This window comes from Methylomonas sp. MgM2 (assembly GCF_054172045.1).
This window is the reverse complement of sequence record NZ_JBSYXO010000012.1, coordinates 1-115,343: the sequence shown is the minus strand read 5'-3', so window position 1 is coordinate 115,343 and position 115,343 is coordinate 1. Positions and strand designations below refer to the sequence as shown.

General features: G+C 49.4%; 83 protein-coding genes and 1 pseudogene (1 of these 84 running past the window's edge). 35 read left to right on the top strand and 49 right to left on the bottom strand.

Features of this window, described 5'->3' with window-relative positions:
- The 3 genes from ACW73I_RS11345 to ACW73I_RS11335 form a co-directional block, all read left to right on the top strand.
- Positions 1-4,073, top strand: the 3' portion of a protein-coding gene (locus ACW73I_RS11345; RefSeq protein WP_458029451.1) for an nSTAND1 domain-containing NTPase. Its footprint begins 535 nt before the window's first position; 4,073 of the gene's 4,608 nt are visible here — the last part of the coding sequence; the start codon falls outside the window, past its left edge; the stop codon is at positions 4,071-4,073.
- Positions 4,074-4,191: 118 nt separating this feature from the next.
- Positions 4,192-5,324, top strand: a protein-coding gene (locus ACW73I_RS11340) for an IS3 family transposase (RefSeq protein ID WP_458029450.1) whose coding sequence is annotated in 2 segments (ribosomal slippage) — positions 4,192-4,444 and positions 4,444-5,324 — 1,134 coding nt in all. Because the reading frame shifts where the segments join, the coding sequence is not laid out codon by codon here.
- A gap of 118 nt (positions 5,325-5,442) precedes the next feature.
- Positions 5,443-7,650 (top strand): sodium-translocating pyrophosphatase, encoded by a 2,208-nt coding sequence (locus ACW73I_RS11335; RefSeq protein WP_458029449.1) that lies wholly within the window; start codon positions 5,443-5,445, stop codon positions 7,648-7,650.
- A gap of 590 nt (positions 7,651-8,240) precedes the next feature.
- Here the strand turns inward: ACW73I_RS11335 and ACW73I_RS11330 are convergent.
- Positions 8,241-8,561, bottom strand: coding sequence for a hypothetical protein (locus tag ACW73I_RS11330; RefSeq protein WP_458029448.1), 321 nt, complete (start codon positions 8,559-8,561; stop codon positions 8,241-8,243).
- Between the two features lie 179 nt (positions 8,562-8,740).
- Here ACW73I_RS11330 and ACW73I_RS11325 point away from each other — a divergent pair, with 179 nt between their 5' ends.
- From ACW73I_RS11325 to ACW73I_RS11310, 4 genes are all read left to right on the top strand, one after another.
- Positions 8,741-10,348: an FAD-binding oxidoreductase gene (locus ACW73I_RS11325; RefSeq protein ID WP_458029447.1), complete on the top strand. Its 1,608-nt coding sequence runs from the start codon at positions 8,741-8,743 to the stop codon at positions 10,346-10,348.
- 685 nt (positions 10,349-11,033) lie between these two features.
- Positions 11,034-12,611, top strand: coding sequence for a GMC oxidoreductase (locus ACW73I_RS11320; RefSeq protein WP_458029446.1), 1,578 nt, complete (start codon positions 11,034-11,036; stop codon positions 12,609-12,611).
- 293 nt (positions 12,612-12,904) lie between these two features.
- Positions 12,905-13,786, top strand: a complete 882-nt coding sequence (locus ACW73I_RS11315) for a ThiF family adenylyltransferase (RefSeq protein ID WP_458029444.1) — start codon at positions 12,905-12,907, stop codon at positions 13,784-13,786.
- Positions 13,787-13,802: 16 nt separating this feature from the next.
- Entirely contained in the window at positions 13,803-14,870 is a 1,068-nt protein-coding gene (locus tag ACW73I_RS11310; RefSeq protein ID WP_458029443.1) for a hypothetical protein, read from the top strand.
- Between the two features lie 27 nt (positions 14,871-14,897).
- Here ACW73I_RS11310 and ACW73I_RS11305 read toward each other — a convergent pair whose 3' ends face one another.
- Positions 14,898-16,115, bottom strand: coding sequence for a glycosyltransferase (locus tag ACW73I_RS11305; RefSeq protein ID WP_458029442.1), 1,218 nt, complete (start codon positions 16,113-16,115; stop codon positions 14,898-14,900).
- 382 nt (positions 16,116-16,497) lie between these two features.
- Between ACW73I_RS11305 and ACW73I_RS11300 the strand changes: the two genes are divergently transcribed.
- A complete protein-coding gene (locus ACW73I_RS11300) occupies positions 16,498-17,307 on the top strand; it encodes a PEP-CTERM sorting domain-containing protein (protein ID WP_458029441.1) in 810 nt (269 codons plus the stop codon).
- Between the two features lie 47 nt (positions 17,308-17,354).
- Here ACW73I_RS11300 and ACW73I_RS11295 read toward each other — a convergent pair whose 3' ends face one another.
- From ACW73I_RS11295 to ACW73I_RS11255, 9 genes are all read right to left on the bottom strand, one after another.
- Entirely contained in the window at positions 17,355-18,518 is a 1,164-nt protein-coding gene (locus tag ACW73I_RS11295; RefSeq protein WP_458029440.1) for a hypothetical protein, read from the bottom strand.
- Positions 18,511-19,185 (bottom strand): acyltransferase, encoded by a 675-nt coding sequence (locus ACW73I_RS11290; protein ID WP_458029438.1) that lies wholly within the window; start codon positions 19,183-19,185, stop codon positions 18,511-18,513. The genes ACW73I_RS11295 and ACW73I_RS11290 overlap by 8 nt, the downstream gene beginning before the upstream one ends.
- A gap of 3 nt (positions 19,186-19,188) precedes the next feature.
- On the bottom strand, positions 19,189-19,899 hold the full coding sequence (locus ACW73I_RS11285; protein ID WP_458029436.1) for an ATP-binding cassette domain-containing protein: 711 nt from the start codon (positions 19,897-19,899) through the stop codon (positions 19,189-19,191).
- Entirely contained in the window at positions 19,899-21,068 is a 1,170-nt protein-coding gene (gene devC / locus ACW73I_RS11280; protein ID WP_458029434.1) for an ABC transporter permease DevC, read from the bottom strand. Before devC ends, ACW73I_RS11285 begins: the two co-directional genes overlap by 1 nt.
- Positions 21,065-21,976: an HlyD family efflux transporter periplasmic adaptor subunit gene (locus ACW73I_RS11275; RefSeq protein WP_458029433.1), complete on the bottom strand. Its 912-nt coding sequence runs from the start codon at positions 21,974-21,976 to the stop codon at positions 21,065-21,067. Before ACW73I_RS11275 ends, devC begins: the two co-directional genes overlap by 4 nt.
- A 325-nt stretch (positions 21,977-22,301) precedes the next feature.
- Positions 22,302-23,690 (bottom strand): TIGR03013 family XrtA/PEP-CTERM system glycosyltransferase, encoded by a 1,389-nt coding sequence (locus tag ACW73I_RS11270; protein WP_458029432.1) that lies wholly within the window; start codon positions 23,688-23,690, stop codon positions 22,302-22,304.
- Positions 23,691-23,720: 30 nt separating this feature from the next.
- A complete protein-coding gene (locus ACW73I_RS11265) occupies positions 23,721-24,407 on the bottom strand; it encodes a S1C family serine protease (RefSeq protein WP_458029431.1) in 687 nt (228 codons plus the stop codon).
- A 124-nt stretch (positions 24,408-24,531) separates the two neighbouring features.
- Positions 24,532-25,185: a YdcF family protein gene (locus ACW73I_RS11260; protein WP_458029430.1), complete on the bottom strand. Its 654-nt coding sequence runs from the start codon at positions 25,183-25,185 to the stop codon at positions 24,532-24,534.
- A 157-nt stretch (positions 25,186-25,342) separates the two neighbouring features.
- Positions 25,343-26,359, bottom strand: coding sequence for a tryptophan--tRNA ligase (locus ACW73I_RS11255; RefSeq protein WP_458029429.1), 1,017 nt, complete (start codon positions 26,357-26,359; stop codon positions 25,343-25,345).
- A 223-nt stretch (positions 26,360-26,582) separates the two neighbouring features.
- Here ACW73I_RS11255 and ACW73I_RS11250 point away from each other — a divergent pair, with 223 nt between their 5' ends.
- From ACW73I_RS11250 to ACW73I_RS11240, 3 genes are read left to right on the top strand one after another with little or no spacing between them, the layout of a single operon-like run.
- Complete coding sequence (locus tag ACW73I_RS11250) at positions 26,583-26,882, top strand: PilZ domain-containing protein (RefSeq protein ID WP_458029428.1); 300 nt, start codon at positions 26,583-26,585, stop codon at positions 26,880-26,882.
- A gap of 35 nt (positions 26,883-26,917) precedes the next feature.
- The gene (locus ACW73I_RS11245) at positions 26,918-27,322 is read left to right on the top strand and encodes a 6-pyruvoyl trahydropterin synthase family protein (protein ID WP_458029427.1); all 405 of its coding nucleotides are present in this window, start codon (positions 26,918-26,920) and stop codon (positions 27,320-27,322) included.
- A gap of 1 nt (position 27,323) precedes the next feature.
- Entirely contained in the window at positions 27,324-27,770 is a 447-nt protein-coding gene (locus ACW73I_RS11240) for a DUF1249 domain-containing protein (RefSeq protein ID WP_458029426.1), read from the top strand.
- Here ACW73I_RS11240 and recQ read toward each other — a convergent pair.
- Positions 27,763-29,916, bottom strand: coding sequence for a DNA helicase RecQ (recQ, locus tag ACW73I_RS11235; RefSeq protein ID WP_458029425.1), 2,154 nt, complete (start codon positions 29,914-29,916; stop codon positions 27,763-27,765). The two genes, ACW73I_RS11240 and recQ, sit on opposite strands and share 8 nt — an antisense overlap.
- Before the next feature lie 74 nt (positions 29,917-29,990).
- On the opposite strand from recQ, the gene gshA reads away from it, so the two are divergent.
- Both gshA and ACW73I_RS11225 read left to right on the top strand, forming a co-directional pair.
- Positions 29,991-31,577 carry a glutamate--cysteine ligase gene (gene gshA / locus ACW73I_RS11230; RefSeq protein WP_458029424.1) on the top strand — a complete coding sequence of 529 codons (1,587 nt, stop codon included), beginning with the start codon at positions 29,991-29,993 and terminating at the stop codon, positions 31,575-31,577.
- Positions 31,574-32,302, top strand: coding sequence for a phosphoadenylyl-sulfate reductase (locus ACW73I_RS11225; RefSeq protein WP_458029423.1), 729 nt, complete (start codon positions 31,574-31,576; stop codon positions 32,300-32,302). The genes gshA and ACW73I_RS11225 overlap by 4 nt, the downstream gene beginning before the upstream one ends.
- A gap of 17 nt (positions 32,303-32,319) precedes the next feature.
- Here ACW73I_RS11225 and ACW73I_RS11220 read toward each other — a convergent pair whose 3' ends face one another.
- Together ACW73I_RS11220 and ACW73I_RS11215 are read right to left on the bottom strand one after the other, a co-directional pair.
- Positions 32,320-32,925, bottom strand: a complete 606-nt coding sequence (locus tag ACW73I_RS11220) for a Uma2 family endonuclease (RefSeq protein ID WP_458029422.1) — start codon at positions 32,923-32,925, stop codon at positions 32,320-32,322.
- Positions 32,926-33,519: 594 nt separating this feature from the next.
- Positions 33,520-35,013 carry an undecaprenyl-phosphate glucose phosphotransferase gene (locus ACW73I_RS11215; RefSeq protein WP_458029421.1) on the bottom strand — a complete coding sequence of 498 codons (1,494 nt, stop codon included), beginning with the start codon at positions 35,011-35,013 and terminating at the stop codon, positions 33,520-33,522.
- A 676-nt stretch (positions 35,014-35,689) separates the two neighbouring features.
- Between ACW73I_RS11215 and ACW73I_RS11210 the strand changes: the two genes are divergently transcribed.
- The 6 genes from ACW73I_RS11210 to ACW73I_RS11185 all read left to right on the top strand — a co-directional run bounded on the left by ACW73I_RS11210 (position 35,690) and on the right by ACW73I_RS11185 (position 43,622).
- Positions 35,690-36,778: a hypothetical protein gene (locus ACW73I_RS11210; RefSeq protein ID WP_458029420.1), complete on the top strand. Its 1,089-nt coding sequence runs from the start codon at positions 35,690-35,692 to the stop codon at positions 36,776-36,778.
- Positions 36,779-37,735: 957 nt separating this feature from the next.
- The gene (locus ACW73I_RS11205; protein ID WP_458029419.1) at positions 37,736-38,614 is read left to right on the top strand and encodes a VPLPA-CTERM sorting domain-containing protein; all 879 of its coding nucleotides are present in this window, start codon (positions 37,736-37,738) and stop codon (positions 38,612-38,614) included.
- A gap of 171 nt (positions 38,615-38,785) precedes the next feature.
- A complete protein-coding gene (locus ACW73I_RS11200; RefSeq protein ID WP_458029418.1) occupies positions 38,786-40,441 on the top strand; it encodes a sulfotransferase in 1,656 nt (551 codons plus the stop codon).
- A 98-nt stretch (positions 40,442-40,539) separates the two neighbouring features.
- Positions 40,540-41,004, top strand: a complete 465-nt coding sequence (locus ACW73I_RS11195; RefSeq protein ID WP_458029417.1) for a hypothetical protein — start codon at positions 40,540-40,542, stop codon at positions 41,002-41,004.
- Between the two features lie 222 nt (positions 41,005-41,226).
- Positions 41,227-42,090 (top strand): hypothetical protein, encoded by an 864-nt coding sequence (locus ACW73I_RS11190; RefSeq protein ID WP_458029416.1) that lies wholly within the window; start codon positions 41,227-41,229, stop codon positions 42,088-42,090.
- Positions 42,091-42,659: 569 nt separating this feature from the next.
- Positions 42,660-43,622: a VPLPA-CTERM sorting domain-containing protein gene (locus ACW73I_RS11185; protein ID WP_458029415.1), complete on the top strand. Its 963-nt coding sequence runs from the start codon at positions 42,660-42,662 to the stop codon at positions 43,620-43,622.
- Between the two features lie 499 nt (positions 43,623-44,121).
- Here the strand turns inward: ACW73I_RS11185 and ACW73I_RS11180 are convergent, their stop codons facing one another.
- The gene (locus ACW73I_RS11180; protein ID WP_458029414.1) at positions 44,122-47,559 is read right to left on the bottom strand and encodes a tetratricopeptide repeat protein; all 3,438 of its coding nucleotides are present in this window, start codon (positions 47,557-47,559) and stop codon (positions 44,122-44,124) included.
- A gap of 135 nt (positions 47,560-47,694) precedes the next feature.
- Positions 47,695-49,347: a VPLPA-CTERM-specific exosortase XrtD gene (gene xrtD / locus ACW73I_RS11175; RefSeq protein WP_458029412.1), complete on the bottom strand. Its 1,653-nt coding sequence runs from the start codon at positions 49,345-49,347 to the stop codon at positions 47,695-47,697.
- 601 nt (positions 49,348-49,948) lie between these two features.
- On the opposite strand from xrtD, the gene ACW73I_RS11170 reads away from it, so the two are divergent.
- The 3 genes from ACW73I_RS11170 (at position 49,949) to ACW73I_RS11160 (ending at position 53,841) form a co-directional block, all read left to right on the top strand.
- Positions 49,949-50,656 (top strand): hypothetical protein, encoded by a 708-nt coding sequence (locus ACW73I_RS11170; RefSeq protein ID WP_458029411.1) that lies wholly within the window; start codon positions 49,949-49,951, stop codon positions 50,654-50,656.
- 387 nt (positions 50,657-51,043) lie between these two features.
- A complete protein-coding gene (locus ACW73I_RS11165; RefSeq protein WP_458029410.1) occupies positions 51,044-52,573 on the top strand; it encodes a hypothetical protein in 1,530 nt (509 codons plus the stop codon).
- 104 nt (positions 52,574-52,677) lie between these two features.
- On the top strand, positions 52,678-53,841 hold the full coding sequence (locus ACW73I_RS11160; RefSeq protein WP_458029409.1) for an acyltransferase family protein: 1,164 nt from the start codon (positions 52,678-52,680) through the stop codon (positions 53,839-53,841).
- 115 nt (positions 53,842-53,956) lie between these two features.
- On the opposite strand, the gene ACW73I_RS11155 is transcribed toward ACW73I_RS11160, so the two are convergent.
- The 21 genes from ACW73I_RS11155 to ACW73I_RS11055 all read right to left on the bottom strand — a co-directional run bounded on the left by ACW73I_RS11155 (position 53,957) and on the right by ACW73I_RS11055 (position 81,313).
- A complete protein-coding gene (locus ACW73I_RS11155) occupies positions 53,957-54,889 on the bottom strand; it encodes a UDP-glucuronic acid decarboxylase family protein (protein ID WP_458029408.1) in 933 nt (310 codons plus the stop codon).
- A 155-nt stretch (positions 54,890-55,044) separates the two neighbouring features.
- On the bottom strand, positions 55,045-56,235 hold the full coding sequence (locus ACW73I_RS11150; RefSeq protein WP_458029407.1) for a glycosyltransferase family 2 protein: 1,191 nt from the start codon (positions 56,233-56,235) through the stop codon (positions 55,045-55,047).
- Between the two features lie 73 nt (positions 56,236-56,308).
- Positions 56,309-57,532, bottom strand: coding sequence for a glycosyltransferase family 4 protein (locus ACW73I_RS11145; RefSeq protein ID WP_458029406.1), 1,224 nt, complete (start codon positions 57,530-57,532; stop codon positions 56,309-56,311).
- Between the two features lie 33 nt (positions 57,533-57,565).
- Complete coding sequence (locus ACW73I_RS11140) at positions 57,566-59,689, bottom strand: NAD-dependent epimerase/dehydratase family protein (RefSeq protein ID WP_458029405.1); 2,124 nt, start codon at positions 59,687-59,689, stop codon at positions 57,566-57,568.
- Between the two features lie 63 nt (positions 59,690-59,752).
- Complete coding sequence (locus ACW73I_RS11135) at positions 59,753-60,742, bottom strand: glycosyltransferase family 2 protein (RefSeq protein ID WP_458029404.1); 990 nt, start codon at positions 60,740-60,742, stop codon at positions 59,753-59,755.
- A gap of 21 nt (positions 60,743-60,763) precedes the next feature.
- Positions 60,764-61,804, bottom strand: a complete 1,041-nt coding sequence (locus ACW73I_RS11130; RefSeq protein ID WP_458029403.1) for an acyltransferase family protein — start codon at positions 61,802-61,804, stop codon at positions 60,764-60,766.
- 3 nt (positions 61,805-61,807) lie between these two features.
- Positions 61,808-63,022, bottom strand: coding sequence for a glycosyltransferase family 4 protein (locus ACW73I_RS11125; RefSeq protein WP_458029402.1), 1,215 nt, complete (start codon positions 63,020-63,022; stop codon positions 61,808-61,810).
- A complete protein-coding gene (locus ACW73I_RS11120; protein WP_458029401.1) occupies positions 63,019-64,002 on the bottom strand; it encodes a glycosyltransferase family 2 protein in 984 nt (327 codons plus the stop codon). The genes ACW73I_RS11125 and ACW73I_RS11120 overlap by 4 nt, the downstream gene beginning before the upstream one ends.
- Positions 64,003-64,038: 36 nt before the next feature.
- Positions 64,039-64,956: a hypothetical protein gene (locus tag ACW73I_RS11115; protein WP_458029400.1), complete on the bottom strand. Its 918-nt coding sequence runs from the start codon at positions 64,954-64,956 to the stop codon at positions 64,039-64,041.
- A gap of 216 nt (positions 64,957-65,172) precedes the next feature.
- On the bottom strand, positions 65,173-65,982 hold the full coding sequence (locus ACW73I_RS11110; RefSeq protein WP_458029399.1) for a 2OG-Fe(II) oxygenase: 810 nt from the start codon (positions 65,980-65,982) through the stop codon (positions 65,173-65,175).
- A 42-nt stretch (positions 65,983-66,024) separates the two neighbouring features.
- Entirely contained in the window at positions 66,025-67,482 is a 1,458-nt protein-coding gene (locus tag ACW73I_RS11105) for a lipopolysaccharide biosynthesis protein (protein ID WP_458029398.1), read from the bottom strand.
- Between the two features lie 7 nt (positions 67,483-67,489).
- Entirely contained in the window at positions 67,490-68,845 is a 1,356-nt protein-coding gene (locus tag ACW73I_RS11100; RefSeq protein WP_458029397.1) for a hypothetical protein, read from the bottom strand.
- 129 nt (positions 68,846-68,974) lie between these two features.
- Positions 68,975-71,320 (bottom strand): PA14 domain-containing protein, encoded by a 2,346-nt coding sequence (locus ACW73I_RS11095; protein ID WP_458029396.1) that lies wholly within the window; start codon positions 71,318-71,320, stop codon positions 68,975-68,977.
- Positions 71,321-71,356: 36 nt separating this feature from the next.
- The gene (locus ACW73I_RS11090; RefSeq protein ID WP_458029394.1) at positions 71,357-72,229 is read right to left on the bottom strand and encodes a hypothetical protein; all 873 of its coding nucleotides are present in this window, start codon (positions 72,227-72,229) and stop codon (positions 71,357-71,359) included.
- Positions 72,230-72,354: 125 nt separating this feature from the next.
- The gene (locus tag ACW73I_RS11085) at positions 72,355-73,452 is read right to left on the bottom strand and encodes a Gfo/Idh/MocA family protein (RefSeq protein ID WP_458029393.1); all 1,098 of its coding nucleotides are present in this window, start codon (positions 73,450-73,452) and stop codon (positions 72,355-72,357) included.
- A 107-nt stretch (positions 73,453-73,559) separates the two neighbouring features.
- The gene (locus ACW73I_RS11080) at positions 73,560-74,414 is read right to left on the bottom strand and encodes a WecB/TagA/CpsF family glycosyltransferase (RefSeq protein ID WP_458029392.1); all 855 of its coding nucleotides are present in this window, start codon (positions 74,412-74,414) and stop codon (positions 73,560-73,562) included.
- A gap of 44 nt (positions 74,415-74,458) precedes the next feature.
- Positions 74,459-75,205 (bottom strand): CpsD/CapB family tyrosine-protein kinase, encoded by a 747-nt coding sequence (locus ACW73I_RS11075; RefSeq protein ID WP_458029391.1) that lies wholly within the window; start codon positions 75,203-75,205, stop codon positions 74,459-74,461.
- 178 nt (positions 75,206-75,383) lie between these two features.
- Complete coding sequence (locus ACW73I_RS11070; protein WP_458029390.1) at positions 75,384-77,126, bottom strand: GumC family protein; 1,743 nt, start codon at positions 77,124-77,126, stop codon at positions 75,384-75,386.
- Between the two features lie 19 nt (positions 77,127-77,145).
- On the bottom strand, positions 77,146-78,366 hold the full coding sequence (locus ACW73I_RS11065; protein ID WP_458029389.1) for a hypothetical protein: 1,221 nt from the start codon (positions 78,364-78,366) through the stop codon (positions 77,146-77,148).
- A gap of 16 nt (positions 78,367-78,382) precedes the next feature.
- On the bottom strand, positions 78,383-78,967 hold the full coding sequence (locus ACW73I_RS11060; RefSeq protein ID WP_458029388.1) for a polysaccharide biosynthesis/export family protein: 585 nt from the start codon (positions 78,965-78,967) through the stop codon (positions 78,383-78,385).
- 462 nt (positions 78,968-79,429) lie between these two features.
- On the bottom strand, positions 79,430-81,313 hold the full coding sequence (locus ACW73I_RS11055; protein WP_458029387.1) for an esterase/lipase family protein: 1,884 nt from the start codon (positions 81,311-81,313) through the stop codon (positions 79,430-79,432).
- Between the two features lie 200 nt (positions 81,314-81,513).
- Between ACW73I_RS11055 and ACW73I_RS11050 the strand changes: the two genes are divergently transcribed.
- Positions 81,514-81,735 carry a hypothetical protein gene (locus ACW73I_RS11050; protein WP_458029386.1) on the top strand — a complete coding sequence of 74 codons (222 nt, stop codon included), beginning with the start codon at positions 81,514-81,516 and terminating at the stop codon, positions 81,733-81,735.
- A gap of 111 nt (positions 81,736-81,846) precedes the next feature.
- Here ACW73I_RS11050 and ACW73I_RS11045 read toward each other — a convergent pair whose 3' ends face one another.
- Genes ACW73I_RS11045 through ACW73I_RS11030 form a run of 4 tightly spaced genes read right to left on the bottom strand, consistent with a single transcriptional unit; the run spans position 81,847 to position 88,298 of the window.
- Complete coding sequence (locus ACW73I_RS11045) at positions 81,847-84,213, bottom strand: tetratricopeptide repeat protein (protein ID WP_458029385.1); 2,367 nt, start codon at positions 84,211-84,213, stop codon at positions 81,847-81,849.
- Between the two features lie 3 nt (positions 84,214-84,216).
- Positions 84,217-85,158 (bottom strand): transporter, encoded by a 942-nt coding sequence (locus tag ACW73I_RS11040; RefSeq protein ID WP_458029384.1) that lies wholly within the window; start codon positions 85,156-85,158, stop codon positions 84,217-84,219.
- Positions 85,159-85,197: 39 nt separating this feature from the next.
- Complete coding sequence (locus tag ACW73I_RS11035) at positions 85,198-85,857, bottom strand: TMEM175 family protein (RefSeq protein WP_458029383.1); 660 nt, start codon at positions 85,855-85,857, stop codon at positions 85,198-85,200.
- A gap of 44 nt (positions 85,858-85,901) precedes the next feature.
- A complete protein-coding gene (locus ACW73I_RS11030) occupies positions 85,902-88,298 on the bottom strand; it encodes a fatty acid cis/trans isomerase (protein ID WP_458029382.1) in 2,397 nt (798 codons plus the stop codon).
- 544 nt (positions 88,299-88,842) lie between these two features.
- Between ACW73I_RS11030 and ACW73I_RS11025 the strand changes: the two genes are divergently transcribed.
- The 3 genes from ACW73I_RS11025 (at position 88,843) to ACW73I_RS11015 (ending at position 95,540) form a co-directional block, all read left to right on the top strand.
- Positions 88,843-91,764, top strand: a complete 2,922-nt coding sequence (locus tag ACW73I_RS11025; RefSeq protein ID WP_458029381.1) for a DUF1254 domain-containing protein — start codon at positions 88,843-88,845, stop codon at positions 91,762-91,764.
- Between the two features lie 29 nt (positions 91,765-91,793).
- Positions 91,794-93,422, top strand: a complete 1,629-nt coding sequence (locus ACW73I_RS11020) for a hypothetical protein (RefSeq protein WP_458029380.1) — start codon at positions 91,794-91,796, stop codon at positions 93,420-93,422.
- A 333-nt stretch (positions 93,423-93,755) separates the two neighbouring features.
- Entirely contained in the window at positions 93,756-95,540 is a 1,785-nt protein-coding gene (locus tag ACW73I_RS11015; protein ID WP_458029379.1) for a mechanosensitive ion channel family protein, read from the top strand.
- A gap of 176 nt (positions 95,541-95,716) precedes the next feature.
- Here the strand turns inward: ACW73I_RS11015 and ACW73I_RS11010 are convergent, their stop codons facing one another.
- The 7 genes and pseudogenes from ACW73I_RS11010 to ACW73I_RS10980 all read right to left on the bottom strand — a co-directional run.
- Positions 95,717-97,132: a carbohydrate porin gene (locus ACW73I_RS11010; RefSeq protein WP_458029377.1), complete on the bottom strand. Its 1,416-nt coding sequence runs from the start codon at positions 97,130-97,132 to the stop codon at positions 95,717-95,719.
- A gap of 150 nt (positions 97,133-97,282) precedes the next feature.
- Positions 97,283-98,107: a hypothetical protein gene (locus ACW73I_RS11005; RefSeq protein WP_458029375.1), complete on the bottom strand. Its 825-nt coding sequence runs from the start codon at positions 98,105-98,107 to the stop codon at positions 97,283-97,285.
- Positions 98,104-98,970 (bottom strand): DUF2092 domain-containing protein, encoded by an 867-nt coding sequence (locus ACW73I_RS11000; RefSeq protein ID WP_458029373.1) that lies wholly within the window; start codon positions 98,968-98,970, stop codon positions 98,104-98,106. The genes ACW73I_RS11005 and ACW73I_RS11000 overlap by 4 nt, the downstream gene beginning before the upstream one ends.
- A gap of 81 nt (positions 98,971-99,051) precedes the next feature.
- A complete protein-coding gene (locus tag ACW73I_RS10995; RefSeq protein WP_458029372.1) occupies positions 99,052-99,570 on the bottom strand; it encodes a hypothetical protein in 519 nt (172 codons plus the stop codon).
- A 108-nt stretch (positions 99,571-99,678) separates the two neighbouring features.
- Positions 99,679-102,039: an arylsulfatase gene (locus ACW73I_RS10990; protein ID WP_458029370.1), complete on the bottom strand. Its 2,361-nt coding sequence runs from the start codon at positions 102,037-102,039 to the stop codon at positions 99,679-99,681.
- A gap of 69 nt (positions 102,040-102,108) precedes the next feature.
- A complete protein-coding gene (locus tag ACW73I_RS10985; RefSeq protein ID WP_458029369.1) occupies positions 102,109-102,888 on the bottom strand; it encodes a DUF3313 family protein in 780 nt (259 codons plus the stop codon).
- A gap of 153 nt (positions 102,889-103,041) precedes the next feature.
- Positions 103,042-103,228: pseudogene (locus ACW73I_RS10980) on the bottom strand (hypothetical protein); the annotation flags it as partial.
- Between the two features lie 285 nt (positions 103,229-103,513).
- On the opposite strand from ACW73I_RS10980, the gene ACW73I_RS10975 reads away from it, so the two are divergent.
- From ACW73I_RS10975 to ACW73I_RS10940, 8 genes are all read left to right on the top strand, one after another.
- Positions 103,514-103,783: a hypothetical protein gene (locus ACW73I_RS10975; RefSeq protein ID WP_458029368.1), complete on the top strand. Its 270-nt coding sequence runs from the start codon at positions 103,514-103,516 to the stop codon at positions 103,781-103,783.
- Between the two features lie 67 nt (positions 103,784-103,850).
- Positions 103,851-104,930 carry an AI-2E family transporter gene (locus tag ACW73I_RS10970; RefSeq protein ID WP_458029367.1) on the top strand — a complete coding sequence of 360 codons (1,080 nt, stop codon included), beginning with the start codon at positions 103,851-103,853 and terminating at the stop codon, positions 104,928-104,930.
- 89 nt (positions 104,931-105,019) lie between these two features.
- A complete protein-coding gene (gene fae / locus ACW73I_RS10965; protein WP_458029366.1) occupies positions 105,020-105,568 on the top strand; it encodes a formaldehyde-activating enzyme in 549 nt (182 codons plus the stop codon).
- Positions 105,569-105,824: 256 nt separating this feature from the next.
- Positions 105,825-106,598, top strand: coding sequence for an alpha/beta hydrolase (locus tag ACW73I_RS10960; RefSeq protein WP_458029365.1), 774 nt, complete (start codon positions 105,825-105,827; stop codon positions 106,596-106,598).
- Positions 106,595-107,263: a DUF2459 domain-containing protein gene (locus ACW73I_RS10955; protein WP_458029364.1), complete on the top strand. Its 669-nt coding sequence runs from the start codon at positions 106,595-106,597 to the stop codon at positions 107,261-107,263. Before ACW73I_RS10960 ends, ACW73I_RS10955 begins: the two co-directional genes overlap by 4 nt.
- A 271-nt stretch (positions 107,264-107,534) precedes the next feature.
- Positions 107,535-110,810 carry an efflux RND transporter permease subunit gene (locus tag ACW73I_RS10950; protein ID WP_458029363.1) on the top strand — a complete coding sequence of 1,092 codons (3,276 nt, stop codon included), beginning with the start codon at positions 107,535-107,537 and terminating at the stop codon, positions 110,808-110,810.
- Positions 110,807-111,910 (top strand): efflux RND transporter periplasmic adaptor subunit, encoded by a 1,104-nt coding sequence (locus ACW73I_RS10945; protein WP_458029362.1) that lies wholly within the window; start codon positions 110,807-110,809, stop codon positions 111,908-111,910. The genes ACW73I_RS10950 and ACW73I_RS10945 overlap by 4 nt, the downstream gene beginning before the upstream one ends.
- Positions 111,907-113,586, top strand: coding sequence for a cation:proton antiporter (locus tag ACW73I_RS10940; protein WP_458029361.1), 1,680 nt, complete (start codon positions 111,907-111,909; stop codon positions 113,584-113,586). Before ACW73I_RS10945 ends, ACW73I_RS10940 begins: the two co-directional genes overlap by 4 nt.
- Positions 113,587-113,777: 191 nt before the next feature.
- Here the strand turns inward: ACW73I_RS10940 and ACW73I_RS10935 are convergent, their stop codons facing one another.
- Complete coding sequence (locus ACW73I_RS10935) at positions 113,778-114,671, bottom strand: transposase (protein WP_458029463.1); 894 nt, start codon at positions 114,669-114,671, stop codon at positions 113,778-113,780.
- A gap of 322 nt (positions 114,672-114,993) precedes the next feature.
- Here ACW73I_RS10935 and ACW73I_RS10930 point away from each other — a divergent pair, with 322 nt between their 5' ends.
- A complete protein-coding gene (locus tag ACW73I_RS10930; protein WP_458029360.1) occupies positions 114,994-115,215 on the top strand; it encodes an Arm DNA-binding domain-containing protein in 222 nt (73 codons plus the stop codon).
- The last annotated feature ends 128 nt before the right edge of the window (positions 115,216-115,343 follow it).

Here is a 115,343-nt window from a genome sequence, read left to right as displayed (position 1 = left end):
CGATCTATGTCGCCATTACTATGCGCTCTGATTTTATCGGAGACTGCGCGTTATTTAATGGCCTGCCCGAGGTACTCAATCAAAGTCAATATTTAACGCCCAGGCTAACACGTGAACAGCAACAAATGGCTATCGTTGGCCCGGCCCGTGTATTTGGTGGGGACGTAGAACCCGAGCTAGTCAACGCACTGCTTAACGAAATGGGTACAGACCCCGACCAACTACCTCTGTTGCAACATCTATTGATGCGAATCTGGACCTGCGCTCGATTGGAAGAAGCATCAGATGAGACAGGATGCCTTTTGACTATGCGGGCCTGTGAAGCCGTCGGCGGTCTAAAACATGCTTTATCCAATCACTTAGACGAAGCCTACGGCAAGTTGAGCGACAGACAAAAACGCATCGCCGAAATGCTGTTTCGGAGATTGTCGGAACGTGGGACCGATCAGCGGGATATACGCCGACCGACCAGCGCATCCGAAATTGTGGCGCTTGCCGACGCCAGCTTGGAGGAACTGGTTGGCATAGTCGATATATTTCGCGCGCCCACTCGAAGCTTTTTGGTTCCTCGTTATCCTGAGACAATTTATCCGAATACCGTGCTGGATATCACCCACGAAAGCCTGATACGGCAGTGGGATCGATTACGTGGCTGGGCTGAAGCCGAGGCACAGTCGACGGAGACCTATCATCTGCTTGAGCAAGCTGCGCATCGTTGGAAAGAGGGACTTAGCGGCCTTTGGCGCACACCTGATTTGGACACTGCCTTGGCTTGGAAAGAACGAGAACGGCCATCGGCTGCCTGGGCTAAACGTTATGGCGGCAATTTCGACTTGGCAATGCAATTTCTTGACGCCAGCGAGCTGGAACGTAAAGCAGAAGAAACCAGAGCCGAGGCCCGACGACTAAAGGAGATACGTAAGTTACAGCGTTCTAGGACGGCTTGGGCAATAGTGTGTATCTTTCTGTTAATTGGTGGGCTTGTCATTTGGGATATAAAGTACAGAGAACATGTCAACTACTACAATACATTTATCAAGCGGTGGGGGGTTCCCCAAGGAATTGGTGGGCTTAGTCCAGATCAAGTAAGGCATAGGGCTGCATCATTTGAATTTACTTCGTTAACTGGAAAAGTTATACGGGTAAAAGCCGTTGATAGCCGCGGAGAATGCACCCCTAATAATAATGTTGGTACTTATCTTAATTTAAACCCTGATCCAAGCCCTTTGCGCGAATGCGCCTGGGAATTCCTGCGCGATCGGAACGGAAATGTAGTTTATGAGAAGGCCTACAACAAACACGATAAACTGGTTTGGGGGTTTGCATATACGCCGCCTGAAAAAGAAAAAAAGAAACGTAGCGCCTATTTCATTGGACCAGATGGCTTCCCCCAACCCCGAAAGAATGCTTCGGCCGAAATCGTACAAATCGAATATTCGGATGCCGGAGAAGAAATTACTAGCCGATTTTGGGATCGCAGACACAAACGCCAACCCGGCCAAGACATGGCGTTTGGCCTTAGACTCGAATATTACGACAACGGCCAGGTCCACCGCATGTTATCGCTCGATGCCGACGATCAGTTAATGAATGATAATGCGGGAAACGCGATTGCAGAATATGAATATGACAGTTTGGGCAATGCTACACGGGTTCGCGGATTTGATAAAGACGGAAACCCAATCTTGGTTAAAGAGGGATGGCACGAGGCGCGTTTCGAATATGACCAGAATGGTAACCGTACTGCGGTTGCTTTGTACAACACAAGTGGCGGCGCAGCTCGTAACAATCAACGCTGTCATAAAATGACATACCACTATGACCAAGCGGGCAACGTTATCGAGATGGCCTGTTTCGACGGTCGACAACAACCGACGCTAGACGAAAATGGTTGCCAATCGACCACTTTCACTTACGACGTAAAAGGCAACCAGACTGAGGCCGCTTGTTTCGATTATGTAAATCGTAAACCGGCAAGCTTTGGTAACGGCTTTCATAAAGCTAAAATGCGCTATGACGATCGGGGCAATGCAATCGAATGGCGCTATTTCGACACCGAAAGTAAGCCAACTTTTGTGAATAACGGACACTATATAACAACTCAGGCTTATGACGAATCGGGGCATTTAACGAACGCAGCCTTTTTTGATGCGCAAGGAGAGCCTATGTATATCGTAGGCGGATATCATAAGGTAGCGTATGAGTACGATGATCGCGGCAATGAGACTTTATATGCCTATTACGATATCAATGGTTCTCCTACAGTCCATGATGGTGGCTATCATAAGATAGCGTTGACTTATGACGAACGTGGAAACGTCATTGAACGCCGGTTTTTCGATATCAAGGGTAAAGAGACATTATATGAAGACGGATACCATTTAGAAAAATCCCATTACAACGATCGTGGCCAAATGACTGAGCACGCTTTCTACGATATACACTACGATCCGGTGCTTGCGAACAATGGTTACCATTGGGAGAAACTAAATCGCGACGAGCGTGGTAACGTAACCGAAAGTACATTTTTGGACACCGACGGAAAACCTGTATTACATAACGATGGCTATTACAAGCAATTATCGTCCTTTGACGAACGTGACCAGGAAATTGAAAAAGCATTTTTCGATGCGAAAAATGCGGCTGTTCTATTGAAAGATGGATACCACCGGCAAACGTTGAGATACGACGATCGAGGCAATGTAATTGAAACTGCTTACTTTGGGCTCGACGGAAAACCGGTGAATATTACCAGCGGTTATCATAAAGCTAGCAGTCAGTACGATGACGCAGGAAACCTTATCGAACAAGCTTATTTTTCGACTAATGGTAATCCGGCAAAACACAGTGATGGCTATGCAACAGTTCGTAAATATTATCAAGACGCTGGGCGGACTGTCGAAGAGCACTATCTTGACGCCTTAGGTAAGCCCACAAATACCTATAACGGCTGTTTTATCGGGCGAGGGCATAGAGATATAAAAGGGCGCTACGTTGAAGGAGCCTGTTTTGACGCAGAGGGCCAGCCGATGCGAAGTAATGGTGGATTTGCGAAGTTCACGAAAACCTACGATAACCTAGGTAACGAGACAGAAACAGCCTATTTCGGAGAGAATGGAGAATTAGTCTTGGGAAAAGAAGGCTATGCAATTTTACGCCAAGCTTTTGACAAGCATAGCCGGGTCATAGAACAGTCTTATTACGGTGAAGACGGTGAGCCCCTTCTCCAACCTTTGGGTTATGCGAGATTTAAAAAAACCTACGATAACCTCGGTAACGAAACAGAAACCGCCTATTATGATGCCAAGGATCAATTAGTCATTGGACCCTACGGCTTTGCCAAAGCTAAAAATGTGTATCATGCCGATGGCCGCATAGAAAACATTCAGATTGGACCCGACGGCAAAGCCATTTTCAACCCGTTGGTCGGTTATGCGATCAGAAAAATGAATTCTCGTCAAACTGGCGATACCATAAATTCGTATCATGGCCCAGACGGCGAGCTTATCATGGGCCCTGAAGGTTATGCCGAAGGGCGTGTTCATTGGGGTGAAGATAGCAATCCGTTGTCTTTAGCATGGTTTGGCCCTGAGTCTGTTCCGATCGTTGGTCCCATCGGGTGTCATCGTATCGAGCGTATACCGAACGCTGAATCAGACACACCCAAATGCTTTGACGTTCAAAACCGCGAAATGGCCGAGCGAGAGCCCCCTATTTCTGTTATTTTTATTGCCGAGATCACCGACATCAACCAACCTGCCGCTAAAGCCGGCTTGCAAGCTGGTGACGTACTCTGGAAATACGGGAACTGGACTTTCCTTAAAGCTTTGGCCGATGAACTCGCGAGCGGAACCGAACCCGATGCAACCATAAAATCCGTCGTGAACGCATTCTTAGCCGAACGTGACCGGGTCGGCTCTCAATCTATGCCCATGACCGTCATCCGTTATGGCCAGCCAACCACATTAACCATCCCACCTTTGCCTGAGAAGAGCTTCGGCATGCAACTTAAGGATCTAGCGGTTCCCATTTCCACATTCGAAAAATGGAAAGCTGCGACAGCAAAAAAGTAAATGAGAATACTCACCTGACAACTTCCATACAGAGGTGGCGCCGAAAAATTGAACAACCGGTTAAGTGAAAAACCTGCGACTTTTGAACGTCCGAAAGGACAAAGAAATGGAGCAGAAGATGTCCAAAAGACCGAGAAGAAAACATTCAGCCGCCTTCAAAGCCAAGGTAGCCCTAGCCGCGTTAGCGGGTGACAAAACCCTGGCTCAGTTAAGTCAAGAATGCGAAGTCCATCAGAACCAAATTGTCGACTGGAAGAAGCAACTAAGCGAACGGGCGATTGAGGTGTTTGGGAAGCCGACGGAGCCCTCCTCGCCGCCGGTCGATCTGCAAGCATTGCATGCCAAAATCGGCCAATTGACATTGGAAAACGATTTTTTAAAAGGCGCGCTCAGCAAGGCGGGATTGTTGAGCGCAAAGCGATGATAGACCGTCAATCTAAGCTATCGATTGGGCGACAAGCGCAGTTATTGGGTATGAGTCGAGGTAGTGTTTACTACTTGCCTAAACCGGTTTCTGAGCGGGATCTCGACATCATGAAACGGTTGGACATATTGCACTTGAAACATCCCTTCATGGGTGCCCGCATGTTACGCGACGAGTTGCATGCTCAAGGCATCAAGATTGGCCGCAAGCATGTGAAAACCTTGATGACACGGATGGGCATTGAAGCGATTTATTGCAAGCCCAATACCAGCCAGAAAACGCTAGGACACGAAGTGTATCCGTATTTGCTGCGCGGCATGACCATCAACCGATCCAATCAGGTATGGGCCTTAGATACGACCTATATTCCGATGGCAAAAGGCTTTGCTTATCTGACCGCCGTGGTCGATTGGGCCAGCCGTAAAGTCTTGGCCGCCAAGGTGGCCATTACGCTGGAAGCCTGCCATGCCGTGGATGTGCTGGAGCAGGCATTCAGGCAATACGGAGCGCCCGAGATCGTCAATACTGATCAAGGCAGCCAATTCACCGCCAAGGCCTTTGTTGAGACCGTGAAAAACCGGGGGTATCAGCTCAGTATGGACGGGCGCGGTGCCTGGCAGGATAATGTGTTTGTCGAGCGTTTGTGGCGTTCGGTCAAATACGAACGGGTTTATCTCCATGCTTACGATTCCGTCAGCCAAGCACGTGCATCGATCATGGATTACTTTGATTGGTATAACCACAAACGGCACCATTCGAGTTTGAACCGACAAACGCCTCAACAGGCGTATACCGACTTACTGCCAAGGGTTAAACAGGCAGCCTAACCAACGGCAGGGATTTCACTTTAATTTCTGGAATTACTGTTCAATCGATTGGGGCCACTTCTATCCTCTATACTGACTAGGCTTTTAAACGTTTGAGGCAATCAGTTTTTAAACCCATATGACAAACAATATTTTCTTGATAGTGCCTTTTTCGGCAGTTTTAGGCCTTAGTTTCGCGGTGTATTTTTTCAAGCAAATGATGCGCGCGGACGAAGGCACCGACACGATGAAAAACATCGCGCAGTATGTACGCGAAGGCGCAATGTCCTATTTGAAGCAGCAATACAAGGTGGTTTTGATGGTTTTTGTCGTGCTGTCCGCGCTGTTCGCCGCCATGGCCTATTTCGGCTTGCAAAACATCTGGGTGCCGTTTGCCTTCCTGACCGGCGGTTTTTTTTCCGGACTGGCCGGTTACTTCGGCATGAAGACCGCTACTTACGCATCCGCGCGCACGACTCACGCCGCGTCCGAATCCTTGAACAAAGCCCTGCAAATCGCGTTTCGCTCGGGCGCCGTGATGGGTTTGGTCGTGGTGGGGCTGGCGCTGGTCGACATCTCGGCCTGGTATTCCATTCTGAATTATTTCGTCGACACCGCCGAACCGGGCCATAAGTTGGTCGTTATCACGACGACGATGCTGACCTTCGGCATGGGTGCCTCCACTCAGGCCCTGTTCGCCAGGGTCGGCGGCGGGATTTACACCAAAGCCGCCGACGTCGGCGCCGATTTGGTCGGCAAAATCGAGGCCGGCATTCCGGAAGACGATCCGCGCAATCCGGCGACCATCGCCGACAACGTCGGCGACAATGTCGGCGACGTGGCCGGCATGGGCGCGGACTTGTACGAGTCTTATTGCGGCTCGATCCTGGCCACGGCGGCCTTGGGTGCTTCGGCTTTTACCTCTGATCCCGCCATGCAATTAAAAGCCGTGTTCGCGCCCATGCTGATCGCGGCCGTCGGCGTTTTTCTGTCCATATTCGGGATTTTCCTGGTCAGAACCAACGGCGATACCGGCATGCAACAACTGCTGCGGGCGCTAAATCGCGGCATCCATACCAGCTCGCTGTTGATCGGCCTGACGGTGTTTGCCTTGCTGCAATATCTTGATTTGCATCACTGGCTGGGAATTTCGTCCGCCGTGGTCTGCGGCTTGATCGCCGGCCTGATCATCGGCCAAGGCGCCGAGTATTACACCTCTCACGCCTACCGTCCCACCCAAAAAATTGCCGAAAGCGCGGCAACCGGGCCGGCCACCGTGATCATCGCCGGTCTGGGTACCGGCATGATTTCGACCGCGCTCCCGGTGTTGACCATAGGCCTGGCGATTATCATGTCTTTTCTGTGCGCGATCGAGTTTGACGTACAACACATGCTGACGGCCGAAAATCTGAGCCTGGGTTTATACGGCATAGGCATAGCCGCGGTGGGTATGTTATCGACGCTCGGCATCACGCTGGCCACCGACGCCTACGGCCCTATCGCCGACAACGCCGGCGGCAACGCGGAGATGAGCGGTTTGGCGCCGGAGGTGCGCAAGCTCACCGACGCGCTGGATGCGCTGGGCAATACCACGGCGGCGACCGGCAAAGGTTTTGCTATCGGTTCCGCCGCGCTGACGGCGTTGGTGTTGCTGGCTTCTTATATCGAAGAAATCAAGATCGGCCTATTGCGTATAGGCCAATCCACGCTGACCTTGGCCAACGGCGACCTGATAGAAACCCGCAATGCCAGTCTGTTGGACTTCATGAATTATTACCAGGTCACGCTGATAAACCCCAAAGTGCTGATCGGCATGTTTATCGGTTCGATGATGGCCTTCGTGTTCTGCGGCCTTACGATGAACGCGGTGGGCCGGGCCGCGCAGAAAATGGTGGAGGAAGTCCGGCGCCAATTCCGCGAGATCAAGGGGATACTGGAAGGAAGCGGTAAACCCGAATATGCGCGTTGCGTCGAGATTTCGACCAAGAGCGCTCAAAAAGAAATGCTGCTGCCGTCGCTTTTGGCCTTGGTCGCCCCTATCCTCACCGGCATGGTGTTCGGGGTCGCCGGCATCATGGGTTTGCTGGCCGGCGGATTGTCCGCGGGATTCATCCTGGCTGTGTTCATGGCCAACACCGGCGGCGCCTGGGACAACGCCAAAAAATACGTCGAAGAGGGCCACTTGGGCGGCAAAGGTTCGGTGATGCATAAGGCTTGCGTCGTCGGCGATACCGTCGGCGATCCGTTCAAAGACACCTCCGGCCCGTCGCTGAATATTCTGATCAAGCTGATGAGCATGGTCTCCATCGTGATGGCCGGCCTGACCGCGGCATGGAGCTTGTTTTGACCAAATTGATTCGCGTTTCTTTGAAATTACCTGTTCCGATTCGCTGCCCGGCTCATTTCGTCAGGATCAGCATCCGTTTTTCGCGATTGCCTGATCCAACGCGCAGCTATTCGCTATAGCGTAATCGAAGAAATGAATGCCTTAACATCGTCTCTTAAACAGCGCCCCTGACCGGAAAAAACCTGCTGTTTCTAATCAGCTATATTTAACCTGACTTTAATCGCAGCTTAAGTAGATATTAAGGCGTCGTGAATACCATCATTCGCAACCGAATACTTTATGGGACAATTATGATCAACTCGACTACTGTGGCGAATCAAAATATCGGCAAAAGTACTTATGTCACAATTGACGGTATCGTGAAACATTGCATAACCGCCCCTTTGCTCGAGCTGCCGATTGATTTTAAGGAATGGTATAAACCTGCCGGTATTGATGCTACCAAATTCACGAAGCCTAAGAACAACGGTCCGAAAATATCGTTAAAGTACATTTTGTCGTCCGAGTTCGACAGCATATCTGACTGCGGTTAGCGGCAGATAATGGTGTCCAGGACACATCCGTCAAAATTCGCATCGCGGGCCGATGTTCTATTTCGCCAACTGGAAAAGAAATCGCACTTGGCTGGACGAAGCCAGTCCATAACTACCGATCAAAGCGTTCGGGTTTCCAATCTGAATCCATTGCAAGACCCCGAATCGTCCATCTGAGCATATTTTCGAAACGATTTGTTGACCCTCCTTTATTAAAGTTTGTTTTTCTCTCGCAATTTGCATTTCGCGGCGACTTTCCGCCGTGTTCCATTCCATCAGGCGCAATGAGCTTAGGGTCTGATCATCCCGTTTCTCACGGTTAGCGACGCTTTCGTATTCGTAGGCGGATTTGGTTCCGGACTGGCTAGGACTGTGCATAGGCGCGCATACAGGCCGTTAGCGTCAATTGACAGGCTAGGATCGGTCAGTCTCGGCTCCGTTGCGTTGCCTACTCATTGATCGCCGAAGCGCTTAGTTGCTACTAACATCAGCCTCAGTTCAGTACAACTGGAGTGATTGGCTATACTTAATGTCAGTAATAAACTTTAAGGAAAAAAATGTCACTCTTGCAACTTGATCAAGCTCTTCTGGAATGGCGTAACGCATTAGGAGATCACGCGGTTATTACCCATCAACACATTTTAGATGTCACAAAGATTAGCTGCATATCTGTAACCCGGAATATCCCAGCCGTAGTAATTCCGAAGGATGTCAAAGCAGTTCAAGACGTTGTCGAAATCGCCCGGAAATATCACGTTAGACTTTACCCTTTCAGTACGGGACACAACTGGGGTTATGGTTCAAAAAATCCGGCTCAAGACCATTGTGTTTTGGTCGACTTGTCTCATATGAAGAAAATTCTCGATTTTGATGCTGAGACAGGATTACTGACTATTGAACCCGGTGTTACCCAGCGGCAACTGGACTCATTTTTAAAAACACATCATTATCCGTATTTGATCCCCGTCACCGGTGCCGGTCCAGATTGTAGTCTGGTTGGTAATGCCTTGGAACGCGGCTTCGGTATTACTCCTTATACCGATCATTTCGGTGCCGTCATGGACTTGGAAGCCGTTCTCCCAAATGGAACCATTTACCGCTCGATGCTGAATAATTTAGGCGGCCCAGCGGTTAATTCAGCTTTTAAATGGGGTATCGGCCCCTATATTGACGGAATATTCTCGCAAAGCAACTTCGGCATCGTGACAAAAATGACTATCGCACTTGCCGCTAGACCGGAACGAGTTGAAGCATTCTTTTTTAGTGTAAAAAAAGCTGACAGTTTGGAGTTGGCGGTAGAAAAAGTGCGTCAAGTACTGAAAGAACTTGGGGGTACGACAGGATCGATTAACTTAATGAACAAACATCGAGTCCTATCTATGTCGGAGCCTTATCCTAAAGATCAATTAGATAATGAGGGTTTGATTCCGCATGACCTTATACTCAAAATGACTAAACGAAACCAAGTCATGGAATGGACAGGGGTAGGAGCCATTTACGGCAACGGAAAAGTCGTTGCTGCAACCCGTGGAGAAATTCGAAAAATATTGCGCCCCGTCGCCAAACGCCTAGTATTTTTGACCCCCGGTCAAGTTAAATTTGCACACAAAGCCAGCCGGACCCTTCCGTTAATTCGCGATTTAAACTTAGTAAAGATTTTAACTACGCTTAACAAAACCATGCAATTAATTGCCGGTGAGCCTAGTGAGATCGCGCTACCTCTGGCCTATTGGCGATCAGGCACTCGACCAGCTGAAGGTTCAACAATGAATCCGGCGCAAGACGGCTGCGGATTGATTTGGTATTCCCCTCTATTACCTATGAAACCTAGCCTTACCCGCCAATATGTGGAGATGGTTACAGAAATCTGTATCAAACACCGGATCGAACCTTTAATTACGCTAACTAGTATTTCGGACCGTTGCTGGAATAGTACGATACCGATCTTATACGATAAACAAAACCCCGAAGAAGTTGCTAGAGCCCAAAAGTGTTATGACGAACTATTGGAGACCGGGCGAAAACACGGCTACGTGCCTTATCGGTTAGGCATTCAGTCTATGGACTTACCCAACAAAGAACATGCCGTGCCTGATATTTTAATAAAAATCAAACACGCGATTGATCCAAACAATATTATTGCACCTGGTCGGTATGGATTATGATCGTTAAAAAATCAGCAATTATTTAGGTCGACCCTTAGAATCGAACAATCGGTTGATTGAAAAACCTACTAGTTTTACTCGATCATAAGCGACCGATAATTGAAGCATAACGTAACTAAAACCCAAGAAAAAAACATTTTGTAACCTGGGAAAAGTGATTGACAGAACGAGCGACTAGAACTAGACCGTAAATCCAAACTTTCGATCAGTCTGAAACCTGAGATGTTAGGAATCAGTCGCGGCATCGTCTGTTATTTATCCAAGCCTGTTTATAAATTTGATCTAGACTTCATATGGCGCCAGGATAAACTACACTGGAGTATCCGTTTATGGATACCCTCATATTAGGGGGACCAAATGAACGACTAAAAAATCAAAGTTGGTTGCAAACATGTGAAAACTCTGACGCAGGAAATATGTATCGAAGCGAAATTATTTGTACGTGCAATACCAGCGAAAAGCAGTCCAGGCATAATTCCAGCTTGAATCGATGAACGCCTGGTCGAGCTAATCTTGGCTTGCTGTCCTCGATTAGTTAAAAAGGCAGCAAAACCAAAAGTAGGGATTTCTTAACCCGCGAGTACTGTTCAACACTTGAGAACCGCTTCGGATTATTTTATTTTTAAAAGCAGAATAACATCTGAAACGGTCACTTTTTTTGATGATCCAATTAAAGAGGATGTTTATGTCCAATGAAATAACACTTCGTACAAATCCAGCTATCATAACCAATGAGCTTGATTCGGAAATCATTGTGATTGGGACCGGCATGGGTGCTGGGGCTGCGGGCTATCACCTCGCTAAAGCCGGATATGATGTATTATTCCTGGAAAAAGGACTCTCAAGCCAAGATTGGGATCCACAATTAGCAGGCCATTACACTGAAGTATTTTTCGGAGGTAAAAGCAATAATGAAAAAGATAATTTACTCCAAAAAAGTGCTCGTGGAACCTTTAAACTAAACGGCAACATCCCAGTTATTGGCAGCGGACAAGGTGGCTCATCTGCAATTTATGGGGCTGGGTTATTACGGTTTATTCCTAGCGATTTTGAATCATGGCCTTTCTCTTATCAAGACTTATTAGATTATTACAACCTCTGTGATAGATTGTTTGTGCCTATGGGAACGCAAGATCCGTTAGGTGATCATCGGACCCTTGCCCCCCCCCCAGAATTGTCAGATTCAGGAAAGGAGACCTTTAGTTATCTGACTGATAAACAATTGCACCCCTATCGACCACCAATAGCATACAAAAACGTCGATAGCTGCCAGGAATGCGTTGGTTTTTTTTGCCAAAACAATTGTAAGCAAACGGCTGGCAATGTTTTCATAACTCCCTCCGTTGAAAATTACGGTGCAAAAGTTCGCTACCAAACAAAAGTGCAAACATTACTCATGGAAAATGGTCGTTGCGTAGGCGTACATTGCAATACACCAGCCGGTCCGATTCAACTTAAAGCTCGATACATCTTTATCGGAGCGGGAGCTCTGATTACACCTACAATTTTGATGAATTCAAAAAGCGATAACTTCCCACAAGGCATTGGAAATAATAACGATCTAGTTGGTCGCTATTTAATGCGCCATTTAATCGACTTTTTTTATATAAAAACAAAATCGAAAGATCTTGTCGGCAGGGCTATCACTGAACTTTCTTTATCTGATTACTATTGTGATAAAAAAAATAGGTGGGGAATAATAAATATAGTAGGGGGATTAATGTCTCCCCAACTCGTTGCGCAAGTTTTTGCTGAACAGCACTTTCATACTTTCCCTTTAATTGGTAAATTAATAAAGCCTTTTATCAAAGCTGGCTTTTCGTTTCTAACGGCTGGCCGCATCCTCGCAACAACGATCATGGAAGATGAAGCGTCCTTTGAAAACCGAGTGTTGCCAAACTCAACGATTGACGACGTAAAAATAAAATATCACATTAGCCTTCGTGATAAACAGCGCCTTAGAGCATTTCGCAAAGAATTGAAAGGAAAGCTTAAAGACTTATCACCTAATTTAATAAAAGTTGCCGATGAGAACATGATGATATCCCATGCATGTGGGACCTGCCGGATGGGTAATAATCCAAAAACGTCAGTTGTCGATCCCCACGGTCGAATCCATGCTACAGAAAATATATATATCGTGGATGCTTCCATTTTCCCAACTAGTGGCGCAGCCAACCCGTCATTAACGGTAGCTGCTTGTGGATTGAAAATTGCTGACGAATTCCACAAAAAATTGAGTAGCGAGAATGCCAGCGTATAATTATATCATTATAAACCAGCCTCCAACTTAATATTGAATTTTTACCCAATTACACTATTGCTCAGTTAACCAACTGTGTATCCGCATCTTGAAATAAAACTTAAGATGCAATAAAAAACAGTGTTAATATATTCAACAATCTAAATGCTTGACTCAAAAACCCGTCTTGAAAGCTGATATCTTAAGTTTATCTAAGAACATAGACACATCAGGACTGAACGAATCATCTTAACGGGACAGCAATGATTCTATTAAATTAAATAGTTACCAGTCTTCTCTAAAAGAGTATGAATATGAATGGCGTGTTTGATTACAAAACGGCTTTTTCACGAAACATTGGTTGGATTACAGAGGATGAACTAATCCAGCTAAAAAGCCGAAAAGTAGCTATAGCCGGTTTGGGCGGAGTTGGCGGTAGCCACTTATTAACCTTGACTCGATTAGGCATTGGTTCATTTCATATCGCCGATTTTGACAAATTTGAATTAGCCAATTTCAACCGCCAAGTCGGAGCAGTAGTATCAAGCTTAGGGCGCGAGAAAACGGAGGTGCTTGCAGAGATGGCAACAAACGTTAACCCGACGCTCAACGTAAAAACCTTTGCTGAGGGTGTGTCAAAAGAAAATATCGACGAGTTTTTCTACGGAGTTGATGTTTACGTCGATGCATTGGATTTTTTTTCGTTCGAAGCCCGTGAAATGGTTTTCGCCTATTGCGCTAAAAAAAAGATTCCGGCAATCACTGCTGCTCCGCTAGGCATGGGAGTTGCGTTATTGAACTTTTTACCTGGGAAAATGACTTTCGAACAGTATTTCCAATTAAATGGGAAAGCTGAATTCGAAAAAATCCTCCATTTTCTTACAGGATTAGCGCCCGCGATGTTACAACGTGGTTATCTCGTCGACCAAAACGCAGTCGATTTACTAAATCACAAGGGCCCATCTACGCCCATGGCTTGTGAGCTATGTGCTGGTGTCGCGGCGACGCAAGTGCTAAAAATATTGCTTAAGAGGGGAAAGGTATTAGCCGCACCTTGGGGATTACATTTCGATGCTTATGAAAATAAGTTCGCTAAAACGTGGCGGCCGACCGGCAATAAAAATCCTATTCAACGACTAACCATAGCCCTAGCCAAGCGACAGTTTTCTCACGTCATAAAAGCAAATAACATATAGATGCCTGAACGCTGAAATGGATAGACAAACTATTGAACAAATTTTAAATACCGCAATTAGAGCGCCGTCGGGAGATAACGTACAACCTTGGCGATTTGAGATTACAAATAATTGCACTCAAGTTAAACTCTATAATTTGCCCGAGCGCGACAATTCCTACTACAACTATCGACAAGCAGCCTCGTATATCTCCCACGGCGCTCTAATTGAAAATCTCATAATTGCTTCAAAACATTACGGTTATAAGAGCTCTATTGATTTGTTTCCAGATGAGAGCAATCCCGATTTTGTTGCGCGAATTATTTTTCACTCAGATGACGTTGAAATCGACCCGCTTTACGATGCGATTTTCAACCGTACCACCAACCGATTTCATTACCAAAATCATCAAGTATCAGGCGAGGAACTTCAATCTATTATCGATTCAATCTCGAAAATCAAAGGAATCAATGCCTATTTTATTCATGAACCAAGAATCATCAAGAAACTAGCTATTGCCTTAATCCCAAATGACCGATTGGTCTTTGAGCGACGAGACATACATCGTTTTTTATTTAGTCAAATCCGTTGGAATCAAAAGGAGATAGACGAAAGCAAGGACGGCATGCCAATTGATACTTTAGGTTTAAATGGACTCGAAAAAGCATTTTTCCCGATGTTGAGGTTCTGGTGGTTTGTAAATTTTGCAAATTTCTTTGGCTTATCACGCGCTATAGGCCTTAAGAGTTGGTACAATTGTCAAAACGCTGGTGTGATTGGCCAAATTACATCCTTAAAAACCGACAGGGTTGATTTTGTTCAGGCAGGCAGAACCCTGCAGCGCATTTGGCTTGAGTCTACTTTACAGGGATTTGCGTTTCAACCGATTATCGGCTTGCAATTACTCTTTTATCGAGCGAGTATAGATGCTCTAACAGAGTTATCTCCAAAACATCAGAAAATGGTTACCGGAGCTGAAAAACTTCTGCGCAAACTTTTCGGCATACAAAATAACGAATATCTTATCGTCGGGTTCAGAATTGGCAAAGCGGACACACTGCGGACAAAAACATTAAGAAAACCACCCATAACAAGCCCTGAATAAAGATTTAGTACATCCTCACCTCGATATTCAACGCAATCTTCTTCCGCAGGCACGATCGATAATCGACGTAACAGTATCCAGTTTTAACGACAAATCTTCAATATCGCAGGTGGGTGTCAGTTTTTTTGACACCACTAGAGCTTGATTCATTGCTGCGCGAATGGATCGCGAGTCTGCTTGTCCAGCACGAACCATAATCCCTTTGCCTGCTTTTACTAATGCCGACATCATTAGGTGTTGATCAAGATTGCTCGGTATTCCGATGATCGCTTTATTTTCAGCCAAGCTTTGATACACCATAGGGCTGCCGCCGTTACAAATCACAATGTCAGCTTTTTTTACAGCCGCTTCTGCTGATAAAAACTCGGTAACGAAAATGTTTGAATAGACTCCCTTGATGATGGTCTTTTTTGCCGTCACGCAAACAGTAGTGACCGGCATACTTGCCAGGACCTCTAATATCATTGGCAACAAACGGCTATCACCAGAGCTTCCTAAAGTAACAAATACAATTGGCTCGTCATCCGGGAGATTGCACCACCATTCGGGCAGCGGCACATCGACGGACCATAATACCGGGCCAATAAAACCATGATTTTCAGGCATAGCCTTCATCGGGACTAGCCCTTCAAGATCCGCATACCACGTGTAATCGGCATGGGTATAGAGTTCTCGCAAATCACAAACCAATGGCATCAAACCGAATTTTCTGCAAGCCCGGTTAAATGCCAGCGTATGAAACTTGAACACCGCCGGCCTGAACAGATCAAACAATCTCTGCGCCAGACGAACACCAACAATCCGGGTCAAAGCCAAATCCGGAACCGGGTAGTCGATGTCGGCATAAGGACTCCAGTAAGCATTGGTAACCGAAGCATATGGAATATTTGCCAGCCGACAACTAATGGCTAGAGAAAGCCGAAAATCGCCTATAACAAAGTCCGGTTTCAGCATTTCAAAAAGCTTTAGATCCTCATCGACATAACTAACCAAATCTGCTGACGTATACAGAGGCAATGCTTTTGCGAGCCTATCAGAGAAAATTTGCGGCGTAATCGAATGCAACGATATCTTAGAAAAACACAATTGGCCAATCAAGCTGTCGTAAGGGCAATCTGCAGCCAGGGTGACTCGATAACCCTGTTCAAACAAGGCATTAGCCAACGCGACACAACGAGCGAGATGCGCAAGAGTAACCGCTTCAGCAAAAAATACTATATGCTTTGAGGTGGAATCATTCATCATATTTAATCGACTTATGGGAAAGTTCAAGACCCGACAATGCTAATGCTCAAGAATTGCATTGAATACCATTTATCTCCATCCACGCTCTTTATGATAAATTCCTATATTTGCATCTTGCCGATCCTGCTCTATAGGCTGGTTGCAACTGAATATTCAGAAAAATAAAACATTGAGTAGACTTTAACTTCAAAGTTCGCCCTTTTAACAAATCATACTCTTTACCAAACTCGGTATGTCAGTTTTTTTTACAATCGCCACCTAATCACTAGCTAATGCCGAGCAAACAATTCGCTATCCCCATGTAATTTCAGTACATTAATGTAATGGCATGCAAATAGCTATATGGTATGTGCATATATAAATCCATTATCGGAGACCCGTTATGAACAAACAACTTTCAATACTTGGCGGCGCAATTGCGCTTTCTTTAAGCATGAACGCGCACGCATATTTACCCGTAGATCTATTTTCCGTGCCAATTTCGGTGGGGAGCGGTGAAATCAAAGACACAACAGCCAACGGCACAGCGGTCTTCGATACAGTTGACGATACATTAGACCCGGGCAGCATTATCGGTGGATGGCGAGATGTTTCGGTAAATCTTATCACCGACAACGCCCCGTTAAATCTAAATAACGGCGTTAGCATGCAGATTGTTGGAGATAACACCTTAGCGTTCAACAACGACACTAACTCGGGCGGCGAAGGCGTGGTTCAATGGAACGGTCAATCAGGCATGCAAGATTTGACCGTAGCCGGTGGCTTTGGTTTAGGCCTTAACGCTTACGATTATGGTAACGCATTTAAGTACGAAACATTGACCGTTGACATCGGCTTTTGGTTCTCTGTCTCTGCGTTCACCGATGAAAATACGTGGACAACATTCGAGCTGTTAACCACAGGCCCAGGCGTTGAAACTATAGCATTTAACTCCTTCGAAACCGCAGTTTGCGGAACCAATACAGCATCGCTTAAAATACTGTGCGGTTCTAACGGCCAAGTAGACATGAGCGACTTGGGCGCACTCGAAGTTAGAATGAACTTGCTTGGCCAATCGCTTGCCGTAGATCTATCTATCAGCCAAATTGAAGCAATTCCTGAACCATCTATCATTGCATTGATGGGTATTGGACTAATGGCCGCCGGTTTTGTGAGCACACGTCGCCGAGATGCTACCGCCATTCAAGCTTAATTGTTAATAGGTTTTACCCATTAATGAAGGCCGTAAGTTCTGAGGAACTACGGCTTTCTGCTTATTCGAGCAACATCTTCCCTTAACGTAAACCCCTTGACATTCCCACCTTTTCCAACACGAAACAAAAACACGCCAAACCTGTCCTTACCTAGCTTTAAACTTGAAAATACTTCAGATAACATGACAAAAGCTTCATTTAATACCTCCCTTTCCCGGACATTATAAATGTCTTCCTGACCAAATTTCCAAGCCCAATAAAATTGCAGTATACTGTTATGCGGCTGAACTGCTAACCCAGACGCCGTCATCTCTAACCAAATCGATTCCAATGCGTTTCCAGCTCTGAGTAGATCATAGGACGACGAAGCTCTGACAGTTAAAAGGCCAATTACTCCACAGTGCATTAACCCAGCGCAAGCCCGACCGGCCTGACTCCTATCCACACCCAACAGATTCATTACACGCATCATACACCATGCTTTAGACATCCAGAAAAACGCTTTTCCAAACCCACAAACACCCATGCTAGGCAATGTGTATCCAGTTTTATCGGCATAAGCATCTTTATCGTTCCAACGTATCATTTTATGTAGCTGTTCGTGCAAATCTTTTCTGGAGAAACGAATCTGTTCAGCACGAGCAGCAGCCCTAAAAACATTTTCTTTATCTTTTTGGCTTGTCAACAACTGCAAGCCCACTCCATCTTGATAGTCAATGGCCGCAGTCAGAGCGGCTAGCTCAAAATCAGCCAAAGGATTATTATCGAACATCGAAGTATTAGTATGCCGGATCCAAATTGCTTTCTCGATAGCCAAATCATGTTCGCTAGGGTATGTGGCCGTACTAAAATTTAACCATATCGTGGCAACAACTAAATTATCGCCGTTAACTTCAGATAGCCACTCAATCCTGGTAGAAATTCCTCTTCCCTGTGCAGCGATTTCAATATTTCTAATAGCAGCGCCGCATGCCAACATTGAATTGAAATGCCCCCAATCATAAAGCGACCGATCACGCGAATCGTCCAATATGACATTGATATAGTCTTCACCCACATCAAACCGCCAAGGCTGGCAGTTATACCAGGATGGCGCCTGGACACCTGCCCGAATAAGATAGGCTATAATTTGTTTACGGCAATCAGGCGTGTCGGCGTAGTTTTGTGGCATCTCAATAACTCGGCGCGAATAAATGGTTTGGTCATTCATTTGTCTCAGCACCTCTAATTCGCTTGGCAGGCACGCCCCCCCAAACTTCACCCGCCGCGATATGAGTACCTTTCTTTACCACCGCACCCGTTGCAACCAGTGCATTATCTTCAATGACACACCCACCGAGCACAACCGCATGCGCGCCGATTGTCACGTTGTTACCCAAACGAATCCTGTAATGAGCTAAACGTTCATTTTCCAGAGCATGTGGAACAATAAGAGCATATTGCCCAATTAATGAATTTGACCCTACTTCGACAAACTGAGGATCTAAAATAATACCCGAGCTATAAGTGTTAGCTCCCAGCTTAGCGCCCAAAGCCAGATAAATCATACGCATAATCGGCAACGGTATCGCTCCGCTACGCATGATTGGGTAAAAAAGAACCAAAAAAAATAACAAATATATATGATAAACAAATTCTTGTTTGCTACCCGTAGGTATTTCTCCTTCTTTTAAAGGCGCTACCCACAAAAAAAGACGAAAGATCAAAAGCGCAAAAATATAAAGAATTATTACACCTAAAAAAGTGAGCACTACGCCGCGAAAGTCGCCTAATTGCAATATGCCAGACAACAAAGACGTGACGACTAAAGTACATCCCAAAATGATGCAGAAGAAAAATGAAAACACCAATATTTGTAAAACATTTATTTGCCTCATTATTTACCGCCCAATACTATCTGGATAAATATCTTCCATCCCGTTCTTAATTATACCGTCCTCTAGCTCTACGATACGGTCAGCAACATCTAAAATTCGATAATCATGCGTTACTAACAGAATAGTAGTGTTAGACTCTTTAGCGAGATGTTTAAGAATATTGACTGCCTCCAAACCACTCTGTTTATCAAGAGAGGCCGTAGGTTCATCGGCTAATACAATTTTTGGTTTGCCCACCAGCGCCCTAGCAATCGACACCCTTTGTCGCTGCCCTCCCGATAATTGCTCTGGTTTGTGGTGCAATCGATCAGACAGACCGACCGCGTCTAGCATTTTCTCAGCTAAATACGAACGTTTCTTTTCAGTCAAACCAGTCTGAATTTCAAGCGCCATGCTAACGTTTTGCAAAGCCGTTAGCGATTTGAGCAGATTATGTTGCTGGAAAATATAGCCCGTTTGGCGACGTATTCTAACCTTGGTCTTTTCGTCACTATTGATCAGTTGCTTTCCCAATACCGATACGCTCCCTTCCATAGCCTGCCTTAAACCGCCAATAATCGTTAAGAACGTCGTTTTACCCGACCCCGAGGGACCTGTCATAATAACAATCTCCCCTTTGCCAATAGTAACGCCAACCTTCTTAAGTACCGGTCTTTGTAGCTCACCAAAGCCGTAGCTAAAATCCAAATTTTGTACGTTTATTATAGACCCCATCAAAACATATCAGCCGGATTGGCCGCCTTCAAACGGCGCATCGCCAACATCCCAGCACTTGCACACATCGATAAAACAAAAACAAACACTGTTATTGCGCGTTCCGTAGTCATTGGCATAGGAATGGATGTTTCAGACCCGGCCAATTGATAAAGGCTTATCGATAAAAAGTAGCCTGGTACAAAACCCAATATAGCGAGAAAGAAAGCCGAAGAAAAAACGACTTTAATGAAATAACTATGCCGATATCCCATTGCTTTCAATGTAGCAAATTCGTTTAAATGGTTTGTTATATCCGTAAATAAAATTTGGTAGACAATCACCATGCCAACCACTAAACCCATCACGGTGCCAAACCCAAAAATAAAACCGATCGGAGCCGTATCAGACCAATAAGCCTTTTCATAAGTTACCAGTTCGTTATATGTAAAGATATTGACATACTCGTTTAGCAATCCTTTCAAATCAGCCTGTACTTGTTTAACATTAGCCCCCGGCTTAAGCCGAATTATTCCAAGGTCGATTTTATCGATATTCCGATTCGGAAATATTCTCAAGAAATTTAAATCGCTCGTAACAACGTTTCCATCGGCAGCAAAAGAAACACCTAGATGAAAAAGACCAATAAATTTGATTTTATAATCGTTAATTTCCGTAACATTATTTCCCTCGGAGATAAGCTGACGCATAGGACCAAAAAACGGCCGCGACGATTCATCAAACAATGCGGTATCTTTGAGAATTAGCTGTTTGCGATATGTTCTGACTTCGTCAAGAGTCATAAGCTGAGCATTAGGATCGAAACCATATACCATCAACGTCCTCTTGATATGGGTCTGGATATTTTTAAATTGCCCCAAAGACAGATATAAGGGATATGCCTCTGTCACTTCGGCATGCCCTAACGAGCGCATTAACTCACTACGCTCATATGGAACCGCCCGCCACATTGCCTCCGTCTGTTTATGCATGACGAATAAATCACCATCTAAGTTCGTCGGTGCTGATGCGGCACTCGCATAAAGAGAATCTTTAAATCCCAGCTGCATGAATACTAAAACACAGGCAAATAGGACTCCACTTATCGCGGCAATAAGTTTCGGCTTCTCGTGGATCAATTGTCTCCAAGCTAATCGTCCAGCAAAATAGAATTCGGTAACTAGGTTCACAATTTTATCCGCACGCGAACTTGACGATATATTTGATGCTTCAAATCGGAGACAGCTTGATCGTCAAGCGTGACGCGGACTTCGATTATCCTGTTATCGCGATCAGCTAATGGATCGGTATCATTCTCATCGTTCTTCCGCACTTGGAAACCAAGCTCACGAACAACACCAGAATAAAATGACTCTATTCCGTCAAGACGAATTTCTGCAGTTTGACCAATTTGCACCTTCGGTAAATCAGTTTCATATATCTCAGCAACTACATCAAGCTGAGATAAATCAGCCATCTCTAATAAGCCTCCATCTCCAATTCTTTCACCCGGCCACGCATGTATCTTTAAAACGGTTCCGGTAATGGGCGCCAGAATCACGGCATTTTTAAAATCTTCTTCAGCAATTTTTTGATTCGCTTTAGCTAAAGAAATTTCGGCTTGTAACTGCCGAATTGATGCCCTCGCTTGTTGAAAAGCGAGGTATTTAGATTCAATTAAGGAATCGCTCGCCAACGACTTAGGAGCGAGGGCATTATATCTTTTAAATTCGTTTTCAGTGTACTTTAAATTGACTTGTTCCGAATCCAATTTTGCAAGAAGTGCATTAACGTTCGCTTTCTGTACATTAATATCGGCTTGCTTTTTATCATGATCAGCCAATACCGCTAAAACACTTCCTTGTTGAATAGTATCGCCCTCTCGAACAAGTAATTGGCTAATATTCACCCCTTCCGCGCCAGCATTGTGGGAAACATTGATTATTCTAGATCTAGGTTCAATTCTTCCTAAGGCACCAACCGAATCTAAAGGTACGGATTGCAAAGATTCATGTTGATTAGCCAAGCTAACAGATAAAAATGAACCCACAGCCAATATCATAAACACTGTCGATATGTTAATTTTTTTAAGAATCATTATTTTAACTCTAATAAAGTTTCAAATAAGTAAATATTAATTCTTTATAAAAGATAACTCATCAGAACACTATGTGTTTTTAATAAGTTATCACGCAATTACTCGCCAGCGCGTTCACACTTCAATTAAAATAAAGAGTTAAATATCTATTTCAAGAACAGTTTACGCCCGTTTATAATATAGTACCAAATACCTGCGTCGAGGTTGAGCCATTAACCCCCCACCCTTCTAAGATTACCTATCAAGTTTCTTTATGGCTACATTAATAATACAGCATAATAAAACAACCAAAAAATATTAAAAATTATTAACTTTATATAATTATTTACCTAGCCCCTCTTCCCCACAAAACCACTTCAACGGTACTCATCATAATTGCCAAATCCAAAAACAAACTGTAATTTTTGACATAGTACAAATCATATTGTAGTTTCTGCCACGTATCGTGTTCACTAGCCCCGTAAGGATAGCAAAGCTGAGCCCAACCCGTGATTCCCGGTTTTACCCTATGCCGCTCTTTATAATAGGGTATGGTCTTCTCGAATCCTTCGACAAATTCCGGCCTTTCGGGTCGAGGACCGACAAAACTCATCTCACCTTTCAATACGTTAAATAATTGCGGCAATTCGTCGATCCGAACTTTTCGTATGAACTTACCCACCCGAGTAACCCTGTCGTCCGCCGTGCTGGCCCACTGCGCCCCGTTTTTTTCCGCATCCACTCGCATGCTACGGAATTTAATGACTTTGAACGGCTTATCTCGGTAGCCGACTCGGATTTGCCGATATAAAACCGGCGCCCCGAAACCGCTCTCGATATAAATTGCCAGTGCCGTAATAAGCATCACCCACCAGCTAACGCTGAGCAGCAAAATACTCGCAATGACGTCGAAAGAACGTTTAATGATAGGCCGCATGCCATCGTTGACAAACCCGTCGGAAAATACCAGCCAGCTTGGAGTCAACGTTTTCAAAAATACCAGGCGTTGCTCTCTTTCATAAAAGGTTTGTAAGTCCATGACAATTATTCCGGACATCTTGACATCCAGTAAGTCATCGACCGGCAATTTTTTCCGTCTATCGTCAATAGCGATGACAACTTCATCTACTTTTTCGTTACTGATGACATTCGCCAGCGTCAAATCATCGCTTAGCGTGATGGGGTTAGGTACGGCGACTTGCGAGTCATCTAATGCGACGTAACCCACAATATCAAAACCCCGGTACACGTAGCTGGAATTAATCACTTCAAGCTCACTCGCGCGCTTGCCACACCCCATAACAAGGACCCGTCGCTTTAATTTATCAAGATTGACAAACCGGTAAAATAAATAACGGGTTAGCAATATGCCTACAAACGAAAATACCAGCGCGGAAATCAGCACACTGCGCGCCAGCATCAAATCAGGAACGACGTAATAGATGAAAACCAACGCGAAAATTGCAAAGACAAAACTGTAATTGATCCGTTCCAGCAGATTATATTCTTCCCTATCTAAGGTTTTTCGATATAACCCAAAAAAGGAACAACTCGTAGTAAATACAACGGAGAACACCAATGAGGCCAGAATCATTTCCTCGGTTGAATACCATGAAGAAGTATACAGAAACCGGATAGCACTGCCCCAGTGCATAGCCAAATAAAACACCAACCATTCGGCCAACATCAGCCCTAAATAGGCAGTCGAAATATAGTGTCTAAATATTCTTATCATTATGGGATTCTCGTTCGCTATTTCAGTAACTTACTTTATGTTTTTTTGCGCTAATAAATGGCTGATATGCTCGGATGGTATCGCATAAGAAATACCGCTGGGATGGCTAATCGCATTTTCCTTACTTCCTTGCACGAACACTTTGTTGATGATGCCGATTACCTCACCGGTATCGATATCATATAAAGGACTACCGCTGTTGCCGGGATAGGCCGTCGCATCCAACTGAAATATATCGTAGGGCGCAGCCAGTTTTTTTAGCATTTTGATGTTTAATTGTTTGCTCGCAAGAACCGGAATTGCGTTCGGAGAAATTGCGGAAATAATACTGCGATGTGTGACGGGATATATTCCCAATACCATCCCGATTGGATAGCCCGTAAAGGCATACAACTCACCTTCCCTAACCCGATTAGAGTCGCCAATTTTAAGCGCAGGTAACTTTCCTTCGTTTAATTTTAATAAGGCCAGATCATGTTCATTGTCCGTGGCTATCAAGTCAGCCACCAGCATTTTTTCATTCTGGTCTTGCCTGAAAAACACCGCAAAACGCTCAAGACGCGCCGGATTTAAACCTTTAGCAGTAACATGGGCGTTTGTAACCACGTATTGACCATCTGCAACGGCAAAACCGGTTCCTAGAAACACCGCGCGAGGATTCCGTGTCGGCATATAGGTCCCGATAGCGACCACTGCCGGTTTTATTCGTTTTAACATATCCGGCAGATTCGCTTCGGCAGAACCGGCTGTTGCGTTATCGATAAGGAAAAAACCAATTAAAAAAAATATCGGTCTAAATAACATTTTACCCCCATTTTTCTCTTATCCGATGAACAATCGGTTAATAGCGAATCAAATACCAAAGCATACCCAGGCTTTCATGCGCCAGTAAAAAGCTATTCATCAACGAAGCCGACGATGGTAAAAAATCAAATATCGTAAAATCAATCGGCCCACCCCACTGATCGGTTATGAACGCCGTCGGAGCAGGAAGTACAGTAAACCCCGCCCTAGTAAATTCTCGCAACGCCCTGGGCATGTGATAGGCCTGAGTCACTAGAACAATATTCTTAACACCAAACCGACTTAACATGTCATGACTAAAACGTGCATTTTCTTGCGTATTCCGACTTTGCGGTTCTTTCCAGGCCACCGGGATATTGAATTCCTTTTCCAACACCCCAGCCATGACCGATGCTTCCGAAGGATATTCGGAACTGCGTTCCGAACTGAAAACCCGGCCGCCCGAAACTAAAACCGGCAAGTGAAATTGTTTAGCCAATATCGCCGCATAGCGCAGACGCGCCAATGTTCTGGTATTAACGGTCAAATTCTGACCGTACTCGGCGTATTTAGACAATCCGCCGCCGATCACGACCAGTGCTTGCGGCCCGGATTGCTGAACCCGACTAAAATCCAGCGGCGGAATGCGTTCCAAAAGCCGCGCCAAGTTACAGCTCACTATCGGCAGACTAAGCAATATAAGGATAGTCAAACTTGCGCTTAATAAAGGAAGCCCAAATTGACGCCTCCTAAAAATTAGCCCAAACCACGCCAAAATCAATAGCGAGCCGGGCGGTAATAGTATTATTTTGATGATATAGATTAAAGTGATTGAATCCTGCCAACTCACGTTTGCAAAAATTCACGTCTTAATCAAGCGATATGCGAGATATCCCCACCGCTTCACGCAATTGTTGGATAAACGGCCTACTGATTTCTCTGGCCTTTTGCGCACCGAACTGCAATTGCTCCTCGATATGCGCCGGAGCGCCCAGCAACGCTTCGTAACGCTCGCGAGCAGGAGCGATTTCATCATTGATTTTCTCGAACAAAATTTGCTTCATCTCGCCCCAACCGATTCCGTCGGCGTAGCGCTTGCGGATCTCGCCGACTTCATGGCTATTTGCAAAGGCCTGATAGATCCCGAATAGCGTGCAGCCTTCGGTGTCTTTAGGTTCTCCAGGCTCTTGTGAATTGGTTTTGATCTTATTGATCAGCTTGCGAAGTTTTTTTTCCGGCTCAAACAATGGAATCGTATTGTTATAGCTTTTGCTCATCTTGCGACCGTCCAAACCTAATAATGTGGACGCGTTTTCGTCCAGAACGGCTTCAGGTAAAACGAAGTGTTCACCGTAGATATGATTGAATCGACTGGCAATATCACGCGCCATTTCAATATGTTGAATCTGATCTTTTCCTACCGGCACCTTATTCGCGTTAAACATCAGAATATCGGCTGCCATCAGGATCGGGTAGCAAAACAAGCCCATCGTGATTCCTTTATCCGGATCATTACCGCCCACTTCTTCATTCTCCGCTACAGCGGCCTTGTAAGCGTGAGCCCGATTCATTAAGCCCTTGGCGGTGACGCAGGTCAGCATCCAAGTCAATTCCAGAATTTCCGGCACATCCGACTGCCGGTAGAAAACCGCATTAGAGGTGTCTAGGCCCAAGGCCAGCCAAGTAGCCGCGATTTCCAAACTTGACTGCTTAACTCGGGCCGGTTCGCTGCATTTGATCAATGCATGGTAATCGGCCAAAAAATAAAACGGCCTGACCTGCTCGTCCCTACTGGCTTCGATCGCGGGACGAATCGCACCCGCATAATTTCCTAAATGGGGAGTACCCGTCGTCGTTATACCGGTCAGAACAATCGATTTGCTCATGCTGCTACCTATGCGCTCTTCATAAAGATATTTAGTAAAGCATATGATTCTACACAATTCATTACAGATCGTCAGACCCAGTCAAAATACGCCGCCAATCAGAGTTAACAGAACGAAGCCCGGCTTTTTTGAAAGCGGCCACAAGCACTCGTTTTTTATAGTAAACTTGACCCCGATTTATTGGTCGTCACGCAAGCAAATTAACATATGTCGGAGGAACCTGATGCTGACTCATGACGAAAGACGCGATTACATCCGGATGGATGTCGATTGTGAAATTATCTATAAACTGGCCGACTCCAACGATGCAAAAACCGGCAAATGCCTGACCCTGAGTGGAGCGGGCGTTTCATTTGTCGCCGACCAAACATTCGAACCCGGCTTGGCCATGGAAATTACCATTGCACCGAAAAACAAAATCACACCGCCTATGACCGCCTATATCGAAGTTGTCCGCAGCAGCAAACGCGATGCCGATGAATATGAAATTGCCGCCGTAATCAAAGGCATCAAAGGCAATTAAACTCCACCAGTGTTCGTTAGGGACGCGTTTCATATATGTATATCATCACCAAAGAAATTTATTTTTGTTACGGACACCGGTTGATGAATCATCCCGGCAAGTGCCGCAATTTGCACGGACACAGCGTTAAAGCCAGCATCTCCATCAAAAGCGAACAGTTAGACGAGCAAGGCATGGTTTGCGACTTTGCCGATGTACGCGATGCGGTAGAGACATTCGTCGACCAATATCTGGATCATAATTTTTTATTACATAAAGACGACCCGATTATTCCTGCATTAGTGGCGAATAACGAACGTTTCATGGCAATCGACGAACACCCGACCGCCGAAGTATTGAGCAAAATGATTTACCGGCATTTAAAGCAAAAAGGCTTAAATGTCGATCAAGTAGTACTCTGGGAAACCGCCAGTGCTTACGCCTGTTACCGGGAAGAATGACATGGGACAGTTGCGGCTGATTAACACTTCCCTCTGTCTGGAGAGCATTTGCGAGTCGAACTATCATAAGCTGCTATACCTGATCCCTAACCTACACTCGCTGAAGAAAACCGCCATCGGCCACACCGATAACCATCCGGCCCTGCATCTGGATATTTTGGAACGCAATCCTTACACTTTGACCATAGAACTGAGCCATCGCTTTAAACAGCCGTTCTCCGAGCTGTTCGCCCCCGCGGTAAAAATCCGCATTTATTTGGATGCTAAATTAGCCGAGGTGATTCGCGATAACGATCGCCCCAGCGTCAATCGCGTCTACCAAAATCCCGGCCGAACCGTGGAAATACAACAATACAAATGGCAGCTGAATTATTTTTTGCAAAAATGGCTGGACCATTGCCTGAAAACCGAATATCAGTTTGCCGAGGCAAGCGATTGCGTCATCTGAGACGCCGTAGCAAAGCCGCCCTGACACAACGCAGCTCGCCGTAACTATAAGAACCGCCAAGCGCTTCGTATGCCGGCTTCAACGCATTTCGCTGTTGCTCGGGCAGAGCCAGCAGCACCGACTCTATGTCGGCAACTTCTTTTTCCGACAAATTCAACACCTCGTCGATTTGCACCGCACCGCTCTCCAAACCCTTGGCTAAATGCGCATAGACCGTATCCTCCTTCAAACCCCGTTGCCGGGCCACTTGTTCGATACTATAGCCCAGCCTGAACAAACCTAAGGTTTCGCCGACCGTATCGCTGAAAGGCTCATCTCCACTCTCGTCAAACTCCGCCAGAACGGCCAAGAATTCGTCACCGTACATGGCGAGCTTTCGCTCTCCAATCCCGGAGATGAATCCCAATTGTTCGTGATTCCGCGGTCTGCGTTCGATCATCGCCATTAAAGTGGCGTCGTGAAAAATCACATAAGGCGGCACATCCTGTTCATCGGCCAACTCCCGGCGCTTGGCGCGCAAGGCATTCCACAAGGCGCTATCGGCAGTGTCCATTCGAGTTTTTTCATGTTTATCGCGCCCGGACCTGGCCCGTTGCACTTCCTTGCGCAACATTAACGTTTGCTCGCCTCGCAACACAGGCCTGCAAGCATCGGTCAATTTCAAACCGCCGTAGCTGTCAAAATCGACCTCCACCAACGACTTAGCCACCAGCTGACGAAATACCGAACGCCACTGTTTTTCATCCAAGTCCTTGCCGATGCCGAATGTCGACTGCTCATGGTGTCCGTTCTGCCGGATACGCTCATCATCTTTGCCGCGCAACACCTCGATCAAATAGCTCACTCCGAAGCGCTGGCCGGTGCGGTAAACGGCCGACAGGGCCTGCTGCGCGGCAGTCGTCCCGTCCCAGGTCTCAACCGGCTCCAGACAGGTATCGCAATTGCCGCACTCGTGCTCCATCCGGTCGCCGAAATAGCCCAGCAAAGCCTGGCGCCGGCAACTCACCATCTCGCACAAGGCCAGCATCGCATCCAATTTATGGTATTCGATGCGCTTATGCGCCTCATCGGCAGTTGACGACGCCAGCATTTGCCGCAAGGTAATCACATCCTGTAGACCGTAAGCCATCCAGGCATTCGCCGGCAAGCCGTCACGGCCTGCCCGGCCGGTTTCCTGATAATAAGCCTCTATACTCTTGGGCAAATCCAAATGAGCCACGAAACGCACATTCGGTTTATCTATGCCCATGCCGAATGCGATGGTCGCAACGATGACCAAGCCGTCTTCCATCAAGAATTGATGCTGATTATTCCTGCGCTGATCGTTGCTCATGCCGGCGTGATAGGGCAAAGCGCGCACACCTTTTTGGTTCAGCCAGTCCGCGGTTTCTTCCACTTTTTTGCGCGACAGGCAATAGACGATACCCGTGTCGCCATCGTGTTCGGAACGAATAAAACTCAGCAATTGCTGCCGGGCATTGTCTTTTTGCACGATGCGATAGCGGATATTCGGGCGATCGAAACCGCTGACAAACACCCGAGCGTTTTCCAAGGCCAAGCGCACGATAATTTCCTGACGGGTTTTTTCGTCGGCCGTAGCGGTCAGCGCGATGCGCGGCACTTCCGGATACCATTGATGCAACACCGACAATTGCAAGTAATCGGCGCGAAAATCGTGGCCCCATTGCGAGACGCAATGGGCTTCGTCGATTGCGAACAGCGCGATCGGGCAACGCTCGAACAATGTCTGAGTACGCGGGTTCGACAGCCGCTCCGGCGCGATATAAAGCAAGTCCAATTCGCCGTTTAGTAAAGTCTGCTCGGTCTCTCGGACTTGTTCCAAAGACAGCGTGGAGTTCAAATAAGCCGCCCGCACGCCCAATTGATGCAGAGCGTTGACCTGATCCTGCATCAATGCGATTAAAGGCGAAACCACAATACCGACGCCGTCCCGTACTAGAGCCGGAATCTGATAGCACAAGGACTTACCGCCACCGGTGGGCATCAATACCAATACATCCCGGCCGGCGATTAATTGTTCGATTATCGTTTGCTGCTGACCGCGAAAACTGTCGTAACCGAATACCGATTGCAAAACTTGCAGCGCGGCATCGTCGTCGGCGGATTTGGGATAATGTTTCTGCAATGCTGTGTGACCCTATATAATGCAGCGATTATACCAGCACTCGGCTGACGCTCATGCCATAGCGATTCGGATACATGAACAGTAAAAACACCAACTTTCCCGCCCGTCTAAAATACCTGATCGACCACAATCTCCAGCACTTATTGCAACTGGGACTCAAGGGCATAGAAAAAGAAAGCCTGCGCATCAGCCGTTCCGGCGCCATCGCACAAACACCGCACCCGCGATCGCTAGGCTCCGCACTCACGCACCCTTACATCACTACCGACTATTCGGAAGCTTTACTCGAATTCATCACCCCGCCGTTTGCCGATGTCAAGCAAACCTTGGGCTACATGCATCAGATTCACCAGTTCGTCTATTCGCAATTAGGCGATGAAATGCTGTTGGCAACTAGCATGCCTTGCGGCATCGACGGCGACTTGAGCGTACCGATCGCCGAATACGGCCATTCCAACGTCGGGAAAATGAAATACGTTTACCGAAAGGGTCTATGGCATCGTTACGGACGTACGATGCAAGCGATTGCGGGCATCCATTTCAATTACTCGGTACCGCAAGCATTATGGCCCATACTGCACAGACAAGCGGGCAACCGCGGGCCGCTGCAACATTTTATTTCCAACGCGTATTTCGGATTAATTCGGAATTTTCAACGCCAAGGCTGGTTGCTACTCTATTTGTTCGGCGCGTCGCCGGCCATCTGCAAGAGCTTCTTCAATAGCCGTCCGCAGTTCATGAAGGAATTTGAAGAATTCGATAGTCAAACTTTATATCACCCCTACGCCACATCGCTACGAATGAGCGACATCGGCTACAAGAGCAAAAATCAGGCGGGACTGAAGATCGATTACAACTCGTTGGACGGCTATGTCGAAAGCCTCAGCGCCGCGATCACCACGCCCTACCCCGAATACGAAAAAATCGGCGTTACAGTGAACGGCGAATATCAACAGCTTAACGCTAACATTTTACAAATCGAAAACGAATTTTATAGCACCATCCGCCCTAAACAGGTGGCGGAATCCGGCGAGAAACCGACTTTGGCATTAAAACGCCGCGGCGTAATGTATGTGGAAGTGCGGTCACTGGATTTAAACTTGTTTAACCCGATAGGCATAGAAGAAAGCACCACCCGATTCCTCGAGGCGTTTTTACTGAGCTGCTTACTGCACGACAGCCCTCCCCAAGCCGAGGACGAATTCGACATCAATAACGCGAACCAATTACTGGTCGCCAATAGAGGCCGCGAACCCGGCTTAATGTTGAACCGAAACGGCGCCCCTATCGGCTTGCAAACCTGGGCCCACAAAATATTGGATGCCATGCAGCCGATATGCGCACTGTTAGACCAAGGCAGTTTGGACAAACCCTACCAGTTGGCATTGCAACAACAACAGGCCATGGTGGACAATCCGGCGCTGACCCCGTCGGCACACATCCTGGCTTGCATGGGCCAAAACAACCAGCAATTCGGCTGTTTCGCCGGCAAGACATCAGCCTTGCACAAGCACTATTTTCTGGCCCAGCCCCTGGACTTTCAGACGCAGCAACAATTCATCGCCATGGCTGAAAACTCGATACAAAAACAAGCCGCTATCGAAGCCGCCGACACCCTCTCTTTCGACGATTTTCTGACCCGTTATTTCGCACAATCATGACAAAATTTGACCTAAATACTGTCCAAACGGAACTTCAAGGCAAAAATCCCCGCACGATTTTAAAATCGGCTTTGGCGCATTTCGAAAACATCGCCATTTCTTTTAGCGGCGCCGAGGACGTGGTGTTAATCGATTTAGCCGTGCAAATCCGTAAAGATATCCGAGTATTCTCGCTCGACACCGGCCGTCTGCACCCGGAGACTTATCGTTTCCTGGAAAAAGTTCGCAATCATTATCAAATCGACATCGAAATCCTAAGCCCGAACCACGAACAACTCGAAGCCTTGGTTAAAGCCAAGGGTCTGTTCAGTTTTTACGAAGACGGACACAGCGAATGTTGCGGCATCCGCAAAGTAGAACCTTTGAAACGTAAACTGGCGACATTAGATGCTTGGATCACCGGTCAGCGCAGAGACCAAAGCATTGATACGCGAGGCGATATTCCGGAAGTGCAGCCCGATACGGCTTTTTCGAATGCAAATAGGCAGCTGATCAAATTTAATCCCCTGTTAAATTGGACTTCCGCCCAAGTATGGGATTACATCGAAGCCTATCAAGTACCGTTCAACGACTTGCATCATCGCGGCTATATCAGCATAGGCTGCGAACCTTGCACACGGCCGGTGTTACCGAATCAGCACGAACGCGCCGGACGCTGGTGGTGGGAAGATGCGACCAAAAAAGAATGCGGTTTGCATATAGGGAATTTTAAGGCAGACACCTGACCGTCCACGCGCGAATATCAAGCCGATTCGCCAGGTAATTCCTGTCTTTTTTGCTCCAGAAAAGCCGCGACGTCTTCGTTGTCGACCTGGTCGTATATCGCTTCTACCGGCACGGCGATATTGAGCGAATGAAAAACGATTTCATCGCCCAAATAAAAATAATTTGATTGCCAACCGTCCTTACGGCTAAAAACCTGAATTTCGCCCTTGTCTTGTTCGACCAGCAAGTATTCTTCCAGGGTCGGCAGCGATTGACAGCGTAAGCGTTTTCGACTTTGGTCGAATTTTCGCGTGGTTTTGGACAACACCTCGACGATAATGGTCGGCGAGGTTTTGTAATAAGTATTCTCGTGATCTTCCCGGCAAACGACCATCACATCCGGATAGAAAAAATCCTCCGCCACCCGAAGCTTCATATCCGCCATGAATGTACGGCAAGGCCGGCCTTTCAAGCGGTTTTTAAATTCACTGAAGATATTACCAGCCAGCAAATTGTGGTTCTCGCTGGCACCGCCCATCGCATAGATTTCGCCGTCGACGAGCTGGTGTTTTTTGCCTGTCGACGCTTCCCATCGCAAATACTCTTCAGCACTCAAATGCGTTAAAACTGATTGTAACGCCATCTAAACCACCCCAATGCCGTATTCAATGAATGACCCGCAACTTACCGAAAAAATAGCGCTTTCGTCAAATTCTATTGGCAGTATTACGAGCAATTGAATATCGACTATCTGAATATTGTAGTTGGCGTCTATTTCAGGCCGTTGTTTTGCCGAGCGAAGACGAAGAATTCAGTCTCGAATCATTTCCCTCACGGTCATGAAAAAGCTGCATCGCTCCGGAAAATGAAAGTTACATTGACAGAGTCAAAACGAGCAAGCCGGAAAGATTGGCAATCACTGCGATAGCTGAAGCAACCGCACTCCTCAATGCGGCTTTGAGTGAAAAAGCTTTAGCTTTTTCTAAGTCTCCCGGTGCCTCGCTCACCATGATTTTCACATTAAAATGAGCCGGAGTTTTACCATACCGGAAACGTTAAACAGATCTGAATTATGATCATGCGCGCTGCCATCGGCTGCCGTGACAGCCCTACTTTCCGGAATATTTCCATTTATGTCGTTATCAAAGCTGTTTCCGTCGGGAGGCTATCAAGAACCGGCATTACCATCGGTCCCACCTTAAAAACTGCTTGAATCGAAAGCCACCCCTATAACCTCTTAATACGCATTCGGATCACGAAACACCTGGAACATGGTTAAGAAAATAACCTTCAAGTCCAACAACAGGCTCCAATTCTGTATGTAACGCAAATCGTAGGCGACCCGACGCTCCATCTTCTCTATGGTATCCGTTTCCCCCCGGCATCCGCTAACCTGGGCCAGACCGGTAATTCCCGGCTTAACCTTATGCCTAAGCATATACTGTGATATTTCCTTACGGTACAGTTCGTTATGCGCCACCGCATGCGGCCTCGGCCCAACTATGGACATCCGCCCTTGCAGGACATTGAAAAACTGAGGCAACTCATCTAACGAGTACTTGCGCAAAAACGCGCCGAATGGCTTGATTCTGGGATCGTTCTTAGTCGCTTGCGTGACTTTAGCACCGTTCTCGCACACCGTCATCGTACGAAATTTCCAGACGTCTATCGGCGCGCCGTCCACTCCGTAACGCCTTTGTCTAAAAATAACGGGACCGGGAGAGTTTAACTTCACCCCGATCGCGATAAACAACATCGGCAGCAACACCAAACACATAATCAGTGAGGATAATACAATATCTTCCCAGCGTTTCAGCATGCCATCGAGCGGCTCCTGATCGAACGGCGAACCATAGACACTGAAACACGGGATACCGTGTATCATCACGCAGCGCGAACTAACCAGGTTAAAAGCAAATAGATCGGGCACATAAAATACCGTGGCCGTGGTGTCGCCCAGTTTATCCAAGATATCTCTAACCCGGTTTTCCGCCGCCATCGGCAAGGTCACGAATATGGTTTCAACCTTTCCGGATTTCGCGTCTTCATACAACCTGCTTAAATTACCCCGCCATTTCTGCGAGGCACATGACATGCGGCGGCCTTCATCTAACTTACGATCGTCGTAATAACCGGTAAAACGGTACCCCAAACCCGGCGCACTCGCAAAGGTATGCTCCAAGCGCAATCCCAACGCATTCGCACCGACTATTCCCACCGAAAGAGTATGCCGCTCGGCCGGTGTCGCGATACGCACAAAGTAATAATAAAACGCATGGAAGATCATCAGGAAAACCAATGCGGTAACAGACCAAATAGCCACCGCAAGCCTTGAGGTTTCGCCTGCCGTCTTGGAAAAGAACAACAAGGTGGCCAGCGCCGCCAATGTCAACAACCATGAACCGGCAATGCGAAAAAGTTGATTCGAAAAGGCAGCGCCCCTCCAGTTGTAATAGACCTCGTTGTACTCGGCAAAAAACTGGTACAGCAGCAGACCACTAAAGCCGTAAGTCATATACAATTCGTTCCAATCGTACTCGCCCGGCCAATTCAAATTCAGCAGCAGCATCGCCACCCATAAAGAAGTCAATACAATACAGCTATCGATCACCCGCACTAAGGCTTGCTGTTTGGTCAAATGGGGTCGGACGAAAGCCGGCGAATAATTCGAGCCGGTGGAAGCAAGGCTTTGCTGTAGCTCCAACTTTTCGGAGACATGGGGATTCGACATAAAAACGGATTTCTGGCTGCGGTTAAACCTATCGTGAACGAGGGAACGAAAATATTAATCCTTAAAGCAAAAACCACACCAAATAAAATGCGCGCGAATTCAAGCAATTGCCTTCATATGGCGCTCGACACTACGGCAAATCACACACTTTCCAGGTGATATTACACAGTCATTCCTACCGACATAGACGACATCACCGCCCCGAACATCGAATCGCGCCCAACCACTTGCCATGATTCGCCTAAACGTCCAATTGACAACACAAACGTTATCGGCCAGGTAGCTCCATGAATAGCAAGCGCGCCTATGGGTGTCGAACCACACCGTTCTAACGCCCTAAACTCGTCCACCTATTAAAGATTTATCGAAATAGCGCTATATGACAAAGCAATAAGGCAAATGCCACAAAACACAAGAATATATTTGACGTTAGACAAAGCCAAAACCACGTCAAACCTGGACTGGCACGCCGCATGCTAGGCAGTTGCTAGACCGAACAAGGTACGGTCGCCCAAAGAGAAAAAGCCACACCCGTCGCGAGGCGGGGCCGGAAAATGCGAGGTCTTGCCTCAAGAGCGTCGCACCGCCTCGTTGGGTTGTTAAACGGATAGGAACGGATAGCCAATGACCATCCGGCCGATCTAATTTCTTTGAAATCAATTTGAGGCATTTTTACATGACGAAAAAAACTCAACTTTCCAAAGCTATCGCCCTGGCACTGACCGGCGCGGCTACGGCATTTGCCGGCATCTCCACCGCACAAGCAGGCAGCACCGGTTACAACGCTTTCAACCACGACCGTGCTGCGCCTAACATACTAGTCGGCGGCGCGCCATCTGTAGGCGGAGCCGTAGGCGGGAACGGGACGGACGGCTGGCTGGTAACAGCAGCCAATGCCAACGGAACGGGTGCAGCGTATGCCAACGGCGGCTCTTATGGCGACGGTCCTGCGGCCGGCAATAGCGCTGCAAGCATCGCTTTCGGTAGTGGCGCTCAGACCGCATGGGTTGGCTTGAACCCTTATAGCGCATTCAACTATGCTCCAGCCTTTGGAACATTTAGCAATACAGCCTATCCTACTTTGAACTGGACGGCGGAAATCGGCGCCAGTGACAGCGTCACCATCTCCCGCCTGGACTCCAACACCCGTTACGGCGGTACCGTTTTGGCGGACGGCACGACTTTCAACTATGCCGACATCGACTCCGCCAAAGGCGCCTGGCATGATCCTATCAACAATACCGGTTGGAAACACGATACCGACCTTGGCTTGTTCCGCTCCACCGTCGAACAAGACGTGCAACTGAGCATCTCCAGTCTGCTGAGTAACGGTCAGGTTGACAACACACCGGATTACGGTATTTCCGTATATGCCAGCATGGCCGCAGGCGCAGCTGGCACTTACAGCCATCACGGCCCATGGCATACTTTCGATAATGCTACTGCCGCCGCCGTCCAAGGTTCCGGTCCGTATGAACCGGCAGGCACGGATACCGATGGTTCTAACCCATACGGCATTCTCGTCACCTCTTTGGTACTGGATGACGTGTTGAACAACAACGCCTATTTCCATGCGCTAGCGGGAGTAACTTACACCATCATGGTCGGCGGTTACAACGCCGGCGATTGGACCGTCACTCAAAACGACTATCAACTGACCATCGGAACTGCCCCCGTACCGATACCGGGTGCAGCCTGGTTGTTCGGCGGCGCTATCGCCAGCTTGTTGGGTGCAAATCGCCGCAAACGTGTCATTCCAGCCTGATTAAGTGGAATTAAAATAAACGTTCGCAATGAACGCGCTAAAGAAAGGCAAGGACGCAAGACGTCATCGGCGTCATCACAAGTAGGCGAACAAAATCCCTCGACACCCATTCGGGTGCGAGGGATATCCCTAACGTTTTTCCACACACGTCGAACTCCGGACAGTAGAAGCCCTCCACACCAACCTCCGGCACCCAACATCCGCAATCAACCAAGCTTCACGCCAGGCAACGTTCACGATCTTCTACTCAACTCAACGGATAAACGTTTTTCTCGACCAAACAACGAAAGGTGAAACGCCACCAATATCGGTGCTGTCATATCCCTAGCTCATCTAACCGCCTTCTTAAGGCTTGCATCAGGTAGCCCGGACGGTATGCAATGAAATCCGGGAGAACTACTCATTCGTTCACCCCAAGAAAAACAACATACTGGTGTTCGACCGCTTATGGTTCCGCACCACCAGCGTGCCGCCATGGATTACCGCATGGTGATCAACATCAACATCAGCTATCCGGGCAAAATCAGCGATTATTCCGACCAGACTGCTTGGGAAGCTTAGCATTCGACAAAATAATAACTTCCCGATTTAAATCCCCTCTTTTTAACCTTCTCCCAGTGGAATTAGTAACCGATTTCGCTTTTACGTCACTCTCTGGAGTTTGAATTACCGCAAACCGCGGTAAATGCCGCAACTTCGAAAAGATTACGGCAAATCACACACCACTGAGCTAGCTGTAAGCCTTGAATCACAAGGTGCATATGCGTGGCATGTTTAGTGCTTGATACAAAACTGGAGAGTAAAAGCCACACCCGTCGCGAGGCGGGGCCGGAAAGCGCGAGATCTTGCCTCGAGATCGTCGTGCCGCCTCTTTTGAAAAATAGCCGGATCAATTAGTCGGTATCCACTACTCCGGCAATACACTTATCATTTAAACCAATTGAGGCATTTTTAATCATGAAAAAAACTCAACTTTCTAAGGCAATAACACTGGCCTTGTCCGGCGCTGCCTTGACTTTGGGCGCGATCGCGGATGCATCGGCATCTACGACTTATTACAACACGTTCAATGCTTACTCCACGAACATAGTGACTGATCAAGCCTGTTTAGCAGATGGCAGCTCCTGTGGATTTGCGACAGACGGCTGGACAAACGGCGCACCTAGTTCCGGAACATGGGCCACACCGTCGCATTGGACTTCCGCCTCGGCTCCTTTCGGAACCGTTGCCAAAGTCGTCAATTGGGCAGCTGAAATCTCCAATGCCGGCGATTCGCTGACCATTTCATCCCAAGATTCTAAAACCCGCTACGACATCTGGGCAGATATCGATACCGCCAAAGGCGCTTGGTACGACGGCGCAAAAGGCTGGGGGCACAACACCGACGTAGGCTTGTTCAGATCGGACGTAGACACCGATGTCACGATCAACATCACGTCACTGCAACCCGTCGGCAGTTCCGAAACCTGGACCAATTTCGGAGTATCGATTTTTACCGGCATGGCTAACAACAGCTGGGGCCACCATGGTCAGTGGAACAATTCAACGTTCACCGCCAACAATCCGTTGGGCGGCGGTAGCGGCACGCTGATCTACCTGACGCATGATGCCACCGTGGATGCGGTCAACGCCATTACGTTTCACGCCACAGCAGGCCAGGTTTATTCGATTCTGTTGGGTGGCAATTCCGGCGGCACCAACTTCGACCCGCATGCCGGTTATTCGTTGAATATCGCCACTGCACCTGTCCCAGTTCCAGCTGCTGCCTGGCTGTTCGGCGGCGCAATCGCCAGCTTAGCCGGCACCATGCGCCGCAAACGTGTAATGCCCATTTAGAAGCAAAGTGGACCTTTAAGGAAAAAGCCCGGACGCGCTGGATAGACAGATCGCAAAATCCCTCGCCGATGCAAGCACGGCGGGGGATTTTTTTTACCGTCTAACCCGGTTTTCAGTCAAAATATTCCGACGACCGAGCGCAAACCGAATTTTGCTTTTCATTCTTTTCTTATGACATCTTCAGCAGCCAAAGCCGACCGTAACGCTCCCTGCCCTTGCGGCAGCGGTAAAAAATTCAAAGCTTGTTGCGGCGGAAAAATCGCGCAAAAGGCTTCGCCGGGAATGGATTCAGAAAGCTTACATCGCCAAGCGCAGCAGGCGGTTGCCCGTTCCGATTTCTCCGTTGCGGAGCATTATTTCCGGCAACTCGTCGCCGCAAAACCCAACGACGCCTATTTCCAAGCCAGCCTGGGCCAAGCACTATGCTGGTTAAAGCGACGTAAGGAAGGCTTGCAGCATTTATTGAAAGCGGCGCGCCTACTGGAGCGCCAGGCCGGCAAAACCCGCGATCCGCAATTTGTGTTACAGCTATCCGGACAACTTGGGCATTGGGGCGAAATGGCCGCCGCCGAACGCTTGGCTCGAATGGCAGTCGCTCTTGCACCCAAATCGCCGCCAGCGCTGAACAACTTGGCTCTGTGCTTGCACAGACTCAATAGAAACAAAGAGGCCCTACCTATTTCACAACAAGTCTGCCAACTATTACCCGACCATCCCGGCTGCAACATTTTGCTGGCTATTCTGGAAGCCAAGTTGATCGACAGCCAACAGGCCATCACCCGCCTGGATCAGGTCATCGCCAATAATCTGGAACCCGACCAAACCGCCCGCGCCTGGCTGGAAAAAGCCGGCATTCTGGATAAAGCCGGCCGCTATGATGATGCGTTTTTTGCCATGAGCAAAGCGGGTGAAATGCATGCCGCTTTGTCACCGTTCAATCCACAACAACGCGAGTTGATTTTCGATACCCTGGGGCACAATCAAGAAGGCTTCCAACGCCCTCTTTTGCAACGTTGGCCAAAAGACACGCTTATCGACGACGGCTTGCCGAAACCGGCTTTTCTCATGGGTTTCTTGCGATCCGGCACCACGCTGAGCGAACAAGTACTCGGCTCTCACCCACGCCTGCTAGCCACCGACGAGAGTAGCGTCATCCACGAAATGTCTCAAGAACTGGAAAAAATGACCGGCATTTTTGGCGATTCGGCCAAAGCGCTATCGATTCTGACCGTACCGCAAATAAAACAACTCAGGCAGTTTTATTGGCGGCGGATGCGCGAAGAATACGGCGACGAGGTCATGCGCAAGCAACTGGTTGACAAGAATGCTCTGCATACCATTGATTTGGGCCTGATCAGTGTAGTGTTCCCGGAGGCCAAAATCCTGTTTGCGCTGCGCGATCCGCGCGACGTCTGCCTAAGCTGTTTGATGCAACCCTTCAGCCCGGCGCCGGCCACGGCAAACCTGACCTCGTTACCCAACATCGCCCGACAGTATGGGGTCGTGATGGACTTCTGGTTGGCTGTCGGCAAACACATGCAGCCCGATTATCTCGAATTGCGCTATGAAGACACCGTCAACGACTTCGAAGCCACCTTCAAGCGGGTATTCGCATTTTTAGAGGTGGATTGGCATCCCAATGCACTTAAATTTCATCAGCGCGCGCAAAACCGCTATATCTCTACGCCGAGTTTTTCGGCCGTCTCTCAACCCTTATACAATTCCTCGGTCAGACGCTGGATGAATTACCGCGGTTATTTCGAACCCGTTTTAGCCCAATTACAGCCTTTTGCCGAAGCATTCGGCTATGGCGGCGCTAGCGAGTAGCAGACATCCAACATCGGCAATACAACTGCAAAACCGCATAACGGGATGATTTCTTTGCGTTATAATCAGCGCACCCGTCACATTATCGAGCACCCGGCATGAGCGTTGCTTTAAGACTCTACGAACAACTCACCGAGGCCGGCGAAGACCGTACAAGGGCCAAAGCCATTGCCGATGCTTTCGAGCAGCTGGAAGAGCGCTATCCCAATCTGAAAGACGTCGCCACCGAAAGCCATGTCAGAGAAACGGAACTGCGATTACAGAAGGAAATCAAGGAAGTCGAAGCCAAGTTACAGAAGGAAATCAAGGAAATCGATATTCGGATCAAAGAAGTCGAAGCCAGACTGCAAAAGGAACTTAGAGAAATCGACTTGCGCATCAAAGACGTCGATATGCGCATCACTCAAGTAGAAGCCAGACTCACTAAAGAAATCAAAGACGTTGAAATCAAACTGACTCAAGCCATACATCGGCAAACCATTTGGGTCATCGGCTCGGTCGGTGCCGTGATTAGCGGCATTCGCCTGCTCGAATGGTTTTTGGCGCATATGCCGACACATTGATTGAACCCCATTCGATATTCCGGCAGCGGGGAGCCCGAATGTAATGCATGAAGTCCGGGAAATCCGCTACGCATTAAACGCCTTAACCAAGCCGACCATCAAATCGGCATAAAAAATGCTGGATGAAACATGCTGTATTATTAGATTGTAGTCAAAAACTGACGTTACCGACCAGCAACCGACAGCCAACATTCTTTCATTTTAATTGAGACGGAGTAAATAATGAAAAAACTCAGAAAAGCCATCCGCCTGTCTTTGGGCTTGGCGGCCATCTCGACTCTGCCCGGCCAGGCTTTGGCGTTTGGCGGCGCAACTTTTGATATCGGCACATTTACCGGCGTAACACTCAACAGCAGTTCATCCGCGCCTTACAAGTCATGGACCGATTACGGCGCAACCGTCAATCTCGGCTGGGTCCACTCGACCGCCTGGGCAACTCTGCAAATCGGCTCGGCTGCGGATATACTTAACGGCACAACCTATGACGTTACCCTTACCATGACCGGCGCCGGCAACAACGGCTTGGCAGACGTCAATACGCTCGACAACCCGGCCTTTAGCGTTTGGACCGGCGGCACCAATCCCGTAACCACCGGCGGCGGCGGTTTTCATGAGTTCAACCAGCTGCGCGGACCATCAGGCCCTGGGGAAGCAAAAATCACAAATAATGCTTTGACCACCGGCGGCGTTATCGCGGGCTCCGATGGCTGGGTTGGCTATGCCAACGCCGGCTTTGTGATCACCAACTCCGACGGCGACACCGTTGATCACGGCGGCGTCAACACCAGTTCGCCGTGGTTGACCAGCCCCGGCACTTCCAGCTGGTCTTACAGCCAGTTAAATCAAAACGACTCGTCATCCGCACTGGACTATGCCAGCCTGACTTTGATGGGATTGAAATCAGGCTATTATTTGCTCGCCTTGGGCGGCAGCTGCGGAGGGCCTAATCCTGAGAGCAATTGCGGCGCCGGCCAGAACTTCACGTTCTCGGTTGCGACCGCACCGGTACCGGTTCCAAGCGCCGCCTGGCTGTTCGGCGGCGCGATCGCCGGTTTGATCGGTACTCGCAAACGCAAAGTCCTCTGAGCGCGTGACACAGGCTATTGAACCGAGCTTCAATAGCCTGCCGCATCAAACGAATCCCTCGCCCGTGCAATACAGGCGAGGGATTTTCTTACAAATGCACGCATCCAGTATCTCTTTTAAGCGAAACAAGCCAAAAACCTCAATAACCCTATCGTAATGCGTTAAATAACACTATTCAATTATTCATCCTATTGGGATGAGCCGCAAAGGCTAAACCGTAGGCTAGGCTAGCCCAGCATCATCCAGCAGAATCAAAACCTTGGCTTACTTGTATTCAAGCCACCCGACTTTTACGACATCCCCTTTCTGTAAGCTTTTTATTACGGCCATGACCACAGCTGGCATACATCCTGCTGAATATTAGAAGACTGGCAAAGACTAATGTCAGAAACTTTGGAAGAGAAAAAGCCACGCCCATCGCGAGTTGGGTTCGGAAAGCGCGAGGTCTTGCCTCAAGACGGTTGCGCCGCCTCTTCTTGAATTGAATGGACTCGGAATAGCAATGGGAAGCATCGCTCGAAAAAATTCCGGGTTATTTTTTGCAAAATAAAAATTGAGGCATTTCACTCATGATGAAAACAAAACTTGCTCGTGCGATTACTCTGACTTTGGCGGGCGGCGCATTGTCCCTGGGCGCAGCGTCCAACGCATCGGCGACGTCTACCACGATGTACAATACTTTTACTACTAACCAAGCTACTGACACCGATGGCTGGGTTTACGGCGGCATCGGCTACAACAACAATCCGAATAGCGCAGCTCAAACTAACGGTCTTATTAACCCTAACGCTAGCCAAGCCTACAAGGATGCACATCCAAACAATACTGTCGGGGCGGTACAGGGCTTTGTCGGCATCAACGGCAGCAGCCAAGTTTCCTATTCGACGCCATTCGGCTATGTTGGCTCGTCTCATTTGAACTGGGCAGCCGAATTGGGTGCGGTCGGTGATACTGCCACCATTTCGAGTGCAGACTCCTCTACTAAGTACGGTTTCGCGGCGGAAATCGATACCGGTGCCGGAGCTTGGATGGATAATGGCGGCACCATCTTCGGTGTTACTGGCTGGAAACACCAGACCGACATCGGCTTGATCAAATCCGCAGCTACTCAATATATCACGCTTAAACTTGACAATCTGGCTGATCCTTCGCTGAATGACAACTTCGGCGTTACCATCTTTACCGGCATGGATACCAATACCGAAGGCTATGCCCATCACGGCGCCTGGAACCAAAACGCCACACCATCTACCGGTAACAATCCATTCGGCACCCAAGGCGTAAACTACCTGATGCATGATGCAACCGTTGACGCCGTCAACGGCATCACGTTCCTAGCAACAGCAGGTCAAGTGTATTCCATCTATCTGGGTGGCAATAGCACTATTGGCACATGGAGTCAAAACGTATCCAATTACTCGTTGGCAATCTCCAGCGCACCTGTGCCTGTTCCAGCCGCAGCCTGGCTGTTCGGCGGCGCCCTGATGAGTTTGGTAGGTGCTCGCCGCCGTAAAAGCGTATTGCCGGCTTAATTTTAATAAGCCCGGCTGACTAAGGACCAATTTATGGAATTGGCGCAGGATGCGCCGTAACAGGTAGGTTGAGAATCCCCCGTTAGCCTTGAACTAACGGGGGATTTATTTTGATAACGCTGTAGCCGACATACCAATAAACAATCGCCATCGTGGAACACCCATATAAACCGATGGCAACCCTACTGAGTTGGCCGCCTTGATCCTATTTTAGAAACATAGGGTCGAATCAGCAAAAGCTAAAGCATTTGCACTCCTGGAGTGAAAAAGCTTCAGCTTTTTCCGATGCCGCACATCAAGTTTCACCGAACAACGAAAGCAAGCAAAAGGACATTGAAACGCTCGATCAATTGCGAGCACAGCCATAAGTTTCAGAAAGCCGGTTCAAAGTATCCCGGAACGCATTAAATCCAAAAGCAGGTAGCCCGGATGGAGCCGGCGAAATCCGGGACTGGCGGGCCACACCCCATTCCTGCATTGCATCCGGGCTACCTAGCTATTAGCTGACTCCATTGATACGCTGCAGCAGTTCGCGGGCTTTTGCCACATCTTTAAATCCACCTTTTTTCTCACCCAGTTCCAACGCTTTTTTAAGCTCTTCCGCGGCGGCGGCTGTGTCGCCGGCTTTATAAAACGCTTCACCTAAATGGTAACGAATCGGCGCTAATTCGGGCAATGCTTCGGCTGATTTTTTTAACGCCGCTAACGCTGTATCGGTTTGCCCCGCTTTCAACATCACCCACCCATAGGTATCCAGGAAATAAGGGTTTTCACTGCCCTTAAAGCGTTCGGCCAGCTTTGTCGCTTGCTGAATACTGTTTTGATCATGGCGATTACTGACCAACAGATCGGCCAAATTGTTCGCCAATTCATTATTATCAGGATATTTATCAACCAGCGCCTGATAAATCGCAATCGCCTCATCCGGTTTCCGGTTTTGCTCGTAATGCTTGGCCAATTCCAGTTGAAGCTCCGGAATTTCCGGTGATTGGGCAATGGCTTTTTTCAGCTCACCTTCAATCTCGTCCGTTTTTCCCTGCTGTTGCAGCATGGCAAGCAGTATGCGGTAGGTTGAAATGGATTTTGGCTGCAACTGCAGCGCTTCGCGCAGAACCTTATCCGCATCATTCCATCGCTGTTGCGCCGTATATACCAAACCTAATGCATTACGCGCGGCAATGCTATCGGTGTGCTGTTTGACGAAGTCTTTCAGATAAGTCAGCAATTCATCGCGACGGCCGGCGGCTTCATATGCGCTTGCCAATCCTGAAAGCGCTTGATCCGCCTTAGGCTGTTTGGATAATACGTTTTTATAAGCTTCGATCGCATCAGCATAATGACCTTGAGCCGCCGACAACATGGCATTCAGCATTTCGCCGCTAACGCCGCTTTGCGCTTGTTTTTTTAACTCGTTGACAACGATCTGAGCACCGAGCCAGTCTTTTTTCGCCACTTTAAGTTGAACCAACAGTTCGGCGATTTGCGGATTAGCCGGATTTGACTTATTGGCTTTTTCCAGCAAGGTTTCCGCCAAACCGTCCTCGCCACGCCGACGCATTTGCGCGATCAACGGACTCAAAGCTTGGAAATTCCCCGGATTCAGCTCCAACATTTTACGCCATTGGGTTTCCGCCGCGTTGACATCGCCTTTCTCCATATAAGCTTGCGCCAGCATCAGCATCGCACGGTCGGCATCGGGTCGAATTTGCACGATCCGTTGCAAGTCGCTTATGGCACCGTCCGGATTCTTGTCATCCATCCGCATTCCCGCTCGCAGCAGCAAGGCTTCCGAATTGTCGGCATTGATTTTCAACACGTCTTCTATCCAAGTGCTCGCCGCGGAAACATCTTTTTGCCGCAATGCGCTTTGTGCCAGTCGCATGCGTGCCACCTGGCCGGTCTTGCCGGATGAGTCAGCCGCCACAATCTCTTTCAACACGGCATCGGCATCCTCGTACCGTTTATGTGTAGTGTAATAGGCCGCCAAACGAAATTTGAGCTCCAGATCTTGCGGCTTGTCCGCTACGTATTGCTTCAATAAAGCCTCAGCCTCTGGCTGGCTGCGGCGTTCAACCAGATTGACTAAACGCAGTTTAAACTCCATTTCATCGGGCGCTTTTTCAACGGCCTTCCTTAACGTATTTTCCGCGTCATCCCATTGTTTTTGCTCAGCATAAGCCGATGTTAACAAGGAATACGCTTGTAGATTGTCCGGATTTTTTTGGATGAAGCCATTCAGGTAACTGACCAGCGCCTTGCTTTTACCCGCCTTTTGATAAGCCTGAGCCATCGACTGCCAGGCTCGGGTGAAATTAGGCTGTTTTTCCAGAACAATTTGGTAATGCCCGATCGCGGCATCGTACTCCCCACGCTCGGCGGCCAACAGACCACTCCAGAATTCGGCGACCATCTGGCTACGAGGCAGCTTGCTCAATTCCGCTACCGTCGCGCTAGCGCCCTCCCAGTCTTTCTTGGCCACTTTCACTTGAATTAGTAATTCCAAAATCGCCGGATTCGCCGGACTGGTTTTCATGGCTTTATCCAATAACTCTTGCGCACGCGCCGTGTCGCTTCTTTTGAGTAATTGGCCAATCATCGGCGCTAATGCCGAAACATTGTCCGGCGCTACATCAAGCGCCTTACGCCAATGACTTTCGGCAACTTCGGACTCTCCCTTCATCATGTAAGCCTGCGCCATCATAATCATTGCTTTGTCGGAATTGGGTTGGTCACGCAAAACGATACGCAAATCCGAAATTGCGCCATCCGAATCCTTGTCATCGAGGCGCAAACCGGAGCGCAATAATAAGGCTTCGCCGTTCCCCGCATCGGCGCCAATGACTTCGTCAGCCAATTTTTCCGCCGTCGCCCTATCATTCTTTGCCCATGCAATTCCAGCCAACCGGACTTTAGCAGCTAACCCGTCTTTACCTTTCGGGTCTGCAGATACAATATCCTCCAGAATAGACTGCTCTTCTTCGGAGCGACCGTGATCCGCATAGAAACGGGCAAAACGGGATTTCAATCGAACGTCATCAGGCCGTTCGGCCACAAATCCTTTCAACATCGCCTCGGCTTCCGTCCCGTCACGGCGTTCGACTAAAGCGACAAGCTTTAGCTTTAACTCAATGTCATCGGGATTTTTGGCGATCGTTTCTTGCAATACTTGCTCGGCTTGATCCACCCTGTCGATATTCACCAGTAAATCAATCAAAGCATGCCGTAACGATTTGTCTTCCGGATGTGCCGCAATCAATTCTTCAAACTCACTGACTACTTCGTCATATTGCTTGAGTTCTGTTTGAAACCGAATTTTTAACAAGCGCAGACCGGCATTATCCGGATTGGCACCAATACCTTTTTGAACGGCCGCCAAAGCCTCATCGTTACGTTTTTCGTTGAATAAAATGGTCGCCTGCGAAATAATTGCATCGGCATTGCCTGCATCTTTGGCTAAAACTTGATTTATCTTCTCCAGCGCCTCGGCATTTTTTCCTTCGCGAAACAGCACGGCCGCTTCAAAAATCATTGCATCGATATTTTCCGGCTCTAAGACAAGCGCACTGTCGACCTGCTCTTTGGCTTTATCGAGTTGCCCCTGTAACATGTACAATTGTCCCAGCTTCACACGCGCCTCAACGTGATTAGGATCTATCGCCACGGCTTCCTGCAGATTCGCAAACATTGCCCGCCAATCCTGTTTCTTTTCATCAAGGAGCGCTAAGCCATAATAAGCTTCGGATAACTTAGGATTGACCTGCAATGCATTTTTGAACTGCACCCGGGCACTTTCCATGTCGCCTTTTTCAAACAGCGCTTTCCCTTCCTGAATGTATTGCTGCGGGTCTTCTTCCGAACAGGCCATCAATAGCGCGAGCAAACATACAGCCAAAACTTTGGATAAACGGGAAGCTGGGGTTTTCAACCTGTCAGTCACAATAGAGTTCCTTGATAAATGAAGTAATAAAAATCGTTAATCGCCAAATCGATTCCGACGAGAACGCCTTACAGGCAATCATAGAGCCGGGCCAAGCGCACTCGCTTGCGTGATGAGCACATCATGCCGTGATATTCACCTTGGCACGTAGTCGGGTAGCAATGGCAACGCGCCAGCCAAAAACGCACTGATACGTTGGTCGGCGGCCTCTGCCGGCTCGCCGTCGGCAATAGGGGTAATGACACGAACCAATGCACCGTCCGTCCTGTTCTCCAACAGCGCATCTCGAAACAAATACCACTTGACCTGATATTCATCCGCCATCACCCTACCCCGCTCTTCAAACCAGTAATACACCAGTTGACTGGTTTTGCCTTTACGGATGATGACCCGATTAAACTCGAAGGGTTTTCCGGTTCCGTCCGAGAAAGTCCGGCGAGCCATGTCAATGATTTGCCAGCCTCCTCCAGGCAAGCAAACCGTCGGCGAATGCGGTGACGATCCTTTACGCTGAGACTCGTAATACGCCACATAGAAATTAACCGGAACCTCTTTTGCATTTGAAAAATCCATCAGCAGATAATCGGTCAGTTCCAGTGTCTTTAACGCCGCCGCTTCCAACGCTCCCGGCGTGCCATGCCAATCGCCAATCACTCTTGGAAATGCCGAGAAAAACGCCCTCTCCGGTTTGATTTCCGAACGAGCGCTTATTGAAGACGTTAAAAAGACGGTTAGCGCAATCATGCCAACACAAGCGATTAATGGTTTTGATAGCGGCCTGTTCTTGATTTGGTCTTCCGCCGTGATTGATAAAGGCTCAAAGGTCAAACCGAATACTTCGCCGAAAGAACGCCGATCTTCGCCGACAAACGTCAAAGCCCACATTTCCACGAACAAAATCGCGACACAAACCATGAATACGGCAAAGCCTTCGAAGTCATGCAAGAACCCTTCCGCCTGCTCGCTACCGAAATATTTGACTAAAAATCCGATCATGCCGATACGAAAACTGTTCAGCAGTATGGCAATGGGTATCGTCGAAATAATGATGATCACCCGTTTCCAGACATTGGTGTGATACAGGTAAGCGCAAATCGCCCCGAAGCCAAGCAGAGGATATAAATAGGTTAAGCCGCTACAGGCTTCGATGACTTCGAGTTTAAAAACGCCTAAATCGATTAAATTACCTTCCCGAAATACGGGAATGTTACAAGCACGAATCAAACTGACGCCAAACTTAGAGGAAAGCAACTGCAATTTGGAAGTAATCGTCGCTTCCAGAAAGTACGGAATAGGAATGGCGAACACTAAAATACCGATCGGTGCGAACGTCAGGCGCGTACCGGCCCAGCCAACCAAAGCGAGCGATAGGGCAAACAGTACCAGGATGAAGGAATAATGGATCAGCAAGTAAATGGCGCTCAGTTCACCCACGATAAACATGACTAAGGCTAATCCGGCGAGCGCTAACGCGGACCAAGTCGGCTGAAACTCTTGCTTGGCAAGGCGGGGCCCCAGTTGCCATAAAAAGGTGAGCGTCACCAACGGTAGAAAATAACCGTGGTTATATTCTTCTTCGACCTCCCAGCGATGAAACAGATTTTCCAAGCCACTATAGTAGGCCCAAATGGTCAAACTCAAACCGATACCCAATAGCCACCAGGTACTATTAGCGAAACGCCAATAAACAGCGCTTTCCGGATGTGCCGTGCTTGTATTTGACGCGGCGGATGTTATATCGGAACGATTGGAAGACTCGCAAACTTCATTCTTAACGGAAACGGACATTTTGAAATTTCAAACAAAGTAGGTCATTCGGATGAATGCGGAATATGGCGCCCGGCATCACGAACCGGCTATTTTAGGCAATCGTTATAAACTCGCTGCCAAACCCAAGCATCAAATCGCTATTTCAAGCAAAATAAATGCCACTCAAGAAAAAGTTCTCGTTTCACGATAAAACCGTCTAGCCCGCCTGATGGCCGGAACATGCCGGCCAACGACAGAATCTTGTGCTATTTCCTTACTGTTTCGCGTGGATTGAATACAAAACCGACCTTATATCAGCATCAATACAATGCGCTAAATAAACAGGCAATTTCTCACTCAAACGAGTAAGCCAACACAATCAAGGTTGGGAGCTGCCAAAAAATTGCGGCAAATAACACACTTTAGGCGATATGCCCTGCTACGCAACCCGGAAAACGAAAACATGAAGGAATACATTCATTACTCGGCAGCCTTCACATCACATGGCCCAAACATTGCTTTGCGATTCCGATATATGTTGTATCCACCAATGGCCTTATAGTTATGGGCGATAGTTGACTTCGCCCAAGCCCTTTTGTAAAGCAGATCAAGGCTGCACCTCTTACAAGGATAGAATAATATGAAAGTACGCTCCTTCGTCACCGTTTCCAGTATCCTTGCGACTATCGGCATAGCACCAACCCAGGCACAAGCCACCTTGATAGGACTAACACCGGAGTTACCCACCATCGAGTTTGGCGCCTCCGGTCATATTAGCTACCAGGCAAGTACCGGATTAGTCACAATCTCAGGCACGCCCGGTACGTTGTTTTCGATTGATCCATTTATCAATGGCGTAATTAGCGGTGTACAGAACGAAATTCCCAAAAACCTATCCATTCAGTTTAAAGTTGACGGTAATGGCAACCTCACTCCAAACGATTCCACCTCTCCGAACTTGACAATCATCGGTTCCGTGGACACCAATTTCGACAACATTGTCGATTTTAGCGGCACCCTGTTGACCGCCAATGTCACCCAATTCGGCTATTTTGATGGTGTATCCGGTAACGATCAATTCGACTTGAGTTTGAATTCCATAGGCGGCGAGCTAGCTTTTCTTTACAGTGGGCAAAGTCTTGCGGCAAGCGTTATCAGTTTTGCCAGTCAAGCTTATCCTAACCCTTTCAGCGGTAGCTTCAGCTCAGACTGGCAAGGTCAAGCAAGCGGCGTGATCGGTCTGCTACTCAGTTCTCCGGTGCCTGTTCCCCCCTCATTCTGGTTATGGGCTGGGGCGCTGAGTTCAATTATTCCTGGCATTAAACGCATCGGGAAATGTAAACCATGAAATCGGGTAATTTTTGACTTGCTCAAATGTTGCGTATTAATCAAGCCGGACATTCTATTAGAATCGCCCGCACCACCATAAGAACTTTCACAACACATTCTTTGTTATCGAGGATATCGTGAAATAAGAAAAACCGGCACTCTTTGAGCGACTATTAAGCAATAGCTAAAGCAATTGCACTCCCGGCCCGGCTTCGGAGTGAAAAAGCTTTAGCTTTTTACGGTAGGTTTCGGAGAGCATATAGACAGATTCGGCTCAAACCAAATAGAACGCAGCACTTTGATTTTGTTGGATTACGCTATTCTATTACGCCCGAACAGCAAACCCAAAATTTTGACTTTAATGACAACCGCCTTGGCAGAGGCAATAATCTATACAGGAGTAACGATGTTTTCAAACAAGAAAAGTACCTTTAACTGGCTTTTCCTGCCTCTTTTAGGCATATGCACACAAGCCTCTGCTGATTACAAAATTGACGTTGGCTATACCGAGTTACAAACTGAACTAGGTATCGACGCGCCAGACGGGGCTGACGTTAAGGTGACCCAAGTAGAAGCGTCTACTAGCTCTGATCCGGCAAACCCATTGTTCGCTCCGGACCCAAACGCAGGCCCGCTAATCGGCAAATCCTTTGCCCATCCCGGTCAAAGCGCCACACCCACCACGTATTCTCCCCATGCGACCGGAGTAGGAATGACCTTCTATGGCACGGGTACTTCCATGGCACCGGCAATCGACGATATTCATAGTTACGAGGTCAATCAATGGCTCAACAGCCTGATAAACTCAGGACCTGGAAAAGATACCGGTAAAGCAACGGTCACTGACCGACGCATCGCAAACCATAGTTGGGCAATGTTCGGCGCACTAGAGAACGATAGCTGGATTTTGCACGCAATAGATCGCCAGGTTGACTTAAATGAATATATCCAGGTCGGCGCCACCGGTTCGCAAATATTAGGCAATACTTACAATGCCATTAACGTAGGCTTGACCAGCACGCAAAACGGCAGTCATTCGGCCAATGTTTATATAGCACCCGATGTTGTAGATACCGATTACCCCAGTGGTCGAGCAATGACTCATTTGGTGGCTCCTGCCGCCAACCTGAGCACCGCCACCCCAATCGTCGCCGCCGCGACAGCACTGCTAGTACAAACCGGCCACGAACAAACCGGCTTATCGAATGGCAGTACAACGACACAGGGTGTTGGGACAATCTATAACGCGGAACGCTCGGAAACAATCAAAGCCGCCTTAATGGCAGGCGCCGATCGGCAAACCAACAACACCAGCGACTACGGCGATATTAACGACTATCGTAGTGCTAACCATCAAACGGCTAATGGCCTTGATACTCGCTACGGCGCCGGTCAATTGAATGTTTACAACAGCTACCAAATCCTAACAGGAGGCGAACAAAACAGCTTCGAAGACGACGCCAGCAGCCTAGGCGAGATCGATTATACCGGATTCGACTATGATCCCAATTTCGGCGGTGGAGCGGGCAGCAACAGCACTGCAACCTATTCGTTTACCGCTTACGCCAGCGAGAGCATAGCCGCTTCACTAGTATGGAATTCAGGCGTCAGCAACGATAGCCAGTTGAATACCACAATCCATCATTTGGGGCTTTTTCTAGTGGACACCACCGACGACAATGCAATCATTGCCAAATCCGAAAGCATGCTGGACAACACGCAAAACATTTTTTGGCAAAATCTGGTTGCCGGCCATGAATATCAGCTACTGGTCAGTTCACTAGAAGGCGATAACAACACCTTTAATTGGGACTATTCTTTGGCCTGGAATCGAAGCATTAATGGCACCCCTGTCCCGCTTCCCGCAGCCTTTTGGCTGTTTGCTTCCGCGTTGGCTAGCATCATCGGATTCCAACGCAAACCTTTAAATGCCTAAGCGACGAAACAGTTAGCAAACAAGACATTTTGGTGCTGCGGTAATTTAATACCATTACTCTTAGATATTGCAAACCGCTAAAATATAAAAAGCCACTTCAGAGCATGAATACAGTCGTTTTGGACCTTAAATCAAACAGCTTTAATTTTCTTCGTTTAGTACTCGCTGTTTCTGTCCTCATAGGGCATTCATTTGAGCTAGGTGGCTTTGGTTTTGATCCTGTGTTTTATTTTAGTCAGAGTATTTATAGCATTGGCGCGTTGGCAGTTGATTGTTTTTTCGCCATTAGCGGTTTATTAATCACGATGAGCTATAAGAAAATCAATTCCGTGATTATTTTTTTATGGCACAGATTTTTAAGAATATTTCCAGGATATTGGTTGTGCATAGTTTTATCATCAATTTTACTTCATTGGTATTTTCTAGATAAATTTGATTTATCCTATGCTAAGCAAAATATTCTTGGTCCAACCCTATCGGCATTCCAATCCATGGTTGGTTTTTTATTACCCCTAATTTTGGGCTGGACCCCTGACCTAGGTAATCTTTCTCAAAAAATACCTTTATTCGAACAAGGCTATATTCCCGGTATTTTTGGTAATGAAAGTGTCAATGGCTCTCTTTGGTCCTTGTATCATGAGTTCAGATTGTATTGTTTGATCGCTTTACTGGGAGCAACCGGACTACTCAAAAAATGGGTCATCCTAAGTATTGCGATATTCAGCTGGATTCTCTATTTTTATTGCATTTACAAAGATCCAAGCTGGAATGGACTAGCCGGGGCATCAACATATCGTACGACAGCACATTTCTTTATGGGGGCTATCTTTTATTTTACGCGAAATACCCTGGGCCATGCCTGGGCCTTTGTAGCAGTAGTATTGGCACTCATTACATTAAGATTAGGAATTTACCCATTAATATCTCCTTTAACAACTGCATACTGCGTATTTTATCTAGCGGCAGTTGTACCTTTTTACAATTTCGGCTCATCGAACGATTTCAGTTATGGCGTATATGTTTATGCATTTCCAATACAAAAGACGCTAACCGCCATTTCACTCAACCAGTTTGGTGTTTTTTATTATTTTCTAATGTCGCTATTTTTAACTTTTATATTTGCATCAATATCGTGGTTTCTAATCGAAAAAAAAGCAATTCGCTTAAAATATATTAGTGGCTCTACCATACGTGCTAAATTTAAATCCATATCGGAATTTTCCTTTATCAGATCGTACAAATATGCTCTTGTACTGCTCAGAAAGTGAACATGCATCAGCTATTTAGAGTTTTGACTACCGGTGCTGACACAATTTTGCCAGTGAAATACCAGACGAGACAATTTTCTTAACCACGTCTAAATCAGGACATCGTATTTTTGATTTACGAACGACGAAAATATTCGATCGTTGCCTTCAAACCGTCCTGCAAATGCACCTTAGGCTCCCAATTTAGTTTTTCCTTTGCCAGCGTAATATCCGGCTGACGTTGGCGCGGATCGTCCTGCGGCAACGGCTTGTAGACTACTTTGGACTTAGTGCCGCACATCGATACGATGGTTTCCGCCAACTCACCGATCTGATATTCGCCCGGATTGCCGACATTGACCGGACCGGTAAAACCTTTTTCAGTGTCCATCATCGCCACGAAAGCATCGATCATGTCGTCGACATAGCAAAAAGACCGGGTCTGCGTGCCGTCGCCATAAATCGTGATATCTTCGCCGGCCAGAGCTTGGGTAATAAAGTTGCTGACCACCCGCCCGTCGTTGCCGGCCATGCGCGGCCCGTAAGTATTGAAAATCCGCACCACCTTGATATCCAGGTTGTGCTGGCGGAAATAATCGAAAAACAGGGTTTCCGCGCAACGCTTACCCTCGTCGTAACAACTACGGATGCCGATAGGGTTGACTCTTCCCCAATAAGATTCTACCTGCGGATGAATTTCCGGATCACCGTACACTTCCGAAGTGGAGGCCTGAAAGATTCTGGCTTTGACCCGTTTCGCCAAACCCAACATATTGATAGCGCCGTGCACGCTGGTCTTGGTGGTTTGTACCGGATCGAACTGATAATGCACGGGTGATGCCGGACAAGCCAGGTTATAAATCTGATCGACTTCCACATACAACGGGAAAGTAACATCGTGGCGCATCACCTCGAAATTCGGCTGATTCAACAAATGCCTGATATTGTTTCGACTGCCGGTGAAATAATTGTCCACGCAAACCAAATCATGGCCATCGGCAACCAATCGGTCGCATAAATGAGACCCAAGAAATCCGGCTCCGCCGGTGACCAAAATACGTTTACTCATGCTAGCTCTCCCTATAAATATGTCTAAAAAATTGCCGTGTTCAAGCGATTCCGGTCGGCAAGCCGGATAATTTCGTCTTCCTGCTTTGAAAAATCTATATTTCCGTTAACCATTGACATCATCCTCTTGCAAAACTGGCTATATCCTCATCCCCCTTAATCCCGCTCTGTTTTCATCCAACGAGTTTCACGGTGATTAAAGAAATCCCGATAAATAGGCAACTTCCAGAGCAAATAGCCAGGTACCGCCCATAGTGCCTCCCAGGTGTTCTTGGCACCGACAAATTTAAAGCTGGCCATAATCAGTGACGACATAAACAGAAACAACCCACTTCCCAAAGCCCATATGGCATAGGGCTCGGCATCAAAAAACGCCAATGCGGCCACGTTTAGAAATACCGCACAAATCACGATTAACCCAAGATAAGCGAGAGGCGGTACCAACAAATCCAAACCCAGCACCAAACGACTAAGCTGGAACCGGAACAAGCCTTGCAGCAACACGCGCGGCGCGGTATTAAACGACAAAAACAAATGTCCATGCTCCCAACGCCGCCGTTGTTTCTGCGCCGTCGCATCTCTCTTTGGCAAGCGTCCGTCTATGCGGGCGTCCGGCTCGAAGGTCGTGATGTAGCCCATATCGAGCAAATCCAGGGTCAACTGATAATCTTCCGCAATCGAACCTTCGCCATGCGGCGCTTGCCGAATCGCTTGAAAAGGATAGGCGGAACCACTACCGTTCAATAAGCACGGCAAGCCCAATCGATGCAAGCCCAATGGTCGGATAAAATTCTTTAGCAATAGCGCCAACGACGAAATGCCGCCGGCTTTATGTCCATCTGCCTCCGCCGCAAAGAAATACGCCCCCATGACCGGATGTCCCAGTTGTTTGACCCTGGTAGCCAACAAACGGATGGCACCTTTGCTCACGCTGCAATCGGCGTCGATGACCACTACCACTTCCGGCGGATTAGCATCCAGAAAACGCAAGCCTGCTTTCAAAGCATCCGGCTTACCGCCAGTGCCGGCATCTTTGACCTCGATCGCCGCTGCCCCCATGCTTCTGACAACACTCGCGGTCCCATCGCTGCAGTTATGGGCGACGCACAAAATACGGGTATTTTCCGGCAAATCCTGCTGCAAAATCTGCAGCGTCTTACCGATCTCGCCTTCCTCGTTATGCGCCGGCACCAAAACAACTGTATTCGGCATTGTCACACCTTCGTCCGAAACCGCTTTGCGGCGCCAACCCAAAGCCGCTAGGACCTCCAAAATCACCATGCCCATCAATAGACATACATACCCGGCCAACACCGCGGCCACTCCGTTTACTACTAGATTCATCATCTCTCCTGAGATTTGCAGTTAAATCTTTGTTACAACACAATTTTGCTCAAAAATGCTGACATTAAGAATCAAATTAGGCAGACTGAACTGAACTGGAAAACAGATCGCTTAGTTTTTTCGCTTCAACGATTATGTTGTGATCTTCCAACACTCGCTGACGCCCATTTTTACCCATGAGGGTCAGAGCATCCGGGGAAGCATGCAAAACGTCCCGAATTGCGGACGCCAATGCATCAACCGAACCTGCGGGTACCAACCAACCATTTCCCTCGTGGGTCACCAACTCGGGTATGCCTGCCACATACGTACTGATCACCGGCCTACCCAACGCAAACGCTTCCATAATCACCACCGGCAACCCTTCGGCAAAGCTCGGTAACACGAACACTTTGGCGCCGGACAATTGTCCGCGCACCTGCTCACCGCTCAATGAGCCTGTCAATTCGACATGAGCTTGTAGCTGATGATCGGTAATGAAGCGCTCTATGTCTTTCCGTAAAGGGCCATCGCCTACCATGACCAATTTCAGCACTAAACCCTCGCCAACCAAACGGGCCAAGGCTTGTAACAAAATCATTTGTCCTTTCTGTTCGCTGAGCCTCCCCACGCAAACCAGACGTGGTTCATCAGGAACGCGCGCAGGTGTATGATTCAAAAAATCCTCGGCTAAGCCGCAATGCACTACCTTTATTTTTTCCCAGTCGGCAAAATCGGCCCAACGGTAAAGCTGTGACCTACCGAACGATGAAATCGCCACGACGAAACTAGCCTGTTTGATTTTTTCGGCCAGCCCCAGCATTTCCGGCTTATCGAATTCCTCCGGACCATGTACGGTAAAGCTATAACTTGGACCGCCCAAGCACCGAGCAAACAGAGCAATGGTCGCCGGGTTGGTACCGAAATGAACATGCAAATGCTCGATGCCCTGCTGCTTGCACCATGCCGCCAAAACGCACGCTTCCACCAAGCAAATCAAAGTTTTTAGCGGGTTTTTGGCATGCCCCCTATCGAAACGAACGGCAAACAGCAACGTGCTAAAAAATCGCCGTGCATTCAACAACAGTTGCTTGAGCAAAATACTCAACAGCTCAACCTTAGAGACCTTTACGATGAACTGGGTCAACTCGACCTCGGCCAGGTCTGCGCTATCCACCACACCGCCTGGATGCATGCGAATCGCAAAGCGACTGACCTGCCAACCCAGCCGCTCCAACGCGCGTATCTCCCGGCGAATAAACGTGTGACTGACAGCCGGGTACTGATTGGTGAAATAGGCGATATGCTTGCGATTGGTCATACTTTAGATTCTTTGTTTCTTATCTAGATTGTCTTACTGCATAAACGCCCGCACCGCATCGACAATGCCGCGCTGAACCATAGCCTCCCGCTCGCCGACCGGCTGCCACCCCAAAACTTGTTTGGTTTTGCTACTGTCGTAGCGGGCCCGGTGACTGCGAGAATCCCAATCTCGATAACTCGAGTTGCGGGCATTCGGATGCTTGATCAGTTGTTTGGCAAATTCCTTGACTGCATCGCTAAGGTAAAGCTTCCAGATCGGTGTGGGTTCCGCTCGTAGTTTGGTACCTAATTCGTTGGAAACGATTTCTATATAATCTCGGGCGCTCAGCATAGGCTCGTCCGTTAGTAGAAATGTTTGACCTTCTATGCCGGGCGCATCCAGACCTAGCGCCAAGGCTTCGGCTACGTCTTCGACTAAAACCAGCGGCAATTTATTTTGTCCATCGCCCCACAATTGCACCCGAGTTTCAGACTCGAACATGCCCACGCCCCAATGCGCCGGCGGACACCCTTTGCCAATCACGACACCGGGGCGGAAGATCACCAGCGGCAAGGCTTTAGTCCTGTGCATTTCGGTCAATAATGCTTCGCAAGCGGCTTTGGAACGCGCATACAAATTACGCCGTTCGATTTGCGGATCGAGCGGCGTATCGCCGGTAATGACTTCGTTGGTATCGGCGGAATAGTAAGAATCGATGGTGCCGGTATAGATAAAGCGTTTGACGCCATGCGCCAGCGCGCATTCGGCGATGTTTTTGGTAACCAACACATCTTGCGTGTAATAGTCCTGCCAGTTTTTTCCTTCGGTTTTCGCCAAATGATAGACCACGTCTATGCCTTGCAGCGCGGCATCCATGAACTCTGCATCGGCTGGATTACCCTGCACCAATTCGACGGGCAAACCCACCAACGCGATTTGCCCCGCGCTTAGGCTGCGCGTGACTACTCTAACGCCAAAGCCTTTTTGGACCAAAGCTTGTACCAGATACTTGCCTATGAATCCCGTTCCGCCTATGACCAATATCGTTGGCTTTTGCAAAGGTGGCATTACCGTCCAGATTCGCTGAGTCTCCGTTGGCGCTTCGAATACAGCTTGCTCGATCATGGATTCGCACATGCGAATCACCGCCAACCCAAAACGGCCATCCAGCCGATTATCCAGCTCGCCGTTCATACCGGCGTAAAACGCCGCCACGCTCACTTGAATGCTTTCGAAATAAGGATCGGCGGACGGGCGTTTTTTGAGTTTGCCGCTTATCGAGCGAACGAAATTCTTGACACCGGATTTAGCATATTGCCAGGCCAGACTTTCCGTAGTTAGCAAGTTATCGAAATGCACACCAGCGCCACTGGGTTCATCGACACAATAGATATTGCGTTCGAAATCGCATATCGCAGTTGCCGCGTGGCCGCGTACGACAATGGAACGGTCGGAATAGCCCGGCAAAACCGATAAATTCAAATCCACCCCGCAATCCGCCTTGCGGCCGTGCACATGCCAACGCCGATAAGTACGGGCGCCTCCTGGTAGATCGATGGGTTTGAATATATCGGTAGACACATGCTCCAAATCGCCGACCAAATCCAGCAAAAAAGCGACCAGATGCGGGCCTAGCTCCAGAAACAAGTTCTTGGGTTCACGTAACATCCAATTGTCAAACGGGCCGAATTTAATGATTCCGAGTGCGAACAACCAATTAATCGTCACTTGGTCGAGATTGCCTAACGTACCGTCTTTAGCTTGCCTACGCAGTGCCTCGTAAGCCGGAAAAAACAAGAAATTATGGTTGACACCCAATTTGAGCTGCTTGCGCTCGGCCAATTCAACCAGTTCACGGCATTCATCCGCCGTCAGCGCCATGGGCTTTTCCAACAGAACATGCCGGCCAGCTTCCAGAATCTGCCGCGCCGTAGCAAAATGAGCGTTGGGCGGCAGTAACACATGTACCGCATCCAAATCGGAATTCAGCATGTCCTCCAGCGAAGAAAATACTTGCGGGATACCGTACGCATTTGCGGCCTTTTCCGCTCTTACCTTGGACAAATCGCAAATAGCGACCAGTTCAGTATTTTCGTTGACCTTCAACGCTTTCGCATGCGCCTCAGAGATATAACCCGCTCCTAGCAGGCCGACTTTCCATCTTTTATTTATCATTTGTTCTTTGAATTCGAAAATTAGTCTGTTGTGTAATACCTGTACGTGTTGCAGATTGCTTCACTATTTGTATTCAATGATCTCGTAACGCGCGCTCAACCGATTCAGATAAAACTTGATCAAACCTAAACCTTCGGCAAATTTGCCTAAAATGATGAACCCCGCGTACAGCAAAGCATCCGGAGCGGTATCGCCGAAAACCCGACGATAGCGATAAACCCGCCAGCCCAAGCCGGGATACCCGGCCAATAAAAGCAAACTGGCGCCATTGCTTGGTACCGCCGACATTAAAACCGCCAGCGGCAAGCCAATCCCCCAAAACAAGGTACTCTTGCGTTCCCGCACGCAATCTCTGACTACCGAATTGCCGTTAAGATAAGCCCGTTGCCCTATCGCATGCCCTCCCCTTACCGCACGCCTCCACCATTGAGAAAAGTGCAGCATATTGGCATCATGCACCGCCATAGGCTGGTCGATCTTCATAACCTTATAGCCCACTAACGCCATGCGCACGCCCAATTCGGAATCTTCGCCGGCAATCACTTTGGGGTTGAAGCCACCCAATTGCTGAAACACCTCGCTACGCATCATGGAAATGCCACCCAAAGCACCGTAATTCGTCATTTCACCCGCAGGCGATTTCCATTCCAATGCGCATAAGCGGTTATAAACCGACGCATCCGGATTCGATTCCCGCAAATGCCCCACCACGGCAGCGGAATCTTCCCGTTTTAGCAATGTTTCGGCAGCGGCGCCTAACCAACCAGGCGCCAATGTGCAATCACCGTCGATGAACTGAACAAATTCAATGCCTTGATGGTTTTTCAGCAAATATGCGAAACCTTCATTCCTGGCGCGGGCAGCAGAAAAAGGCGTGGCTAAATCCAACTCGACAACCTCAGCTAGTCGGCTTTTTGCCAATTCGACCGAACCGTCCGACGAACCGGAATCCACATACACGACGGCGACTGCGCTTGAAGAGTTTATCGATTCCAGACAACGCCGCAAACGCTGTCCTTCGTTACGGCCGATTATCACTACGCCTATTTGCATATAAATCTTCTCAAAATTTTTTTATCCGAGAGCTTGAACCGAAAACAAGAACCCACCCGTCAACCCAGTCGCCAGCAAACTGTAGGCCGCTATCGCCGCAAACCGTCCACGAGCCACGTTAAACCACTGCGACCGATAACGACGTACACTGCAATCAACGATGACGTATAGAACCGCTGCCATCAACACACTCAATAGTAAGGCTGCGATTTTGCTGCCAGCTGTATCGCGCAAGCCGAAAGGCTCAAAAATTTCGTTGGCAACGAATACGCCAATCCAATGATTCAGATAAAACGGATATGACACTCCTCCCCAAAACTGAGCCAGTGGCGATTTCTGACCTGTGCGCGCCAAAATCATCACCGCACTGACCGCAAATAGCGGTGCAACGGTTGGATACGGTATTACCTCATAGGCCATCAGATAGCCACTGGTCAGCAACAACCACCAAAATACCGCTTGCGTGCGCCAATCGGATGGCCATGTCGGAAAGCGCCTGGCGATCACCGCACAGAGTACTCCCAACAAAATCGCGCCGTAATAATTCACTACCACCGCAACCATGCTCAACGCCGCCCACAAAACGACCGACTTTCCAATGCGTGCCGGTAACAGCAATAGCACTAACGGCGCGAACAAATAAAACTGTTCCTCGGCGCATATGCTCCAAAAATGATTTCCGGTGCCGGCCAATGGCATTTGCGTTCTAAAAGTTTCAAGCTGGGGTGGGCCAAATAAGTTGTATACAAAAGTCGCCTTGTAAAAAACGAATTCCAGCCACTTCGGCGTAACTGGATCGCGCAGCAAACTGGCGGCAAGCAGTAAAACTATCGCCACACTGTAGGGTATCCATATGCGAGTTGCTCGGTTAAAAAAGAAGCGCGGTAAATCTTCGAGCTGCGACTTCAACAATATGCCGCCGATCAAAAACCCGCTGAGCGCGAAAAACACCTGTACCGACAAATTGCCGGCATGCTGCCACAGCACCACGCCCTCGTGTCCTAGCGCCACAATCAGCGCTAAAGCCATTCTTAGCCAGTCGAAATAAGGATAGTAGCTCATAACTTAATTTATCGATTGGTAGACTCGCTCTAAAACTGCGGTCAACCCTTGTGAGCCATCCAAAAATTGCTCGCGTAACGTTCCACAAGCTTGGCATAACTGATTATAAAAACCTAAATCACTTTTAAGCCTCCGAATGTTTTCTACAAAACTATCGACTTCATCGGGTTGTGCCTGAGCGATTGCATCACCCAAAACATCTAGAGCATTACTCAAGCGTGTAGTAATCACTGGCCTGCCCAATAAGATTGCTTCAGAGCACACCATCGGTAATCCTTCACAAAAATCACTGCGAGTCGGCACAATCACGACGTGCCCTTGCTGATACATCTTAAGCAAATCGGGTCGACATAACTTGCCGTGGATATGGACACTAGCCTCTAAGTTTCTCCGGCTGGATTCGATACGCAGCTCATCTAACGCAGAGCCGCCGCCACAAATATCAAAAGTCACATCCTCAGCTCGCAAACGCTCAGCCATATCAAAAATATCGAATACGCCTTTGTTATGTTCAATTCGGCCTGCATAAACTACTCTAAACGGTCTTTGGTCATGTGGCGGTGGTGGGGACGGGTTTTCGAAATCGCGTCGATAAAACTGGCTACGAAATTGATAGACCCGACAGTGTTTTCTACCGGAAATTTTTCCAATCTGCCGCTCGATTTCGGGTGAAACACAAAGTGCTACATCGGCTATACACCGGAAATACCAGCCATCCAAAGCTAACAATGCACGCCGAAAAGGGTCAGTCGGCTGATAACCAATAGGCCAAAAACAATTGTGAAGATGGGAAACCAACTTAACACCAAACAATTTCAAAGGAGCAAGTACAAACCAATAGGTAACACCAGATGTCACATTCACAATGCGAGGTCGATAACGTAGCGCAATAACGATAATCTCTAAACCATACAAAACCTGCGACAGGTGATATCTAAGTCCGCCAGCCGTAAATCTTTTTGGCCGATTTTCCACAAGAAACTGGCCGTCATTTACCTGCTTACGCTCAGTATGATAAGACAGCACATAAGCCGACAAATTATTTATATGGCAAAAATCGAAAAATTGGCCACTAAACGTACGCGATGTTTCGGTTAGCACGTCGTCCCTAGAATTCCACCGATTAAAGGATTCGACAACATCACCAGGACCTTCGACATAAAAAATATCAATCTTGCGCTTATCCCGCAATCCATCGTAAAAAAAACGCTTTGTCATATCCGCACCTTTGGCGTATCAAACCCTTGAAAGAAAATGCTGTTTTTGATGAAATCGAGCAACATATAAGGAGGATCGGTGTCTGGTTTATCTTGAATAACCCGCCGCAACCTCCATAAAGCGAAGCCTATGATAAACACCGCGTCGATACAGGCCGCGCGGAACCACCCTTCGTTTTTCAAAAAATAACGCCGCCTAGCCTGAAACCAGAATGCCGGTCGCCGTTTAACGATTTTGTGGCCGATACCGCTGGACGCCCCTTCCAAATGAATCACCTGGCTTTTTGGCACATACCACACCTGCCAGCCGCCCCGATGAGCGCGTTGGCATAAATCGACGTCTTCGAAGTAAGTAAAAAAATCCTCATCCAGCAAGCCGATCCGTTGCAGCATTTCCTTACGCAACATCATGCTGGCGCCCGATACCCAATCCACCGGCGTTTCGTTCTCCGGCGGCGGCATGCTGACGGCCCAGCGCGACAGCAATTTGGAAACCACACCTAACTTTAAGCCTTGATCAAACTCGGAAGCGATGCCAGGAAAACGAAACGGCGAACACTGATGCTTGCCGGTTTTTGTCAATAATTGACTCCCCGCGATACCGGCACGGGGGTGGCAGTCCATAAAATCGATCAAAGTGGTTAATGATTGATCCGTCACCAGGGTGTCGGAATTCAATAATAAAAAATAATCCGGGGCCTGGCCGCTGTTTAACGACCGCTCGATGACCCGATTATTGCCACCGGTAAAGCCTAAGTTTTTCGGGCACACTAGCAGCTCTACCCACTCTTGCCACTGATTTTTTTCTATGGCTTTTCGCAAAATTAGCTCAGCATCCGGCCCGCTGCCGTTTTCCCACACATAAACTTTCGCCTTACCGTTCAAAACTGTGGGGCAATATGACAATGTACGTAAACACTCAATCGTCACCTGCGAATTTAAATAATTTACAAGGACAATTAAAAGTCTATAGGAATTCACTGACAAACCCTTTAAAAGATCTATTTATCTGAAAAGTTATTGATAACCGTACACTTTAAGATCAACACCAATTGAATTCTCAAGCTCACGATTACTTTCAACAAATTTTTGTTGAAAGTAATCATTTATGTATGCGTTCAAATTAGCCTTAAAATAAGAGTTAACGAACTCGGGAACAAAACACTCCATCCCTTTTATTATCTTTCTTGCTATCTTTAGCATTATACTCGGAGGCCTATTGTAAGATCCTATGCGCGCTATGTGATTCAGATACCTCTTAAATAACAAAACACCAACTGGAAGATTCGCGTTGGCTGGCTCAGTGTTGATAGAACATGCTCTTTTTATATTACAATGTTGCAATATATCATTACAAAACAAATTATTATCAATCTTTAGCTTTTCAAAAGGCAGAACTAACACATTTTCTTTACCAAATAGATCACAATATATACGATATAAATGATGGTACTCTATATACTCTGCTCTGCATATCGGAACAAACCCTGGAGACTCCTTCCCTACCCCAATAAAATGCTCTATGCGTTCAACTCCATCTTGAAACAAATAATAAAGATATGCCGACAGTATTAAAGACCTCTGCTCTCTTATAGTTATAAGAACTTTGGAATTTGGAAAAGTAAGCTTTAGTCGATTAGCCACCTCCTTCCCATAATACCTACCATTGACAAAGTCACCTGCAAACGATTCATGTGAAATAACAGGTACTAATCCTTTTTTCAAGGATTCGTCAATGTAATGAGAATATTTTTCCCTAACCATTTTTGGATCAAAAGTAAACTCATTACTTAACACAATATCATGATAAACCTCGTGATTCTCATGACAAATTTTAGAACCAAACCCTAGACCCTCATTATTAAATACATTTCTTTGCAACCATGTCGAACCAGTTTTTTGATATCCGACATGCAACAGAACAAACTCTTCCATATTATTCACCGACAAACCAAAGACTTAAATACAACCGTTACGAAACAGTCTACCTATCAACCATCACTAACCTTTATAAAAGCCTTCCAAAGTAATTTACATCTAATTTCATAACATTCTTATGAAACCATTTAACCCAAAGACAGAATCTAAAAATGCAAAACCATAAAAACCATAAAAACCATATTATTTATATATGATATAACATAGGAGGTTTCATTTACCCATCATGGTTTTTATAGTTTTCTTTACATTACGAAAAGCTGCTTTAGAACTATTGAAAGACTCTTCCGCCGGCATCAGCACATGACCTTTTAACCATTCGTCGGGCCTGGCTTTGAATACAGTGGAATGTTTGACACTATCCCAGCCCTCCGGTGCTTCTTTGGTGTAGTAATAAACCGCGAACGATTTGCGAGCCATTCCTTGTGGACAGTGCACTGGCGTAACACCGTGATAACTGATTTCGCTGGTAACAAAACCGCAGGCTCTGTTGAATACTGGCGCGAATTCGCCGACACAATGTTTGACGTCTTTGTCCCATAAATCCAAACAACCTCCATATTCTTTTTTCCAATCTTTATTGAAATAAAAAAGAATGTTCACTCGGCGATGCCATTGCTTTTTTTCTATGAAATTGAAATCAACATGCACATCCAAACGACCGCCCGAGTTTGTTTCATGTATTCCACCTCCCATTAAATCGGGATCGGGTAGTAAATTAGGAATACCTGTCATTTTACTAATACTGTCGACAAACTCTGAAGAAGATAGTATTTGATGAAGCTTTAAGATTGCAGGCGGAAATTTGTCTGCATCACATAGTTGTATTTTGAATTTTTCATTGACTGCGAAAAACTCTCGCCCCATTTGCCTACACTCATCATAGGAAGGGAAAGAATCGTGGATTGCATTAGCAAAGTCTTCGTCAAAAAAATTATCGATACAAAAATGCGGAAATGGCTTTACGTCTTTTATATTATTTTGCAACGCACTCATTGCACTTGAATTAATCATGTTCGTCATTGCCAGAAAACTCCTTATAAACTAAATATTCGTGCAACCTTACTACCTTGAATCGCGTCGAATCAATAACGCATACAACTCCTTATAAGCTTTTAATTTGCAGATGTGGCATAGCCCTACAAATAAAAATATTCCAGAGCTAACTTGCAAACTAAACAATGGAATATAAGATATATCCCAATACTTACCTAATGCATATATTAAGCCTGCCATAACCGTTGACACAAGCAGTGCCGGCAAAACATCCTTAATTTGCAGCCATGCGCCATAATTGAAATAACGACCACAAAAATAAGCATCAACAAAAAATCCGAAAATGCTGTAAACAAACTGGCTCCAGGCCAAGCCGGTGATTCCGTATACCAAGCCGCACATCAGCAACACAATTCCAAATGATTTCTTGACTAATTCGGCTTTAAAAAATGATTTAGATTTTCCAAACGCTTTAATCGCATTTAAATTAATCAGCTGGAGCGGCATCAATATTCCGGACAGACATAATATTTGCAAAAGCGGCACCGCAATTAGCCACTGATCGCCATATAGCAAACGAATGACCGCTTCGCTGGTCACCATTAGCCCTAACATAATCGGGATATTGATCAACATGACGCCGCGAATCGAATATTGCATTCCACGGCGGACTTTCTCTATATCTCCTGCGGCAGCCGCAAATATGGGAAAAGCAACTCTGCCTAAAAAAATACTAAGCGCTTGTTGCGGAATTTGCCTGGCATTATCGGCCCGGTTATAAAACCCTAGATCCGCAACGCCGTATACTTTGCCCACAATGACCGAGTACGCCCGGTTGTAGGCAATATTCAAAAAACTGGACAACATTAAAAAGCCGCCGAAACCAAATAATCTACGCAACGAGGCAAAACTGAATACGAAAGCCGGACGCCAATCGCTGGCAACCCAAAGCAATACCGTCGAAATCGTAGTTTCCAACAATTGTTGAAATACCAGGGCCCACACGCCAAAACCTCGATAGGCAAGCCAAACCGCCAGCGTTCCGGATGCCAGCAAAGCAATAGAGGTAATGATGGTGATCTTCTTTAGCTGTAATTGCTTGGTCAGCAGTGGGTGATGGATGCTGCCTAGCGCCATGACGAATATATTCAGCGCCATCGCATAAACCAAGTAGCGCAACACCTCGATATCGTAAAAACCGGCAATATAAGGTGCGGCCAGACAGAGCAAGCTAGCGCAAGTCATCGACATGCAAACGCTAAACCAGTACATGGTCGATTCGTCCGCCCGGGTAAGGTCGCGGCGCTGCCCGACGACGACCGAAAAACCGCTGTCGATGAACGTATGGGCAATATCGGCAAAAATGTAAAGTAACGCAACGGTTCCAAATTCTTCCGGCGTTAATAGTCGGGCGAGCAATACCGACACCGCAATGCGCACGAACTGCCTGACAAACACTTCCCCACTACTCCAATACACCGCTCTAACGGATTTTTTGGTCAAAGATTCGTTTTGGATTTCAGCCATTTTGAGTCTATAGAGTAGGACAGGACTGCATACCGGATACGGACGATGCAGATGTTGACGATTTGTTTTTTGGGATTTTCTGTTCGCGCAACGCGTTTCGAAGTTGTTCGCTGCGGCCGACCAATGCCCCGGCCAACAACCAAGTCCAAGGGGCAACCGAAGCGTTGGGCAACAAGTCGAAAATACTGAACGCCATCAATAGATTAAGCGTAGCCAATATACCGCGCTCACGTTTGTCCGGTATTTTGGAAATTATTTTGGCGCTTCTCAGTATCGGCAAAACCAATAGCCCGAATTCAGCCAAATAGCCCACCCAGCCATATTCGCCCATCACGATAATCCAGCGGCCGTCGGTGACCGTCAGATCTTTACCTGTTACCGGATGGTAAACCCGGTTCCGGCCCCAAGAACCCCAGCCAAAAAACGCCTGTTCCCTGGCATGCTTCAACAATAATTCTTCATTATCGAACCGGTATTGCAAAGACTGGGCTCGCTCTTTGCTGATTTCGGCAGCCATTTCTTCCAGCTCTTGGACAGGGAAAAAATCCGTAGCGCGCAGCATAGGGTATATGACGACCACAATCGCCAAAATCTTGGCAAACCTAACTTGAGTTTTGGGCAACGAAAAACGCGAAACCAGAAAAAGCACAACGGCATATAAAAAAGAAGCCATGCTTTTGCATAAGATCAATACGACAGCCAGGTATGCGGTAATCGCCGCCGCATTGACACCTAAAACCGATTTACGCATCTTCCAAAACACGGACGCAGAAAAAAAAGCCGATGTAAAAAAGAACGCAACCAATAAACCGTGGCCGAGAAAAACCACCGGACGAAATCCGCCACCCCGCATTTGTTGAATAAAACTATGCGGGAAATAACCGTAGATCCACGCGTGTAATTGGGGACTTAACCGCACTTCAAGCAAACTCGGTAACGAATAAACTAAACCGGCAATAACGAGTACGTGCAGAATGTCTTCATGGCTACGCGCATCTCGCAAAAAAGTAAAACCCAACAGAAAAGGCAATATAAACAAAGTCTGCCTGATCACTGCCGATAATGCGTCGTAATATTCCATGCCCTTGATAACCGTCGGTCCGGCAAATATCGGATCGGGATTCAACATGGTTGTGATAAACGGGCTAATCAAATAAACCAGTATCAATCCTCTGAGCCAGCGTTCGCGCGGCAACAGAGCAATCCGCTTGCCCAGGACGAAACGGCAAACCAAAAAAGCGGCTAAATTGGACACGGTATATTTGTCCATGGGCGGCACCATCGGCAAATCGACTTCGGTGCCGCTTGGCAAAAGCAAATAAGCCCCCAAAATTGACCACAATGTCGCCCGCGCGATAGTCATACGCTGATAAATCAGCACTGTAACCAGCGGCCAGCTAAACAAAACCAGATAGGCAAACCAATTCGGATTAATCGCCGCTTCTCCGTACTGTGTTGGTTTCGAAACAGTTCGTGATGTTGATATCCATAACTAAGGCGCTCCGATGAAATCGGTAATGGCCTGATAGCGCGGCACCGTAGCGGCATCTTGATAAACCGATTGTAATAAACCCCAATAACCGTATTTACCGTATCGGCCAATATCCGAATAATGATTTAGAACGCCAACCGCGTCGGGACCTGACTCTTTATAAAGCGCGTTCCAATGATTCAGCATCACGGTATACACGTCTTTCATTCGAGGGTCTTTGTTGACTTGAGCCACCTTCGCAATCAAGTCCGGACTAGTCTGCGGCGCAAGTACGTGCGTTCCCCCTTCATACGCAACCAATTGCATGCCTCTCGCTTTTGCTTCAGTCAATAACTGCCTGATCAATCCAGGATTTTTGCTGTCGCCGAACAGTGTGTTGATATTGTCGATTTGGGCGGACATTAAGTCCTCTATGCCCAAGTCTTGCAACGACTGGTCTTTGTCCAAATAAAAGTAGGTTGTGACAGCCCACGCATCGGCGTATTTATACGCGGGCAAGCCATTTGTAGGCCATGCATTATTTGGCATGGACCAATCCATTACCGATTTAGCACGGTCAAACCACGCAGTTTGAGATGTTAGTACGCGAACCAATCGACTTTGCTTTCCATTTTCTCGTATATCTGGCTCACCAAATACCTTATTGAATATTCGAAATATTTCTATTGCTCTATATGAGTGCCAGGCATCGGCAGGAATTATCGTGCCGGTTAACGATAATTGTCTGGCTTTCGCCTCTGAATAATGGTATCCCGGATAACCGTAATTCCAAGTTTCGTTGGAATATTCGATATAGCACTTTAAATTTGGATTGAGTTCTTTTTTGATCAGTGTAGCCAGTGCTTCGACGAATTTATCGTCGGCGGCCGTCGGAATACTTATCCAAGGATCGGCTCCCAACATATTAGCCAGCTTTATCATCGTTTCAAAAGCCACACCTTTCCGACTAGCTTGACCAAAGGTGGTCGGTAAAGCGCGTTCGGACCAGGTTCGGTTCGTAAAATCCAATATATTGACAACGGGCTGCCTGCCATTTGTCGATACTTCGATTGGTGTTTTTAAATGTAAAGTCCGGCTTGCCCCGTCGTAACCATCAATCAGCACTCGAGGCCACTTGTTGTTTACATTCAACATGGCCACCATATTTACAAAGGTATTATCTGCTGCAGGTGCCGAGTCCGGTAATTTGATGGTTTGTTTAGTGTGAGCTATCGCCGGTGAATAATAAACTGATATGTTGTTGTCAAGCGCCCCCCAATCTTTAAAACGTAATACCTGGAACGGTTTCAGCAACTCAAGCCATTTTTCGTTGAACGGTTGCTGTCTAAATGTGGCCTCATCGGTGCTATGGACTATGTGCATCTCGCGAATCGGATCGTTCCATTCCATCGACGTAATCTCAAGCTGGATACCGGATTTCGGGGCAGGAACATCGAATTCAATGCGGCCTGAGTCTTTATAAACTACATTTTTGGCATCCCAACCCAGCCTTATTTTTCCTTGTCCTTGATAGAGCAAGACGTAATGTCCCGGTTGATAAGGTGCGACGCCCTCCGGCCAAAAATCGTCCTCTTTAATGTGAAATACACTCCAAATCCGGATCAAGCAACCATTGGGAAGCGAACTGGGAAATCCTTCCGAATTAAAGCTTGGTTGTTCAGCACATGGTTCATTACTGTTCTGCTTGAGGACTTTGATATCGCCCGATTGCATAAGAAGATCTTTGAAAGGTACGGTTGAACTGTAATAGGTGAACGCCGATAGATTAATGCCGATAGGCGCCTTATTTGAATTACGAACTGGTGCAGTCATAGCTAACTGCGTTTTTACGTTTGTCGTTGAGGACGTTTCTGCATCTATGGCAGGAGTCACTATCGGGGCGACGGCCTCAACTTGTTGCCAATTCACTTCGATCCTGGCATTCCCTTTGGCTTCGAAATACTCCACTTCAACGATATGATTTCCCGCACCCGGAACGGTCTGAACGCGGAGTTCCGTTCCGGCAGCTTCCCGCCAATGATCCAAAATAGGCTTGCCATCCAGCAAGATACGAACGCCGTCATCGGCCAACGCACGAAACTCGTACGGCCCATCTTTAAAATCGAAATTGCCGCGCCATCGGGCCGAAAAATTATCGTAGAGGGCCCTGCGTACCGGGCTGTGATTTTTCCAATCGTATTTGATAAACGGTGTCTTTCGAGAGGCTATCGGTTTACCTTGCAATTCCGTACCGCGAAAAAAATCGACGCAAAATCGGCCTACCGGCGCATCGCAGGCAACACCGGGTGAACTGGATGCGATTGCCAACACCCCTAAACTCGCTTTTAACCATTTCGATAGGTTCATTGTTCACTCCTTGCTGAATGCATGACGAAGAAAACGCTAGCGTTGTTTAATAGCCATAAATTCGTCAATCAATGCTTTGGTTTGACGAATATTGCCACGACTCGATGCGCCGAATACGATGGACTGAATTTTGGGTAACCCGCAGACATATTCGATGGCTTCTCGCGGCGAAATAGCGCCGGATGCCAACACCGACATCGCGATAGGCCTAAATTGCCGCTGCGCCAAGGTTTGCTGATACAAATCGACGCCACCAGACATACGGAAGCCGATCTTATTGATATTGGAACAAATGATCGGATTTTCTACGCCAGCCTCTTCCAATACGTCCAGCAAACGCGGCATATTCATAGTAAAAAAACCGGGATCGGCGTTGTAACGGGTTTTGACATGATCGGCGAAGATGCGAAACGCATCTTTCATCCCCAATCCCAACAGGAAATCGGTCACCACGTTTTGCAGGAAAATCACCGGTGTGGACAAGCCTTCGAACATTTTCATTTCGGCATCGATTAATAACGTAGCGATTCCGTCGATTTCCTTTTTGGCCACCGCACTGCCGCCGCGTATCACCGCATCCATCAAACCGTCATTAGGCAAGAAGCGTTTGATGGCGCCGACGATGCCGTGATCGGTCACCGCGTTCGCATACTTATGCGCATAGGGCATACCCGGATAAAACCGATAATCCGGGTATCGATCCGCGTGCTTACGAAAATAATCGCAAACCTCGCCGATACGGTCGTGGGTGGTGCACATGAAAGTCCTGATGCCGGCCTCATAGGCCATATCCAGCACTTCTATCATGGCTTGTGTATCGCGAAAGCGCATGCTTTGCGCGCGGGCTTTTTCCTCCGACATATGGTTAACGCCGAAGAATTGGTTGTCGCCGAATAATACTTTGTCCATTGTTGCGTTCAAATATTTTAAAAATCAGCGTGGGAAAAAGCTTCGTCGCGACAAATTGTCGCTCCCACGGGAATGCCTCTATGTTCACGAGCGGTTGATCAACAAGGTACGCTCTACCAACTCGATTACGGTGCATTGATCAAACGCCGCCACCATGAAGTGTTGCTTTTCTCCGCCGCCATGTAACCCCGTGATGCTATTTCAGGTTTCCGTTCGCTATCGTCGATCAGCATGCGCATCACGCGGTCGGTTTGTAACGCGCTTTCGAATGAGTTTAGATTGTTTCGCTCGCCGGCCTTAATGCGTTGCACGAAATAATCAAGCTGTGCCGAGTATTCTTCGCCACGCACATAAGCCCAGACTTCCGAGGTCAAATCGGTGGTGTAACGCACATTCCAACCGGACAGGTAACCATCCGGTATTTCGTCACCTTCGCGCAAATAGACTTGGCACTCCTGGCGATCCGCGTAAATTCTGCCTTGCGTGCCGGAAATGCTGATTTTTGTGGTCATACGCCGGTAGGATTCATCGCTCCAATTAACCGACAACTGGCCGCTAAGTCCGTTGCCGAAGCGTAGCGTGGCGTAGATCTCGTCTTCAGAATCGGCGGAGAATATTTTGTTCATTACCGTGCCGCCGACTTGTTCGGGCATGCCGAAATACCAGTTGACCAAGTTCAGCGGATGCGCCGCATAGTCGAACAAACAACCGCCGCCTTCGCTGCGCTGATTGCGCCAGGTGGAGCCTGATGGGCGCAATACGACGGGGCCATAGGCCTCGGCCTTGATATGGGTGACATGCCCGATGACGCCCATATCCAATAGACGTTTGACTTCCTGAAACGCGCCGACGAAGCGGTAGTGATAGCCGACTTGGTTCACCAAGCCTTTTTGTCCAGCCAATTCCGCCAACCGCGCGCCTTCTTCCACGTCCAAGCAGTAAGGTTTCTCGCAGAATACATGCAGATTGTGTTCGAGACACTCTTTGACCATAGGTCCATGTAATTTCGATGGAGTAGCGATAATCACCGCATCCAGCGCTTCGCTTTTCAACATCTTGCCAAGATTGTTATAGACCCTGACGCCCGTATACTTGTGCAACATGTCTAGCACAAAGCTTGTGTTGTCGCATACCGCAACCAGTTCCGCGCCGGGATGCATGTTGATGATGGATTGGTGGGACAATCCCATTTTGCCCAGCCCAATTACGCCTAGTTTAATCATCGTGTCTTGTAGGTTGTTAGTTCAAAATATAAATCCGGCAACAATCGTTGTGGAATCGACGCATAATCACGATTTAAAGCCCTTCAGGTCGCGACGTAGCGTCTCTCCTACAATTTTCCCGAACGCTGCGCGAGCCACTCTTTAAAAAACATCGGAAAAAATAACGGAAATCGCAGCAAGGTCCGGCGCCAATATTGCTTCGGACTCATGCACAAGCGCCAAAACCATTCCATACCGATCTTGACCACCCAGGACGGCGAGCGCTTGATCTTGCCGGCGGCAAAGTCGATCACGCCGCCGAAACACAAGGCCACGCCGATATCCAACCGGTCGATGTTGGCGGCGATCCAGCGCTCCTGCTTAGGAATACCCATGCCGATCAACAAAATATCCGGGCGAGTTTGATTGCAAAACGCCACCATGGCGGCATTACTTTGTTCGGAAAATTCGGCTTCCATCGGCGGACAGAACGTACCGACGATTTTGAGTTTGGGATACGTAGCCCGTAAGCGGGTCGCAGCCTCATCGGCCACGCCGGGCGCGGCCCCCATCATTGCCAAGCTTAACCCTTGTTGTTCCGCCCGTTCACAAATTAACGGAAAAACGTCGGAACCGGCCACTCGCTCGGGCAGACCGTTGTCGTGCAGTTGACGGCTGGCCCAAACGATGGGCCAACCGTCGACCAATTGAAATAAGGCACGATTACAGAGTTGCGCCAAATCGGTTTCGAACGGTAGCAAGGTCAACATGTTGACGTTAGGGGTCACGACAAAGCCGCGACGACGTGCCTTAGCCGCTTGCACAATCGAATCCGCCGCCTGACTTAAGCTAAGCCGACTCAGTCGCAAGCCAAAAATGGCGACGACATCGGATTGCTCGGGATAGCTGCCTCCGCGTTGGGTCGCGGCGGACTTAGGGCTGGATGGATTGACGGCTTCCGATTCAGAGATCCGAGTATTCATGTTTTCTTGAGTTCCAGTCGAAATACAACATTAAAAATATCCCGTCACTGCCCGGAGTGGCGGTACCGCGGAAACGCCGCGCCTGTTACTTTGTTCAGCACGGTGCCAGCCAGATTGGTTTCTTCCAAAATCGCCAAGGAACGGTGCACTTCGTCGGGAGAAGTCTTGCCGTCTTCGACCACCAATAAGGCCGCGTCAAAATGTGGCATGAACAACAAAGCGTCGTCCGAGCTCAACAACGGCGGCAGGTCGAACAGCACGATACGGGACGAGTAGCGGCTTTTAAGTTCATCCACTAATGCCGCCATCTTGGGCAAAGACAATAGTTCGGACGAAACCGATGTCGTGTGTCTGCCGGGTAACACGACCAAACGTTCGAATCCAGGATTGATGAGCAAATCCTCGACCGGAATATCATCGTGCAAATAGTCCAACAGACCTTTTTCCACGTCTAAGCCGTAATACCAACCAACCTGTGGGTTACGCAAATCGGCATCCAGAACCAGCACGGTTTGATTGACTTCCATCGCCAGCGCGATCGCGAGATTGGCCGTCACAAATGTTTTGCCGCACTCGGCGGTAGGGGCGACGATGGCAAGGCTGGTCCATTTGTTGTCGCGCAATTGTTTGAGCACCTGGGTGCGCAGCAAACGAAAAACGTCGGCATGCGGATCGTTTTTCAGACCCATGATCAAACGCCGCTCCCGCATGACATCCGGCGTCACCGCCACTCGGCGGGTGCGGGTGTATCGAATGGACGAAAATGCGTGTTCTTGCTTAGGTTTAGTCAAAACTTTTTCCTGCTCTGAGCTTGGTTTTCTATTTTTCGTTTGTGACGATTTCTTGGTTTTGCTTATTTAGCGGTCGCAATCTTTTCTTGATGTTTGCAGGCCGGAATAAACAAGTTGTTTCCGGCGAATAATGCCTGGAACGCCTATCGGCTTATCCGGGCCTACATTTTGCGCATCGTCATAAGCGCCCCAATTTCGCTATGGCCGTGGCCCAAAGCAGATCTAACGGCATCACGAAGAAATGGGTGATTGCGACCGATACAACGGCCATTATCAAAGCCCCCAGCCATATCAATTTTTTCCGTTTTTTACGGTGTTCGATGTCCTGCGGCGTTTCGATGAAGGGTATTACCACGAGCGGCAGAGTACCGGTAACCCGCTCCAAGGCTTTCGCTCCGCGAATCACCTCGTGCAGCATTTCCAGAACCATCGTTAGGCCAAAACCGGCAACTAAACCGCCTCCCAGACCAAACGCAACGATTTTCTTACGATTAGGCTTATCGGGTTTATCCGGTGCTATTGGCGGTTCGATTAGCGTGAAAGCTTCGCCTTTTTGTTCTTCTTCCAGGGTTTGCGCCAGCTTGGCTTCTCTGTGCTTGGCTTCCAATTCGCTGTATTTTTCCAGACTGATTTGGCGTTGTCTTAAGAGTTCCAGATACTCTTTTTCCACCAAAGGGGTTCTGTCTATGTTTTCCCGTAAATCGGCAAGCTTGTCTTGCAGGTCTTGTTTGATTTTCTGTAAATGCTCCAATTCGTGTTCGGTAGAACGTAGTTGGCCGGACAGGCTTACGTATTGCGAGTTGCCTTGATAGACCTCCGTCCCGACATCGTTTCTGCCCGACGAGGCGTCCTCCAACTGTTGCGCCAGTTTATCGACGGTTTGCAGTTGCTTGAGCACGTCCGGATGATTGTCGGAATATTTGTCTTTTAACAGGGCCAGCTCTTTTTCGGCTTGATCCAGTTCATTGCGCAAATCGGAAACGCTGGACTCGCCGGTGAAGTTAGGATCCAGATTTTGAATCTGACGCTTGACCCGACTGGCGTCCGGGTGTTTTTCCGTATAGCGCGAGCTAACCTGGATGTACTGAGATTTCAAGACTCGAATTTGCTCTTCCTTGCTAAGCGGTTTGCCGGTTTGCACGTCCGGCCCTTCATCTTCGGCTTGGCGCAAGGCATCGTTCAAGTAGACGATGCGATCCTTGGCAACGCGGATATCGCTATCGGTTTGCCTCAAAGACTCCTCTATCCTGTCGACGGCGGACAAATTGCCTTGCAACATTTCCGGCAGACTTTTAGCGTTTTTTTCCTTGTAGTCCGCCAACTGGTTTTCAAAAACGGCAATTTCCATTTTGAGTTTATTAGCTTCTTCCCCCAAGAATTCGGTCGTCTTTGCCGCGCGTTGCGCCCTCGCACGGGTATTTTCATCCAAAAACAAACTCACTAATTCATTGGCTACGGCTTGAGCCAGCATAGGATCGCGATTGCTGAAGGCAATGGTAAAGGCAATCGTCGCTTTGTTACTACCGCTTTGCGGATCAAGCACATCGGCAGCGATGGTCTTGATTTCGGCATCTTCCATGAAAAGATTAACAAGCTCGCTAGGCACCAGCTTGTCTCGTTCGTTTAGATAAACTTTATGCTTTTCGATGATCGATAGAATACGATCACGCGTCATCACACGCTGCTTGATCAATTCGATACGCTTGTCGGCAAAATCGGTAATCGTCGACTCAATCATGCTGCGCGGGATTTGCTGATCCTCGATCAGAATCGTCGCAGATGAGCGGTAGACCGGGGGCAGTTTCATCGCTAGCACGAATCCCAAAAACCCAACCGTTAGAAATGAGACCAACAATAAGCCCTTGCGCCTATTGAGCACCTCTAAATATTCGGCGAGAGTCTTGACGTTTTCTTCTTCCATACTTCGTAATTATTTTTAGTTAACGGGAGATTTTCCAGCCATCCCATTTGTAATTAAGTTGAAACATAACGGCGTTGGAATCTCGCGTACCCGAAGATGCAAAGCTAGCGTCGGGATACTCTTGTCTCCTGTAAAGATAGGTTGCGGATAGCTGCCACTCTCTTGCAAATTTCCAAATCAACCCTGTTGAGGCCGAATAATATTTTCGATTCTGCGCCGTTTGAGACTCGGCTTGTCCAACCGCTTGATTTTCGGAAAGAGTACCGTTCACATTGAACGACAGCTCTCTAATGATTTGATATGAAAATTTCATGCCCAGAGAACTGTAGTCCAGCAATTGGCCATATGCGCTAGGGTTGACCGAACGTGAGTACGATAATGAGTAATTCATGTACCTACCGTTATAGGTCAGGTCTAGATTGCCAACCTGAGTCATGAGCAACGAGTTATTTCCACTATCACCGGCAGAACTGCTTGAAAAGGGTTGTTGCACCCAGCGTAATCCGCCACCCGCATTAACCGACCACTCCCGAGTGAGAACGTATTGCCCGCCTAGCTGAAAGCCAACCATACCTTGGCGGGACGTACTACCCACGTTTGAAAATTCAGTATCGGAATAAAACAGACCGGCATTAGTTGACAAGCGGCGATTCCAGTCATGGCTTTCGGATAAATTGATGCTAATCGTTCTATTATTTTGGTAATTCAGGTTAGTCGCTTGATTATCGCCAACCGATATACGAGTATAGTTGGTCTCCGAATAGCTCGGCCTTAGGGTTAGCCGATCAAGCGGCGTTAACTGCCAACCCCAGGATGGATCCGCGTTGAAACGCTCCGTTTGATTATTTGGAATAAGTATCCCGGTATCCAAAATCTGCTGTGAATAGCTACAATTTTTTGAATATCCTCCCGAAAGGGAAAAAATATGCCGTTTCAGCGAATAGTGTTGATCAGCCCTCAGTAAATAATTATCGCAATCCCAGCGTTCATCGTCATAACGTCGAATATCACCTCGTCCGGTAATACCGACTCCCATCACCGGCGTATTCCAATTTGCACTAACGGTCGGCTTTAAGAGGTAGCCAAACACGGCGGCGGGTTCCGTCCGCAATGCAATATTATCGTTATACTCAACTTCCTGATCCAAAGTGCCGGACACTTTCCATTCGTCCGCAACAGCTATCTGTTTATGCACGATCAAAACCAGACTCGCGAGCAAAATCCACTTGTCGTAGCGCATGTTTCTGTGCGCAACATCAGGGAACAATTATCGTATCGCCGCTTTGCAGCAAAATATTGGTATCGAGAGCGTCGCCGTCCTCAATATCACCATAAGCGAAAGGTATGGTTTTTGAGTGCCCTTCAAGGTCGTGTCGTAGAATGCGGATATCATTTTTTGCCGCAAACGGCGTAAAACCGCCTGCCATGCTTAGGGCCTGCATCACATCGAGATTCTTGTTCATCGGATAAGGGCCGGGTCTGGCCACCTCCCCGATGACATAAATCAAATTTCCGTCAGCACTTAGCAACGTGACGTTAACCTCCGGTCCGGGAATATACTCTTCCAACCGTTCCCGCAGCAGATTTTGAAATTCTTCAATGGTTTTTCCGGCCGCTTGCACGATGCCCACCATCGGAAAAGAAATTGTACCGTCCGGAGAGACGGCAACTTCCGATTGCAAGTTCTCCTCTTGCCAAACATTAATCTTTAACTTGTCGCCTTTGTTGATACGATAACTCTCGTCAATTGCAAAGGACGGAGCAACGAATATTCCGAACAAGAGCATGACGGCGACGGCCCGATACCGAGTTACGGCCAAGAACAACGAAAAAATCTTCACTTTTATCCAAAAAGACTTTATATATTTCAAGACTCTTTAACGAATGTCGTTGCAAACAACAGAGTCGAATGATGACAGCGGCAAATGCTTAATTTTCATATAGCCGCTTGTACCGCTTTGCGTGGTGCGGCCACTCTTGCTAACCACGATAAAAACAAATAGCTCCCCCGGAATCATTAAAAAAACCGTGCTTCGTCTCATTTAGCCACAGCTACAAGATCATGAGATAGAGCAACGCGACAGAGTGAGCATATTTTAGGCCAACCGGCCTAAACCCTATTTTTCACGCTTGTCCCGGCAAAGAAGCCGAATATTAGACTTAAGAAAATAAGGGATATGCCGCACCGAATAAGCTAAATGACATATTCCGTTAACTTATTCGGCCTCTCGCCAACACGCCCTCTCCGGGATGAAGCGTTTGCTGAGTTTGATTGCATCCCTTCAGACATGTGATTATTCGCGCTAAAACTCAGCAACAGCGCCCCCTGACATCGCTAAGTGTTCGAACAGAATGCGCCTTACTTCCTCGATCACTTCGGGTTGGCCTTGGCATGAATGGCCCCACCGAACCACAAACTCCGAAACCGCTTCATCGATGTGGGCGCTTTTATAGGCAACGACGCCATCGTCGCCTTCTTCTATCGGCCCGTCACCTTGAACCGCGATAATCGAGTGCGCCGGAACGCTCGGCGTAACCGGTAAGGATGCCAGAATTTTCAGAGCCGGATTGTCCGGATTCATATTGTCGATCGCTGTCGGCGGTCTGCTCAGTATCGCCGCCAATCTCTCATCGCCTGCCGTCGTGGCAAGCACCGTGAGGCCATTAACCATCGTCATAGGTAGGCTGACGAGCTTGGAAGCAAGTCCCGTTACAAACTGGTAAGCGGCCAACATGGCTCCGTGATGCGGTGTCGAAATAAACACCACGCGCTTGACGAAAGGTAAAGGTGTGTAAAACGCGGATTGTTGTAATAGTTCTCGAATTTCAGGGCTAACCTTGACCTGATCGAAGGGTTTGCTGCTCATTTGATCCCAGAACCGCGTTCCGCTGTCAACGGCCGTAAGCTTGGTCAGCAAGCCACCTTGGCTGTGTCCGATGACGATCATTTGCTGCAATGCGGGGTCTTTTCCTTCGGGATCGAGTTCATGCACAGTGTTCGTCAGCGCCTTGCGCAGACGTCCCGCCGAAAAGCCGATGGGATTGCCGCTGTTGTAAATGAATCCCCATATTTGAAAATGTTCACGGATTCTGGGATCGCCATTTAATTCATTCACTAGTTCAGCCCAGCGCGCGGGACTCGATGCGGTTCCATGCACCAGAACGACGGGAATCTTACCGGGCCGATAGGGTTGCAGCGTGAAAATACCATCCTGCGCCCGGTCTTTCGGAATCATACCGCTGGTAAAGACCCCGCTATTAAAAAACGCAGCGATTTCGATCGCATAAAGGGGGCTATCATTAAGTTGATACGCTAATGCCGCCGTTGGATCGGACTCGATAGGCTGCTCATGCCCATCGATGGTCACGGTTGAAGTCTGGTCGGCCGCGTAGACTTCGATTCGCCCCTGTATATCGCCCTTGCTGAGGCTGGAGCGTGCGTCTTCAAACCGCAACAGCGCCGTAACGGGGACTTTTGTGTAAGGCCCAAGGCGATCGGAACCGACTACTTTCGCTTCCGACGATTGAGTGTTCGCAAGACTTGCCGCCAATGGAACACCGATCCCGGATTTATGGTAACGATTTCTGAGACCGTCAACTTCAAGGGCCGCGGTCGAAATGAAACGGTCTAGCGGGTAGCCGCCCCACGACATTCCGCTCTCGTCGAGCGATATATCGAGCGTTCCGAATGGAAGCTTGTATTTTCCGGATTTCAGGAGAACTTCGTTTTCTTCCGCATCACAAGGCGCCGCCAAACCTCGGGCAACCGCCTGATTATATATGTCGTAAGTAAGGCGAAACCTCGGGTCGAACGGCTCTAGCTGCATACCTGCGTCCCCCGGAAACAGAAGCGACCAGGCGTATACGGCTGATGCCAGAAAATACGCGTTGTCGTCGGTCCGCTGGGCATGGAGCAAGGACAGTTCCGCCAACGCAAACAGCTTGTCTTCATCGTTCTCCGGTTTAAGACTTTTATGGAGTTCGGCCAACACGACCGCCGGCTCCTTTTCGAAGCGGTCCAACAAGCCATTCCGCCTAAGAACAATGCTGGATGCGTCCGAAGGCTCATCCGTTGAAAGCGCGTTTGAGGTGCTAATACGATAAGCGGTTTGAATGTCCACATGCTTGACGCTAACGGGAGTCGCACAGCCCGATAGCATGAACACGGCGCTGATGGACAGGATCATAGCTTTGAAATATCGCCGCTTGGTTGAGCATTCCGCAATTTGCTGACGGCCCGCTTCCGTTAGACTGTCTAATGAATGGCATGTGACTGAGGAAGCATGGCTTGTTGTTTGTTTTTGGTTCATTTTTTTCTCATTAACCGGAGTTGAAACGACGATGATGGAGTATTCGCAGTCGGCAAAAATATTATGGATGATACTGCTTGGCAGCCAATCTACCTCGCAGGCAATATCAAGGCCGGGCCGGTGACTTTGGTTTGGCCGGCCTGCAGATCGAACAATTGCGTCAGCAGCATGAAAGTCGATTTGGATTGTATATCGTTGTCCTCGATCTAAAACCGATTGCCGCGATAAGAAACCGCCAAATCAGCTTCTGCCGGCATCTCGACAAAATCCGACACCAAGATGCCATTTTGTTTATTTGATTTGACGGGTCTAACATTTCGGGCCTCGAAGCTTGGAAGGTTGACAATCACATTTTACGAAAAGCGTTAGGATTTTTATACGTCATGGCCGCCTGACGCGGCAAAACCAGCTTACTTGGCTCGTTCCAGTTCAGCTATAAGCTGCTTGATATGAGCATCATCCGGCAAAGCCTCGCCGGCTTTGTAAGCGTATGCCAATGCCGATTTGAAATCGCCCGCCTCGCGCTGCATAGAGATCAATGCACTGAGAATATCCAGGTCGTAGGGCCGGCGCCGGTTGGCTCGCGCCAGCACGGCAATGCCCTCTTTCGCTTTACCGGCCGAATGTAACGCGACGCCGTAGACGTAAGCATAGCGAACATTATCCGGCGCAAGTTTGACTGCTGATTCCAGTTCGGTCAACGCTCCCGGCATATCCGCTTTGCGCACTAATAACAAACCCAAAGCATGGTGTAAATCCGCCGCATCCGCTACGTTTTCCAATCCCGTGCGTAATTGTTTTTCGGCTTCGTCTTCGCGGCCTTGCCGGCGGTAAAGGTCGGCCAGATTGATATAAGCCCCGACAAATTTAGCATCCAGTTTCAGCGCGCGCCGACAGGCGGCGAACGCGGCATCGACTTTGCCTTGACGCCGATAAAGGTTGCCAAGGTTGACATTGGATGCAGGCCAATCCAAATCTTGATTCAGGGTATTGATGTAGGCTTTCAATGCCGCATGAAACGGACCGCGTTTTTCTTCGGGCAATTGATCTTCCGGCACATCGGCCAAAATACGCGCAGCCTCTATCCGTACACCGAGCGCTGAATCATTCAGCAACTGCGAGGCCAGCAATACCCTATTGATGGGATCGAGAGGTTCTATCAAACCCAAGGCAGCGATGCGGACCGAAGGATCGGCGTCATGTAATTGCTCACGCGCCATAAGCATCAGTTTCGGTTGCATCATTGGCGCGATTAAGGTCAAAGCGCTAGCACGCACTATCGCCGGACTGCTCGCATCCTGAGCCAGTGCCATTAGCGATGGCAATGCCTTGATTCCTTGAGTAGCCCCTGCATGTAAAACGGTGCCGTAATGCGGACGATCGCGCCAATCGCTGCCATACCACTTATCCATCTCAGTAGCTGCCCATTCGTGTTTGCGGTCTTGGTGACATTGCGTGCAAGCATTCGGGCTGCCCAAATCGATAGACAAATCCGGCCTCGGTAAACGGAAGCTATGATCATGACGACCATCGATGACCATGTAATTCTGTTTCGGCGCGTGACATTCCATACATTGTCCTCCCTTCGATTCCGGCTTATGGAAATGGTGATTTTCGCTATCGAATACTTCGGCATTATGACAACGGGTACACAAAGCGTTGCCTTCGGCTCGCAATTTAAGGGCATGCGGTTCATGACAATCCGTGCAGGTCACCCCTTTCTGGAACATCTTGCTTTGCTTGAATGATCCCCAGGTGTAGTCCTCATCGCGCTGCTGGCCGTCGGCGTAGTAAGTTGGTTCGATCAATAATGCGGGGCGATGAGTCGCTTCCAAGGCCAATCCTGGCGGGGCGCCTTCGACCAAGGTCGAACGGCGGGCATGGCAGGCCCAACAAGTATTCATCAACTGATCGGCTGCCGGTTTATCCCGTTGCGCGAACTTCGCTCGGCTTTCCGGAAACGACCAAGCCGTTTGCCAGCGGCTATCCAAATTTACAACGAATCCTTTATGAGCATGGTCTCCGTCCCGCTGCCGCGCGTGTTTTGCCCATTCCAAATGTTGCGAAGCAGGACCATGACAGGCTTCGCAAGCGACGTTCAACTCGTTGAAACTGGTGTTGTAACTATCCTTAGCCGCATCGTAATTCTTTTTCAAATGTGTCGAATGGCATTCCGCGCATTGCAAATTCCAGTTTTGATAACGCCCGGTCCAGTGTAATTGATCGGTATGATCGATCTTTTCGTTGGGATAGATGGGAAACCAGTGCTGCCCCCCTTCCGACTCCGGACGGCTATCCCACGCAATACCCAAAGCTTGATAACGGCCTCCGGGAAATTCGATCAAATATTGCTGCAACGGAGTGACCCCAAACGTGTATTTGATCGGATAAACTTGCAGTTTGCCGTCCGGGCCATCGGTACGAACATAAAACCGGCCGTCACGCTTGAAAAAAATACTTTCAACGCCGTTATATTGGAAAGTGGAATTATCAAAATCGCCGAGCACGCTGCCTTCCTTAGCTAACTGCATGGCAAGCGCATGATGGGATTTGTTCCACGCTTGGTATTCAGGCTGATGACATTCCTTGCAAGCAGTCGCGCCGACATAGGTTTTAGGGAATAAACCTGCAGCATTGTCCGAGTTGGACTTTTTTGCGATAGCAAGCGGCGGCGAGTCGGCAGGTAGAAAAATTAGGGTAGAAACGCCAACAAGCACGCTGAATCCGAATGCAAAAAAAATAATCCGGCGAAGATTACTTTTTTTGTGCTGACGCATGAATTAAAACCCGCCGCCGAAACGGTATTGCCACAGAATACCGGCCGAATCGAAATCGGTGCCGACGCGCGTGACGACGCCCTTGCTAAAGTAAAGTTTGATTGAATTAGACCGGGTTACAGGTAGTGCAAGGGTCGCCCCTATGCGTGAATTCTCTTGACGATCGCTATCTTCGATACCGTTTACCGAGGTTTGTCCTCCGGTATAGTAATTGGCGTCCACTGCTAACCAAATACCGTAATCAAAGCTGTATATGATATGTCCTTGCACCGAATACATAGGCTTCTGGGCGCGAATGTTATCGCCGAAAAACTGGTCGTTATCGGTAAAAAACCGAACCCCGCCATCCAGTTCCAGCGTTAACCGCCCCATTCGTTTGGAAATACCGATTTCGGGCTTAATCGACCATCGGTTGGTGCCGATATTGAGCAGCTTGGTAGCATCGTATTGCCCGCCCGGCGCAGTCACATTAAGGCTGGCGCCTAAAATAATATCCTGCTGGTAATTGGCGAAATCTTTCAAGGACAGAGCCGGCGCTCCCAACAAATTGATCGAGAAGCGCATTTTTGGGTCGGCGAAGCCGGAAATCGCCCTATCATGAAATTCACCCAAGGCAGTAGCGCTGCCGTCGGCCCACGCGTAGGGCAGCACGACGTCGAACTTGGCCGACTTTCCGAAGATGCCCAAAGAGCGCGCATAGGCAAAGAGAACCGAATCTACTCTAACTTCGGCATTTTCGACCGGTAAAGAAGGATCGATGGCCACCCCTCCGCCGGTATAACCGTAACCGGCAACCAAAAAATTAAGCCCGACGGGCGTATTGGCATACGCGCGCGGCTCAATGTCTTGCGCCCTTGCGGAACAGGCGAACGCCATCATTGCCGCGAGTATGCAGACGAACGCAACTAAGCGCCGGAATGAAATTGAAACATTTCCAAGGCGCATACCCTACCGACTATCCTAATGATTTATGAATACCGGGGGTCATTCTCCGCTGGAATCGGAGTCCGACCAGCGTTGATCGATCACGGGATGAGATAAATAGTACAGCGGCACGCTCAGGAAAAACAGCGTACTCAGATGCATGTTCACGTACGAAAGGGCGATCGCTAAAAGACTGACGAGAATGGGGCTCACTATCATTCTTTTAGTAACCATCTTGTCCAAAGATTCGCTGATTTCCCAATTAAGCAGTTTCGGGTGCATAACGGCATATTTCCAGATGCTGATCAGCGTCAAGCCAATCACGATTTGCTCCGAGCCAAACAATAAGGTTATCAACGGCTCGTGAGGATAAGTGCCTTTAAGCTCGGTAACAAAAGGTATCAAGGTAATTGGAAATAGGAACAACATATTGAGCCAAGTCAGCATGCGGCTGCCCTCTTGAAAGTAGCGCATGATCGCGGTGTGCTGCAACCAATACGTACCGGCCAGCCAAAAACTGATGCCGTAAAGCACCAAATCAAAACCGATACGCCGCAGAAATCCTATGAGTCCTTGCTCGTTAAAATGATGATCGGTCGGTACGTCTATCCCCAAAACCAGTAAGGTCGCGACAATTGCGAATACGCCATCCACCAGCGCCTTGCAGCGGTCGAGACTAAATGCACCGGTCGTTCGGTTTAAAAACAAATTTTTTAACATAGTTTATCTCTCGAGCCTGTTGATGCGCCATTAACTAACATGGCTCATAGGTTTTCATAGCGGTTCATATCGAATAGCCCCGCTCTTAACCCTCTGAGCCTCCGATGTTCTTGATTAAACCAATCCAAATGCTGCCAAATATCCGGATTGGCGCGCCTTATACCGAATCCGCCGTACAACTGATCCAGACCGGTTTCGGTCCGCGCGTTCCGAATGGCATGGATAAAGTCATCAAGCTGATTCTTTTCGACCAAAAACGAAAAATTAGGATAGCTACCGACGAAACCCGGAACGACCGTAATCCCATCCTGTTCCGGCAAGCGCCGGGAGCCTTCGGACAGCATTTTCGAGATATTGCTGTAGGCTTTGTCAATCAGCAAGGTGTATACCATATCGCCCTCGGCATCGCCCATTTTAACCCGCAGCAATGACATTTCCGGCAACGCGCCCAACTCCAGGCCTTTCAATTTGGCAAGTTCACGCATTTTGCCGTCTACTTCCTGCCGGGCCGGACTTGCATTTGGCCTTGCGCAGGTAAGTTGTTTACAGCGGTTAATGCTATCCGGCTGGCCGGCGGCGTTTCCCAAGCGCTGAATGATCTGTTCGAAAAACTCTTTTTTATAATCCGTCGTTTGATACTTAACCTGCGTTTCATGCCCTATGCTGAACAAGGCATCCGCGGCACGGAAACTGCTCATCCCTTGATACCAACTGCGGTAAATCGATTCGCGTTGGGAAGCCGGCATGAAGCGCAAAAAAGTAGCCTCGGCATCCTGCCGCAAGATATCCATGTAGGTACGGCTGGCGATCTGATGGCCGGCCGTTCCGAACACATTGAAACCGGCAACCAATAAATAATGCAGGCGTTCGAATATCGGATAATCGATCACCCAACCGGTCAAAGGGAAGTCTCCGATTAGGCCTTGCACGACCGTGGCGCTATCGAAATGCCGAAAGACGGTCAGCGTCGCATTTTGATTATCGCCATCGCCGTCCCAGACATTCTCCAGCCCAAGACCTTGATCCTTGGATAAATTTGCGTTGAAAAATTCCTCTTTCTTCAGCAAATATTGTTTGCCATAGTCATCGTATTTAGTCCAGCCGAACAAGCCGATTTCATCGGCCTCTTCGCCGGGCAAGCCTAACAGCTGATTATTTTCGGCTAAAGCCTTGGCAACTCGTTCCGGATAAAACTTATTGGGCGCGAAAAACACTACCCAGAATTGGTCCCTGATGCTCTCAGTGGCAATTTCGCCGCGACAGACCGGGCCTTTGATGAATCCTGAGACGAAATACTCGGCATCATCAAGCAGGAACCGATATCTGGAACCTAAGGGTAATGCCATGAACGCTTTGAATGGATTGGCCGCCACCTCAGGCGCATAGGAAGGAAGCGAAGCAACATCATAATCTTTTTGGAAAAAAAGCTCATCATAGCGCTGCATTTTCTGATCACTTAACTCATATACGAAATGGGTTTTATCGACAATGGTTTCAGTAAGCGGACGTAAACGGTAATAAAACCTATCCGTACCCGGGTCTTCGTAAGGTCGTACCGTATTGATTTCAGCTATCGGTTGACCCGGAGGGGTGCTAGAGCGCACTAAACGGAAAAACTCCTCATCGGGATGACCCTTGAAATGCAGATGACCGATAAACAGATGCTCATAGACATAACGAAACACCAACTTCTGTTTTAGAGTAGTACCGTTGAGATAACGCTCCCATTTGGCGACTTCGGCAACAGTTTGATCCGACAAAGGAGATGGCGGCTCGACCATAGCTCCCTGCTGCAACCATTGCAATAAAGTGTATTCTTCTTTTAGCGACAAACCGGGCATCGCATATGGCATACCCCAGTGCGGATGCTCCTGCTGATATTTTGGAAATTCTTCTACCGTGGGGCATTGCAAAGTACGGTCCGAATCGAGGTCGAACCCCTTATCCAATTTTCCGGAAGATGGTAGCGGATTAAAGCGCTTTAATTGGATCAGTTTGGCCAAAACTGAATTATCCAGATTAGCTACTTCCGATTCGCTACGTTCATTCAAGACCGGATAAAAATCTTTTTTTCGCCACCCCTCGGTATCGACCGCATCGATAAACAGCCGAGTCGGATCGGCCGGTTTCAGACGAGCAAAGTCATAGACCAATCTTTTAGTTGCGCCTCTGTCGATACCGTCGATCGAGCCCAACTTCAGCTGGCAAGGCGCATCGTAGCAACCATGGCAAACCACGCAGCGCGAATCCAGTATGGGCTTCACATCGTTGTAAAAAGAAACCTTATGTTGATGCCGGCTTAAAATCGCTTCTACTTGGGTTTGACGGCGCTGCTTCGGAACGGAAGGCCCGTAAAGCCTTTCAAAATCGGGAGATTCATAAATGATCGCCGCGCAGCCGGTCAGCACGAGAAAAATCAGAAAAAAACTGTATTTTGACATCCTTTACCGGCTACCGTAAGTTTTAGGTACGCTGTAGTTCGTATTACTGATTGTTGGCCAATAACTTGAAACGCCCCTTCAATTCCAATGGTGTTTGCAAAGTGAATCAATCCATGTAAAGACGGTAAAACAGGTATTTGTCATGTCAATAATGCAAATTTGGAGTTTTAAGACGGCCAAGCGTCTTCTGGAATATTTAGCATTGCGAATACCTTTCTGATTACGTTTCTTGAGATCGGACCAGTAGCGCCACGAACTCGACTTGCCTTCGCCGCATGCCGGATCATTATTTAACCAAGTCACAAAAAAAGCAACCGAGACAGGCTCCGTGTAAAATAGAATCAGTCCTATTGCTAAGCCGTCCTGAATAACGCCGTTAGCGCCGTTTTGCTTTATTGCCGAGATGACGCAAGCGCCGCCATGTCGTTTGCAGGGTTGATAAGCGCGGCGAATCGTTTAGGTTTTTCCGGCCTGAAAAATTCTTGATTTCGAAAAAAATGAATGCACAATGGAGGATAAAATCGTGCCCAAGAGCTCAAATAGCATGCCAAAATTCCGCAACGAAAGCGCAAGCGGAAGACATGCGGTTCCGCGCCGAAAACCCGCCGTCTCTTATGCGGCAATTGCTCTGCTATGTTGTTTTTCCGTCACTGCGGCAACGCAGCCGACCGCAGTTCCGCCGGAATCGGCGGAACTGAAACAAATCGCGGAGGAAGCCTTTCTCTACGGTTTTCCGATGCTGGTTGGGTACAAGGCCATGCATGCCTTCAATGTCGATCGTGACTCGGGGCAATACAAGGCGCCTTTCAATCAAATCGCCAACGAGGCGCGGGTATTCACCCCGCAGGATACCGCCGTCAGCACGCCCAACAGCGATACGCCTTACTCGATGGCGCAACTGGATCTGCGCGCGGAGCCGATGGTGCTGTGCATGCCTGAAATCGACAAGGAGCGGTATTACGACGTACAACTAGTCGATCTCTATACTTTCAATTACGGCTACATAGGCAGCCGCGCCACCGGCAACGGCGCCGGATGTTTTATGGTCACGGGCCCCGATTGGCAAGGACAAACGCCGCCGGGCATCGTAAAAGCATTTCACAGCGAAACACAGTTCAGCTTTGTGATCTACCGTACCCAGTTGTTCAACCCCGAGGACATGGACAACGTCAAAAAAATCCAAGCCGAATACCGCTTGCAGCCGCTGTCCGCATTTCTCGGCCAGCCCGCGCCGCCCGCCGCGCCGGCGGTCGACTGGCCGCCGTTCAGCCGCGAGGCCTTTAGCAGCCGCTTTACCGAATATCTAAGCTTCCTGCTGCAATTCTGTCCAACCGCCGGTCCGGCCGCAGTGGAAGAATCGTTGCGGACTCGGTTCGCCAAAATAGGCATTAGCGCGAATGGCGCATCCGGCCAAAAGGAACTGCCTCCCGAATTGCAAGCCGCGCTCAATGACGGCGTCAAAGCGGCTTTCGCCAAAATCGAACAAACCGCCGAACACGTCGGCACCGTGGTAAACGGCTGGCAAATCGGTTCGGCAGCCGGCAGCCGCGAGTTCTACAACGGCAACTGGGCACTGCGCGCCGCGGCGGCCAAACTGGGAATCTACGGCAACAGCCGGGAAGAAGCGGTTTATCCGTTCACCATTCGCGACGCGAACGGCATCACTCTGGACGGCAGCAAGCATGCCTACCGCATGACTTTCGCGCCGGGACAACTGCCGCCGGTGAACGCGTTTTGGTCCATCACCATGTACGACGGCCGCACGCAATTGTTGATCGATAATCCGCTGAAGCGCTACCTGATCAATTCGCCGATGCTGTCCTCGCTGCAGAAGAATCCCGATGGCTCCTTGACCATATACATACAGAAAGACTCGCCCGGCAAGGCCAAGGAAACCAACTGGCTGCCGGCGCCGAACGGCCCCATGTTCATAGTCATGCGCCTGTACTGGCCGAAAACGACGACGCCTTCGATCTTTCCTCTCGGCAAGGGAAGCTGGCAACCGCCGGCCGTACAACCTGTCGCCAACCTGAACGCACAAGGCGGCACCCGGTTCGGCGACAAGTCGCTGGAAAACATCGTGCGCACCGATCAACGCTACGGCCACGACGCGCTGTTCCAAGGGCCGCGCGGCTGGGCCTACTGGAACCATCTGGAGTATCCCAAGCCGATCCAGAACCCCAACCTGTGGCCGGACACGCAATCGACCTATTTCATAGGCCGCCTGGCCATGCCGGCCGGCAGCAGCCTGACCCTGAATTACACTTACCCCCATGCGCGTTATTTCCAGTTCGCGCTTTACAAGGCCGAACACGGCACCTTCGTATCCACCGGCGAGGCGCTGGCCGGCCCCGAAATTGAACCGGAGCGCGGTTCCGTGAACCCGTTCCGGGTCGGCGCCGACCGGCTGGCGGAAAAACGCGATTTTAAATTGCATATCATAGCCGCCAACCCGCCGGCCGACTCGAAACGGCGCGCGAAGAACACGCTTTATGCCGGGAAAGACGGCGGCGAACTGCAATTCGTCAACCGCATCTATCTGGCCGACCAAGGCTGGGACGGGGCCGGCTGGGGCCCTGCGGACACATCCTGGCCCGGTCGAGGCCTGCCGACTTATACCGGCAAACTCGCCAACGGCAAGAAGCTTTCCGCCGAGGAGGTAGTCAAGCGCTTCGGCAGACCGATCGAAGGAGCCACCAAGCAGCCGATAACGGCCGAACAGTGGCACGAGCTGACTCAGGCGAAAAACAACGATCCGTCGCTGGACCCCGCGACCGCCCCGGCGCGCAAGGAACCTAAATGGGAGAAATACTGGAATATAAAGTACTCGATACTCGGCGCCTTTAAGACGCCGGATGCGCGCGCCAAAATTCCTTATGCCGGCGCTATGGACGGCGGCGGCGATCCGACCACGCAATACCTGTTTTTACACTTGTCGCGCCGGTTCGGCCCGGTCTATGTGATGCGCGGCAAAATGCCGGCCTTCCCCAACACCTACGCCGGCTTCGGCGGTAGAGGCCTGGAAACGACGCCCGAAGCTCAAACCCAGTATTGGTCGCTGGTCAGTTGCGAAGCGGCGCCTTCCGGCCAGATCGTCGACGGTTTGACCGACATGCAGGTACCGTTGGATACCGACGGATACTATACGATTGTATACAGCCGCAAGGAAGACCGGCCGGCGAACGCGACTGCCGACAACGGCGTCGCTTGGATCGAATGGAGCGCGCGCGGCGAGGGCGTCGACGGCCCGCACAACCGCAGCGATTTCGGCATGTTGATGATGCGCATCATGGCGACCAACCCGGACTGGCAAGAACGGCCCGACAATATTAGCGAACCGGGAATGGAGGAAGCGGTGATGGGCCCGTATTATCCGCGCGGCTATTACACCACGAAGGCGGAGTTCGAGGCGACCGGAGCGAAAGCCCTACCCAGCCTCTCGCGGCCCGACAGTAACACTCAATAGAAATGTCTTATCCCCGTCTAGGAAACGCAATGCATAAGAAAACTACTATCAAACTAGCGGCAGTCGCGCTTATCGTCCTGCTGGCCGTGATTTTTTATCGTTTACTGTGGAGTGCGGCCCAGCCCAAGATTGAGCAGCACGTCGCCGAGTTCGGCCTGACACCTAACGAAGTCGCGGCGCACGGCCCCCTGCCCGGCGACGTCGCTCTTTATGCCCAGGAATTAGCCTGCGCCGAAAAACTGCCCACTCCCGGCTATTATTCGTCGCTGAACGCTGCCGAGATTGCCGATGCGCATCGCAGCGGCCTTTTCCCCTGCGCGACGTTCGGCGGTGCGTTCGACGCCCCGAACCGCGTGCTGGCCTGGCGTAGCGCCGACGACTACCAAGGCGTGTCTTACATCAATAACCGCAAACCCGGCGAACTGTACCTCGTCGGCGGCGAATTTCCGACCCTGGCGGACCCGAATCCGGCGGGACCTTTCGTCGCCAAGGCGGACGCGACCACCGGCAAGGAGATCTGGCGCACCTATCTGGACAACCCGAACGCATCGGGCCGCTGGATCGGTAACGCCAACTTGAACATTCTGGACAACGGCAAAATCGTGTTCGCCTGGTCCAACCAAATCGTGCTGCTCGATGCCGACAGCGGCGCAATTTTGAAACATAACACGCTGCCTTCCGGCGCCGCACCCGTCGAAGACGTCAATTTCAAGCACCTGACCGTCGCGCCCGACCGCACCCTGATCGTCAAGGACCAAACGCGGCCGACCGGCTGCAAACTGCAAGGCACGATGGCGATCATCAAATGCGGCATGCAAGGCATGAAGCAGCCCAATTCGCAGCTGGTCGCAGTCGATCCCGACACGCTCGAAGTGCTGGACGACATTCCGCTGCCGGAACCCTCCAGCGTGCCGCATGCGATTACGATGTTCGAAGGAAAAATCGCCATTTATCTGGGCATGAACGCCAGTGCCCGCCGCGCTTTCTGGGATCCGGCAGCGAAAAAACTGACGCTGGACGAGACTTGGGTAATCCAACCCATGCAAGAAGGCCAAACGACCGCTACGGCGCCGAGTCTGATCGGCGAATGGGTGGGATTCCAGCTTAACGGCATGGGCAGCGAAACGGTCGCGTCCAGCGTGGTGGTCGCCCATCAGAAGGATGCTAAACGCATGCAAATCATTTCCCCGTTCGGCCCGCTCAAGAAAGGCGAGTGGAGTTTTTGTCCGCCCAAGGCGGGCGCCGACCCCGAGAACGGCATGATCTATTCGGCCGACATGGGCATAGGTAAAGTGGCCGGCATCAAACTCGACCAGGCAAGCGGCGAACTCAAAACGGTGTTCGTGCTGGACGACATGACCACCACGTTCCAACCTCTGATCGGGCCGAAGGACAAACGCGTATTGCTGTTGACCAATATGAAACCGAACGCGCCCCACGAACCGATCAAAGCCGCGCTGTTTACCGAAAACTATAAAGAACAGCTGACCTGGCGCGACGCGGCGACCGGCCGGCTGTTGGCCGCCAGCGACTTTTTCCCGCCGCTGTCGATAAACGGCCTGACCCCGCCGGGCTTCGGCGGCCGGATCTATTTCCCGACCGCCGTCGGCAAAGGCTTTTACGTATTGCAGGTACTGCCGGCGAACGAAGCGCAATAAGCGCTTCAATTCGGCGCGGTTAGGACTCGAAAGACTCCACGGCTCTATTGCAAATTCGGCAGGGCGGCCTCTGACCGCCCCTCTCGAAACCGTGTTCCGGTCGGACACATCCGCCTGGCGCATCAAGCCTGTACTAAAGTCTTCGAGCCCGGCGCGTCAACATTGGTTTTTTATTTTCCAACCCGAACGCGGTCTCGACTCAAAGTCTGCTTTCGTGCTACAAACCCGGTTGTTTCGTTTGCAAGCCGGAGCCGATAAATGCGTCGGTCCGGCTTTGATAATGCCTGCACTTGATATCATCATGACCAAAACTCAAACTACAAAAATGATGCCATGACCGTAAATGCCCAGCGTAAAGTGTTTTTTTATCTGCCACGCTTCCCGGCAATATTGATATTGCTATGCGGCTTGCAGATTTCCAGCTTAACCGCCGTTGCGGATGAAATAAATCCACTCAAACCGATAGACACATCCAGCCCCAGAAGCACGCTGCAGGGTTTCCTCGATTTCATGAATCAGAGTTACGTGGCGAGACAGCAACTACTAAGCTCGTATCTGGCATCCTCGCAGCTTTACCTGTCGCCCGAGGAAATAGCGGTCGTACAATCGACTATGGATCGCCTGATAGCCGCCGAACGGGCATTGAACTTCAGCGAGTTGCCTCCGGCCATGTTAAACGAGTCCTCCCGGCGGCTCACGATGCAATTGAAAGAGATTCTCGACCGAATGGATATGCCGCCTCTTGAATCGGTTCCGGACGCCAAAACCATGGCGGATACCGAGCTGAAACGTTGGACTTTGCCAAATTCCGAGATTCGAATTGCAAGAGTCGAACACGGGCCCAGAGCCGGCGAGTATCTGTTTAGCCCGGAAACGATTCAAAGACTGCCCGAGTTCTACCTCAAGGTCAAAGATCTCCCCTACAAACCAAACGCTTCCCCCGGCCTATACGATTTTTTCACCTATACCCCAGCCGGCCTCGCCTTAGCCTTGCGTGGCGTGGTTCCGCCGCGCTGGTTGCTGAATCCGCCCCGCTGGGCGTGCGCCACTTTTCTGGACCAGCCGCTATGGCGCTGGTTCGGGATCGCCGTGTTGCTGAGCGTCGGCTTTGCCATCATCCTGGTATGTTTCCGCCTGAGCCGCCGTTTGTCCAAACGCAAGGGATTTCTGGGCCGAAGCTCGCATTTGCTAAGACCGCTCAGCCTGGTAATCGTAACACCGGTGACGGCATTCATTCTTGCCGAGGTACTGCGAATCTCAGGAGTGGTTTACGAAGTAGCAACGCGATCGCTGTGGTCGGTGTTTTTTCTGTCCCTTACTTGGACCGTGTGGGTTGCCGGCGGGGTTGTGGCGGAAAGCGTAATCGCGGGCGAAAAACTCCACAAAGGCAGCATCGACAGCCAGCTGATCCGACTGACCTTGCGGCTACTGACCACAGTGGCCGCGATCGCCATTCTAATATCGGGAGCGGACAGCCTCGGCTTACCGGCCTACTCGGTACTCGCCGGCCTCGGGGTCGGCGGCTTGGCCGTCGCCCTGGGCGCGCAACAAACCCTGGCCAATTTGCTCGGCTCGCTGATCATCATGTTTGAGAAGCCTTTCGCCGTCGGTCATTGGGTAAAGGTGGAAGACATCGAGGGCACCGTCGAAAATGTCGGCTTCCGCAGCACGCGCATCCGCACTTTCTACAATTCGCTGGTGACTATTCCAAGCAGCCAAGTGGTCAATAGCACCGTCGACAACATGGGATTGCGCGCCTATCGGCGAGTAAAAACCGTTCTTAACCTTACCTATGACACGCCGAGCGGAAAAATTCAAGCGTTTGCCGGGGGCATTAGGGAAATCATCCTGAACCATCCCAAAACCTACAAAGACAATATACAAGTCGTGTTTCACGACTTCGGTGCGCATAGCTTGGATATTTTGGTGTACTTCTTTCTGCGCGTCCCCGACTGGACGGCCGAACTCGCCGAGCGCCAAGGGATATTGCTGGAGATTCTGGACTTGGCCGAAAGGATGAATGTGCAGTTCGCATTCCCGACCCGGACCCTGCACATCGAGAGCCTGCCCGGACGGAACGCGGCGGACGTGGAAACTCCGGAGGAAGCGCATCTTTAAGAGCGCCGGCTATCGAACTAAGCTCTGACGCTTTTGGTTTATCTACGACCCTAGCCAAGCAGGAACAGACATCGGGTGACACGACCGTTTTCACCGTCCCTGATGGATAACCGTGGTTATATCCTTGCTTGGCTACCCCGTGTTATTCCCTTAAACTCGACTCGCCCGCCGCATGATTAGAACAATATATTCATGCGCAAGCTTGCTTCCACCGATGTATCGATATTCTTTAACCCACCGGTATCATTCAAGGTTTTGTTCAAAGCCGAATTGACGATTTGCAAATCGGGGCTAATATTCAACCACGGCGTGAGTTGAGCGGTATAGTATAGTTCCACCGCGTCTTCCACCTGCATGCCGATATCCAGTTTCTCGCGCATAAAAGTCAGAAATTGACTGCTGAATTGGGTGCGGGCCCAACCAACTCCGAATGAATCGTTCGGCCGGCTTGAAATAAGGCCTTTACCGCTAACCCCCATAATATAACTATATTGAACGGGATTGGGATTGCCGTCGGTCGCGCCAAAACTGAAAAACATACCAAACCCTTGGTTCGAATCGCCACCCTCGGGTTGCCACAGGTATTGATCGAAACTATAAATGACGGCCCAGGTACTGTTCTTTTTCTTCGCGGGCTGAACCGGCTCTAACAGGTCGGGAAAAAATTTGGCCAAAATGCGTTCGAGTATCGGACCGGGATTCCCCAAACGCGGATAGCGTTCCTTCAACAGCCCGTTTGCAATGTTACTTGGGTCCTGATCCAAGGCAAAGCGCACCTTATCGCTCCAGACTCCACTGATAGCTTGATGGCCAAGCAAACCGAACGGTTTGATGTTTATTTTCGCCGCCGTCAGTACGGTAGTACCGTCGTCGAATGCTTTGCTGATATCGTTATCCGTTGGGGTTCCGTTGGCATCCAACGCCAAGGCCGCCACCATGATATCTTCGGTTGGCAATAGAAGAACCCCACCGCCATAGGCCGACATCGGCACCGCCAGGTAGGCCATGGAAAAGTTCAGGCCCGAATTCATGAACTGCGTGCGGTAATTACCGTAAAACTCGGTAGGGGTAAAATCGAATAGATTCATTTTTCCCATCATCAAGCCGAATTTCGGACTCAAGAACTGAGTCAGCGAGGCTCCCATCAACGCGCTCGCCGGCTCGTCGAATTCCGGATATAAATAGGCCACATTCGTAGGCACAACCGCCGCAGCGTCGTCGTATAAGGAATTCCCAAAGGTGGAAACGCCCTGAAATTTGAAAAAACCGCCGGGCCACAGCCCCATTTTATCGGTATCCAGATTCAACGAATAATCGACGTTACCCCAAAATTCCGCCCCCGTTTTGTTGCCGCCGGTCACCACGCCGCCGGGCAACAAAAACATATCGGCATCCAGCACCACGCCTTTTTTACCCAGCTCGTCGCGAACGCCGCCCCAATCACCGCTCGCACGGGGCCGCGATTCCCAGTCGCCGCCCCAGGTCGGAGGCACTTCAACCGGTCCCAGCGCATTAGCTCCATTCGCAGTCAACAGCATTAAAGCGCTTACGAATCCAATGTGAAACTTCTTTTCCATCTTTGTTATGTTCATTTCTTAAATTGCCGCGGTCATTCCTTTTTTGTTAATCCGCCGAAACAAGGCTTAATTGAGCTGCAATGCCCAAAAGTTTCACTCTTATCTTTGCAGCTACTTGAGGCGGGACAGAGAGACCGGAACGAGCGATTCCGGTCTCATATCCGACTAGCTAGGCGGCGGTACCGGGACGTACATGACTCCGCTATTACCATACGCTTGCGTATACCACGAGGTACCGCACTGATAGTAAGTGACGCCATTGACCACTTTTGTATTGGGATTGCAGGGCAATCCGCCTGTGCTTCCCGGCGGTGGCGTCGTGTAAGTTGTAGTCTGTGAAGTAGTTTGATTAGAAGATTGGCCGGCCGCGTAGCCCGCCATCGCGCCGACTGCCGCCGACCCCAGGGCTACGGCAGCCACCTCGCCGTCGTCCCAATGATTATTGTCGTAGTATCCGGGCGGCGGATAATAGCCGTGATAGCCTCCCCCGTAGTAGTTGTTATTCACTGTGTTTTGACGTTCCTGCACGTTTTGGTTTGAATACTGCTGCCGCTGCTGTTGATTTTGGGATGAGGTTTGCTGGCGTTGCTGCTGGCTTTGAAGTGAATAATTTTGGCGTTGTTCCTGATTCGATGAAACAGTCGATTGACGGCTTTGTTGGGTTGAGGCCCTATTCGTAGACGCCGTGGAATAGGCGCTCGAACGATTTGCGGATGCGGATTGCGCAGTTTCCGAGCGATTCGTCGACGACGTTTGCATAGTCTGATTACGACTTGACGTCCTCGAAGCCGAAGCCGCAGAGGAACCTCGATTGCCTCCATAAGAAAAACTGCCGCTAGAGGCGGCGCCGCCGCGTGAAAAACCGCCCCCTCCCCCACGGGAGAACCCACCGCCTCCACCGCCGCCGAAACCACGCGCATACGCATCGTTTCCCGCACCGATCAAGAGGGAAGCGATCGCGGTAACGACTAGATAAGCTTTAGCATTCATTTCTGTTCTCCTGTTTGAGCTGGAGCGACAACTGCTTCAGGCGCAAGACTGGGTAGCTGCGCCAAAAAGGCAATTTTGTTTACACCTGCGGCGGGCGAAAAGGTAAATTGGGCCTGCTGAATCTGAGGCGTTAAATTCCAATCGGAAAATTGAGCGCGGTACTGCGGCTGTCCTTCTTCGGTCTTGTAAGTCAGCACGATGCGTAGCGGCAAGGGTTGCGCGCCCTCCGCGATCCACACTTGATAATCGACCGTTTCCGTGCGCCCGGCCAAATGATGGGCCGGTTTACCGTAAATCGACGTCCTTTCGACATAATCGAGCTCACGGGTCCGGCTCTCGATTTCTTCCGGGAAGCGACTGACCAACATCATCGCCAACGGCAAGCGCATGTGTAAATCCCTTAGAAAATACATCACCGCTTCGTCTATGCCGCCGGGTTTGTTGGTTTGTGCGTAGACTTTTTGTGTAGGGCTGTACACGGTGATGTCCTTGCCATCGTATAGGACGACATGCTTCTCGCCGCTGCTATCGTCCGACTCGATGCGCAGATCATTAGGGCGGCTGACCGTAATCTTGCGGACTTCAGCAAATTCAAGCATCTGCCCCGAATCTTGCAAAACGTCGTAGGTACTGTCCAAATTGAACGTAAATCGCGGTGCTTGAGCAAGAAACGCCGCCATGCGCTTTAAGATGCCTTGCGCATCCGCCGGCTCGGCCACAGCTTGTAACGCGGGGACTTCCGCGACAACGGGCGGCGACGGTTTGTTGATCGCCTCGTTCTCGGCGCAGCCCGCGATGGCCGCCGACAGTGCCGACACGCACATTATCGTGCGTATCGCTTGAAACCTATTTTTTTCATTCATAGACCACCTCCTTCGATGACTAAATTAAACTTCGCCAACATTGTTAACCAAAATTGCGTACACAGGCACTTCATTCCACTTTCATTGCGATGTTTTAAGGCGATCGGGATGCCACAACAGCATCCGACGTAGTTTCCCTTCTCCGATCTGCCTATCGATACCGGCAAAAATATGATAGGCAAAAAAAGTTAGACTGACGCACAGCAGCTTGGCGAGCATGATATTTCGATCCCGATGCTCCCAGATATCGGCGATTGCAGGGAGTACACCGCCGTTTGCCTTATAGTGTTCGAACACTTTCTCCGATACCAATAAAAAGAATGTCGCGAAAATATAAACCGTTGCTTTATACAAGGCCGCCGCCAACAACGAATGATTTGCCTCCAAGCGCGTCCCCGCATGCGTCTTATCCAGAACAATCGCAACTTTTGCCGCAATCAACGCACCGATAGCGGCGGTTGGAAGCGCTTGCACCTCAACGTGATAGTCGGCCAATATTAATTTCTTCAAAATCATAAACACGCTAAAACAACAGAAAAAGTAGAGGGAGACTAAACCGACCTCCACCATTTCGCGTTTCAAACGCGGCGGCAGTTTCATACCATTTCTCCTGTGACTAATTGCCGACCTCAAGACCTAAAACCTGTTCCAACCGTCACGGTCCCGACCAATCGCTTCCTAAGCTTAACGTTGAGGCCGGGCTCAGCCTTATTTTACTTCAACGGTGACTTTTTCGATTTTGCCGGTGAAGCGGGTTTGACTGCCTTCGCCTAAAGCTTCCACCACCGGCGTTGCGTCATCGATCCCCACATCAGCCGTCTCGTCTGCCGAGAAAATCCGCGGCTGGGTGCGGTCGATGCGGCCTTCCGCCACTTTCTGACCGTTGACGGACAACGTACCGGTGCCGCCTTTACCAACACCTCCACCGTCATAGGCGAAATCTAACACCACGGTCGCTTTGCCGGCAGGCAATGCTTCTGAACCAGCCACTGTATATTGGTTTAGTCCGAGGAAATTATAGGTATAGGCAGGCTTACCGTCTTTCATATACAGGCTCCACCCCCCGAAACGTCCTCCTTGTGCAATGATGACGCCGTTCGCGCCGCCCTCCGGAATATTCAGTTCGGCGGTAATGGTTTTGGAGCGATTCTTGATGTCGATGAACACATTTTCGGTCATGCCCATCATTCCTTCACCCAAGGTCAGCGACGTGCGGCCTTCCATCACATCCGGCCTCCCCACTTCAGACGCGGTAATACGTTCCATTAGCCTATCGTCTATCGGCAACACGTTGTATTTGGGCGCTTCGGTCATGAATAGCTTTTGCATCTGGGCCAATTTGGCCGGATTTTGTTTGGCCAAATCATTGCTGAGGCTAAAATCCTTAGTCACGTCGTAAAGCTCCCAAACATCCTGTTCCAATGGATGGCGTGGCTTCATTTCCCAAGGCGCTCTATGCACTGTGCCGGCCAACCAGCCATCGTGATAAATGGCACGGTTGCCGAAAATTTCGAAATACTGAGTCAAATGGCGGTCTTTAGCTTTGGCATCGTCAAAGGTATACGTCATGCTGACGCCTTCCATTGGCCTTTGCTTCGTACCGTTGACTTCTTTCGGTTCCGGCAAATGCGCCGCTTCCAATACGGTCGGAGCGATATCGATCACGTGATGGAACTGCGACCTTATTTCGTTTTTGGCTTTGATACCGTTAGGCCAATAAATGACCATGCCGTTGCGGGTACCGCCAAAATTCGAAGCCACCTGCTTCGTCCACATAAACGGCGAATCGAAAGCGACTGCCCAGCCGGCCGCCATATGCGGATAGGTTTGCGGCCCGCCCCAGTGCTCCAGATGTTTAAGCATGTCTTCAACGGTTTCCTGCACGCCATTGAAATAAGTCATTTCGCTGTACATGCCGTTCATGCCGCCTTCGGCACTGGCGCCGTTATCGCCCGCGATATAGATAAACAAGGTATTATTCATGTCGCCCAAATCTTCGATGGCATTCACCAAGCGCCCTATCTCGTGATCGGTCTGCTCGGCAAAGCCGGCAAACACTTCCGCTTGTCGGGTAAACAAGCGTTTTTCATCATCGGAAAGCGTATCCCAATCTTTGATGGCCTCGGGTTTATTCGCCAACTTAGTATCGACAGGCACGATACCCAAGGCGATCTGATGCTGTAAGGTTTCTTCCCTGAGTTTGTCCCAGCCTTGATCGAATTTGTGCTTGTATTTATCCGCCCATTCCTTAGGAACATGGTGCGGCGCATGGGTGGCACCCGGTGCGTAATAAACAAAGAACGGCTTATCCGGCGTCAACGCCTGCTGATAACGCACCCAGGCGATCGCCTGGTTGGTCATATCGGTCGTAAAATGATAATTAGGGTCCTTCGGAGGCTCTACTTTGGTCACCCCGTCATAAATCGATGGTGACCACTCGTTGGTCTCGCCTCCCAAGAAGCCGTAAAACTTATCGAAACCCTGCAAAGTCGGCCAACGCGCATAAGGCCCGGAAACGCTAACCTCCCATGGCGCGGTTTCATGCCATTTACCGAACGCCCCGGTGCTATAGCCATTGAGCCTGAGCATCTCCGCCAAAGGCGCCACACTGTTCGGCAACATGCCGGTATCGCCTGGAAAAGCCGTTGCGGTTTCCATAATCGAACCGGTATTGCCGGAATGGTGGTTACGTCCGGTTTTCAATGCTTGCCGCGTTGGCGAGCATAAAGCAGTCGTGTGAAAATTGTTATAACGCAATCCGCCTTGGGCCAATTGATCCAAGGTCGGCATAGCAACTGGCCCACCGAAAGTACTAGCTGTGCCAAAGCCCATATCGTCTATTAAGACGATAACCACATTGGGCGCACCTTTAGGCGCTTTAACCTGGAAAATGGGGGGCGCTTTAGCGTTGCGGGCATCTAATTCGGTTATCGGTTTATAGGCGGGCGGCGCGATCGGCAATATCGTACGATCGATATCGCTGGTTGTGTTGGCGTTCCCTTCAATCGCTCCGCAACTAAGCAAAACCAAGGCCATCAAGCTTGCTAGTCGGATAAATTGCTTTTTCACAATCCTCGTCTCCTTGAAAAAAATGTGCAGTGGCCGGGCGCTTTTGGTCTTACCCTCGACCAAAAAGAATCAAAACGGCATCATCGTGAACGGAATCGGATCGCTAACGGACTCGCCGGGTTTGCGATTGGCGACTTGCACGAACTGCTTGGCCCAACGATCCATAATGCCCTTGGCCGGTCCGTACCAAGTCAAGCGAGTCAGGTCGATCGGACCCACGTCGGCCGTATCGCGATCGGCAAAAGTCGCAACCAGACGGCCTGTCTGCAGGTCGCGTATGCGGGCTTCGAAAGCCGCCCGGCGCTGATTGATAGCCCCTGCCGCGGTACCTGAACCGATAGGACCGGCCCAGCTCAACGCATGCAGTACCGAATCGGAAGGGTCGATTTCAATCAGCGCAATTTCCAATCGCAAGGCCGGATACCGGTGTTGTTGCGCGAATTCAATAACGGTGAATCGATGATTCGGATCCTCTCTGAACTCTTTAACGATCCGGTCGTGGAAATATTTCGCCAGTTCTTCCGTATCTTTTTTGACATCGCCGATCAGGTTCGCGGAACTCAGTTTGTGCAGCCAATCCATTTTCAGCATGTAGCGCGTATCGATCGGAGCGACGACGAGTTCGCGATATTCGGCCTTATCGAAACCCGGTCTGATCCATACCTTTTGAAACGGCATATCGGCGCGCTTGGACTGACGTTCCGGATGTTCTATGAATCCGGCATCGGGAGCCGGCTCCACTACTTCGGCCTTGATGGCGTTAGCGTCCGATTGCACGATGGAACAACCCGCCAACATCAGTGTTATCGTCGTTAAAAAAGTTACTTGCGCGATCTTGGTCTTAAACATTCTATATACTCATGAAAGGTTTTGTCAGTGCCGATTGGCCAGCAAGCTATTCGATTCGGCAAATCAATAGCGTTTTTGGCCGGTTTACGTTATTACAACCCGAGGAGGCACTTTTCCCAGGGGTAACCTTTGACAGCCGGATCCTTCCCCGTTTTAAGTGACTACCTTATTAAATTGGAGTCGAACTCCGCCTGACGGGCTAGGTTTAAAGTGAACCGCCCCGGCCCAGGGGATATTACCAATCACTCCGCCTCCGTCGATGATTAAACCAATCGGCCCAAGTCAAAGCGGCTGACTCAGCGGCTTCACGATCCTTCCGGAATTGCCTATGAATAGCCTCGGTCAGGGGTTTGAACCTATGCAACGATGGCGTGCCGGCAAGATGAAGTTCGAACATGCAGAAGTCGCAGTTGAATTGTTATTTGGCCTAAAACAGTACGATTATTATCCATTAAGGCTGTAAAAACCCAAAATAATAACATTTACCTCTAATCCTAGGCGGCATACCGGTTCAGTACCTATTTTTGATCGCACGCTTTTTAACAATTGGTTAAACTAATTCCGTACTCCAGACCTGACAATATTAAAACTTTTTTTGACCATTTAACTCACAAACGCAATCACCATGAAACCCTGTTCCATGATTCGCTTTACGCTATTACTCATTGCCTTACTAAGCGCGCCGGTATCGGCTCAGGAGCAACGCAACGATTATTCAAGATCACTGATGTTCGAAGCGCCCCCAACCTTCGAGGACCCCAACTACAAAACGCCAAGCGAGCAAATTGATCAATTCTGCGAGGACCTAAAAAAACAAATCGATGAACTTAAAAACCAACCGGTGCGCAGAAGCGCCGCAAGAGAGCGATACCAGAAGGAATGCATAGGTAACTAGTTGTAACGGTCAAATAATAACGTTCTATTGAAACCTCAACCTGGCAATTACATTTGGAGTATCTACGATGACAAATAGTCCAACCTCAGCTACAACCGACGAATTCAGCCATAAAGCCATTGAAGCCGCGATCAGAATCGGGTTCGTGACGCTGCTGTTGGTCTGGTGCTTTCACATTGCCGGGCCGTTTATCAACCCTTTGGTATGGGGCATTATCATTGCGGTGGCGATTTATCCGTTACACCGCAATCTGTCGAACGCATTAGGCTCTAGGGAGAAACTTTCAGCCATATTGATTACGGCAATCCTGATATTTATCATCTTGGGCCCTTGTGTGTTTTTCGCCGAGATGATCAGCGAAAACACCAAGAATCTGTCTAGCAAACTCCACAACCAAACTTTCGTCATTCCCACCCCTAACGAAAAAGTGGCCGATTGGCCATTGATCGGCGAGCCTATCTATAGTTTTTGGCAAAAAGCGTCCGTCAACATAAGTGACGCGGCCAAACAACTGGCACCGGAGTTGAAACCGATAGGCGCCTGGTTAATTTCCTCCAGTGTTTCTGTCATGGGGACGATTTTTCAATTTCTGGTTTCCGTCATCATCTGCGGTATATTGCTGCTTAACGGCACATCCGGCCATGAACTCGCCGTTTCGTTCGGCAAACGCGTTGCCGGTAAGCAAGGCGGCGAATTAACCGAGTTGAGCATTGCCACTATCCGGGGCGTAGCGCGCGGCGTATTGGGCGTGGCATTCATCCAGGCATTACTAGCAGGCGCCGGTTTCTTTGTCGCCGAGGTGCCCGGCGCGGGGATTTTGACGCTGGCGTGCTTACTCATCGCGATTGTTCAGCTACCGACGCTTCTTTTGTTTTTGCCGACCATCATCTACGTATTCTCCGAACAGGAAGCGTTTTCCGCGACGGTATTCATGGTGTGGATGCTGATGGTTGGTTCGTTGGACAATTTTTTAAAACCCATATTGATGGGTCGCGGCATCGATTTACCCATCGCGGTGATATTTATCGGCGCCATCGGCGGCATGATGTATTCCGGCATTATCGGACTGTTCGTCGGTGCCGTGGTATTGGCGCTGGGCTACAAATTATTTCTTTCCTGGCTGAAAGCCGAGGAAAACCCTATTTGAACTCCGACGTTGGTTTGCGGTAAAACGTATAGTTCTTGTTCGAATGAGCGAACAAGCGATTCTTTAAACCACGCATAAGGAGAAAAATAATGAGTGAACGAATTATCATGCGCACAGGCGAAGCCTTGGTGGCCGGCGGGCCGCCGGGAACAGCGGCGGAACCGGAAATCATCATCGGCGAATTGGACGGCCCGGTCGGCACCGCGCTTGCGACCCTGACCGGCGACCAAGTCAAAGGCCATAGCCGGGTATTCGCCATTTTGAATACCGACATACAAGTGAGGCCGGTCACACTGATGGTCAGCAAAGTCACCGTCAAAAATAGCCGTTACACCAATATTTTGATGGGCACGGTACAAGCCGCCATTGCCAACGGCGTATTGGATGCGGTTCGCGCCGGCGATATTCCAAAAGAAAAAGCCAACGACTTAGGCATCATTTGCTCGGTCTGGCTGAACCCGAGCGTCGCCAAAGACGACAATCTGGACCACCAAATTCTGTTCGACATTCACCGTAAGGCCATGGCTCAAGCCATCCATAAAGCCATGACCAATACGCCGGACATCGACTGGCTATTGGAAAACCAAGACAAAATCACCCACAAATACTTCCAAATGGGACTGGACGGAAAGATCTAAGCCATCAGGCATAACAAGGTCGGGAACGCCGTCGAGTCCCGCCTTGTTATGTCGGCAAAAGCCGATTTTATTGTGGAATGAGGGCCCCTAGTTGACATTCGAACCGTGTGCGCAATGTCGGGAGGGATTCACTCTGCATTCAGCGAGTACACGGGGCAATTGGCTAACCATCATGACGCATAATAATCCTTGTCAGCCTTTCCGCCGGTTACGGTTTTGGTTTTTGACTATGATGCTTTTCATTGGAGCTTGCACGATGGCTCATGCTATGAAGGTTGAAGCCGATTTGGAAAGCAGCGTTTGCGGCTTTCTGCGTGAGCCACTGGCGTTCTGGCAGTTCCGGATGGCCGCCGGAGAGCCTGATGCAAGCCGCGTCGAGTCGATCCGGAACATCGAACCGCTATCGTTTGCCACCCGTGATGGCCGCGAACTGGGCGGGTATAAGCTACGTGCCGCAAATCCCCGCGGCTATCTGCTGGTGGCCCAAGGTAATGCCACGCTGGCCGACCGGATCATGGGCAAATTGGAGTTCTTTCGGGAGACGGGACTGGATGTTTACGTTTACGTTTACGATTATAGGGGTTACGGACTTTCCGCAGGCAAGAGTCGGCTACAGGCGATCGTTTCCGATTATCGGGAGCTCGTCACGACATTGAATGCCCAAGGCTATCGCCGCCGTTACCTTTACGGCATGTCCATGGGCGGCGTCATCCTGACTAATGCCGTCGGCCCAAGCGGGGACTACGATGCGCTGGTGATAGATTCTTCTCCCAGCCGGATTTCCGGGCTGGGCTGCCCGGAAGAATACGATCCGCTACGCCAGCTCCCTCAGGATGCTTCGAAACTCATGCTCATCATTGGCTTGTTGGATCGCGTGGTGCCGCCGCAGGACATCGAGGCGATGGCGAAAATCGTGCAACAGCGCGGCGGCCTAGTACTGAAATCCCCTGAATTTGCGCACCCACTGGACATCGATCCGGCCATCCATCGCCGGCGCTTCCAGGCCATAGCGGATTTTCTGACACGATGAATCCGCTCTGGGCATTTCTGTTTTGTCTGTTATGGCTGTGTTCCGCTTGCGCGGGCCCCCCCACTTTTTCCGTACAAGACGAAGCGTCCGCTCCTAGCCTGCGTCCCGTAGGCGACGCGGCAGTCTCGATCTATGTGGTTAACCATGGCTGGCACACCGGTTTGGTCGTCAGGCGGATAGATATTCCCTCGGGACTCATCCCGGAAGCCGCGGATTTTCCCTCATCCGATTATTTGGAACTGGGTTGGGGGGATTGGGATTATTACCAGTCGAGCGGCCCCGGTTTGTGGTTGACCTTAAAAGCGAGCCTCTGGCCCACTGCCAGCGTGTTGCATGTGGTTGGCATCCAAGGTGCGGCCGCCAGCCATTTTGCCGGATATGAGATGATTCGTCTCGATGTCGCCCGAGCCGGTTTTGCCAGATTCGTGGCGTATCTCCATTCTAGTTTTCTCAGACTCGGGGCTTTGAAAACCAGGCCGATAGGATCAGGCTGGGAACCTCATAGCCTTTTTTATCCCGCCCGTGGAAAATTTCACCTGTTGAATACCTGTAACAGCTGGGTGGCAAGCGCACTGGAAGCCGCGGGCTATCCGATGGGTACGCTTGAACCGGTCACGGCGGGTCAGCTGATGGCTAAAGTCCGTCCTTTCGCGGTCACCGAATAGCATTCCACGTCCCGTCCAACACAGGCGGATCCAAAGAATCGAAATTAGCAACTCAGCCGTGCATGGAAAAGTGTTGACACATCAGGGGTATTGCGCCGAAACCAACATCGCACAGATAAAAGCTCGCGCAAACAGACCCTTCCAACTTGTCAAAACTGCCTGTTTGTCCCTCTTGTTGATTGCCCGTTTGAACTAAAGCCGTTGCGGTTTTGTATTCGATTGAAAAACCTAATGGGCTATGCAAAGATGAAATATTAGAAATCGATAATTGATGATCGCCTTGTCAAATTTAGCCGATGCACCCAAACCCCATCTGTTAGACCGCCTGGTCAGCCATGCGCTGCAAGGTGGCTTGCCTTTGTTTGTGTTTATTCTATCCATTTCGTTGGGTGTGCTGGCGTTGATTTTTACCGCGCGGGAAGAAGAACCGCAAATTGTGGTGCCGATGGCGAATGTGCTGGTATCGGCTCCCGGCCTGTCGGCTGCCCAGATCGAAAAGCAGGTGACGCAATCCTTGGAGAAGTTGTTAACCCAGATCACCGGCGTGGAGAATGTTTATTCCCGCAGCGTAAACGGTCAAGCCATCGTGACCTTGCGCTTTTTTGTCGGTGAAGACCGGGAAGATTCGTTGCTGAACGTCTACAGCAAGCTGTATTCCAATCAGGACAAAATTCCTGCTGTGGTCGCAAACTGGCTGGTCAAGCCGGTGGAAGTCGACGACGTACCGATTGTGGTCGCCGGCTTGTGGAGCAGCAATCCTGATCTATACGGTGACTATGAATTGCGCCGCTTTGCCGATGAACTCACGGTCGAGTTGCAGCAGATTGCCGATACCAACCAAATCAATGTCATCGGTGGTCGGCTGCGCACCCTGCAGGTGTTGCTGAATCCACAAAGCTTGATGGCACGGCAGACCACCGCGCTGGAAGTAGTGGCGGCGATTCAAGCGGCCAATCAGTTGCTTAACGCCGGCATCGTCGCGGTGGACAATGCCGCCATTCAACTCGAGGCAGGGGATTTTATTGCCGGTATCGAGCAGTTGCGCAAACTGGTGGTTAACCGGGTCGACGGTGTGCCGGTCTATTTAGCCGATGTTGCCGACATCCAGGACGGCCCTGCGGAAACAGACCATTACAACTGGCTCAGTTTCGCGGCCGCTCATCCCCTGGCCGCGCAATATCCCGCCGATTATCCGCTGGTTACCCTGGCGATCGCCAAAAAACGCGGCGCCAACGCCGTGACGCTGGCGGAAAATATTCATCAGAAACTGCACGAACTTTCGCAAGCCTTATTGCCGCCGGAAGTGCATGTCGAAGTACTGCGCGATTACGGACAAACCGCAAACGACAAGGTGAACAATCTGGTCAGCAGCCTGGGATTTGCCATCGCCACCGTGGTGTTGTTCATCGGTATTTTTTTGGGTTGGCGGCCGGCGTTGGTGGTCGGTTTGGCGATACCGATCTGTTATGGCGCGACGCTGATGCTGGACATGGCGTTCGGCTACACCATCAACCGCGTCACCTTGTTTGCGCTGATTCTGGCCTTGGGTTTATTGGTCGACGATCCGATTACCGGCATCGATAACATCGAACGTTTCATGCGTCAGGGGATAGGCAGCCAGCAGGAACGGATTGTCGCGGCGATGGCTGAAATTCGCCCGGCTTTATTGATGTCGACCCTGACCATCATTCTGGCCTTTATCCCCTTGGCGTTCATTACCGGCATGATGGGGCCTTACATGGCGCCGATGGCTTTTAACGTGCCGGTGGCGGTGATGTTGTCCACCGTGGTCGCCTTTATCGTCACGCCCTGGCTGGCCGGTAAAGCCCTCAAGCCCGCCGCGGAAGAGGCGGCAAGCGCTGCAGCGCCCGGTTTGTACGCGCGTCTGGTCGCACCCTGCATCGCCAGCCGCAAGGCTGCCTGGTATTTGATCTGCTTGATGCTGGGGCTGTTCGTGCTGACCGCCATGCTGCCGGTATTGCGCATGGTGCCGCTGAAACTGCTGCCCTTCGATAATAAAGACGAAATGCAGATTCTCATCGACATGCCGGAAAATGCCAGCCTGGAACAAACCGCCGCCGTCACCCGGCAGGCCGCGCAATTGGCTGCCCAACTGCCGGAAATAGCCGCGCAAGCGGCTTATGTCGGGGTGCCGTCGCCTATCGACTTCAACGGCCTGATGCGGCAATACGACTATAGAATAGGGCCGCATCTGGCCGATATTCGCTTGACGCTGGCGCCCAAAGAGCGGCGCGAACATCAGTCGCATCCGATTCTGATGCGATTGCGGGCCTTGCTGGCACCGTTAAATACCGGCGGTGTTTCGGTCAAAGTGGTCGAGGTGCCGCCCGGTCCGCCGGTGATCAGCACCCTGGTGGCGGAGCTTTACGCCGATACGCTGACCGGTTATGCCAAACAAAGACAAGCCGCCGGCATCGTCATGCGGCGCCTGGCGCAAGAGCCTTTCGTGGTGGATATCGATTCCAGCGTCGAATCGGCCCAAACCCGCTGGCGTTTTGTCACCGACAAGGAAAAGGCGGCGCTATCCGGCGTTGCCACGCAGACTATCGCCCAAACCGCGAGCTTGGCCAACCGGGGTATGACCGCTGCTTACTTCAATCTGGAACGGGAAGTACACCCGGTGCCGATTCAAGTGCGCCTGCCGGTAGCCGCGCGCGATAGTCAACAGGCCTTCGGCGCGTTGCCGCTCAAGGCACAAAGTTTAACCGGGCCGGCTATGATTGCCTTGGCCGAACTGGGCGAGTTTATCGAATCCACCGCCGATCAAGCCATTTACCATAAAGATCTGAAACCGGTGGTGTATGTGATGGCCGAGCTGGAAGGACGCACGCCGGCGGAAGTCATCGCCGATGTCGCTGCCGATTTAAACGGCTCCAGCGACACCGCGCCGGATTGGGGGCAACGGACCTTTTTCAACTCCGGCGGCGGCATTCCGTGGCAACTGCCGGCAGGCGTGACGCTGAATTGGGGCGGGGAAGGCGAATGGAAAATCACCGTGGAAGTGTTTCGGGATATGGGTTTGGCCTTTGCCTTCGCGTTAGTGGGCATTTTTTTCGTGCTGCGCCTGCAAACCGCTTCGGCCACCCTGTCCTTGATCATCATGTCGGCGATACCGTTGACCGTGATCGGCATCATGCCGGGCTTCTGGCTGCTGAATCAGTTTGGCGAACGGCTTATCAATGGCAGCCCCGACCCGGTGTTGTTTACCGCCACGGCCATGATAGGCATGATCGCCCTGGCCGGCATCGTGGTCAGGAATTCGTTGATTCTGGTTGAATTCATCACCCAGGCCAGAACAGAAGGCCTGGCTTTAACTGATGCCTTGCTGCAAGCCGGCACGATCAGAATGCGGCCGGTGTTGCTGACGGCCGGTACGACCTTGTTAGGCAACATCGTCATCGTCCTCGATCCGGTCTTCAGCGGCCTGGCCATTGCCATCATTTTCGGTATTATCGGCTCCACGCTGTTTACCTTGTTCGTGATCCCGGCGGTTTATTACCTAATTTACTCAGACGCGGAGCAATGATCTTGTCCACTTCCATTAAGACCCTGGTCACATCGATAAGCACACTGCTGGTTTTGTTGTTGATGATTTTGTGGATGGCCGGCGCCTTCGAACAAAAAATCCAGCCGGGCATTCATGCGGCCGGCAGCCGGTATTCTGGGCCGGCATTGACGCTGACGTCCGAGCGCATCCCCTTATTCGAAGACGTTGCCGCCTCCGTGCAATCCGGGCAAACCACCGAGGTGGCGGCGCAAATACAGGCCAGGATCAAGGCTATCCATGTTAAAGCGGGAGATAGCGTAAAACCCGGACAGATGCTGATTACGCTGGATGATCAGAATCTCAAGGCGCGCAGCGCTCAGGCCGGCGGCAACCTGAATGCGATCAACGCCCGTTTGCAAAACGCCCGCAGCCACTTCAATAGAACTCAGGGTCTTTATCACAAGGAAAGTGCCACACTGGCCGATCTCGAAATGGCCAAAGCCGACTATGAAAGCTTAATCGCGCAAGCGGCCTCGGCCCGGCAAGCACTTACCGAAGCGAGGCATGTGTTGCACTATGGGCGGATAAAAGCCACTTTTGCCGCGCGCGTGATCGATCGCTACGCCGAGCCGGGCGATATCGCCTTGCCGGGAAAAAAACTGCTAACCCTGTACGATCCGGCCGCACTGCGTTTTGAAGCAAATGTGCGCGAAGCCGTCGCGGTCGGCCTGCAAGTCGGGCAAGTGCTGGAGGCCCGTATCGACACGCTAAATAAAACCCTGCCGGTGACGATTGCGGAAATAGTGCCGGCGGCCGAATCCGCTGCGCGCAGTGTATTGATTAAAACCCGCGTCGAGCAACAGGCCGGCTTATTTCCGGGCCTATTTGCCCGCCTGCGCATTCCGCAGGGGGAGGAGCAAGTCTTGTTAATGCCGGAAGCCTATCTGCAGCAGGCGGGACAACTGGATATGGTTTGGGTGCTGCAGGACGGACGGATCGTGCGGCGTTTTGTGCGCTTGGGCCAGCGTTATCCGGATGGCCGCATCAAGATCTTGGCGGGTTTGCAGGCGGGCGACCGAGTCGTATTGCCGTCGCTGGCCTTGTCTAGTGACGGCGCTGAAATCGAGAACACGCCATGAATGAAATTTTTAGCGATATCTTTACCGAAATAGCCGCATTACTGTTTTTGGCTGCTTTGTTCGGGGCTATCGGTTTACGCTTGAAACAGCCGCTGATCGTTTCCTTTATCGCGCTGGGTATATTTGTCGGCCCGGCGGGTCTGGAATTGGTGAGCGCCAATGATCAAATCGACTTGTTGTCCAAGCTGGGTATTGCCTTGCTGCTGTTTGTGGTGGGTCTGAAACTGGATCTGCATATTATCCGCACCATGGGTCCGGTGGCGCTGGCGACCGGGCTGGGGCAGGTGTTTTTTACCTCGGTATTCGGTTATCTGATAGCGCTGGCTTTGGGCATGAACCCGGTAGGCGCGCTTTATGTCGCGGTGGCACTGACCTTTTCCAGTACCATTATTATCGTCAAATTGCTGTCCGACAAACGCGAAGTCGATGCCCTGCATGGCCGCATAGCCTTGGGATTTTTGATTGTTCAGGACATCGTCGTGGTCCTGGTCATGATAGGCCTGACGGCTTTCGGTCAGGGCCAAGATATCGGTTCTCTGCAACGGGAGGCTCTCAAGGTTATAGTCAATGGGGCCGCGTTTATAATGATCGTCATGCTGGTGATGCGCTATGTGTTGCCGTTTGTCTTGCGTCTGCTGGCCAAGTCACAGGAGCTGCTGATATTGTTTGCAATTGCCTGGGCGGTGTCACTGGCGACAATCGGCATGCTGCTTGGGTTCAGCAAGGAAGTCGGCGCTTTTCTGGCGGGGGTTTCGATTGCTTCCTCACCCTTTAAAAACCTGATTGCCGCGCGCATGGTGGGCCTGCGCGATTTTCTACTGCTGTTCTTCTTTATCGACCTGGGTGCGCAAATGGATTTGACGCTGATCGGTCAACAGCTGGAACCCGCACTGATATTTTCGGCGTTTGTATTGATCGGTAACCCGTTGATCGTCATGGTGATCATGGGTTATTTGGGCTATAGAAACCGGACCGGCTTTCTGGCGGGACTCACCGTTGCGCAAATCAGCGAATTCTCATTGATCCTGGGCGCCTTGGGCGTCAAATTGGAGCATATTAGTCCGCACACGCTCGGCGTGATCACGCTGGTTGGGCTGATCACCATCAGCGCCTCGACCTATATGATCATCTATTCGCACTATCTGTACGAAAAGCTGGCACCTTGGTTGGGTGTTTTTGAACGCAAAATCACGCACAGAGAACACCAGGAAGATGGGTTCATCATGGATTCGGAAGCCGATGTGATTCTGATTGGCCTGGGCCGTTTCGGTTCGGGTATTGCCGAGATTTTGAGAGTTCATCATTACCGGGTCTACGGCATCGATTTCAATCCCGACCTGGTACGATCAGGCGATCGGACCGGCCATCCGGTTCATTATGGCGATGCCGAGGACCCGGAATTTATCGCCACCTTACCGTTAACACGGGTTAAATGGGTCATCAGCACGGCGGACGATCCGCATGTCAGTCTGGCCCTATTGCACAGTTTGCGTAGCCAAAACTTTCAAGGACAAGTAGCAGTCAGTGCCCATCATCAGACTATCGCAGACAAGCTAAAAGCAGCCGGCGCAAATTTGGTCCTGATCCCTTATATCGATGCGGCAAAAGGCGCGGCCGCGCAAATTATGGAGCTGCATATATCCGAGTCTCAACAGCTGTCAGCAGCGCAAAAGTGATTGTTTGATTTAACTCATTGGGCAAAATGGGGGCGAGTTTTGCCCCCCGGCAAAAAAATGCATAGTAGCGGCAATACTTGCGCATACTTCCAGTTGGCCGCGCAAGAGCGTTCTGTTTCCCTTGCCAGTGATCCTCTCCTTGCCGATCGGCATCTTCGCCGAGGGCATGGTGTTCGGCACTATATTCGGCATCATTGTATTTCCAGACTTAGATGTGACTTTTGCTGGCATTGCTGATAATGCATCGACGCAAAAATCAAAAAGATAAAGTTCCATTCACATAGATTTTGCGCGGCATGAGTGGTTTGTTTGCCGACGCCATGCAACAGTAAGGGTCGGGAGACGATGGCTTCATAGTGTTTATCCGGTTCCGCCAAGCGGACAAACAGCGACCACCAGTTATAAATCAGGGCAATCATGCGGGCGATGAGGCGGCAAGGTTTGATTTTCTTGGTCACGAAACCGCCCCAACCCCATTGGTTTTTGATTTCATCAAAGTTGTTCTCGCAATCGGCGCGGTCGCGATAGTGCTGTACGATGCTGACCACTTCGTCGGTGAGCGAGGTGACTAACACGCTGTATTCATAAGCCGCCATGTTCTCGGCCGGTTCGATCAGCGATAGTTGTTGGGGTAAGGCTTGTTGGTTATCGGGCGCAACCATCACGTTACCCGATATCTTGCGCCTGACCAGAACGACGCGGCGTGACGTTTTCCAGCTGCTGATTTTTAGCTCGGTGGAGAGCGCTTCCCAGCCCGCTACGGTTTGTTCCCAACCGGGACGGCAATGCTGCTGCAAAATCAGCTTTTTCACCAATCCGGATTGGCGCAGTTTGAACAGATAAGGCAGACCTCTCTGTTCGGCTTCGCCCATAATGGCGTCACTACCCCAATCGCAGTCGCCACGTACAAACGCCGGCCAATGCTGACGCGGGATGCGCTCCAGCAAGGCCCACAAACCCGGCGCCGAATAGCACGATGCAGTTTGGTTGCCCGCCTGCACCTCCACATCCAGGATTAAACGCACATTCGCGATCATATAAGTATGGTAGGTATGGGAGCCTTGTCCAACACCTCGAAAAAGTATTGATTGTGTTTCCTTGTGATTTATGAAATCTGCCTACAAAGTGCCTACACAAAACCAATAGGCAATAAAAAAGGCCTAGGTCATTTGACCTAAGCCTTTGATTTTTTTGGCTCCCCCGGACGGGCTCGAACCGCCGACCTAGTGATTAACAGTTACCCGTTCCAATGCACTAAAAACCATTGACCACCTTGAAAAATATCAATAAATAACTGTTATTATTAAAAATATAACCTTTCTTTACCTTTCTCTAAATTTCGCTAAAATACTAAAAACAGCCTTAAAAAGTTGCCCAGAGGTTGCCCGGAAATTTTGGAGAGCTAAAATGCCTGAAAAAATCAATTTCACTCAGGACAGAATCAGAAACATCCCATCCCCTACCGAAAAGGAAAGAGAAGATTATTATGACACCGGCTGCCCTAAGCTAATTTGCCGAGTAAGCAAGACTGGCAATAAGTCATTCGTCGTCTTAAAGAAAACGTCGGACGGTAAAACGCGTCGAATCACCCTTGGAAAATTTCCAGATTTATCGTTAACGACTGATTAACCCCATCTACCCCAGTTGCTTCAGTCCGTTAATATAGACGGTATCGACAGCCCAAGGCAGCAATTGTTCGATGTCGGTGAGCGTTTGTGCTTTTGGCAGTTCTGTAAAGATGTGCCAAAGGTAACGAT

What these genes read in the sequence shown, in the direction of transcription:
- ACW73I_RS11335 (WP_458029449.1), top strand. Translation starts at nt 5,443, where the DNA reads ATGACAAACAATATTTTCTTGATAGTGCCTTTTTCGGCAGTTTTAGGC.
- ACW73I_RS11330 (WP_458029448.1), bottom strand. Translation starts at nt 8,561, where the DNA reads ATGCACAGTCCTAGCCAGTCCGGAACCAAATCCGCCTACGAATACGAA.
- ACW73I_RS11325 (WP_458029447.1), top strand. Translation starts at nt 8,741, where the DNA reads ATGTCACTCTTGCAACTTGATCAAGCTCTTCTGGAATGGCGTAACGCA.
- ACW73I_RS11320 (WP_458029446.1), top strand. Translation starts at nt 11,034, where the DNA reads ATGTCCAATGAAATAACACTTCGTACAAATCCAGCTATCATAACCAAT.
- ACW73I_RS11315 (WP_458029444.1), top strand. Translation starts at nt 12,905, where the DNA reads ATGAATGGCGTGTTTGATTACAAAACGGCTTTTTCACGAAACATTGGT.
- ACW73I_RS11310 (WP_458029443.1), top strand. Translation starts at nt 13,803, where the DNA reads ATGGATAGACAAACTATTGAACAAATTTTAAATACCGCAATTAGAGCG.
- ACW73I_RS11305 (WP_458029442.1), bottom strand. Translation starts at nt 16,115, where the DNA reads ATGATGAATGATTCCACCTCAAAGCATATAGTATTTTTTGCTGAAGCG.
- ACW73I_RS11300 (WP_458029441.1), top strand. Translation starts at nt 16,498, where the DNA reads ATGAACAAACAACTTTCAATACTTGGCGGCGCAATTGCGCTTTCTTTA.
- ACW73I_RS11295 (WP_458029440.1), bottom strand. Translation starts at nt 18,518, where the DNA reads ATGAATGACCAAACCATTTATTCGCGCCGAGTTATTGAGATGCCACAA.
- ACW73I_RS11290 (WP_458029438.1), bottom strand. Translation starts at nt 19,185, where the DNA reads ATGAGGCAAATAAATGTTTTACAAATATTGGTGTTTTCATTTTTCTTC.
- ACW73I_RS11285 (WP_458029436.1), bottom strand. Translation starts at nt 19,899, where the DNA reads ATGGGGTCTATAATAAACGTACAAAATTTGGATTTTAGCTACGGCTTT.
- ACW73I_RS11275 (WP_458029433.1), bottom strand. Translation starts at nt 21,976, where the DNA reads ATGATTCTTAAAAAAATTAACATATCGACAGTGTTTATGATATTGGCT.
- ACW73I_RS11270 (WP_458029432.1), bottom strand. Translation starts at nt 23,690, where the DNA reads ATGATAAGAATATTTAGACACTATATTTCGACTGCCTATTTAGGGCTG.
- ACW73I_RS11265 (WP_458029431.1), bottom strand. Translation starts at nt 24,407, where the DNA reads ATGTTAAAACGAATAAAACCGGCAGTGGTCGCTATCGGGACCTATATG.
- ACW73I_RS11255 (WP_458029429.1), bottom strand. Translation starts at nt 26,359, where the DNA reads ATGAGCAAATCGATTGTTCTGACCGGTATAACGACGACGGGTACTCCC.
- ACW73I_RS11250 (WP_458029428.1), top strand. Translation starts at nt 26,583, where the DNA reads ATGCTGACTCATGACGAAAGACGCGATTACATCCGGATGGATGTCGAT.
- ACW73I_RS11245 (WP_458029427.1), top strand. Translation starts at nt 26,918, where the DNA reads ATGTATATCATCACCAAAGAAATTTATTTTTGTTACGGACACCGGTTG.
- ACW73I_RS11240 (WP_458029426.1), top strand. Translation starts at nt 27,324, where the DNA reads ATGGGACAGTTGCGGCTGATTAACACTTCCCTCTGTCTGGAGAGCATT.
- gshA (WP_458029424.1), top strand. Translation starts at nt 29,991, where the DNA reads ATGAACAGTAAAAACACCAACTTTCCCGCCCGTCTAAAATACCTGATC.
- ACW73I_RS11225 (WP_458029423.1), top strand. Translation starts at nt 31,574, where the DNA reads ATGACAAAATTTGACCTAAATACTGTCCAAACGGAACTTCAAGGCAAA.
- ACW73I_RS11220 (WP_458029422.1), bottom strand. Translation starts at nt 32,925, where the DNA reads ATGGCGTTACAATCAGTTTTAACGCATTTGAGTGCTGAAGAGTATTTG.
- ACW73I_RS11215 (WP_458029421.1), bottom strand. Translation starts at nt 35,013, where the DNA reads ATGTCGAATCCCCATGTCTCCGAAAAGTTGGAGCTACAGCAAAGCCTT.
- ACW73I_RS11210 (WP_458029420.1), top strand. Translation starts at nt 35,690, where the DNA reads ATGACGAAAAAAACTCAACTTTCCAAAGCTATCGCCCTGGCACTGACC.
- ACW73I_RS11205 (WP_458029419.1), top strand. Translation starts at nt 37,736, where the DNA reads ATGAAAAAAACTCAACTTTCTAAGGCAATAACACTGGCCTTGTCCGGC.
- ACW73I_RS11200 (WP_458029418.1), top strand. Translation starts at nt 38,786, where the DNA reads ATGACATCTTCAGCAGCCAAAGCCGACCGTAACGCTCCCTGCCCTTGC.
- ACW73I_RS11195 (WP_458029417.1), top strand. Translation starts at nt 40,540, where the DNA reads ATGAGCGTTGCTTTAAGACTCTACGAACAACTCACCGAGGCCGGCGAA.
- ACW73I_RS11190 (WP_458029416.1), top strand. Translation starts at nt 41,227, where the DNA reads ATGAAAAAACTCAGAAAAGCCATCCGCCTGTCTTTGGGCTTGGCGGCC.
- ACW73I_RS11185 (WP_458029415.1), top strand. Translation starts at nt 42,660, where the DNA reads ATGATGAAAACAAAACTTGCTCGTGCGATTACTCTGACTTTGGCGGGC.
- xrtD (WP_458029412.1), bottom strand. Translation starts at nt 49,347, where the DNA reads ATGTCCGTTTCCGTTAAGAATGAAGTTTGCGAGTCTTCCAATCGTTCC.
- ACW73I_RS11170 (WP_458029411.1), top strand. Translation starts at nt 49,949, where the DNA reads ATGAAAGTACGCTCCTTCGTCACCGTTTCCAGTATCCTTGCGACTATC.
- ACW73I_RS11165 (WP_458029410.1), top strand. Translation starts at nt 51,044, where the DNA reads ATGTTTTCAAACAAGAAAAGTACCTTTAACTGGCTTTTCCTGCCTCTT.
- ACW73I_RS11160 (WP_458029409.1), top strand. Translation starts at nt 52,678, where the DNA reads ATGAATACAGTCGTTTTGGACCTTAAATCAAACAGCTTTAATTTTCTT.
- ACW73I_RS11155 (WP_458029408.1), bottom strand. Translation starts at nt 54,889, where the DNA reads ATGAGTAAACGTATTTTGGTCACCGGCGGAGCCGGATTTCTTGGGTCT.
- ACW73I_RS11150 (WP_458029407.1), bottom strand. Translation starts at nt 56,235, where the DNA reads ATGATGAATCTAGTAGTAAACGGAGTGGCCGCGGTGTTGGCCGGGTAT.
- ACW73I_RS11145 (WP_458029406.1), bottom strand. Translation starts at nt 57,532, where the DNA reads ATGACCAATCGCAAGCATATCGCCTATTTCACCAATCAGTACCCGGCT.
- ACW73I_RS11140 (WP_458029405.1), bottom strand. Translation starts at nt 59,689, where the DNA reads ATGATAAATAAAAGATGGAAAGTCGGCCTGCTAGGAGCGGGTTATATC.
- ACW73I_RS11135 (WP_458029404.1), bottom strand. Translation starts at nt 60,742, where the DNA reads ATGCAAATAGGCGTAGTGATAATCGGCCGTAACGAAGGACAGCGTTTG.
- ACW73I_RS11130 (WP_458029403.1), bottom strand. Translation starts at nt 61,804, where the DNA reads ATGAGCTACTATCCTTATTTCGACTGGCTAAGAATGGCTTTAGCGCTG.
- ACW73I_RS11125 (WP_458029402.1), bottom strand. Translation starts at nt 63,022, where the DNA reads ATGACAAAGCGTTTTTTTTACGATGGATTGCGGGATAAGCGCAAGATT.
- ACW73I_RS11115 (WP_458029400.1), bottom strand. Translation starts at nt 64,956, where the DNA reads ATGGAAGAGTTTGTTCTGTTGCATGTCGGATATCAAAAAACTGGTTCG.
- ACW73I_RS11110 (WP_458029399.1), bottom strand. Translation starts at nt 65,982, where the DNA reads ATGACGAACATGATTAATTCAAGTGCAATGAGTGCGTTGCAAAATAAT.
- ACW73I_RS11105 (WP_458029398.1), bottom strand. Translation starts at nt 67,482, where the DNA reads ATGGCTGAAATCCAAAACGAATCTTTGACCAAAAAATCCGTTAGAGCG.
- ACW73I_RS11100 (WP_458029397.1), bottom strand. Translation starts at nt 68,845, where the DNA reads ATGACTATCGCGCGGGCGACATTGTGGTCAATTTTGGGGGCTTATTTG.
- ACW73I_RS11095 (WP_458029396.1), bottom strand. Translation starts at nt 71,320, where the DNA reads ATGAACCTATCGAAATGGTTAAAAGCGAGTTTAGGGGTGTTGGCAATC.
- ACW73I_RS11090 (WP_458029394.1), bottom strand. Translation starts at nt 72,229, where the DNA reads ATGGACAAAGTATTATTCGGCGACAACCAATTCTTCGGCGTTAACCAT.
- ACW73I_RS11085 (WP_458029393.1), bottom strand. Translation starts at nt 73,452, where the DNA reads ATGATTAAACTAGGCGTAATTGGGCTGGGCAAAATGGGATTGTCCCAC.
- ACW73I_RS11080 (WP_458029392.1), bottom strand. Translation starts at nt 74,414, where the DNA reads ATGAATACTCGGATCTCTGAATCGGAAGCCGTCAATCCATCCAGCCCT.
- ACW73I_RS11070 (WP_458029390.1), bottom strand. Translation starts at nt 77,126, where the DNA reads ATGGAAGAAGAAAACGTCAAGACTCTCGCCGAATATTTAGAGGTGCTC.
- ACW73I_RS11065 (WP_458029389.1), bottom strand. Translation starts at nt 78,366, where the DNA reads ATGCGCTACGACAAGTGGATTTTGCTCGCGAGTCTGGTTTTGATCGTG.
- ACW73I_RS11055 (WP_458029387.1), bottom strand. Translation starts at nt 81,313, where the DNA reads ATGATCCTGTCCATCAGCGCCGTGTTCATGCTATCGGGCTGTGCGACT.
- ACW73I_RS11045 (WP_458029385.1), bottom strand. Translation starts at nt 84,213, where the DNA reads ATGCGTCAGCACAAAAAAAGTAATCTTCGCCGGATTATTTTTTTTGCA.
- ACW73I_RS11040 (WP_458029384.1), bottom strand. Translation starts at nt 85,158, where the DNA reads ATGCGCCTTGGAAATGTTTCAATTTCATTCCGGCGCTTAGTTGCGTTC.
- ACW73I_RS11035 (WP_458029383.1), bottom strand. Translation starts at nt 85,857, where the DNA reads ATGTTAAAAAATTTGTTTTTAAACCGAACGACCGGTGCATTTAGTCTC.
- ACW73I_RS11030 (WP_458029382.1), bottom strand. Translation starts at nt 88,298, where the DNA reads ATGTCAAAATACAGTTTTTTTCTGATTTTTCTCGTGCTGACCGGCTGC.
- ACW73I_RS11025 (WP_458029381.1), top strand. Translation starts at nt 88,843, where the DNA reads ATGCCAAAATTCCGCAACGAAAGCGCAAGCGGAAGACATGCGGTTCCG.
- ACW73I_RS11020 (WP_458029380.1), top strand. Translation starts at nt 91,794, where the DNA reads ATGCATAAGAAAACTACTATCAAACTAGCGGCAGTCGCGCTTATCGTC.
- ACW73I_RS11015 (WP_458029379.1), top strand. Translation starts at nt 93,756, where the DNA reads ATGACCGTAAATGCCCAGCGTAAAGTGTTTTTTTATCTGCCACGCTTC.
- ACW73I_RS11010 (WP_458029377.1), bottom strand. Translation starts at nt 97,132, where the DNA reads ATGAACATAACAAAGATGGAAAAGAAGTTTCACATTGGATTCGTAAGC.
- ACW73I_RS11005 (WP_458029375.1), bottom strand. Translation starts at nt 98,107, where the DNA reads ATGAATGCTAAAGCTTATCTAGTCGTTACCGCGATCGCTTCCCTCTTG.
- ACW73I_RS11000 (WP_458029373.1), bottom strand. Translation starts at nt 98,970, where the DNA reads ATGAATGAAAAAAATAGGTTTCAAGCGATACGCACGATAATGTGCGTG.
- ACW73I_RS10995 (WP_458029372.1), bottom strand. Translation starts at nt 99,570, where the DNA reads ATGAAACTGCCGCCGCGTTTGAAACGCGAAATGGTGGAGGTCGGTTTA.
- ACW73I_RS10985 (WP_458029369.1), bottom strand. Translation starts at nt 102,888, where the DNA reads ATGTTTAAGACCAAGATCGCGCAAGTAACTTTTTTAACGACGATAACA.
- ACW73I_RS10975 (WP_458029368.1), top strand. Translation starts at nt 103,514, where the DNA reads ATGAAACCCTGTTCCATGATTCGCTTTACGCTATTACTCATTGCCTTA.
- ACW73I_RS10970 (WP_458029367.1), top strand. Translation starts at nt 103,851, where the DNA reads ATGACAAATAGTCCAACCTCAGCTACAACCGACGAATTCAGCCATAAA.
- fae (WP_458029366.1), top strand. Translation starts at nt 105,020, where the DNA reads ATGAGTGAACGAATTATCATGCGCACAGGCGAAGCCTTGGTGGCCGGC.
- ACW73I_RS10960 (WP_458029365.1), top strand. Translation starts at nt 105,825, where the DNA reads ATGGCTCATGCTATGAAGGTTGAAGCCGATTTGGAAAGCAGCGTTTGC.
- ACW73I_RS10955 (WP_458029364.1), top strand. Translation starts at nt 106,595, where the DNA reads ATGAATCCGCTCTGGGCATTTCTGTTTTGTCTGTTATGGCTGTGTTCC.
- ACW73I_RS10950 (WP_458029363.1), top strand. Translation starts at nt 107,535, where the DNA reads ATGATCGCCTTGTCAAATTTAGCCGATGCACCCAAACCCCATCTGTTA.
- ACW73I_RS10945 (WP_458029362.1), top strand. Translation starts at nt 110,807, where the DNA reads ATGATCTTGTCCACTTCCATTAAGACCCTGGTCACATCGATAAGCACA.
- ACW73I_RS10940 (WP_458029361.1), top strand. Translation starts at nt 111,907, where the DNA reads ATGAATGAAATTTTTAGCGATATCTTTACCGAAATAGCCGCATTACTG.
- ACW73I_RS10930 (WP_458029360.1), top strand. Translation starts at nt 114,994, where the DNA reads ATGCCTGAAAAAATCAATTTCACTCAGGACAGAATCAGAAACATCCCA.